74 protein-coding genes and 1 pseudogene are annotated in these 91976 nt (G+C 71.7%); 41 read left to right on the forward strand and 34 right to left on the reverse strand.

Features of this window, described 5'->3' with window-relative positions; all coding sequences use genetic code 11:
* Both HG543_RS02725 and HG543_RS02730 read right to left on the reverse strand, forming a co-directional pair.
* Window positions 1-1745: penicillin-binding transpeptidase domain-containing protein (locus HG543_RS02725; RefSeq protein WP_169343062.1), on the reverse strand; the 1745-nt coding region annotated here is incomplete at its 3' end.
* A 634-nt stretch (window positions 1746-2379) separates the two neighbouring features.
* Window positions 2380-2994, reverse strand: coding sequence for a TetR/AcrR family transcriptional regulator (locus HG543_RS02730; RefSeq protein ID WP_169343063.1), 615 nt, complete (start codon window positions 2992-2994; stop codon window positions 2380-2382).
* Between the two features lie 105 nt (window positions 2995-3099).
* Between HG543_RS02730 and HG543_RS02735 the strand changes: the two genes are divergently transcribed.
* Window positions 3100-3549 (forward strand): nuclear transport factor 2 family protein, encoded by a 450-nt coding sequence (locus tag HG543_RS02735; RefSeq protein ID WP_169343064.1) that lies wholly within the window; start codon window positions 3100-3102, stop codon window positions 3547-3549.
* Window positions 3550-3589: 40 nt separating this feature from the next.
* Here the strand turns inward: HG543_RS02735 and HG543_RS02740 are convergent, their stop codons facing one another.
* Complete coding sequence (locus HG543_RS02740; RefSeq protein WP_169343065.1) at window positions 3590-4972, reverse strand: glycoside hydrolase family 26 protein; 1383 nt, start codon at window positions 4970-4972, stop codon at window positions 3590-3592.
* Window positions 4973-5263: 291 nt separating this feature from the next.
* On the opposite strand from HG543_RS02740, the gene HG543_RS02745 reads away from it, so the two are divergent.
* Complete coding sequence (locus HG543_RS02745; protein WP_169343066.1) at window positions 5264-5863, forward strand: hypothetical protein; 600 nt, start codon at window positions 5264-5266, stop codon at window positions 5861-5863.
* A gap of 18 nt (window positions 5864-5881) precedes the next feature.
* Here HG543_RS02745 and HG543_RS02750 read toward each other — a convergent pair whose 3' ends face one another.
* The 4 genes from HG543_RS02750 to HG543_RS02765 all read right to left on the reverse strand — a co-directional run bounded on the left by HG543_RS02750 (window position 5882) and on the right by HG543_RS02765 (window position 12985).
* Window positions 5882-7324, reverse strand: a complete 1443-nt coding sequence (locus HG543_RS02750; RefSeq protein ID WP_169343067.1) for a glycoside hydrolase family 43 protein — start codon at window positions 7322-7324, stop codon at window positions 5882-5884.
* A gap of 84 nt (window positions 7325-7408) precedes the next feature.
* Complete coding sequence (locus tag HG543_RS02755) at window positions 7409-8722, reverse strand: hypothetical protein (RefSeq protein WP_169343068.1); 1314 nt, start codon at window positions 8720-8722, stop codon at window positions 7409-7411.
* 1 nt (window position 8723) lies between these two features.
* The gene (locus HG543_RS02760; RefSeq protein WP_169343069.1) at window positions 8724-11483 is read right to left on the reverse strand and encodes a TonB-dependent receptor domain-containing protein; all 2760 of its coding nucleotides are present in this window, start codon (window positions 11481-11483) and stop codon (window positions 8724-8726) included.
* Between the two features lie 128 nt (window positions 11484-11611).
* The gene (locus HG543_RS02765) at window positions 11612-12985 is read right to left on the reverse strand and encodes an LVIVD repeat-containing protein (protein ID WP_169343070.1); all 1374 of its coding nucleotides are present in this window, start codon (window positions 12983-12985) and stop codon (window positions 11612-11614) included.
* A 419-nt stretch (window positions 12986-13404) separates the two neighbouring features.
* On the opposite strand from HG543_RS02765, the gene HG543_RS02770 reads away from it, so the two are divergent.
* The 3 genes from HG543_RS02770 to HG543_RS02780 all read left to right on the forward strand — a co-directional run bounded on the left by HG543_RS02770 (window position 13405) and on the right by HG543_RS02780 (window position 15528).
* Window positions 13405-14520 (forward strand): GRAS family protein, encoded by a 1116-nt coding sequence (locus HG543_RS02770; protein ID WP_169343071.1) that lies wholly within the window; start codon window positions 13405-13407, stop codon window positions 14518-14520.
* The gene (locus HG543_RS02775) at window positions 14517-15014 is read left to right on the forward strand and encodes a CinA family protein (protein WP_169343072.1); all 498 of its coding nucleotides are present in this window, start codon (window positions 14517-14519) and stop codon (window positions 15012-15014) included. Before HG543_RS02770 ends, HG543_RS02775 begins: the two co-directional genes overlap by 4 nt.
* Window positions 15015-15129: 115 nt before the next feature.
* Complete coding sequence (locus tag HG543_RS02780; RefSeq protein WP_169343073.1) at window positions 15130-15528, forward strand: STAS/SEC14 domain-containing protein; 399 nt, start codon at window positions 15130-15132, stop codon at window positions 15526-15528.
* A gap of 12 nt (window positions 15529-15540) precedes the next feature.
* Here HG543_RS02780 and HG543_RS02785 read toward each other — a convergent pair whose 3' ends face one another.
* The 7 genes from HG543_RS02785 to HG543_RS02815 form a co-directional block, all read right to left on the reverse strand.
* Window positions 15541-16866, reverse strand: coding sequence for a TIGR02270 family protein (locus HG543_RS02785; protein WP_169343074.1), 1326 nt, complete (start codon window positions 16864-16866; stop codon window positions 15541-15543).
* A gap of 4 nt (window positions 16867-16870) precedes the next feature.
* Complete coding sequence (locus tag HG543_RS02790) at window positions 16871-17395, reverse strand: DUF6484 domain-containing protein (protein WP_169343075.1); 525 nt, start codon at window positions 17393-17395, stop codon at window positions 16871-16873.
* 155 nt (window positions 17396-17550) lie between these two features.
* Window positions 17551-18015, reverse strand: coding sequence for a DUF4150 domain-containing protein (locus HG543_RS02795; RefSeq protein WP_169343076.1), 465 nt, complete (start codon window positions 18013-18015; stop codon window positions 17551-17553).
* A 133-nt stretch (window positions 18016-18148) separates the two neighbouring features.
* Window positions 18149-19183, reverse strand: a complete 1035-nt coding sequence (locus HG543_RS02800) for a DUF2169 family type VI secretion system accessory protein (protein ID WP_169343077.1) — start codon at window positions 19181-19183, stop codon at window positions 18149-18151.
* Window positions 19184-19221: 38 nt separating this feature from the next.
* On the reverse strand, window positions 19222-20871 hold the full coding sequence (locus HG543_RS02805; RefSeq protein WP_169343078.1) for a reverse transcriptase family protein: 1650 nt from the start codon (window positions 20869-20871) through the stop codon (window positions 19222-19224).
* A 267-nt stretch (window positions 20872-21138) separates the two neighbouring features.
* Complete coding sequence (locus tag HG543_RS02810) at window positions 21139-22833, reverse strand: SWIM zinc finger family protein (protein ID WP_169343079.1); 1695 nt, start codon at window positions 22831-22833, stop codon at window positions 21139-21141.
* On the reverse strand, window positions 22830-24578 hold the full coding sequence (locus tag HG543_RS02815) for a hypothetical protein (protein ID WP_169343080.1): 1749 nt from the start codon (window positions 24576-24578) through the stop codon (window positions 22830-22832). Before HG543_RS02815 ends, HG543_RS02810 begins: the two co-directional genes overlap by 4 nt.
* 116 nt (window positions 24579-24694) lie before the next feature.
* Here HG543_RS02815 and HG543_RS02820 point away from each other — a divergent pair, with 116 nt between their 5' ends.
* The 9 genes from HG543_RS02820 to HG543_RS02860 all read left to right on the forward strand — a co-directional run bounded on the left by HG543_RS02820 (window position 24695) and on the right by HG543_RS02860 (window position 33210).
* On the forward strand, window positions 24695-25159 hold the full coding sequence (locus HG543_RS02820; protein WP_169343081.1) for a DUF4150 domain-containing protein: 465 nt from the start codon (window positions 24695-24697) through the stop codon (window positions 25157-25159).
* Window positions 25160-25175: 16 nt separating this feature from the next.
* Window positions 25176-25694 carry a DUF6484 domain-containing protein gene (locus HG543_RS02825; protein WP_169343082.1) on the forward strand — a complete coding sequence of 173 codons (519 nt, stop codon included), beginning with the start codon at window positions 25176-25178 and terminating at the stop codon, window positions 25692-25694.
* Window positions 25695-25712: 18 nt separating this feature from the next.
* Window positions 25713-26552, forward strand: coding sequence for an AHH domain-containing protein (locus HG543_RS02830; protein ID WP_169343083.1), 840 nt, complete (start codon window positions 25713-25715; stop codon window positions 26550-26552).
* A complete protein-coding gene (locus HG543_RS02835; RefSeq protein ID WP_169343084.1) occupies window positions 26545-27189 on the forward strand; it encodes a hypothetical protein in 645 nt (214 codons plus the stop codon). Before HG543_RS02830 ends, HG543_RS02835 begins: the two co-directional genes overlap by 8 nt.
* Complete coding sequence (locus tag HG543_RS02840; RefSeq protein ID WP_169343085.1) at window positions 27186-28505, forward strand: hypothetical protein; 1320 nt, start codon at window positions 27186-27188, stop codon at window positions 28503-28505. The genes HG543_RS02835 and HG543_RS02840 overlap by 4 nt, the downstream gene beginning before the upstream one ends.
* A gap of 30 nt (window positions 28506-28535) precedes the next feature.
* Entirely contained in the window at window positions 28536-29636 is a 1101-nt protein-coding gene (locus HG543_RS02845; protein ID WP_169343086.1) for a hypothetical protein, read from the forward strand.
* Window positions 29633-30397, forward strand: a complete 765-nt coding sequence (locus HG543_RS02850; RefSeq protein ID WP_169343087.1) for an Imm49 family immunity protein — start codon at window positions 29633-29635, stop codon at window positions 30395-30397. The genes HG543_RS02845 and HG543_RS02850 overlap by 4 nt, the downstream gene beginning before the upstream one ends.
* A gap of 89 nt (window positions 30398-30486) precedes the next feature.
* Window positions 30487-30786 carry a hypothetical protein gene (locus HG543_RS02855; protein WP_169343088.1) on the forward strand — a complete coding sequence of 100 codons (300 nt, stop codon included), beginning with the start codon at window positions 30487-30489 and terminating at the stop codon, window positions 30784-30786.
* Window positions 30787-30999: 213 nt separating this feature from the next.
* Entirely contained in the window at window positions 31000-33210 is a 2211-nt protein-coding gene (locus HG543_RS02860) for a M4 family metallopeptidase (RefSeq protein WP_343073254.1), read from the forward strand.
* Window positions 33211-33299: 89 nt separating this feature from the next.
* Here the strand turns inward: HG543_RS02860 and HG543_RS02865 are convergent, their stop codons facing one another.
* Both HG543_RS02865 and HG543_RS56150 read right to left on the reverse strand, forming a co-directional pair.
* Window positions 33300-34580, reverse strand: coding sequence for a hypothetical protein (locus HG543_RS02865; protein ID WP_169343090.1), 1281 nt, complete (start codon window positions 34578-34580; stop codon window positions 33300-33302).
* Between the two features lie 158 nt (window positions 34581-34738).
* On the reverse strand, window positions 34739-40444 hold the full coding sequence (locus HG543_RS56150) for an AAA family ATPase (protein ID WP_169343091.1): 5706 nt from the start codon (window positions 40442-40444) through the stop codon (window positions 34739-34741).
* 122 nt (window positions 40445-40566) lie between these two features.
* Between HG543_RS56150 and HG543_RS02875 the strand changes: the two genes are divergently transcribed.
* Window positions 40567-41199, forward strand: coding sequence for an alpha-ketoglutarate-dependent dioxygenase AlkB (locus HG543_RS02875; RefSeq protein WP_343073255.1), 633 nt, complete (start codon window positions 40567-40569; stop codon window positions 41197-41199).
* A gap of 49 nt (window positions 41200-41248) precedes the next feature.
* Entirely contained in the window at window positions 41249-42505 is a 1257-nt protein-coding gene (locus HG543_RS02880; RefSeq protein WP_169343092.1) for an ATP-binding protein, read from the forward strand.
* Between the two features lie 4 nt (window positions 42506-42509).
* On the opposite strand, the gene HG543_RS02885 is transcribed toward HG543_RS02880, so the two are convergent.
* Window positions 42510-43505 (reverse strand): gamma carbonic anhydrase family protein, encoded by a 996-nt coding sequence (locus tag HG543_RS02885; RefSeq protein WP_246356706.1) that lies wholly within the window; start codon window positions 43503-43505, stop codon window positions 42510-42512.
* A 353-nt stretch (window positions 43506-43858) separates the two neighbouring features.
* Between HG543_RS02885 and HG543_RS02890 the strand changes: the two genes are divergently transcribed.
* From HG543_RS02890 to HG543_RS02905, 4 genes are all read left to right on the forward strand, one after another.
* Window positions 43859-45316 carry an MATE family efflux transporter gene (locus HG543_RS02890; protein ID WP_169343093.1) on the forward strand — a complete coding sequence of 486 codons (1458 nt, stop codon included), beginning with the start codon at window positions 43859-43861 and terminating at the stop codon, window positions 45314-45316.
* Window positions 45317-45330: 14 nt separating this feature from the next.
* On the forward strand, window positions 45331-47205 hold the full coding sequence (locus tag HG543_RS02895; RefSeq protein WP_169343094.1) for a hypothetical protein: 1875 nt from the start codon (window positions 45331-45333) through the stop codon (window positions 47203-47205).
* A gap of 152 nt (window positions 47206-47357) precedes the next feature.
* Window positions 47358-49217 carry a hypothetical protein gene (locus tag HG543_RS02900; protein ID WP_169343095.1) on the forward strand — a complete coding sequence of 620 codons (1860 nt, stop codon included), beginning with the start codon at window positions 47358-47360 and terminating at the stop codon, window positions 49215-49217.
* Between the two features lie 50 nt (window positions 49218-49267).
* On the forward strand, window positions 49268-50590 hold the full coding sequence (locus tag HG543_RS02905) for a metal-dependent hydrolase family protein (protein WP_169343096.1): 1323 nt from the start codon (window positions 49268-49270) through the stop codon (window positions 50588-50590).
* Window positions 50591-50651: 61 nt separating this feature from the next.
* On the opposite strand, the gene HG543_RS02910 is transcribed toward HG543_RS02905, so the two are convergent.
* Together HG543_RS02910 and HG543_RS02915 are read right to left on the reverse strand one after the other, a co-directional pair.
* Entirely contained in the window at window positions 50652-51122 is a 471-nt protein-coding gene (locus tag HG543_RS02910; RefSeq protein ID WP_169343097.1) for a ricin-type beta-trefoil lectin domain protein, read from the reverse strand.
* Between the two features lie 201 nt (window positions 51123-51323).
* Complete coding sequence (locus HG543_RS02915) at window positions 51324-51593, reverse strand: DUF2277 domain-containing protein (RefSeq protein ID WP_169343098.1); 270 nt, start codon at window positions 51591-51593, stop codon at window positions 51324-51326.
* Between the two features lie 26 nt (window positions 51594-51619).
* Between HG543_RS02915 and HG543_RS02920 the strand changes: the two genes are divergently transcribed.
* The gene (locus HG543_RS02920; RefSeq protein ID WP_169343099.1) at window positions 51620-52183 is read left to right on the forward strand and encodes a GNAT family N-acetyltransferase; all 564 of its coding nucleotides are present in this window, start codon (window positions 51620-51622) and stop codon (window positions 52181-52183) included.
* Window positions 52184-52310: 127 nt separating this feature from the next.
* Entirely contained in the window at window positions 52311-52931 is a 621-nt protein-coding gene (locus HG543_RS02925; protein ID WP_211193691.1) for a DUF2911 domain-containing protein, read from the forward strand.
* A 9-nt stretch (window positions 52932-52940) separates the two neighbouring features.
* Here the strand turns inward: HG543_RS02925 and HG543_RS02930 are convergent, their stop codons facing one another.
* The 3 genes from HG543_RS02930 to HG543_RS02940 are packed head-to-tail and all read right to left on the reverse strand — an operon-like array spanning window position 52941 to window position 56735.
* Entirely contained in the window at window positions 52941-53975 is a 1035-nt protein-coding gene (locus HG543_RS02930; RefSeq protein ID WP_169343100.1) for an ABC transporter ATP-binding protein, read from the reverse strand.
* Between the two features lie 49 nt (window positions 53976-54024).
* Window positions 54025-55692, reverse strand: a complete 1668-nt coding sequence (locus tag HG543_RS02935; protein ID WP_169343101.1) for an ABC transporter permease — start codon at window positions 55690-55692, stop codon at window positions 54025-54027.
* Window positions 55689-56735, reverse strand: coding sequence for an ABC transporter substrate-binding protein (locus tag HG543_RS02940; RefSeq protein WP_169343102.1), 1047 nt, complete (start codon window positions 56733-56735; stop codon window positions 55689-55691). The genes HG543_RS02935 and HG543_RS02940 overlap by 4 nt, the downstream gene beginning before the upstream one ends.
* A 231-nt stretch (window positions 56736-56966) precedes the next feature.
* Between HG543_RS02940 and HG543_RS02945 the strand changes: the two genes are divergently transcribed.
* Both HG543_RS02945 and HG543_RS56960 read left to right on the forward strand, forming a co-directional pair.
* Window positions 56967-57287 carry a hypothetical protein gene (locus HG543_RS02945; protein ID WP_169343103.1) on the forward strand — a complete coding sequence of 107 codons (321 nt, stop codon included), beginning with the start codon at window positions 56967-56969 and terminating at the stop codon, window positions 57285-57287.
* A gap of 427 nt (window positions 57288-57714) precedes the next feature.
* Window positions 57715-57837 (forward strand): annotated as a pseudogene (locus HG543_RS56960) (helix-turn-helix domain-containing protein); the annotation flags it as partial.
* A 582-nt stretch (window positions 57838-58419) separates the two neighbouring features.
* Here the strand turns inward: HG543_RS56960 and HG543_RS02955 are convergent.
* Both HG543_RS02955 and HG543_RS02960 read right to left on the reverse strand, forming a co-directional pair.
* Window positions 58420-60855, reverse strand: a complete 2436-nt coding sequence (locus HG543_RS02955; protein ID WP_169343104.1) for an ABC transporter permease — start codon at window positions 60853-60855, stop codon at window positions 58420-58422.
* 141 nt (window positions 60856-60996) lie between these two features.
* Window positions 60997-61395 carry a nuclear transport factor 2 family protein gene (locus tag HG543_RS02960; protein ID WP_169343105.1) on the reverse strand — a complete coding sequence of 133 codons (399 nt, stop codon included), beginning with the start codon at window positions 61393-61395 and terminating at the stop codon, window positions 60997-60999.
* A gap of 69 nt (window positions 61396-61464) precedes the next feature.
* Between HG543_RS02960 and HG543_RS02965 the strand changes: the two genes are divergently transcribed.
* From HG543_RS02965 to HG543_RS02975, 3 genes are read left to right on the forward strand one after another with little or no spacing between them, the layout of a single operon-like run.
* On the forward strand, window positions 61465-61959 hold the full coding sequence (locus tag HG543_RS02965; RefSeq protein ID WP_211193692.1) for a MarR family winged helix-turn-helix transcriptional regulator: 495 nt from the start codon (window positions 61465-61467) through the stop codon (window positions 61957-61959).
* Window positions 61960-62017: 58 nt separating this feature from the next.
* Window positions 62018-63745, forward strand: coding sequence for a glycoside hydrolase family 15 protein (locus HG543_RS02970; RefSeq protein WP_169343106.1), 1728 nt, complete (start codon window positions 62018-62020; stop codon window positions 63743-63745).
* Between the two features lie 34 nt (window positions 63746-63779).
* Window positions 63780-64793, forward strand: a complete 1014-nt coding sequence (locus HG543_RS02975; protein WP_169343107.1) for a D-cysteine desulfhydrase family protein — start codon at window positions 63780-63782, stop codon at window positions 64791-64793.
* A gap of 54 nt (window positions 64794-64847) precedes the next feature.
* Here HG543_RS02975 and HG543_RS02980 read toward each other — a convergent pair whose 3' ends face one another.
* Entirely contained in the window at window positions 64848-66167 is a 1320-nt protein-coding gene (locus HG543_RS02980; RefSeq protein ID WP_169343108.1) for an SO2930 family diheme c-type cytochrome, read from the reverse strand.
* Between the two features lie 20 nt (window positions 66168-66187).
* Window positions 66188-67756 (reverse strand): parallel beta-helix domain-containing protein, encoded by a 1569-nt coding sequence (locus HG543_RS02985; protein ID WP_169343109.1) that lies wholly within the window; start codon window positions 67754-67756, stop codon window positions 66188-66190.
* A 181-nt stretch (window positions 67757-67937) separates the two neighbouring features.
* Here HG543_RS02985 and HG543_RS02990 point away from each other — a divergent pair, with 181 nt between their 5' ends.
* From HG543_RS02990 to HG543_RS03005, 4 genes are all read left to right on the forward strand, one after another.
* Complete coding sequence (locus HG543_RS02990; protein WP_169343110.1) at window positions 67938-68858, forward strand: heme-dependent oxidative N-demethylase subunit alpha family protein; 921 nt, start codon at window positions 67938-67940, stop codon at window positions 68856-68858.
* A 270-nt stretch (window positions 68859-69128) separates the two neighbouring features.
* The gene (locus tag HG543_RS02995) at window positions 69129-69929 is read left to right on the forward strand and encodes an FKBP-type peptidyl-prolyl cis-trans isomerase (protein ID WP_169343111.1); all 801 of its coding nucleotides are present in this window, start codon (window positions 69129-69131) and stop codon (window positions 69927-69929) included.
* 200 nt (window positions 69930-70129) lie between these two features.
* Complete coding sequence (locus HG543_RS03000) at window positions 70130-70963, forward strand: dienelactone hydrolase family protein (RefSeq protein WP_169343112.1); 834 nt, start codon at window positions 70130-70132, stop codon at window positions 70961-70963.
* A 165-nt stretch (window positions 70964-71128) separates the two neighbouring features.
* Window positions 71129-72505 (forward strand): serine aminopeptidase domain-containing protein, encoded by a 1377-nt coding sequence (locus HG543_RS03005; protein WP_169343113.1) that lies wholly within the window; start codon window positions 71129-71131, stop codon window positions 72503-72505.
* Window positions 72506-72600: 95 nt separating this feature from the next.
* Here HG543_RS03005 and HG543_RS03010 read toward each other — a convergent pair whose 3' ends face one another.
* Window positions 72601-73299 (reverse strand): pathogenesis-related family 1 protein, encoded by a 699-nt coding sequence (locus tag HG543_RS03010; RefSeq protein WP_169343114.1) that lies wholly within the window; start codon window positions 73297-73299, stop codon window positions 72601-72603.
* Window positions 73300-73434: 135 nt separating this feature from the next.
* Between HG543_RS03010 and HG543_RS03015 the strand changes: the two genes are divergently transcribed.
* Complete coding sequence (locus HG543_RS03015; RefSeq protein WP_169343115.1) at window positions 73435-73638, forward strand: hypothetical protein; 204 nt, start codon at window positions 73435-73437, stop codon at window positions 73636-73638.
* Between the two features lie 67 nt (window positions 73639-73705).
* On the opposite strand, the gene HG543_RS03020 is transcribed toward HG543_RS03015, so the two are convergent.
* From HG543_RS03020 to HG543_RS03030, 3 genes are all read right to left on the reverse strand, one after another.
* Window positions 73706-74383, reverse strand: coding sequence for a CAP domain-containing protein (locus HG543_RS03020; RefSeq protein WP_169343116.1), 678 nt, complete (start codon window positions 74381-74383; stop codon window positions 73706-73708).
* 104 nt (window positions 74384-74487) lie between these two features.
* Window positions 74488-75843 (reverse strand): DUF1552 domain-containing protein, encoded by a 1356-nt coding sequence (locus tag HG543_RS03025; protein ID WP_169343117.1) that lies wholly within the window; start codon window positions 75841-75843, stop codon window positions 74488-74490.
* A complete protein-coding gene (locus HG543_RS03030; RefSeq protein ID WP_343073256.1) occupies window positions 75840-77540 on the reverse strand; it encodes a DUF1592 domain-containing protein in 1701 nt (566 codons plus the stop codon). Before HG543_RS03030 ends, HG543_RS03025 begins: the two co-directional genes overlap by 4 nt.
* 309 nt (window positions 77541-77849) lie before the next feature.
* Between HG543_RS03030 and HG543_RS03035 the strand changes: the two genes are divergently transcribed.
* Window positions 77850-79484, forward strand: coding sequence for a R3H domain-containing nucleic acid-binding protein (locus HG543_RS03035; protein WP_169343119.1), 1635 nt, complete (start codon window positions 77850-77852; stop codon window positions 79482-79484).
* 25 nt (window positions 79485-79509) lie between these two features.
* Here HG543_RS03035 and HG543_RS03040 read toward each other — a convergent pair whose 3' ends face one another.
* Window positions 79510-81594 carry a M3 family metallopeptidase gene (locus HG543_RS03040; RefSeq protein WP_211193693.1) on the reverse strand — a complete coding sequence of 695 codons (2085 nt, stop codon included), beginning with the start codon at window positions 81592-81594 and terminating at the stop codon, window positions 79510-79512.
* Between the two features lie 986 nt (window positions 81595-82580).
* Between HG543_RS03040 and HG543_RS03045 the strand changes: the two genes are divergently transcribed.
* The 5 genes from HG543_RS03045 (at window position 82581) to HG543_RS03060 (ending at window position 86912) form a co-directional block, all read left to right on the forward strand.
* Window positions 82581-83402, forward strand: coding sequence for a CheR family methyltransferase (locus tag HG543_RS03045; protein WP_169343120.1), 822 nt, complete (start codon window positions 82581-82583; stop codon window positions 83400-83402).
* A gap of 151 nt (window positions 83403-83553) precedes the next feature.
* Entirely contained in the window at window positions 83554-84441 is an 888-nt protein-coding gene (locus HG543_RS54920; protein WP_246356707.1) for a hypothetical protein, read from the forward strand.
* A gap of 39 nt (window positions 84442-84480) precedes the next feature.
* On the forward strand, window positions 84481-84828 hold the full coding sequence (locus HG543_RS54925; RefSeq protein ID WP_246356708.1) for a hypothetical protein: 348 nt from the start codon (window positions 84481-84483) through the stop codon (window positions 84826-84828).
* A gap of 29 nt (window positions 84829-84857) precedes the next feature.
* The gene (locus tag HG543_RS03055) at window positions 84858-85412 is read left to right on the forward strand and encodes a hypothetical protein (RefSeq protein WP_169343121.1); all 555 of its coding nucleotides are present in this window, start codon (window positions 84858-84860) and stop codon (window positions 85410-85412) included.
* A gap of 357 nt (window positions 85413-85769) precedes the next feature.
* Window positions 85770-86912 carry a S1 family peptidase gene (locus HG543_RS03060; protein ID WP_343073257.1) on the forward strand — a complete coding sequence of 381 codons (1143 nt, stop codon included), beginning with the start codon at window positions 85770-85772 and terminating at the stop codon, window positions 86910-86912.
* A gap of 241 nt (window positions 86913-87153) precedes the next feature.
* Here HG543_RS03060 and HG543_RS03065 read toward each other — a convergent pair whose 3' ends face one another.
* Window positions 87154-87552: a hypothetical protein gene (locus tag HG543_RS03065; RefSeq protein WP_169343123.1), complete on the reverse strand. Its 399-nt coding sequence runs from the start codon at window positions 87550-87552 to the stop codon at window positions 87154-87156.
* A gap of 165 nt (window positions 87553-87717) precedes the next feature.
* On the opposite strand from HG543_RS03065, the gene HG543_RS03070 reads away from it, so the two are divergent.
* From HG543_RS03070 to HG543_RS03080, 3 genes are all read left to right on the forward strand, one after another.
* Window positions 87718-88368 (forward strand): hypothetical protein, encoded by a 651-nt coding sequence (locus HG543_RS03070; RefSeq protein WP_246356709.1) that lies wholly within the window; start codon window positions 87718-87720, stop codon window positions 88366-88368.
* Between the two features lie 136 nt (window positions 88369-88504).
* On the forward strand, window positions 88505-89182 hold the full coding sequence (locus HG543_RS03075) for a DUF1361 domain-containing protein (RefSeq protein ID WP_343073258.1): 678 nt from the start codon (window positions 88505-88507) through the stop codon (window positions 89180-89182).
* Window positions 89183-89320: 138 nt separating this feature from the next.
* Window positions 89321-90790: a S28 family serine protease gene (locus HG543_RS03080; RefSeq protein ID WP_169343126.1), complete on the forward strand. Its 1470-nt coding sequence runs from the start codon at window positions 89321-89323 to the stop codon at window positions 90788-90790.
* Between the two features lie 98 nt (window positions 90791-90888).
* Here the strand turns inward: HG543_RS03080 and HG543_RS03085 are convergent, their stop codons facing one another.
* Window positions 90889-91188, reverse strand: a complete 300-nt coding sequence (locus HG543_RS03085) for a hypothetical protein (RefSeq protein WP_211193694.1) — start codon at window positions 91186-91188, stop codon at window positions 90889-90891.
* Between the two features lie 166 nt (window positions 91189-91354).
* Window positions 91355-91834, reverse strand: a complete 480-nt coding sequence (locus HG543_RS03090) for a hypothetical protein (protein ID WP_169343127.1) — start codon at window positions 91832-91834, stop codon at window positions 91355-91357.
* Window positions 91835-91976: the final 142 nt, after the last annotated feature.

Here is a 91976-nt window from a genome sequence, read left to right on the forward strand (position 1 = left end):
GCCCTGCCCGACCCTTCCGTGACGACGGCGCGCATCAGCGCGCGCAGCGGCCCGCGAGTCCCATCCGCGAGCGAGGCGCTCGGGCCGTCATCCAGGTCGGTGACGAGGTAGGGCGCGCGCCACCGGCCCGACTCGGCCGCCGCGGCGACGGAGGCGAGGTGCAGCGGCGTCGCCAGCACACGGCCCTGACCGATGGCCGCGGCGGCCAGCTCCACCGAGTCCTTCGGCGCCGGGAACGAGCCCCCCGGGGAGGGAAGTCCCGGGTGGTACGTCACGTCGAAGCCGAAGCGCCGGGCCGCCTCACCGAGCGCCCCGCCGCCCAGGGTGGCGGAGAGCAACACGTACGCGGTGTTGCAGGAGTGGGCGAACGCGCCGCGCAGCGTGGTGACCCCGAGCTCCTCTCCCTCGAAGTTGCGGAAGGACTTCCCCTTCACCGCCACCGTGGCCGGGCACGACGCCGGCGCGTCCGCCTCCATGCCTCGGGCGAGCAGGGCCTCCGTGGTGACGACCTTGAAGGTGGAGCCGGGCGGGTAGCGGCCGGTGAGGGCCCGGTGCAGCGGCTGCGAGAGCGGCCGGCTGGCGATGGCGAGCACGGCGCCCGTGCCGCTGTCCACCGCGACGAGCGCCGCCGGCTGCAGCACGCTGTCGAGCACGGCCTCGGCGGCGGCCTGCAGGTCCCTGCGCAGCGTGGTGGTCAGCGGCGTGCCCTCCTTGCCCTCGAAGCGGAAGAGGACCTGCGTCTCGCCCGAGGCGCGCGTGAGCACCACCTCGCCCGAGGGAGCGCCCGCGAGCTGTGGCTCGAAGGCGCGCTCCAGGCCGGACAGGCCCACGATGTCGCCGGGCTGGTAGAGCGTGCCCAGCTGCGTGAGCAGCTCGGCCGTCACCTCGCCCACGCGGCCGAGGGTGTGCGAGGCGAAGCCCTCGGCGGGGGACAGCCGCGCGGTCTTCTTGCGGAAGAAGATGCCGGGCACGGGGGCCAGGGCGGGGCGCACCTGCTGGTAGCGCTCGGGCCTCACGTCGATGAGGGGGAGGAAGCGCTCGGCGGTGCCGGCGGCGGCGATCGTCTTCTCCACCCGCGCCGGGTCCATGTCGAGCTGCTGCTGGAGGGCGGTGGCCACGGCGGCGCGGTTGCGCACGCGCGACGGGTCCACGCCGATGGAGATGACCTCGCCGACGTGGGTGAGCGGCTCGCCTCGCGAGTCCAGGAGGGCGGCCCGCTCCGGCCACGTCCGGGTGCGGGAGAAGCGGTCACCCTCGCGGGCCTCGGGGTGGAGCACGGCGGGAGTCCAGCGTACACGCCAGCGGCCCTCGCGGCGCACGAAGGGCAGGGTGCCCTCCATCTCCCAATCACCGAGCCCGCGCAGCACGTGTACGGCGCGGAAGGTGGCCTTCGCGCTCTCGCCGTCGCGCTCGACGTTGCCCAGCTCGAACCGGGAGGAGACGATGCGCAGCCCGTCCCGGAAGCGCTGGTGCTGAGCGTCGAAGTCCGCGGGCGCCCCGGCCACCGCGCTCCGCAGCGCCGAGAGGTCTCCGGCTTCCCAGGCGCGCAGGTACGCCTCCGCCTCCGCCACCGGCCCATCCGTTGGCCGAACCGCTGGCCGCTCCGCCGGTCTGTCGGGCACGGACGCACAGGCCGACAGGAACAGGGCCACCGCCGCGCTGATTGTGACGTTCCACCCTCGCGACGACGTGCCTCGCGCGGCGCTGACTTCGAGTCCAGACTCCCGCCACGACGTCCGGCGCATGTGACCGAGCACCGCCGTGACTCCGACGCTCCACCCACTCCAGAACATGCGGCGCACCCTGCCGCGCGCGAGTCACGACGTCACGCACGAAGTGCCTGCCCGGCCAGCGGCTCTGCGACACACCGTGCGGGTGCGTGCCCTCGGGGGTACACCCTGGGCGGAGGCCTCCGTGGCGGCCACACCTGATAGTGAGCGACAGGTGCACCATGGGCAGAACACCATGGGTGGAGGCTCCTCGCGACGACCGCGACCGATGGCGAGCGACAGGTGCACCATGGGCAGAACACCCTGGGTGGAGGCTCCTCGCGACGACCGCGCCTGATGGCGAGCGACAGGTGCACCATGGGCAGAACACCCAGGGTGGAGGCTCCTCGCGACGACCGCGACCGATGGCGAGCCGCAGGTGCACCATGGGCAGAACACCCCAGGGCGGAGGCTCCTCGCGGCGGCCGCGCCTGATGGCGAGTGCCAGGCGCACACCATCGGCAGGAGGCCCAGGACCGGAGGCCCCTCGCGGCGGCCCCTGATGGCGAGCGTCACGTGCACCATCGGTCGGATGGAACTCGGGTCGCGCACGGCGCGATGCTTCGTTGAGAGGCAAACACGCCAGTGGCGTGCCAGGACGCCGGCCCGCTCACCCCGCTCGCGCGGCGCGGCGCCCCTTCGGCGAGAGGGGAAGGCACGTCAGCGCCATCTGTGCCACCCGGCGGAGCGCGGCGCGGCTCGTCCCGGCGGTGGCCTGCACGGCCATCCCCTGGCACACCGTCATGACGAAGCGCGCGAGCTCTGTCGGCGAGCTGTCCGGCGGCAGCTCCCCTTCCGCGCGCGCCTGTTCGAGCCGCCTCGCCAGCGCCACCTCGCCGGCCCTCCGGAAGCGGAGCGCCTCCTGGCGGACCGGCTCGCTGGCCTCGCCGCAGGCAATCGCCGCGTTGACACCCAGGCAGCCCGCCGGCTGGTCCGGCGCCGTGTGCGCGTCCGCGAAGCCCAGCAACCACTGCTCCACCGCGTCGCGCACCGCCGGAGCCCGGAGCGCCTCCGCCGAGAACGCCAGGTGCTTCTGTCCGTACCGCTCCAATGCCTTCTGGAACAGCCCCTCCTTGCTGCCGAAGGTGGCGTACAGGCTGGGCCGGGTGATGCCCATCGCCTCCGTCAGGTCCGTCAGCGAGGCGCCCTCGTAGCCGTGCCGCCAGAAGACCTCGAGCGCCGCCTCCACCACCTGCTCCTCGTCGAACTCACGCGGACGTCCCATGGCCTCACCCATCCGTTCCATACCGCCCGGTCCAAAATTCCCTTGAATCCCGGCCGGGGGATTCATACTGAACGGTATAATAACCCGCACGAAGGGCGGATTCACATGAGCGCAGAGGTCGCCACCGACGCGAGGGTGCAGGCGGTCATCAGCTACTTCCGGAAGGTGGACGCCCGGGACGCCAGCCTCCTCGACCTCTTCACCGACGACGTCCAGTTCTGCTTTCCGAAGTTCGGCCTCGTGCATGGCAAGGCGGCCCTGGCCCGCTTCGGTCAGGTGATGGCAGGCGCGCTGGAGCGCCTGGAGCACGACATCGACGGGTTCAACTACATCGTCTCCGGAGACTTCGTCGTCGTGGAGGGCACCGAGCGCGGCGTGACGCGCAAGGGCGTGCACTGGCCCGACGGCGTCATCTCCCAGGGCCGCTTCTGCAACGTCTTCCAGTTCGAAGGGCCCCTCATCCGGCGCGTGCACGTCTACGTGGACCCGGACTTCACCAGCGCCGACCAGGAGCGCATCCGCCTCTTCCGGGGCGAGGCGGCCAGCGGCGCCTGACGTCCCGCGCACGGCAGGACGCCCGGCGCCGCGAAGGACGTCAGTTCACCGTGAAGGTGGTGTCGTTCCGGTACAGCAGCGTCTTCGACCAGTCCGCCGAGTACACGAGCGTGTCCACGCGGTAGGTCCCCGCGGGCTTGTCCGTGCCGATGGTGAACGGCGTGTTGAAGGAGCGCGTCTGCCCGGCCGTGAAGGCCTGGTTGCCGTAGATGCGATCGACGATGAGCGTGGAGCCGGTGACGGACCGGATTTCGTACTTCACGTTCACCGTCATGGCGGACGACGCCGTGACGGAGCCGGCCACCTGGAAGGACTGGCCGCGCGTCACCGTCGTGGGGCTCACCGTGGCGCGCGTCGTGGTGACGGTGCCCGGCGGAGGCGGCGGCGTGCCGGCGAAGTGGGCCTTGTAGAGGGCGGCCGCGTTGGGGAACTCGGTCTGGAAGGTGTGGCCGCCGTTCGCATCCACGTCGGACAGCTGGTGGTGCCCGTCGCCGGCCTGCCAGTCGAAGTACGAGTGGTAGCCCACGTTGTTGGCCGGGTTGAAGATGAACGCCAGCATCTGCTGGACGAACCAGGTGTTGTCTCCGCCGCCCGTGGTCGCCGGGTCATTCACTCCCCACTCGGGAACGGAGAGCCGCTTGCCTCGCGCCTGCGCGAAGTCGCGGAACTTCGTCAGCGCCGGAGCGAACTGCACGTCCCAGTTCAGCTTCCACCGGTCCAGCCGGCACTGGCCCGTGCAGGTGGAAGGAATGGGATAGCGCCCCTGCCAGCCCTGGTCGTACAGGTCGAAGCCGATGTAGTCGACGTACGCGTTGCCCGGGTACGTCGCCGTCATCATCGCCGGGGAGATGTCGTAGTTGGGGTTCCAGTCGAACTCGAACCCGGCGCTCGGCTGCGAGGTGCGCATGGCCGTGACGATGCGGCGGAAGCACTCGGCGTAGTTCGCCTCCTGCCCGTTGCCGGCGTACCAGGGCATCCAGAATCCGCTGAACTCCCAGCCCACGCGGATGATGCTGCGCTGCAGCCCGGCGTTCACCATGTGCGTGGCCAGGTTCCGGAAGCGGAAGTCGTACTGGCCCTGCGCGCACTGCGCCAGCGAGCCCTGCCCCTCCGGGAAGATGGACACCGAGTAGTTCAGCCGGCGCCCCGGCTTCGCCTTCACCCAGCGGCTCCAGGCCCCCAGCTGCCACGTGGGGTTCTCGATGTTCTCCCACGTGTCCTTGTCCTGGTGCCCCTGCGCCAGGGTGACCTCGTAGCCAAGCCACTCCGAATACGCGTCGATGGCGCGCGGCTGGGAGAACACCTCCCCGTGGTACACGCCCGTGAGGGGCTGCGCGGAGGCACTCGGTGCGACGGCCAGGACGGCCAGGGCCACCAGGGATGCGAGGACGGAGGCGAGGTGCTTTCTGGAGCCCGAGTTCATGTCTGGAATTTTCCCGTGATGTTGATTGATTTGCTCGACATCCAGCTTTATCGGATTACGAAAGGATAGCGGGTATTGTCAAACACGGGCCGCGTGCATGGCGCGTGTGTCGCGCTCTTCATCACTGACAGACGCATGTGACACCCCTGCCTCGGTGGACGCGCCTGGATGTGCAGCGCGTTGCACGGCGGGACCACGAGGGAGCCCGGTGCTCCTCTGGACGCACGGGGCATGGTGCTTGCTCAACGCCGAGCACGTGGCCGGCCGGGTCCACTTCGTGGGAGCAGTCGTATGAAGAGGCGTGCCGTCGCGGTGTCCTTGCTTTGGCTGTGGTTGCTGTCGCCCGGAGTCGCGAAGGCGGAGGGCCTCGCGTTCGACTTCTCCCGGAACTCGCGATCCGCGCGCCTCGTGGGCGGGCCCGTTCCATCCGTGCGCGGGTGGGCGGCGGCGGGCCAGCGCGTGCGAGCCTTCACTCCCGCCAGCGTCACCGTCACCACGGAGGACCCCGCCATCCCGACGCACCTCTGGCTGGTGCCCGTGATTCTGACGGGGACGGGGTTGCTCCTCGGCGTCGCATGGTGCGCCGCCCTGAACTCGTCCGAGTCGGAGTGCAACCAGGCCATGCTGGGAGGGCTGGCGCTCGGCGGACTGGCGAGCCTGAGCTACTTCGTCGTGCTCGCCTGCGTGGAGGGAGGCTGCGCCTCCGAGTGCACCGAGGAGGACGAGGACTGTGCCGAGGAGACCGAGGGAAGCGCCCGCTCGCGAGCGGCGCGACGCAAGCTCGGGCCGCCGGGCAGGGCCCTCGGTACACGGGCCCTGCCGCTGGGGCTGTCCCCCACGGTGGGGTTCGTCAACGACCGCGCCGTGTTCGGCCTGGGCGGTCACTTCTGAACCCCACCGCGCGTCCCACTACGGCATGGGCCGCGAGCCGTTCGACGGCCCTTCGGGAACGGCGGGCCATCCGTTGGGCCAGGTGATGGCGTCCACGAGCATCACCCGCGCGGTGTGGGCGCTGTTCCACGCGTGATAGACCATGTACGTGTCGCCGCCCGGCCCGGTGACGACGGAGTTGTGGCCCGGGCCCGTCCAGCCGCCACCCGTCTTGAGGATGGGCGCGCTCAGCTTCGTGTAGGGCCCCAGCGGGCTGGTGGCGCGGGCGACGCCCACGGCGTACGTGTTGTTGTAGTACGCGTTACCGCTGTAGAAGAGGTAGTAGTAGCCGCCGCGCGCGACGACCCACGGCGCCTCGACGACGCCGCCCTCCCAGCCCAGGTTGTTGGTGATGAGCGTCCGGCGCGTGCCCACGAGCGACAGTCCGTCCGCCGAGAGCTGCTGTCCGTAGATGGGCGTCTGCTGCCCCACCGCGTTGCCGTCCGCCTTCCACACGAGGTACGGCGTGCCCGCCGTGTCCTTGAAGAAGGTGGCGTCAATCATCCCCATGCCCGTGTCGTGCACCAGCGGCCGGCCGAGGTCCGTGAAGGGCCCGAGCGCGCTCGCCGAGGTGGCCGCGCCGATGGACAGCTTCCCGTTCGTGTGCCGCGCCGTGTAGTACGCGATGTAGCGCGTCCCCACCTTGTGAATCTCCGGCGCCCAGAAGTCGCCCGTGGCCCACGTGGGCTTGCTCGCGGACGGGAAGATGACGCCTGCGGACGTCCAGTTCACGAGGTCCCGCGAGGTGCGCAGGGGGAACGCGTTCGCCGCGCCGCCCGACGTGCAGGCCGCCACGTACTGCGTGCCGTCATGGATGACGCCCGGGTCCGCGCAGTCCGTGGGCACCACCGGGTTGATGTACAGCCCGCCGCAGCCCGTGTAGCGGAACGACATGCCGCACGCGTTGGAGCCGCTGAAGTACGGCGCCCACTCGTTCGACAGCACCGTGTACGAGTTGGGGGACTGGTTCGTGCAGCCCCGGTCCCAGAACACGCGCCCGCCGGTGTCGTCGTGCTGCGCCGGGTGGTTCGCCGGATGCAGCCACGCCGGGCCGTAGGTGATGCGCGTGCCGCACGACTGGGCCACGCAGTCCGTGTCGAGCGCGATGACACACGCGTTGTTGCCGGTGAAGTACGGCCGCCAGCCGTTGGACAGCACCGCGTACGAGTTGGAGCCCTCGTTGACGCAGGTGCCGTCCCACGTCACCAGGTCCGCCGCGATGTCGTACTGGTTCGGGTGGTTCGAGGGGCGAATCCACCGGTCGCCGTAGGTGATGCGCGTGCTGCACGCGAGCGCGTCGGTGGTGGTGCCGAGCGTGGACTCGTCGGCGGCGGGCGGTGTCTCGGGGCTCTCGCCACCGCAGGCCGACGCGAGCAGCGCGCCCGCGAAGGCCAGGGACAGGAAACGGGGGGATTTCCTCATGTGTCGTTCTCCGATGCAGTCACTGGGACTGCATCGGGAACTACCATGAAAATCAGGACAGATTCTCGAAACCTGATTGTGTGACTATTCGAACACCGACACCTCGGCCAGCTTCTCCATCCAGAGCGGGCTGTTTCCATCCTGCATGACGCGCAGCCGCACGAAGCGCACGGGCTTGCTCGCGGTGAGGGGCGCGTCGAGGAAGAGGGTGGTGCGGTAGGGGTCCAGCGGCGGGTCGAAGGGGCTGTCCGCCTCGGTGCCCGCGGTGAGGCCCACGTAGTGGCCCCAGGGGTCGTACGGGTTGGGGAGGACGACCGGGACGTCCGCCAGCGGCTCGTAGGTGTCGCCGTTCTCGCTGCCCTCCAGAATCACGCGGGCCTGCTGCCTCGGAGTGAACAGGGGCTTCAGTCCGCGGACCACGACCCGGCGCGGGAGCACGGCCCTGTCGAGCGTGAAGGTCAGGGACTCCAGACCGACGGGGCTCGCTCCGGGCTGGGTGCTCGGCGGCACGGTGTTCTGGATGGCGAGCTTGCCGTCCGTGTAGGGGCACGGGCCCGGGGTGTGCACCGGGCCGCACGCGGCGCCGCGGCTGACGGGGCGGAGCGCTCCCGGGGGCAGCGGCTTGCGCGGGGTGCGCCACTCGACGCGGAAGTCGAGGTCGCTGCCGTCGGCGCCCAGCGGATAGAAGAACCACAGGCCCGTGCTCACCGCGCGCAGCTGCGCCTCCGGGCCCGTGAAGTCCTCCAGCACATACGGGCTCACCACCCAGGGCGAGGTCGCCCGGAACTGCTCCCACAGCAGGCCGTCCGGGCCATGCAGGTGCAACACCGGCTCGGGCGTGGTGGGGGGAGCGGGCCGAGGCTCGCTGGTGTTGCCGTCCCAGATGGTGGGGACCTCGCCGGACGGGGGCGTCTCCGGGACAGGGGGCGCCGCGGCGAAGGTCAGCGTGGGGCCCTGGGCGCCGTCGCTCACCGTGAAGCCCGAGTCCCACGTCCGCAGCAGCGGCAGCTCCACGTCGTCGCGGAAAGAGAAGGCGGCGAAGACGCCGTGGCCGTCCGCTTCCAGCGGGGGGAACACGCGGAAGCGGTACTGCTCGTAGACGTAGGCGTTCTCCGTGGTGATGTCGCCCGCGAGGGTCTCCAGCGTGAAGTAGCCGGCGGCCTCGCTGGTGCCTTCCGAGTACGGCCGGTAGCCCAGGTCCACCACCTCCCCGCCCACGGGATAGCCGGTGTAGGAGGGGGACTTGCTCGAGCGCTCCACGCGCAGCGGCGTGTTCGCCCGGGGCGAGCCGTCCGCGTTCAGCAGCCGGCCATAGATGAAGACGGGGTCCTCCGGCATCCGCTCACAGCCGGACGCGAGGAGTGCGAGGAGGGGAAAGCAGAGCAGACGGAAGCGCATGTCAGTAGGTCCCCTTGACGCCGAAGAGTGGGAGGATGACGGGCAGGCGGATGGGCCTGCGCACCGGGCCTCCGAAATCCACGCCGTACTCGTAGCCGTACACCTCCTGCTGGACGGAGATGTTGAGGACGTCGAGGTACGCGTCGAGCGTGAAGTCCTCCATGGCCCACGACTTCGCGGCGCGGAAGTCCACGCGGAAGAAGTTGTCCAGCCGGTCCACGCGGTCCTGGTCCTGGCGCACCCATTGATTCCGTCCGTCGGGGCGCTGCACGAAGCGGTGCGTCTGCGTGGAGACCTGGCCGGACTCGGGCCGGCCGGTGTTGAAGTGCACCACCGTGCCGAACGTCCAGGTGTCGAACTTGTAGCTGAGCGCCGCGTTGAAGACGTGCGCCTGCTCGAAGGCGAAGGGCAGGGTGCCCTGGAACGTCTCCACCACGCGGTTGTCGTCGCCGTACCGGTCGATGCTCACGCGGCGCTTGCTCTGCAGGAAGCTGTAGGAGGCCCAGCCGAACCAGTTGCGGCCCAGCGGGTGGCGCGCCATCAGCTCGAAGCCGTACGCGTAGCCGCTGGCGGCCGGGTCCTTGCCCTCCAGCCCGTTGCGGCGCCGGTTCTCCGCCACGTCCTGCACGTCGAACTCCACCGTGCGCGCCAGCGGGTTGTAGAAGACGTCCGTGCTCAGCTCCAGACCCTCGGTGGCCTTCCACTCGGCGCCCACGTCGAACTGGGCGCCCTCCTGCAGGCCGTAGCGCAGGCCGGCGGTGTCCAGGGCGGGCACGTGCAACAGCACGGTGGGCGGCTGGTGGAAGAGGCCCGCGCCTCCCTTGAGGGCCAGCGTGTCCGTCAGCTGGTGGCGCACCGTGAGGCGCGGCTCCACGGTGGTGTGGTTGATGCCGGGCACCAGGTGGTAGTTGTCCACGCGCACTCCGGGCAGCAGCAGCCACTTTTCCGCGGGGCGCCACGTCAGCGAGGCGTACGCGCCGGCGATGGTCGCCAGCGAGGAGGGGTTCTTCAGCGGGCTCGGCGCCTCACCCGGCCGGTCGCCCGGGGCAATGGCCGTGCCGGTGATGATGGTGGCGGCGCGCCGGTGCTCCACGTCGCCGCCCATGGCGAACTCCAGTGTCTCGGACAGCAGCTTCTTCCAGCCCGCGCGCGCCGCGAAGCTCGTCTGCTCCAGTCCGTACTCACCCACCTCTTCCGAGCGCAGCGCGCCGCTCGGCTGGCGCCGCGACTCCTCGCCCGACAGGCCCGCCGCGTCCCAGCCGAAGGTGAGGCCCACCTCCGCCTCGCCGCCCGCCAGGGGGTGCGTGCCACGCAGGTCCACCCGGTGGAAGCGCGACACCACGCCGCCGCCGGTGTCTCCCTCGTACTCCTCGCCCGCCGTCACGCCCACGTCGTCCGAGCTGCCCAGCGCGAACAGCCGCAGCCGGCCCTGGCCCACCTTCTGCTCCACGCGCGCCTGGTAGTCCCAGAAGCTGGCGTGGACCTTGTTCGCCTCCGGCTCGGTGAGGAGGTTGGCTCCCAGCGAAATCAAGAGGCCGGTGTAGCTGACGCGGCCCGCGACGCTGACGGAGGTGCCCGTCTCCTCGAAGGGGTACTCGATGAAGCCGCCGCTGTTGAGCAGGTCCGCGTACGCGGTGAAGTGCAGCCGGTCCTCGCGCGGCCGCGACAGCCGCCCCTCCACCGCGCCGCCCAGCACGCGCCCGAACTGCACCGGCGGCGTGCCCGGGTAGAAGTCCACGGTGTCGATGAAGTCCGGGTGGATGACCGCGGGCCCCAAGAGCAGGTGGTACAGCATGGGGATGCGCACGCCGTCGAGGAAGAAGCCCGTGGCCGCCGGCTGGCTGCCGCGCACCACCGGGTAGCTCACCCCCGAGGCGACGCTGCCCACGCCCGGCATCAGCATGACGACGCGGAACGGGTCTCCCAGCGTGCCGGGCACCTCGCGAATCTCCTGCTCGTGCAGGCTGACGCGCGTGACTTCCGTGCGCGGCCGCTCGTCGCGCACCACCGTCTCGTACGGGTTCACCTGCCCGGGCTGCAGCCGGTAGACGACCTCGACGGACTGGCCCTCCTTCACCGTCTCCTCGAAGGTCGCCGGCTGGTGGCCGGGCGCGCGCACCTCCACCTTGTGGGGGCCGGGGGCGACCTGGAGCGTGAAGTGCCCCTCGGTGTCCACGGTGCCCGCGGGCTCCTGGCTTCCGTCGAGGAAGAGGGTGGCGTCCGCGAGGGGACGGCGCGTGCCGCGCGCGCGCACCTGGCCCTGCAGGCGCGCGGTGGCGGCGGGCACCTGGACGGGCGGCTGGAAGCGGTAGACGAAGGGCAGGCGCACCGCCACCGGCTGGCCGCCCAGCGTGGCCGGGTTGAAGCGCAGGCCCGGCGCGGCCTTCAGCGCGGCCTCGGTGAGGCGCGGCTCGGCGGAGGCCTGCACCACCTTCACCTCGGACACCGCGCCCTGCGCGTCCACGAGCAGCTCCAGCGTCACCTCGCCGGGCGTGCCCTCCAGTCCCTCGGGCCAGGGGGCGGGGGAGTCCGCGACCAGCGTGGGAGGCACCAGCGTCGCGTCGGCGCCCGGCCCGGAGAGGCCCAGACGCTCGGCGTCCTCGGCGGAGATGGCGGTGCCACCGTCGATGGACTGGACGTCCACCTCGACGGCGCGGGGCTCGCTGGAAGGAGAGGGCACCCCCTGGGCACCGGCGAGACCGGGCCATGCCGCCACGAGGAGCAGGGGCAGGAGGAAGGAGCGACGGAGTTGCAGTTGCATCGGGCGCACCAACGCGGAAGCTCGCGAAACAGTCACTCCGGCCCGTGCGGTTCGCGGTCGCCGCGTATATCAGCCAGTGAAATCAGGGCAAAGACCCCTGACCCGGCTGGCGCGGACAGCTCATATTTTCATTCTTCGAGCCTCCCGTGATTCCAGGGCCTTGGTCGCGGGAGCGCGGCGGCGCGTGCCGAACGCGGAGGCGGTGGGGGCGGGGTCAGGAGGTGCGTGTTGCCCGCGAAGAGTCCCCGGCGGGGAAGCTCCCTGGCGCGCGGGCCCCGGTAGCGCAGCACGTGGAGGCCGCTGTCTTCGTCGGTGAGATAGAGGAGTCCGTCGTAGAGGATGGGCAGCGTCGAGCGCTCCGCGTCCGCGCTGTCGCCAGAGCGCTCCACCACGCGCGACGCGGGCTGGGGCACGTAGCCGCCCAGCTCCCTGGGGCGCACGGGGTTGGCGAGGTCCCGGACCCGCAGCCCCGCCGAGGGCCCGGCGACGAAGGCGAGGGTGGTGAAGACGAGCCCGGCGGGCCGGTCCAGCGCCGGTGACACCACGGGCTCCGTCCCGGTGGACGGAGGCGTGAGGCCGGCACGTGCATCCGGGGACAGCCTGCGCAGGCACGGCGGGACACCCATGTCGCTCGTTCCGTCCGGGGGGCCGCCGTCGCGGAGGCAGGGCTCGCGGTTGGCCAGGGGCGAGCTGTCCAGCACGACGGTGCCGCCGTCGCGGGTGGCCACGTACACGCGCGTGCCGTCGGGTGAGACGGACACGGAGCGGGCGTCTTCTCGCGGACCGGCGGCGGGCTGCTCGTCATGCCATTCGAGCGGAGTTCCGGGCCGTGCACGCGCGAAGGCGAAGGTGGCCACCGGCTCGGGGCTGACGGGGCCGTCCGGGGGCGCCATCAGCTCGAAGACGCGCAGGGCCGGCTCGCGCGCATCGTCCGGAGCAAGGGCGGCGTAGAGGAGGAAGCGCGCGGGCTCGTGCGGGTCCCTCCACGGGAAGAGCGCGCGCGGCGGGTCGACGCCGAGGGAAATCGTCTGCCGCAGCACCGGATGGCGGCAGTCGGTGATGTCATGGAGTTGGTAGGTGTTCACCGCGACGGCGTCCGGGCCCGGCTCGCGCTGGTTCATGACGAGGAGCGTCCGCGCGGCGGGGAGCGTGTGCAGCTCGCGTGGCGAGGCGTTGAGCACCGTCGGGAGCGCGCCCACGACGCGCGGCCTGCGCCGGTGGGAGATGTCGACGATGAGCACCTCGGGCGGCAGGAGCGGGGTGCCGAACGCCGGGCCGGTGCCGGCTCTATGGCCGACGTGGCTGCCCACGTAGAGACAGTCACCGGAGATGCCGGTGGGGCCGTTGCGGCCACGGGCGATGGTGTCTCCCGGGTTGGGCAGCGGGTTGTAGCCCACTCGCTCGAAGAGGAGCGTCCGCGCCTCGCGGGATGCGCCCCGCGCCGGACCCACGAGCGCCAGCACCGCCGCGAACATCAGGCACGTTCTCGCTGCTCCCGTCATCAGACCTCCCGCGACGCGGCGCCGGCGGACGACCCGACGCGGCGGATGGGCGCGGAAGTTGGTGCTGGCCCTCCGGCGTCACGATGGTCCCCCGGTGGGGCTCTCTCGCGTGCCCGAGGACAGCACTCCTGGCTCGCGGGGCGAGCCAGGGGCCACGGATTTCCAGGGCTCACGTCGGCGGAGCACGCCGCCCGCTTCGCGTGGGGATGGCATCCGCGAGCGAGGAAACGTGGACTGGCCGACCTCGCCTCGCACGTTCAGGCATGGCGCGTGTGCGTCATCACACGGAGAAGCGGGCGGCCGGCTCGGGCTTCCTGGAGAAACGCGCGTGCGCATCACTACGCTTTCTCCACAGTCAGTAAGAAGCACGGAGGCCCTGTCCTCCGCGCGACTGGCGGTGCTGGGACGGGAGGGAACCCATGCGCACGCTGAAGGACGAGCTGCTGCTCCAGGGACTGGAGCATGCGCTGGCGGGCCGGCAGATGGAGGCGGTGGAGGTGCTCCGCTCGTTGCACGCGCTGCTGGACGTCAGGGCGGTGCCGGAGGACCTGCACTACCTGCTCTTCGCCACGGCCATCTCGCGCCGGCTGGAGGGCGCGGGCGTCGGGCCGAGCAATCCGTACCTGCATGCGGCGCTGGAGCAGGGGCCACGCCAGATTGATTTGTTCCGCCTGCTGGTGACGCACATGCCGCTGGCCTCCACGGCGGACGCGGTGGCCAACGCAGTGCTGACGGGCCTGCTGCGCGGCCATGGCGATGCCACGCTGCTGGACGTGGGAATCGGCCAGGCGAGGCAGGAGTGCGGCCTCTTGCGCGAGCTGGCGCGGGCGGGCGCGCTGCCGCGCCGGCTGACGCTGGTGGGGGTGGAGCCGAGCGGCCCGAGCCTGCGCCAGGCGGAGGCCTCGGTGGCGGAGGTGGCACGCGAGGTGGGCGCCTCGGTGCGCTTCGTGGGCCTGGAGTCGCCGGTGGAGGGACTGGCCGACGCGACGTGGGAGGCGCTGCGGGGCGTGCCGCGCCCGCTGGTGGTCAACGCGGCCTTCGCGATGCACCACGTGGCGGATATGCCCGGCGGGCGCGGTGAGGCGCGCGACGCGGTGCTGCGTCGCCTGTGCGCGCTGGCGCCAAAGGGGCTGGTGCTGTGCGAGCCCCACGTGGACCACCACCGCGCGCCGGTGCGTGAGCGCTTCCGCAACGCGTGGAACCACTTCACGCGCGTGTTCGCGTTGCTGGATACGCTGGACGTGCCCCGCGAGGACCGCGCGGCGATAAAGCGGTTCTTCGGGCGGGAGGTGGACGACATCGTGGGCACGGTGGACGAGGCGGCGCGCTGCGAGCGCCACGAGACGGCGCCGTCCTGGCAGGACCGGCTGCGCCGCGCGGGCTTCGTGTCGCTGGAGGCGATGGAGAAGGTGAAGCCGGAGTCGGTCCACCCGGCGGTGTCGCTGCGGCGCGAGCGCGGCTGCGTGGGCATCTGCTACCAGGAGGACATGCTGGTGGCGGTGCTGGGCGCCCGGCCCGCGGAGGGAGATGGATGACGCGTGATTCGACGGACGTGCTGGCGGAGGAGGTGCTCCGGCGCTGCCGGGAGCAGGGCGTGCGGCTGGCGCTGGTGGAGGCGTGCACCGGTGGGCTCGTCTGCGCGCGGCTGACGGACGTGCCGGGCGCGTCCGCCGTCGTGGAACGAGGGTTCATTCCGTACTCGAACGAGTCCAAGGTGGAGCAGCTCGGCGTGCCGCTGGAGCTGCTCCAGGCGCACGGCTCGGTGAGCGCGGAGGCGGTGGAGGCGCTGGCGCATGCCGCGCTGGAGCGCTCGCGCGCGGACTGGGCGGTGGCGGAGACGGGCATCGCCGGGCCCACGGGCGGCACGCCGCGGAAGCCGGTGGGGCTCGCCTTCCTCGCGGTGCTGCGCAGGGGCGGGCAGGCCACGGTGGAGCGCCACGTCTTCACGGGAGACCGGAGCGCCGTGCGCCGCGCCATCGCGGACCGCGCGCTCACGCTGCTGTTCGAAAGGCTTGGAACCGAATCATGAACTGAACGCTCGGACCGTCCCGCCGGACGCCTATCGGCTCCCGCTTCAATTCTCTACCTTCGCGACACCATGCCAGAGCGGCTCACCCCGTAATTCCTGCTCAAAGGAGAGCCCGGTGTTCCAGATAGAGGTCGACCGGCAGCACGCCATCGTGGACTTCATCCTCGACGGCTACATCCGCGTGGAGGAGATGCAGCGCTTCGTGGCGGAGCTGAAAGGGGCCACGGATTCGCTGGCGGGCCGGGCCATCAAAATCAAGGCGGACGTGCGCACCTTCAAGCCGGCGTCGCCGGAGGCGGCGGACATGATTCGCCGCGTGCAGGAGTACGGGCTCCGCCGGGGCGTGGTGCGGGTGGCGGAGCTGGTGGAGAGTCAAATCGTGGCGCTGCAGCTCAACCGCATCGCGCGGGAGAGCCACACGGACCGGATTCTGCGGCGCTTCTGGCAGGAGTCCTCCGCGCGCCAGTGGCTCATCCACGGCGACGAGGACATGGGGATGCACCCGGGGATGTGACACCGGGCCCCGTCAGCCGCGGAGCCCTTCCGCGAAGGGCCGGCTGTACGAGGACGCCGGCGCCGAGCGGGCCGTCTTCAGCGCGGCCAGCTGGTGCGCCGCGAACGTGCGCGTCGGCACCTGGACCGCGCCCCGGCTGCGCAGCGCCAGCTCCAGGGCCAGCGCATGGCGGCGCCGCATGGGCGCGGTGGTGAGCGCGTCCAGCAGGGCCTGCGGCGTGAAGGGCTGACCGGAGAGGTAGCGCTGCTTCGCGTCCAGCCGCGGGCGCTCCTTCTGCCACCACGCCATCACGCTCTCGGGCTGGGGCTGGGGCAGCGAGTCCTCGGGCTTGGACGAGAGGTCCGCGTCGAGGTTCTCCTGCTCCAGCGGAGGAAGCGCGTCCTCCTCTTCCTCGCGTGGCGCGGCGTACTCCTCCGCGATGCGCAGCCCGGTGATGGCGCTGAAGGCCTCGCCCGCGAGCGCGGCCACGGGCTTGTGCCGCATCAGCTCCACGCAGGCGTCGGCGGCGGCCACGCGGCCACTGAAGCCGAGCGCGAACAGCACGCGCCGCTGGAGCGCCTCGTCGGGGAGCAGCTCCAAGAGCCGCTTCACGTCTCGCTCGTCCGCGCTCAGTCCCAAGAGCAGCAGGGGCAGCTTGACGTCGGACGCGCGGGACTCGACGGCGGACTGGCAGGCGGCCCAGGCCGCGCGATGACCATTCATCAACCCCGCGAGGATGGCGGCGTCGCGCAGCGAGGGCTCCTCCGAGTCCAGCGCGCGCTGGAGCACGGCCGGCTCCACGGGCAGCCGGGCCCTGCTGGCGGCGCGCAGGGCGGCGGCGGCGACCGGGGCTTCCGGGTGCGAGAGGAACGGCGAGCACAGCGGCGCGGTGGCGAGCCCGTGCGCGCCCAGCGTGTCGAGCACCAGGGCGAACAGCTCCGGGACGGCGTCCTCCTTCTTCAGGAGCGCGGTGAGGGCTGGAGGAATGGCGGGCGTGGGGCCCAGCTCGAAGGCGCGGCGGAGGGCACCGAGCGCGGGAGGCTCGGCGGCGGGCAGCGCGGCGAGCACGGCGGCGGGGCCGTAGGGGCCGTCGGCCTGGAGCAGCGCGAGGGCGGCGGCGACGACGCGCTCGGGCTCGTCCGCCAGGGCGGGGACGAGCAGGCGCTCCACCACGGGCTCACCGCCCAGCACCAGTCCGTCCACGTGCGCGGCGACGTGCTCCTCCAGCTCCGTCGCTTCCTCCAGCGTGTAGTCGGGAGCGTCGAGCGCCTTCTCCCACTGGTTCCAGCGGAAGGCGGCCTCGTTGAGGTGCTCCTCGAGGATGTCCCAGCGCAGCGGTCTTCCGGAGAGCTCGGCCATGGCGTCAGTTGATCTCCACCGAGCCGCCCTTGATGCGGTGGGTGCCCGTGGCGCGGGACTCCAGATAGGTGCCCTTCACGACAATCTTGCCGTTGCGGCGCAGGGTGATGCTGGCCTCACCGCACTTGAGGACGATTTCGTCCTGGCCCTCGATGACCACGCGCTTGCCGTCCACGTGGGCCTCGGCGGGAGGCCGGGTCTCCTCGGGCGCGGGGGCCGCCAGCAGGGCGTCCAGCATGGGCGTGGTGCTGGGCTCCTGGATGAGCCCCATGATGAAGGGCAGGCGCGGGTCGCCGTTCTCGAAGAGGAGGACGACCTTCTGCCGGCGCGCCACGGCCTCCTGGAGGGCCTTGGCGTCGAGGACGGTGGCCAGCCGCGCGGGCACCGGGCCGGCGGTGTTCCCCGGGAAGTCGACGAGCGGCACGCCCGAGGCCTCGAGTCCGACGAGGTGACCGGACCGGCTTCCCAGGATGGGCTCCTGGGCGGGAGCCCCCAGGAGGGCCGGCTTGCTATCGGGAGTCGTGCTCATCGGCGGACCTCGGGATTCGGAGCGATTCGGAGAGAGGGTACCGTGCCGGGCCCACGCGGCGGTAACCGGCCATGCTGGCCACCCGTCGTCTGGCCGTCCGGTGGGGGATGGGGGCGTGTCGTGGTTAGGCCCGGGGCGCGGCATCCCGTCCATCCCTAGATGTGCTTCTTGCACACCCCGCACTTGGGCTTCTCTTCGGTGTCGCTCATGGCCATCACCGGCCCCTGCATGACGGGGAAGGGCGGGGTGTTCTTGTCGTTGTGGAGCATCAGGTCGAACGCGCGCGCCACGTTCTTTCCCTCGAACTTCACGTCGAAGGAGAAGTTGACGAACTCGGCCTTGCCCTTGGTCTTGCTGGAGGCCACGCCGCCGCCCGCGGTGCCCGCCTCGTCGCCGGTGCTCGTCTTGAAGTTCGAGTCCTTCACGCACACCGGGTTGCCGGCCACGGACACCTTCTTGGTGCCCTTGTCCGTGTCCGACGACTGGGCGATGTTCGGGTACGGGATGGGCACGGGGCCCGCGGGGCTGGGCGTCTTGCACACGTCCGGGAAGGCCGAGGTGACACCTCCGCTGTCCTTCGTCACCACGGACATCTTGTTCACACCGGTATTGACGGGCATGGCGTGCACCTCCAGGGAAGGCGCAGATTACCGCGCCGGGCCCACACGGCGCGAGCACCCGGCGGCTCGTCCTTCAGGGCCATTGGGACCTCAGGTGTGAATCCCCGCAAGCCTTGGAACCCAGGCCGGAAGTTCAGGCCTTCTTCGGGCGGGAGACCCCTTCCGCGGTCACCTTCAGTCCGCGCACGTCATGGAGGCCCTCGTCGAGCACCACGTGCCCGCGCCACATCAGCAGCACCTGCTCCGCGTCCGTGTCGAGGATGACGGTGTCCAGGTGCATCTCGGGCTTCGCGTCCACGCCGCTGGTCCTCTCCACGGTGACGACCGGAGCCGCCTGCCCGGGAAGCGCGAACGACAGCCGGCCCTTCGGCGAGGCGCCCGCGATGATGACCGGCTCATCTCCCTTCAGGTAGCCAGGGGTGACGAGGCCCGGTGCCGCCGCGTTGAAGAAGCGCCGGTCGAAGTCCTTGGGGAGCAGCGGCTTGCGCGTCTTGTTCCACGCCTCGTCATACGTGCCCGCGAGCTTCGCGCGTGGCTGCCAGTCCGGCGAGGTGAAGCCGAAGCCCACGGGCGTCACCTTCTGGCCGAACTCGCGCAGCGGCTCCGCCGGGTCCTCCAGGTTGGGCAGCTTCAAGCCCTCCTCGAAGTGACGCGGGCTGGCGCGGAAGCCCACGCCCACGGGGTTGCGCGGCTCGAAGGTGGGCTTCGCCGCGTCCGTCCTGTCCCAGCCGCCGAAGGCGCGCTCCCAGGTGAGGGGCAGCGTGTCGAAGGGCAGCGGCTTCGTCGCGGTGACGCGGCCCATGCTCCGGAACCACGTCCGCTCGCCCACCACGCGCACGGCCTTCTTGAGCGGGCCCACCTGGAGCGCCACCAACCCCTCCGTGGCGCCCTTCTGTGGCGGGTACGCATGGCCGATGAGCACCACGTCCGTGGCGAGCTTGATGAACGCGGTGCTCGGCTCGTACTTGTCGCTGGACTCGCCAGGCTTGCCCCAGGGCTCGCCGCTCCACTTCACCGGCGGCTGCTCGTCCGCGAGCTTCAGGCCGGCGTCGCCGAGGGCGTAGGTGGCCTTCACCACGAGCAGCAGCAACGGCCTCACCTCCTCGTCGGCGAGGCCCATCATGTCGAAGGCGAAGGGAGTCTCGTTCTCGAGGGTCGGGTGTCCCATGGCGCGGTGACGCCAGAGTGTAGCACCGTGTGAAACAGCTACGAGCCGGCCGAGGCCTGCTTCCCGCTCCGCAGCGCCTCGAACGCCTCCAGCAGCTTGAGGCCCTTGGGCTTGTCCACCATGCAGACGTAGGCAATCTTCCCGTGGAGCCACGCCTCGAAGTCGGGCCGGTTCTCGCGGTTCTGCGCGGCGAGGCCCGTCGTCTTCGCCTGGTGGAGGATGGCGCGCAGCCGGCGCACCTCCTCGCGCGGCACGGAGAGCTTCTCGTTCACCACGATGCCGGTGACGCTCTGCCGGCCGCCCACGCGCTGCACGCGGCCCTTGTTGGGGTTGAGCGCGAAGCCCTCTTCTTCCGCGACGTGGCGGACGGCGGCCATGAGGAAGGGCACCTGCTCCCGCTTGCCGGCGGGCGCGGAGAACGTCAGGTCATCCGCGTAGCGCGTGTACTCCCAGCCCAGCTTCGCCATGCGCCCGCGCAGCCGCCGGTCCAGCTTGCGCGCCACCTGGTTCGACAGCGCCGGGCTGGTGCACGCGCCCTGCGGCAGGCCGCGCTCCGCCACCGCCACCCAGTAGCGCTTGCCGTCGTAGTCCACCTGCCGCCGGGGTGACTCGGTGCACAGGAGCGCGAGCACCGTGGAGACGCTGGGCGAGTAGCCCAGCCGCCGGAAGACGCCCCGCACCCGACGGAAGGTGATGGTGGGGAAGAAGTCCTTCAGGTCCAGGTTCACCACCACGTCCCGGTCCAGGTGCGCGGCGGCGTTGCTCACCGTCGAGCGGCCCCGGATGAAGCCGTGCGCCGGCGCCTCCGTGGGCAGCGGCTCCAGGATGTTCTCCAGAATCCACGCCTGTGCCTGCTTCAGCGTGGGCTGCGGCGCGCTCAGGAGGCGCTTGCCGCCGGAGCGCTTGGGCACCTCGAAGTAGTGGTAGTGCGTCTTCTCCGCCGCCTCCTGGTGGAAGCACAGCCAGCGCAGCTGGGGAATGGAGAGCCCGAGCGCCTTCGCCACGTCCGCGGGGGAGGACAGCACCGGCAGCTTCGAAGCCTGGAGCGCCTCGATGTTGGAGCGCCGGTCCGCCAGCCCGCTGGAGACGCCGCGCCCGAGAAAGATGATGTCCTCGCGCTTGCGCCGGGCGATGTCCTCCGCGCGCTGCTGCTTCCGCTCCGCGGACTGGCGCTGCTTCTCCTCCTTGCGCTTCTTCCGCTCCGCGCGGCGCGCCTCGACGGCCGCCTCCGCCGTCTTCGCCGCGGCGGCATGGGCCAGCCTGTCCGCATCGTGGTGTTTGAGCCACAAGTCACCGACGCGGTGGATTTCCGCGAGCTGCTCGCGCGTCAGGAAGCCCCGCAGCAGCAGGCCCTTGTCGATGAGCGCGGTGCGCTCGTCGCTCTGCGGCGGAATCGTGTCGACGCGGCCAATCCACGCCGTGCGCCACGGGACGATTTTCAGCGCCCGCTTCCGGAACTCCTCCGGCGACAGGCCGAGGATGGCCTCGTTTGCCTCGTACGGATTGCGGACCGCGGGCGCCTGGGGGGCCTGTGCCTGGGGTGGCGTCGCCGTGGACGCCGGAGCGCCGGTGGACGGCGCCGCCGTGCCGGCCGGTGGCGCCGCTGTCGTGCCCTGCGCGGGCGCGGCGTCTCCCGGGGTGTCCCCACCCGTGAAGAGGCCCTTCAACCGATTCCAGAAGCTGCCCATCGCCGTTCCCCGCTCGGCGTCCCACCCTTCAAGGAGTTCCCTTCCAACCCGACTTCAGACGCTGGACCACGGCCGATCACGAGGGGAATCGGGGGCACCGGCTGGCCGAGACCCGCAGGGTCCGGCTGGTACAGGCCGCCGGTGCCCCTGATTCCCAAAAAGAACATCGGGCGTGGGGACGAATGAGAGAGAGACCACCGCCGCGGCGGAACACCGTGGCATGAAGGGCTCGAGCGGAAGGGAACTCCTTGAGGGGTGGGACGTCATTCACTGAAACACGCGCCCGGCTGGGCCGGGCAAACCCATATCAAATCCCGAGGCCCCGCGCAGCACGTTGAGCCGCAGCGCCAGCAGGTGGCGGCACGGACCGGCGCGCAGGCCGACCCTGCGGAAGTGCGCGCAGCCGCACTTCGCGCGCGACAAGCCCCCGTCCAGGTCGAACAGGGCCTCGCATTCCATCTCGGCGACCTTCGCCACGATGACGCGCCGCGCGCCGGACAGGCTCTCCTCGCGCAGGAGCTTCACCTTCTGCTCCTGGTACAGCCGCCGTCCCTGGACGACCTCCTCGGGCTCGGGGCCGAGGACGGACTCGGACAGGGCCACCGGCATCACCTGCCGCCAGCGGTAGCTCTGGGCCGCGAAGTCGTAGACGACCTGGCCCTGCTTCGCCAGCAGGTGCAGCGAGCCCAGCAGCGCCTCGCGTGGGGCGGAGACGTGCGAGGCCAGCTCCGCCAGCGTGGCCCGCTGCACCTCGCGCAGCCGCTGCGTCAGCAGCTCCACCGCCCGGGCATCCGGCCGCGCGTCGCCCGCGAGCAGCTCCAGGCTGGCGCCGCCCGTCCAGTCGTTGGCCGTCCACCCGGAGAGCGCCAGCACCATCCGCATCTCGCCCATGTGCACGGTCCAGATGCTGGGCAGGCCGGAGCCCAACAGCTGCACCTCCACGCGCTCGGCGAGCGGCAGCAGTCGCGCCAGTACCATCAGCCGGCGGCGGCCCCAGACCTTGATGTCCTCCTGCGCGGGGCCGTCGTACGCCTTGCCGCGGCTCTGCACGGTGACGCCCCAGGGCTCCAGCACCACCGACGCGGGCGCGCCCGGCCGGAGCTGGAAGCGCAGTGAGCGGGGCCCCGTCTTCTCGCGGTGCCGCTTGAGGTACGTCAGCAGCGAGTAGACGGCGTCCACCGACAGCTCCACCCGCCGCGCCGGCAGCCCCATGGCCGCCTGGAGCTGACCGAAGCCGCGCAGCCACGTGGGCGGCAAATCAATCTTCTCCTCGCGGTAGCTGGCGTGGCCCTGCACCTTCACCTCGAAGCCGGTGGGGTCCACCTGCAGGCGGGTGGGGCGGTAGGTGCGCAGCGTCTGGAAGTGCTCGTACAGCGCCAGCGAGTAGTCCACGTTGGTGGTGCCCGTGGCCGCCTCGGCCTTGCCGCTGAAGGCGTCGCGGTCCACGAAGAGGCAGCCGTAGCTGGACTCGTCCTTGGCGAAGCACTCGAAGAAGACGACGTCCGGGGCCACCGTCACCACCGGGTCGCACGGGACGAGCGCGCGGAAGAGCTCCGGGTCGTTGCGCGACAGCTCGTTCGCCCAGCGCACCCGCGCGTCCCAGTAGAGGCGGTGCATCTTCTGGAAGTCCGCCTTCAGGTTGGGCGGGATGGGCTCGCGCGACAGCTTCGCCAGCTCGGCCTTCTTCTCCTGGTCGAGCACGGCGCGGCGCAGCTCGTCCTCCTGTCGCGCTTCCTCCGCCTTCCAGGCCTCGTAGGCGCTCTTGTCCTTCTTCTTGATGCGCAGGTCGCCCACCACCACTTCGTGCAGGGCGCTGATGGCCTCGCGGAAGCGCAGGGGGTGCTTCAGCTCCTGGTCGAAGAAGACCTGGGGACGGGCGAGGTTGGGCTGGAAGGACAGCGCCGAGCCGCCCGGCACGTCCACCACGCCGCTGCGTCCGAGGTACTTGAGGTCCAGGTTCACGAGGTCACCTCGTCACCGACGAGCTTCAGCTCCGGCAGCACGCGCGAGAGGGCGTCGCGCAGCGCGGGCCGCTGGAAGGCGACCCGGGACAGCGAGGCCAGCGCCGAGCGCCGCTCCGGGGCGCGGATGCTGCGCAGCGCGAAGCCGAGGATGGGCAGCAGGGCCTCCGCCTCGTCGGGCTCGCGGATGACGCGCTCGGCGAGCTGGTTCGTGGCGAGCTGCCGCGTCCTTCCACCCCGGTGCACCGCGAGCACCGCCGTGGCCCACAGGTGCTGGAGGCTCTGCGGGGTGAAGGCCTTCTCCTTCTTCGCGAGCGAGCGCAGGAGGGCCTCGCGCACGTCGTCGTAGGGGCTCTCCGACATGGCGGTCCAGAGCACCGGGCTGTCACCGAACCGCGCTTCCTTCTCCATCAGCTCCAGCGCGCGGGCGCGCACGTCGGCGTGGCGGGCGTCGAGCAGCTCGCGGACGAGCTCGGGCTTCGCGGCGTCGAAGCGCGGCAGGAGCTGGCACACCCAGTCGATGCCCTCGGCGCGGACGCTCGGCGCCTCGGCGCGCGTCAGGCGCAGCAGGAAGCCGAGGTCGTCCGCGCTGGCGATGCGCTTGCCCTTCGCCCACCGCAGCCCCAGCTCCGCCACCGGCGCGGCCCGCGCGCACGCGAGCTCCAGGCACTGGAAGAGGGTGAGGCGCTCGGGGGCGACGGTCTTCTCCACCAGCTCACACAGGAGGGGCAGCGCCACCGGGTGGTTGATCTCCAGGAGCGACAGCCACTCCTTCACGGGCACCCGCTCCAGCCCGGACGCCGACTGGAGGAGTTCCACCGCGAAGCCCTGCACCTCCTCGTGGGCGCTGTCGAGCAGCGGCCGGAGCTGGCCGAGGGTGAGGCCGCGAAGCTCCTGGGCGTACTCGCGCTTGAGGACTTCGACGCAGAACGTCCGGACGGTGCGGCTGCGGGCGGTGGTGAGCAGGTCGAGCAGCGCGTCGCGGCAGCCGCGCCACGCCTCGGGGCAGAAGGGCGCGGGCTGGAGGTCGGCCAGCGTGTGCCCGTCGGCCACGGTGATGCCCTTGGGCTCGCGCACGAGCACCGGAGAGCCGTGGTAGAGCGCGTGCATCAGCCCCCAGGCGTCGATGAGGCGCTCGGGTTTGCTCAGGTGCTCGTCCTGGTAGAGGGCGAGCACGGGGCGGATGGCGCTGGCGTACCGGGCCACGTTGCCGCCGTTCTTCTTCTTCCGGAAGTAGCGCCAGGCCCGCCGCTGCAGGTACTGGCGCGTGGCGCGGGAGAAGCGCGGCAGGGGCCGGTAGAGGATGTAGCCCTCCTTGGAGCGCTTGGGCGACTTGTACGTGCCCTGCCGTTTCGCGCGCGGAGGCACCGTGGGGTCCCACCCCAGGGCCCAGTCTTCCGTCGGCTGGCGGGTGCGCCAGTCCCAGCTCGTGAACTTGTGGAGCTCGCGCCGGGCGAGCCGGTCGAAGGCCACGAGGAAGTGCCCCATGACCTCGTCGTCTTCCTTGGCCTCGGCGCGCTTGAAGAGGGCCTTCACCAGGGCGCGGTGCCCGGGCCGGTCGCACCCGTCGTCGATGTAGCGGAGCAGGGCCTGACGCGCGAAGGGACGCGCGTCACCGTACCAGCGCTCCGCGAAGGCCTGGAGCTTCCGCTCCGAGCGGCTCCGGAAGAGTTCCTCGACGAAGCGCGCGTCACCTGTTGCGTAGTACTCCTCGAGGAGCAGCGTCGAGGCGGAGTCGGAGTTCATGACGAGCCCTGCACGTTAGCCGATTTCGACACCGTCCAATACCCGGCTTTGCACCGGCGGGTGATTGAGACGTCTTGATTCGAGGGCTCAGGCTGCCTCGTCACGGAGGTTCGCTCATGCCCACGAATACCGGTGTGAACAAGATGTCCGTGGTGACGAAGGACAGCGGCGGCGTCACCGTGGCCTTTCCGGATGTGTGCAAGACGCCCAGCCCCGCGGGGCCGGTGCCCATTCCGTACCCGAACATCGCCCAGTCGTCGGACACGGACAAGGGCACCAAGAAGGTGTCCGTGGCCGGCAACCCGGTGTGCGTGAAGGACTCCAACTTCAAGATGAGCACCGGCGACGAGGCGGGCACCGCGGGCGGCGGCGTGGCCTCCAGCAAGACGAAGGGCAAGGCCGAGTTCGTCAACTTCTCCTTCGACGTCCAGTTCGAGGGGAAGAACGTGGCGCGCGCCTTCGACCTGATGCTCCACAACGACAAGAACACGCCGCCGTTCCCCGTCATCCAGGGCCCTGTCGTCGCCAGAGGAGAAGGCAAGAAGGAGCCCGCGTGCGTCGTCTGCAAGGAGAAGCTGTAGGAGAGCGAGGTGCGCCATGGGAAGCAGGGAGACGCAACCGGCTCAGGCCACGGACGTGCTCGACGAGGAGGAGCCCATCCTCGCGCCCCTGGTGGGCCAGGTGGTGGGCGTGACGGAGGCCGGGCTGCTGCTGGTGGACTTTCCGGGAAACCGTCGTGGCGCCTTGCCCGCGCGCACCGCGCTCGAGCTCGATGTCGAGGCGCGACAGCGGGCCGTGGCACTGCGCCAGGAGGCCGTGCTGCTCTTCGAGCGGGGAGAGCCGGCGCTGCCTCTGCTCGTCGGGCTGCTCCCGCCACCCAGCGAGACGCCGCTGACGGATGCGCTGCTGGCCACGTCCCTTCCCGTGGCTTCCGCCGAGGCCGACCTGGATGGCAAGCGGCTGGTGCTCGAGGGGCGGGAGGAGGTCGTGCTCCGCTGTGGCAAGGCCTCCCTGACGCTCCGGCATGACGGGCAGGTGTTGCTGCGCGGCGTGAACATCCGCGCCGACGCGGAGGAGGTTCATCGCATCCGGGGCGGCAAGGTGCAGATCAACTGAGCGCCAGGGGGAGGTCGCATGACGTCCACTGCCAAGTCCAAGCACGAGTCGGACGAGCTGAACCTGGAGGACAGGCACCACCGGGCCCGGAAGACCACGGAGGGCGGCCGGTGCCTGGTTCCCTACGGTGCGTATTCGCCGCAGTCCTGCAGTTATCGGTGGCAGGCCTACCAGCAGGCCCTGGATGAGAAGGACGTCTACAACTGGAACAGGTACGAGTCGCTCGTCACCGGAGCGCCGTTGATGCTGGTGCGGCGGAGGAAGTCAGAGAAGGGCGAGAGGCGCTGGGAGCTGGCGGAGGCGACGGCTCCCGAACGGGGGGCCTGGGACATTTCGGATGCCGTGTCCTCGTCGAACTTCAAGAACAGCTGCAACACGCCCTACTGGTTCGAGGCACACCACATCATCCCGCACAGTGAGTTGAAGAATGCGGTCGCGGGAGTGGGCAAGGGCAAGCCCGACCAGAACGAACTCCAGCTCATGGTTCGCCGGGGGTTGATGGAGGAGGGCTACAACCTCAACCACAAGCACAACATGTTCATCCTGCCCATGGACAGGCATGTCGCGAAGGCGCTCGAGCTCCCCATGCACCTGGCGGCGCCTGACCTCTGGAACCACCCGGAATACAGCAGCTATGTGGAGCAGGAACTCCAGACGTTCTTCGACCCGGTAAAGAGGACGATCAGCGGCCACGAGGAAAAGATTGAGTACAACCCGGTCCGCAAGAAGTTGGAGAACTTCTCCCGCCGCCTTCGCGACCGGATCAAGACCCAGGGCAGGCGGCTATGGGCGAAGCAGGAAAGTGTGGCTCTGGACGACATCAAGCCGAAGGTGAACGTCGGAGACGTCCATGTCTGAGACCTATTCCAATCCGGAAGTCATTCCGAGCACCCAGCGCTTCTTCGAGCTGTGGTTGCTCGGCGACCGGGATGAAGACCTGTGCTTCATCGATAGTTTCGTCGAAGGAATCGGGTATGAGTCCTGGCGTACCGGCATGGGTGAGCGGCTCGCTCCTGTCTACCCGACGGATGCGCGCATCCCCATGAGCAAGAAACGTCCGGGCATCCAGCTGACGTCTTTCCTTGGGAATTCAATCAATACGCTCATTGGCTCCAGGGAGTTCAAGGAGGCCATCGAGCTGCAGTGTGGTCAGCAGGAAATCGAATACCTGTCGTTCACGCTGTATGACCACCGCAATCGTCCCTACAGCCAGGATTACTTCATCATCAACCCCATTGGCACCTTCGACTGCCTGGACTTCAAGGCGAGCGATATCGACTGGTCCAAGGAGAGGCCGGACGAAATCCTCTTCATCGAGACGCATGTCCTCGACCGCAACAAGATGAAGGACGCTCCCCAGCTCTTCCGCGTGGGGCGGGATACCCACTCCTATGTCATCGGAGTGGAGCTCATCCGGGAGTTCAAGAAACGGGGGCTGACCAACATCCTGGTGGAGGAGCTGGAGTTCAGCGACAGCGAGCAGGCCCGCCCATGAACGCTCAGCCCCATTACCAGCCGCCCATCCTCTGGAGCGTCGTCCAGGAGCACCTGGATGAAGCCGCGTTCTTCTGGAGACAGCGGGAGCGCGACCTGCGCGCGCCGGACCATGGACTGGCCGACCTCGCGGAAGGCGACGAGCGGCGCCTGCTGGCCCATGTCGAAGGCCTGCGGGTGGCAGGCCCCCGGGTGGCCGAGCGCCTGCTGGCGCCCGCCCTGGCGGAGGATGGAGGCCCCGTGCGTGCCGTGGCGGCCTATACCCTGCTCACCTCCGATGTGGCGCGCTGGGGGGAGTTCGTCCTGTGCGTGCTCCGGGAGGCTTCGCTGGAGGAGCGCACCTGGGTGGGACAGGCCCTGGCCCTCAGCTCATCCGCCCAGGTCGTTCCGCTCCTCCGCGACACCCTGCTGGAGGCCGAGCCCGGACTTGGGGCTTCCGTGCTCGACATCCTGCGCGTGCGTCAGGCGGACCTCACATCCCTCCTGGAGCGCACTCCCCTGGCGAACCCACCCGAGCTGCTCGCGGCATCCATTCGTGCCTCCCGGTATGCCTCCGCGCAGGTACTGACCACGCGGGTCCACCAGGGGCTCGCGAGCCCGGATGCCCGGTGCCGGGACGCGGCCATCGAGGTGGGGCTCGCCCGCGGACACCTCGCCGCCATGGAGGCCTGTCGCCGCTCCATCGCGGGAGGTGCGTGCGGACGCACCGTGCTGACAGCCCTGGCGATGAGCGGAGACCGGCGCGCCGTGGCGCGGCTGCTGGCGGAGCTGGAGAAGCCCGGACGCCGGGCCGAGGCCCTGTGGGCGCTGGGCGTCAGTGGACGCAGTGAGGCCCTGGAGGCCCTGCTCCAACGCGTCATCTCCGAGGCGGACCCGCTGGCGGCCGAGTCCTTCCGGCTCATCACCGGCATTCCCCTGGCGGTCTCCCTGGAGCCGGCCGAGGAGGAAGCCGCGGAGGTGCCCGCCGTTTCCGACGGGGAGCCCTCCTTCCTCCCGGGGCCCGTCGTGCCGCCGGGGCGGGTACGTGTCGAGGCGATTCAGCGCTGGTGGCACGAGGCCCGGTCCCGCTTCCCCGCGGGTGGGCGCTACCTCTGGGGCAGGTGCTGGACGCCCGAGGCCGCGCTCCAGGCCCTGCTGGAGGTGCCCGTGACACGCCGTCCCGCCCTGGCGTGGGAGCTGGCCGTGCGCAGTAGCGGAGCCTGTCGGGTGGAGACGGGCCTGTGGGCCTGGCTCCAGGTGCGTCAGCTGCAGGCAGCCAGGGCCCTCCGAATGGAGCCGGGGGGACGCACCTTCGAGGCCATGCTGGCGTCGGCGTGAGCCGGCGGTGAGCGAGGGACGATGCGGAGCGTGCTGACGGGAACGGGAGCCGTGACGTCCGTGGGGCGGAGCGTGGCCGCCGCCTGCGCCGCCATTCATGCCGGGGTCTCCCGCCCCAGGCCCTTGAACGAGCTGCGCGTGGTGGAGCCGGAGTCCCAGGAGGACCTCGCCCTCTCGGGACATCCCGTCCATGGGTACACCGAAGGGTTCACTCTGCTGGGGCGGTGGATGCGGTTGGCCCGCGGGTGCGTGCGTGACCTGGTGTCCTCGTCGCCGGGGCTCAAGACCGCGGACCGGCGCTTCTGGGACACCACGGGGTTGACGGTCATCGTCATGCCACCCGATGACACGGTGCTCCTCACGGCCCCGGGACAGGGACGTGCCCATCTGGAGGAAGCGTTCCTCCTTCCGCTGCACTCGGCGCTGGAGCTGCCCATCCCCCCGCGCAACGTGGAGCTGCTCTGCGCCGGGCATGCGGGCACCGCGCTGGCAATCGAGCAGGGGGTGCGGCGCTTCTCCTCGCGAGAGCTGGAGCGCCTGCTCATCGTCGCGGTGGACTCCTATATCGACACGCAGCGGCTCGCGGAGTTGCTGGAGCAGGGACGGCTGAAGACGGAGGAACAGCCCGTGGGGCTCATTCCGGGGGAGGCGGGAGTGGCCCTCCTGTTGGAAGCAGAGCCCAGCGCCCGGCGGAGGAATGCGCCCATCGCGGGATACGTCGCCGCCGTGTCGACGAACCGCGAGCCGGAGGAGCGTCCCCGCATCCAGCGGGGCCATGCGCTGGCGGAGTGTCTGGCGCGAGCGCTCGACCATGGCGCGGTCGCATCACCTTTTCGCGGCGACATCTACAGCGACCTCAATGGGGAGGCCTGGCGAGCGCAGGAGTGGGGACGCGCGCGCATCCGCCTGGAGCAGCGGCTGGAGGAGTCGTGCCTGCAGCTGCCATGCACCTCGGTGGGCGACGTGGGGGCCGCGAGCGGGGCGCTGGGCGTGTGTCTGGCCCTGTGCGCGAGAGACCCCTTCCGGGACGCGGAGGCGCCGTCGCTCGTGCTGTCCAGCTCGGACCGGGGAGAAGTGGGGTGCCTGGTCCTCCAGCCCGCGCGGCTCGAACAAGGGAGGGGACGCGGATGAGCGCTCACCACCTGCCTGTCTATGTGGGCAACGCCCTCAACGAGAACCTGGAGTGGCTTCCTTCGCTGAAGGCCGGGAAGGTGGGACGCAAGCGCATCCTCTCCTTCTGCCGGAACCTGCGCATCGCCGGCATCGGAGAGTTGTTGATGACCGGCCTGCCGGAGGAGTTCCAGCTGCGGCTGCATCAGAGCGGGCGCGCCTATGCGGCCTGGCTGCGAACCGCGGAGGAGGGCGAGCGGAGGACCGGGCAATCCGCGCCGTTCTTCGACGCCATCGCCGTGGGAGACCTCGACGGCGCCACGCGGATTGCCCACCTCTCCAATCACACCTGGACGCAAGGCGTGGAGTACGAGGAGGACTTCCTCTTCGTCGAGTTCCTCATGCAGCGCTTCTTCCTGGATGCTCCCGGTGAGACGTGTGAGTCGTTGCTGCGGCGCTACGAGACGGCATTGCGTGGAGCGGAGGATGTCCGCCTGGAGCTGTGCGGCGCCCTCCAGGCCGCCGACGCGGAGGGCTTCGACCGGGCCCTGCGACGTTTCCTCGCGGAGTACCGCGACCACTTCGAGGAGCTCGCCCGGCAAGGGGGCGCCTCACCCGTGTGGCTGGCCACCGAGGGCAAGGTGTGCGTGGAGGGTGTGGCGCTCGTGCGACTCGCCCAAGGGCTGGGGCTGGAGACGGAGGAGGACTACCTCCTGGTCCCCTCCGTGGCGCGCGAGAAGGTGGCGCGGGTCTTCACCGAGGACTCCTGGATGGAACCCTGACGGAGCACGTTGAAGGCCCGCGTCGGAAGTGACAGGTCCTACCCCGGGCGGTGTTGAGAGCGCGAGGCCCTCCGCGGAGGCCTCGCGCCATGCGCAGCCCCGCACGCGCCCAGGACCGGCCCCCGCGCGGGGACGCGCGGTGCTTCGACCCCGAGAACGAGGTGGACTTCTGGCTGCGCGTGGACCGGCTCGCCTCGCCGTCCGAGACGCCCACGTATCGCACCGGCTTCGAGCGCTGCGTGGAGCCCGGAGACGCCGACGAGAGCCGGCTCATCCATCTCATCTCCCAGCGCGAAGGGGCGCTCTGGATGCCGCCGCTCGCCACCGAGGAGGTGGACCGCGACGCCGTCGCGCTCCCGCGCCGCTGGGTGGAAAACATCCCTGAGTGATTTCCCACCCAATCCCTCTCACATCCATCATCGGGGGCTCCCGGATAGACAGGGGCTCCCGTCCTCCGGAGAACGCCAGCATCGGGGATGAGAGAATTTGAAACAGAAAAAACACCCCGGGTTTGAAATTCCTGTTTCGGCCGTGTCAGGGATAGCGGGTCTTTCTTTTCTCGGGGTGGCTTGATGGCTATTCAGGTTTTGAAGAGGTTTGGCGTGGCATGGCTGGGGTTGGCGCTCACCGCGTGCGGGACACTGGAGCCCGCGGCGGATGGGGAGTCCCGGGCCGCCGAGCAGGAGAAGGGGGGAGAGGACATCCAGGCGTCGCTGGGGGCGCTGAAGAGCGCCGGCGTGCTGGACGTGCACCCGGATGGCATCCCCTCCACGGTTCACGGCGACCTGGGGCAGGTGGAGCGCTCGGTGTCGGGCATGGCTCTCGGGCAGGCCGCGAGCGCGGTCTCTCCCGCGCTGGCCGCGGTGTCGCCGGTGTTCCGGCTGAACCCGGAGGACCTGGTGCTGCGCAGCGTGCGCACGGATGAGCGGGGCCATCAGCACCTGCGCTACCGGCAGACGAAGCAGGGCCTCGAGGTGGTGAACGGCGAGCTCGTCGTGCACGTGCGCCCCGACGGCACGGTGTACGCGGCCAACGGCTCCGCGCGTGACGGCGTGTCCCTGTCCGCGCGGCCCACGGTGGCCTCCAGCGCGGCGGCGCTCGCGGCGGTGCGCGGCACGTCCGGTACGGGCATTACCTCCGCTGGCAGCCCGCGCCTCGTCTACGTGCGCGACGCGGCGGAGACGCTGCACCTGGCCTGGGAGGTCCGCGTCACCGGCACCCAACCCGACGGGCTGCCGCTGGTGGACCTGGTGTACGTGAGCGCGCGCGCCGGTGACGTCGTGGCGCGGCACCCGAAAATCCATTCGGCGCTCAACCGCCGCGTGCACTCGGCCAACAACGGCAGCACCACGCCGGGCACCCTGCGCCGCAGCGAGGGCCAGGCCGCCACGGGCGACAGCCACATCGACATGAACTACGACATGCTCGGGTTCACGTACAACTGCTACAAGACACTGTTCAACCGCGACTCGTTCAACAACGCGGGCGCGGCGCTCATCAGCACCGTGCACTACGGCTCCAACTACGTGAACGCCTACTGGGACGGCACGCAGATGGTGTACGGCGACGGCGACGGCACCACGTCCATCGAGCTGGGCAAGGACGCGGACGTCACCGTCCACGAGCTGACCCACGCGGTGACGGAGTTCGAGTCCGACCTCACGTACTCCGGCCAGTCCGGCGGCCTCAACGAGGCCATGTCCGACACCTTCGCCGCCATCTGCGAGAGCTGGGCCTCGGGCACCTGGAGCACCGCGCCGGCCATCTGGATGGTGGGCGAGGACGTGTGGACGCCGGGCACCCCGAACGACGCGCTCCGCTACATGGATGACCCCGTCAAGGACGGCGTGTCCAAGGACTGGGCGCCCAACGTGACGTCCAGCACGGACGTGCACTACAGCTCGGGCGTGCCCAACCTGGCGTTCGCCCTGCTGTCGAAGGGCGGCACGCACCCGCGCGGCCGCTCCACCATCAACGTGCCGGCCATCGGCGTCGAGAAGGCCGCGCGCATCTGGTACAAGGCCAATAGCGACATCTTCACCGCCTCCACGACCTTCGCCCAGGCGAAGACGTGGACCATTCAGGCGGCCGCGGACCTCGGCTATGACCAGGCCACGCAGGACGCCGTGAAGGCCGCGTGGGAGGCCGTGGGCGTGGGCGTCACGCTGCCGCCGCCGCCCACCACCCCGCTGAGCAACAACGTGCCGGTGAGCAGCCTGTCCGACAGCTCGGGCGGCCAGAAGTTCTTCACGCTCGCGGTGCCGGCGGGCGCCACCAGCCTGAAGTTCACCATCGCCGGTGGCACGGGCGACGCGGACATGTACGTGCGCTTCGGCGCCGCGCCGGACTCGGGCACGTACGACTGCCGTCCCTACCTGGGCGGCAACTCCGAGACGTGCACCATCACCAACATCCAGACGGGCACGTACTACGTGATGCTCAACGCGTACTCGGCCTACTCGGGCGTGACGCTGACGGGCGTGTACACCACCAGCTCGCCCCCGACCAACGTGCTGCAGAACGGCGTCCCGGTAACGGGCCTCACCGCCGCGTCGGGCGGGCAGCTCTCGTACATGATGGACGTGCCGGCCAACACCTCCGTGACGTTCAGCATCAGCGGCGGCACGGGCGATGCGGACCTGTACGTGCGCTTCGGTTCCGCGCCGACCACCACCACGTATGACTGCCGCCCGTACCGCGCGGGCAACGCCGAGACGTGCACGATGCCCGCCCGCGCGACGGCCGGCAGGTTCTACGTCATGCTGCGCGGCTACACGGCGTTCTCGGGTGTGACGCTCCGGGGCCAGTACTAGCCGTCAGCGCCTCGCATTCCTGAAGCACCGGCACCCGGGGGCCTCGTGGCCTGCCGGGTGCTGTCTTTTCCGGGAACCCGAAGAGCGTGTCAGCCAGCCGGAGGCGGCACGGGTACCGCGGCCTCGATGGGAGGCGGCACCGGCAGCGTCCGGCGGCCCTGCAGCACCACGCCCACGGTGGCGATGGCGAGCCCGAGCAGGAAGCCGAACGGGCCGCCGCCCTCGCCGACGTAGCCGGGGCTGCCCTCGAACCCCTTCGCGATGTTGTGGTTCTCGATGAGGTGCGTGAGGGCCCACAGTCCCATGGGCGCGATGACGGCCAGCGGCGCCGTGCGCGCCAGCACCGGGTGCCCGGGCCCCTTCCACGCCAGCAGCGCGAGCAGCGCCAGCAGCCCGAGCGCGGGCAGCCCGTCCCCGTACGTCCATGCCGTGGTGTCGCCGCCGAAGCTGCTGCTCGGCACGCGCTCGGTGGTGGTGACGGTGCGCCGCATCAGGTCGCCCTGGGAGTTGTAGTACGTGCTGCTGGACTCGCTGGTCCGGGTGTACCCGGGCGAGTAGTAGTTGTTGTCCCACTGCCCCGACAGGCTCATGGCGGCGATGAACGTCCCCACCACCGCCACGCGCCGGCCCCAGCCGCGCCACAGCAGCCTCGGCTCGAACGGGCCCAGCTCTCCGCGCAGCGCCGCGTCGCGCAGGAAGACGACCGTGGCCGCCGTCCACAGGAAGAAGGCCGGCGTGAAGCTGGAGATGGACACGTTCACCAGCAGGAAGACGATGGCCGCCGCGGCCCCCAGCGTGGGACGCCGCAGCCACACCGGCAGACGCGCGGCCCATTCCGGCTTCAGCGTCTGCGCCAGCAGCAGCCCGGTGACCGCCACCCATACCAGCCCCAGGCGCGGCGCCCCGGGGACCTCGCCGTAGCCCGACAGGAGGAACGAGAGGGCGAACAGGCCCATGGAGATGAGCACGCGCTTCTTGGAACCCTCGGCTCCCACGGGCAGCGCCTCGGGCGTCTCCGAGGCCTCGGCCGCGCGCTTCAGCGCCGCGCGCAGGTGCCGCGGCTCGCCCCGCTTCCACGCGTCGTGCAGGAAGACGCCCGCGCCCGCCAGCCACAGCACCTGCCCGAAGGTCCACTCGCCGAACGCGATGGCGTACAGCACCAGCACCGCGCCGCCGATGATTCCGAGCCACGGCCGCGCGAGCCAGCGCGGTGCCCGCGCGACGTAGACAGCGGGCTTCAGCTCATCCAGCGCGAGCACCGCCAGCGTGAGGACCAGCAGCCACGAGGGCCACTGCCCACCCCGGAACGGCGCGCCGAGGACGAAGAGGAACAGCGAGACGAGGACGGGGCGGCGGAGGAGGGTGTCCATGGAGTCGGGCGTGCCCGTGACTCGCATTGGAACAGGCGGGGCCCGCGAGCGTCGAGACGGGTCGCGGGACACTCCAAGGGCTGCCTGCTCGCCGCCAGGACTTCCCGGAGAGCTCCGTGGAAGCGTCCGTCATGAAGCGGGTCGGGTGGGACCCGTCGTCATCCGGAGGCATGTGGAGGCCCGGCACACGGCAGCTCCATGGTGAACGTGGTGCCGACGCCCAAGGTGCTCTCCGCGCGGATGGTGCCGCCGAGCGCGTCGACGATGGCGCGCACCAGGTGCAGCCCCAGCCCCAATCCGCCATAGGAGCGCACCGACACCGCCCGTCCGAAGCGCTCGAAGATGTGTGGCAGCTTGTCGGGCGCGATGCCGATGCCCTCGTCGCTCACGCGCAGCCACGCGGTGCCGCTCTCCACCCCGGCCGCGATGTGGATGGGCTTGCCCGCCCCGAACTTGAGCGCGTTGGACAGCAGGTGGTGCAGCACCTGTCCCAGTCGCGTGGCGTCCCACCGCCCGAGGATGGGACTTTCGACGCGGACGTCCAGCGCGCAGCCCGCCTTCTCCAGCGGCTCGCGCAGCCGGTCCGTCACCCGGTCGATGACCGCCCGCAGGTCCACCTCCTCCAGCCGGAGGTCCAGCCGGTCCGCGTGCAGGCGCGAGACGTCCAGCAGCTCCTCGATGAGGGTGGCGAGCTTCAGCGACTGGGCATCGATGGTGTGCAGCGCGCGCACGGCGGGCTCCGGCAGGCCGGCGGGACGGTGGCGCAAGAGCGAGTGCACCATCAGCCGCAGCGAGGTGAGCGGCGTGTTCAGCTCGTGCGAGGCGACGCTGAGGAAGTCGTCGCGCAGGCGGATGGCCTCCTGGGCCGCGCGGTACAGCCTCGCGTTGTCGATGCAGATGGCCGCCCGGCGCGCCAGCTCCTGGGCGAGGTCCAGGTCCGCCTCGCCATAACGACGGCCCGGTGCGCCAGAGGCGAGCGTGAGGACGCCCAGCGTCTTGCCCCGGGCGATGAGCGGCACGTGCATGGCCGTCCGCGTGCCCAGCGCCTGCATCTCCTCCACGTACTCCGGCCCGTTGCCCGCTTCCGCCAGCCGGTCCGCGTCGAGGTGGGCGCGCAGCACGGGCTGGCCGGACGTCAGCGCCTCGAGGACGACGGGCGGTGCGCTCCATTCCAACGGGTGCTTCCGCATCAACCCGCCCAGACGCGCTTCCTTCTCCGGGTCCACGTGGGCGGTGGCCATCACGCGCAAGGAGTCCCCATTCTCGGCGACGGCGAACACGCACCAGTCCGCCAGGAAGGGGACCACCATGTGCAGGGCCTTCGCCAGCGTCTGCTCCAAATCCAACGACTCGGCCAGCGCCAGTCCCGACTCGGCGAGGAAGCGCACCGCGGCCTCCGCCCTCCGGCGCTCCTGCACCTCCACCTTGAGCTGCTCGAACAGGCGGCTGTTCTCCAGCGAGATGGCCATCTGCGAGGAGAGCGCCCGCAGCACGCTCACCCGCTCGGGCGTGAAGGCCCGCGTGGCCAGGTCATTCTCCAGGTACAGCACGCCCACCGTGCGCGCCTGCCGCTGGATGGGCACCGCGAGGGCGGACTTCACCGCGCGGCGAGCGATGTACGGGTCGCCGATGAAGCGCCCCTGGTGGGCCGCGTCGCCGAGGACGAGGGTGGCGCCCGTCGTCCACGCGTGCTGTACCACCGTGGCTGGCACGGTGCTGGCCGCGTCCAGGGGAACGGGCTCCAGGCTCACCGGCTCGGAGACGGCGCCCCGCGCGCGCACCACGAGGGCGCCGCCTTCCTCCAGCACCAGCGCGCCGGACGTCGCGCCCGCGACCTCCAGGCACACCGCCATCAGCTTCTCCATCAGCCGGTCCAGCACCACCTCGCCCACCAGCGTCTCGGAGGCCTTGAGCAGGCCGTGCAGGTCCAGCGCCGCCCCGGGCGCCGCGCCCTCCGCCGCCACCGTGCGCGCGGGCTCGCTCCAGGCCCGGCCCCCGGCCAGCTTGAGGTCCGGGAACTCCTCCTCCAGCAGGGACACCTTGGCCCACGCGCCCCACCGCGCGTAGGCCTCCAGCGCGGCACGCAGGTGGAGCGTGGCGAAGCGCCCGTGGCCCAGCGCGTGGTGGAAGCGGCCCGCCAGCTCGTTCGCCATCGCCTCTTCCTGGAGGAAGCCCTCCGCGCGCGCCCCGTCGATGGCCTCGTCGTACAGCTCCATCGCCTCCAGCGGCCGGCCCTCCACGCGGGCCACCTCGGCGGTGACGAGCTGGTGCTTGTGCCGGAAGTTCTCCGGGCAGTCCCGCGCCCAGGCCTCCAGCTTCCGCTGGTGCTCCTCGATGCGGGCCAGGTCTCCGGCGCGCGCCTCGGGGTGGGCGGTGGCGTGGGCCGCCAGCGTCAGCGCGGTGAGGAAGGCGTGCTCCGCCGCGCGGTAGAAGTTCCTCACGGAAGCGGCATGGGGCCGCGCCGCCTCGGACATCCGCAGGGCCTCGTCCAGGTCTCCCAGGAGGTACGCCACCAGCTGCCGCAGCGTGGCGTACAGGTGGCGGTTCATCGACGTGAGGGGCATGTCCATGAAGGACTGCTCGTCGAAGCTGTCGTCGTCGAAGTGGGGCGGGCGGCGGGTGCGGCCCTGCAGGGCGAGCACCGCCTGCGCGTGCGCGGTGGGCAGGTCGTCCATCCCCGGCACGCCGCTGCGCCGCAGGTAGGTCTGGCACGCCTCGACGGAGGACTGCACCCGCGCCAGCTCCGCGCCCATGGAGAACTCGGCCGCCACGGCGAGGGTGATGGCGTAGGCGGCGAACTGCACGTCGCCGGCGGCAATCCCCGTGGCGTAGGAACGGCGCAGCAGCGGCAGGCTCGTGCGCAGGGGCGCCTTCCAGGTATGGAAGTAGACCGCCAGCGACAGCAGCGCCCGGCACTCCTGGCGAAGGTCTCCGTTGCGCTGGGCGAGCGCCACCCCCAGCCGCCCGAAGGCGAGGCCGGACGTGGGGCCGTCGAGGCTCGACAGCACCATGCCATGGCAACTGTAGATGGCTGGCGCCTCGTCCGAGTGGCCGTGCTCCAGCGTGAGGTTGAGGGCGCGCGTGTTGATGACGGCGAAGAGCCCCGAGTTCAGGAGGTAGGCGGGGACGGTGAGGTCCGACAAGAGCCGCACGCAGACGAGCAGCTCCGGGTCCTCCATCCTCGGCGCGTCCAGCAGCTCCTCCACCGAGCGGCCCCGCATGTGGACCTCCACCTGGGCGAGCTCGGCCGCGAGCGCCGCGTCGAAGTCCCGCTCCGGCAGCTCCATGCCCAGCAGCCGGAGCCCCTCGCGCCCGTCCTGGATGGCGCCCTTGAAGTCGCCCATCATGAGGCGCGTCAGCACCTGGACGTCATGCAGCTCCACCTGCTCCAGGCGCGAGCCGGCGGACTCCAGGGCCGTGCGCACCAGCTCCCCCGCGAGGACGGGCTCGCCGGAGAAGTAGGCGCACTCCGCCGCCTCCTTGTGCAGGTGGAAGACCTGCTCCCGGCGCGAGGCCCATTGCGCCCGGGGGATGAGCGCGATGCCGCGCCGCAGGTACACCAGCGCGGCGCCGAAGGCCGAGGCCGCCTTGGCCTTGAGGCCCGCCTGGTAGTGCAGCTCGGCCACGTCCCAGCCCTCCACCTCGCCGCCCGGTCGCGCCAGGCCCAGGTGCAGGTGGTCCACCACCGCGAACAGCCGCGCGTCGAGCGTGTCGCCCGTGGCCCCGCGCAGCAGCTCGCGTCCTATCTCGTGGTGGAGCCGCCGCCGCTCGTCCTCGGTGAGGAGGTCATACGCGGCCTGCCGCACGCGGTCGTGCGCGAAGCGGTACACGGCCTCGGGCTCCAGGGGCGCGTCCTCCGCGTCGCCGTCCTCCGGGGGCGGCGGGCCGCCCTCGCGCTCCGGCACGAGCAGCCCCTCGCGCAAGAGGCTCCAGAGCGCCGGGCCCGCGTCCTCCACCAGCGCGCGCAGGAGCCACAGCTCCACGTGGTCTCCCAGGCACGCGGCGACCTCGAGGACGCGCTGGGCCTGCTCCGGCAGCCGGCGGATGGTGGTCATCATCAGCGCCACCACGTTCTCCGTCACATCCACCTGCTCCACGCGGGCCACGTCCCACTCCCAGGTGCCGTGCTCCAGGTCGAACGTCAGCAGCCCGGACTCGTGGAGCAGCCGCAGGAAGCGGGTGATGAAGAGGGGATTGCCGGCCGTCTTGCGCAGCACCACGGCCGCCAGGGGCCGCGCGTGCGCGGGCTCGCAGCGGAACGTCTCCGCGCAGAAGGCCGTGACGGAGGGCAGGTCGAGCGGCCCCAGCGTCAGCGTGGGAAAGGACATCGCCTCCCGCGCGCGCAGCTGGGCCAGCAGCCGCGTGAGCGGGTGGTCCGGTCCCACCCGCGCCGGCTGGTACGCGCCCACGACGAGCACGTGCCGCGAGCCCGGGTCGGTGGCCAGCGCCTTCAGCAGCTGGAGCGAGCCGGGGTCCGCCCACTGCAGGTCATCCAGGAAGAGCACCAGCACGCTCTCGGGCGTCGCCAGGGTCCGCACGAAGGACTGGAAGGCGAGGTGCAGGCGCGCCGCGGCCTCCATCGGCGCCACCCGGGTCGGCATGGGGCGCGGGCCCAGCAGCGCCCCCAGCTGCGGGAGCAGCTCGGCGATGACGCGCGCGTCGGGCCCCACCGCTTGACGCAGCCGGTCCCGCCACAAGTCTCGGACCTCCGGGGGCTCGTTGCGCAGCTGGCGCAGCAGTCCCTGGAAGGCGTCGGCGAAGGCGGCGTAGGGCACGTTGCCCTGGAGCTGGTTGAACTTCCCGCGCAGCACGTGGTCGCCGGGCCCCGCGCGCCGGGCCAGCTCCCGCACGAGCGCGGACTTGCCGATGCCCGGCTCACCCACCAGCAGCACGCCCTCGCTCGGGCCCCGGCGCACCCGCTCCAGTGCCTCGCGCAGCCGCGCCAGCTCCCGCTCGCGGCCGTGGGGCCGCTTGGGGAAGGGAAGCTGCCGCGCCAGGTCCACGCGCCCCAGCTCGAACGCGCCGATGACGCCCGCCGTCTGCCGCCGCCGCACCTCCAGGAGGTCCGCCAGCAGCGCCTCCGCGCTCTGGTAGCGCTCCTCCGGCATCTTCGCCAGCAGCTTCAGGACGATGTCCGACAGCGGCCGGGGCACGGCGGGGTTGGCGAACGCCGGCGGCACCGGCGGCCTCGCCAGGTGCGCGTGCACCAGCTCCGCCGGGTCCGTGGAGACGAAGGGCGGCAAGCCGGTGAGCAGCTCGTAGAACGTCGCCCCCAGCGAGTAGAGGTCCGCGCGGTGGTCCACGGGGCGGCTCATCCTCCCCGTCTGCTCCGGGGCGACGTAGGGCAGCGTCCACTGCAGCTCGTTGGGCATGGACGCGCCAGGCGAGAGCCCCGCCACCCGGGTGGCCAGGTCGAAGTCGACGAGGGTGACGTGCCGGCTGCCGTCACCCATCACCAGGTTGGTGGGGTTGATGTCGCGGTGGATGACGTGCTGCTGGTGGAGGCTGGCGATGATGCCCGTCAGCTGGAGCGCCAGCTCCAGGAAGGCATCCATGGAGACGGGCCTTCGGCCGAGCCACTCCTGGAGGTTGCGCGGGCCCGCGTCCTCCAGCACGAGGGACGGCAGGCCCGCGGCGTCCTCTTCCAGGGCCAGCGCGCGCGAGACGCCGGGCACCTCGCCCTGGAGGGAGCGCAGGAGCGTGTACTCGTGACGCAGCATGGCCCCGCTTCCGGAAGCGAGCGGGCCCGGGAGCACGCGCTTGACGACCCGGGGCTCGCCGCCCTGCTTCCAGCCGCGTAGCACCACGTAGCGGCGCCCGCGGTGGATTTCCCGAAGTCCCTCGTCACCTTGCGCCTGGAGCATCACGCGCGTCCCTCATGCACGGTGGAGAGGCACCCGGGTCCGGGCCTCTCCCCTCCTGAAACTTTGGATGGGGGTCGCGTGGGGGAGAGCCCCGTCGGGCGGGACGGTGGGCGCTTGGAGGCGTGATTGCCGCCAGCGCCCTGGCGTCCCACCTTCCCGGCATGACGGAGGCACCCGAAGGGCTGCGCTACCTGCCCGACTTCCTCTCCGAGGACGAGGAGCACGCACTCGTGGACGCGCTCGCCCGGCTCGATTTCAAGGAAATCCACATGCACGGCGTGGTGGCGAAGCGCACCGTGGCGCACTACGGCTGGGACTATGGCTATGAGTCCTGGCGCCTGTCGTCCGCGCCGCCCATGCCGCGCTTCCTGCTGCCCATCCGGGACCGCTGCGCCGGCGTGGTGGGGTTGGAGCCGTATGCGCTGGAGGAGGTGCTCGTCTCGCGCTACCCGCCGGGCGCGAGCATCGGCTGGCACCGCGACGCGCCCATGTTCGGCCCCACCGTCATCGGCGTGTCGCTGCTGGGCGCCGCGAGGATGCGCTTCCGACGCAAGGTGGGCGGCGCCTGGGAGACGGCCGCGCTGGAGCTGGCGCCGCGCTCCGCCTACGTGCTGTCCGGCCCGGCGCGCTCCGTCTGGCAGCACACGCTGTCGCCGGTGAAGCAGCTGCGCTACTCACTGAGCTTCCGCACCGTGCCCGGCTCGCCGGCCCGCCTCGGCGGGAGCCTGGCGGGCGGGACGGCCCCGGGCTTCTGAGCCCTTCCTCCGGTGGACCCCGCCGGGCGCGCGTCCCACCTTCCCTGGCGTGACGGATGAACGGACAGAGAGTGGAGGCGAGCGGCGCGACAGGCTGCTGCATGCGCTCCAGAGCCTGCTCGCCCTCCCGGCCGCCGAGCTGCGGCCCACGCTGAACAAGGCTTCCCTGGTCATCTCCGAGCTGCTCCACGCCGACAAGGTGGACGTCTTCCTCCTGGAGCACGCCACCCAGACGCTCGTGGCGGGTGGGACGAGTGACACCCCCATGGGGCGCAAGCAGAAGGCGCTCGGGCTGGACCGGCTGCCGCTGGCCAATGGGGGCCGCGCCGTCCAGGCGTACGAGACGGAGCAGCCCTTCATGACGGGCCGCCTGCACGAGGACCCCGAGGAGCTGCCGGGCATCAAGCACCGGCTCGGCGTGAAGTCCGCGCTCATGGTGCCGCTGCCCATTGGCGGGGAGACGGGCGGGGTGCTGGGCGTGTCCTCGGCCCAGCCCGACTTCTTCTCCGAGGACGACCTGCGCTTCCTGGAGGCGGTGGCCCGCTGGGTGGGCGCGGTGGCCCACCGCGTGGAGCTGGTGCAGGAATTGACGAAGCTGGCCACGCGCAACGCGCGCCGCGCGGCGGCCGAGGAAATCGTCACCGTGCTGGCCCACGACATGGCCAACCACCTCATGCCCCTGCGCGCCCGGCTCGAGCTCATCCAGCGGCGCGCCCGGCGCGACAACGCCGCGGACTACCTGCGGGACGCGGACGGCGCCCTCGCGTCGCTCGCGGCGCTCAACCGCCTCATCTCCGACCTCCTGGACGTGGGACGCCTGGACCAGGGCCTCTTCGCGCTGCGCCCGCAGCCGGTGGACGTGGTGGCCCTGGCGCGGGAGGTGGCCGCCAGCATGCGCGCGCCCGGACACGCGGTGGAGTACCGGGGGCCGGAGGAGCTGGTCGTCATCGCCGACCTGGATCGCCTGCGGCAGGTGCTGGAGAACCTCACCGCCAACGCGATGAAGCACTCGCCGCCCGGGCTGCCCGTGGGGCTGGATGTCCAGGAGCAGGTTCGCGCCGAGGGCAAGTGGGTGCGCATCGCCGTGACGGACCAGGGCCCCGGCATCGCCCCCGACGTGCTCGACACCCTCTTCGAGCGCTTCGCGCGCGGCCCCGGCTCCACGGGGCTGGGGCTGGGCCTGTTCCTCGCGCGGCAGATTGCCCTGGCCCATGGCGGCACCCTGGAGGTGACGTCGAAGCCGGGCGACGGCACGCGCTTCGAGCTCGCCCTGCCCGAGGCCCCCTCGACGCCCCAGGGCCGCTGACGCCTCAGCTCACGCGGCGCAGGCCCGGCAGGTCCTCCGGGCGCAGCGCCCAGCGGGGCGGAGACGGCGGCGCGGAGAGGGTGCCCGTCTGCACCGCGGGGAAGCCCTCCACCCGCGCGCCGTCCGGGAAGCTGGAGCGCTGCTTCACGAGGCTGCCCGCGCCCACCACGCAGCCGCGGCCCAGCGTGCTGCCGTCGCAGAGGATGGCGCCGGGCTCCACCACGGTGCCCGCGCCCACGTGGCAGCCGTGCACCATGCAGCCCGGGCCGATGATGACGCCGTCCTCCAGCACCAATTGGTTGTCCGGCAACAGGTGCAGCACCGAGTTGGCCAGAATCTGCACCCCCGCGCCGATGCGCACCGGCCCGTGCGAGTCGCCGACAATCTTCACGCCGGGCCCGATGATGCTGCCCTGCCCGATGATGACGTCCCCCGTCACCTCCGCCGTGGAGAAGAGGGTGGCCATCGGGTGGACCAGCGGGTGCTTGTCCCGGAAGGTGTAGAGCTGTCCCATGGGAGCGTCCTCGGCCCGGTCTCTCGCGGAGAAGGCGGTGAGCGGTTGTCCCGGCAACGCGAGGCTGCCGTCGCGGAGCGTCCTCAGGCGCTCCAGGTCCTCGGCGTTGGCGCGGCGCAGGATGCGGGCGGGGCGGTCCACCACCACCGACTCGTCCGGCACCACCATGCCGGCGGGGATGAGGGCGCCCTCGCCCACCATGCAGCGGGCCCCCAGGCGCGCGCCGGGCATGATGATGGCGCCGTTGCCCACCTCGCACAGGGGGCCCACCTCCGCGCCGATGACGATGCTCCGGTGCCCGAGCACCACCCGCTCTCCCACCGAGGTGGGCAGCTCGGGTGTGCCGATGACGACGGCGTTCTCCAGCACCGCCGAGCCCGCGCCCAGCCGCACGGCGCCGGCGTGGGAGCGGATGACCGCCCCCTGCGCGATGATGGCTCCCGGGCCCAGGAGGACCTTGCCCAGAACCCTGGCGCTGCTGGCCAAGCGGAAATGCGCGGCCCCCCCGGTGGACGCTGCGGGCGGGCTCACGAGTGGCAGGCTCGTTCCCATGTGTCGCATGACCCTAACATCCGGGGCCTCGCCCGAAGGACGGCCCCGCGGCGCGTGTAGGCTGTCCATCCGCCAACGCTGGGGTGGGGCCGTCCCGCCAGGGGTGCGGGTCGTCCGCCAGGCGTGTACGGATGGGCGCGAAGCCGGGCGGGTGGATGTCTCGTGGTGGATCATCCGCCCGCCTGCCCGCCTGCCGCGGGTCACACACGGCGGGTCCGGCGTCCGTCGGGTTTTCGTCGCTGGACGCAGCCACCCCTCCCTGACAGAAGGGCGGCACGGAGGCAGACATGTCGTCGGAGATACCCCCCGCCGGGGCCAACCCCTCGCTGGAGGAAGCGGGAGGTCCGCCCGAAGAGGGGACTCCCGGGCTGTGGGCGTCGCTGAAGGAGGCCGTCCACGGGACGCGACAGGACCTCACGCGGCTGCCGGTGCGCCGGGCCATCTTCCTGCTCTCCGTGCCCATGGTGCTGGAGATGATGATGGAGTCCGTCTTCGCCGTGGTCGACGTCTTCTTCGTCGGCCGGCTGGGGGCGGACGCGGTGGCGACGGTGGGCCTCACCGAGTCGCTGCTCACCATCATCTACGCCGCGGCCATGGGCCTGAGCATCGGCGCGGGCGCGCTGGTGTCCCGCCGCATCGGCGAGGGAGATTCGGAGCGGGCCGCGCGCACCGCGGTGCAGGCCATCGGCCTGGGCGTGGTGCTGGCGATTCCGGTGTCCGTCGCGGGCGTCGTCTTCGCCCGGCCGCTGATGGCCCTCATGGGCGGCTCGCCGTGGGTGCTGGAGCACGGCATCCGCTACACGCAGGTGATGCTGGGCGGCATGGGCAGCGTGCTGCTCCTGTTCCTCATCAACGCCATCTTCCGGGGCTGTGGGGACGCGGCCATCGCCATGCGCGTGCTGGGGCTGGCCAACGCCATCAACATCGTCCTGGCGCCCCTGCTCATCTTCGGCGTGGGGCCCTTCCCGGAGCTGGGGGTGATGGGCGCCGCGGTGGCCACCACCCTCGGGCGCGGCTGCGGCGTGGTGTACCAGCTCTACCGGCTGGCGCGCGGGGACGGGCGGCTGCGAGTGCGCCGCGAGCACCTGCGGCTGGAGCCGGCGACGATGGTGGCCATGATGCGGCTGTCCGGCGCGGGCACGCTGCAGGCGCTGGTGAGCACCACGAGCTGGGTGGTGCTGGCGCGCATCGTCTCCTCCTTCGGCAGCGCGGCGGTGGCCGGCTACACCATCTCCCTGCGCATCGTCCTCTTCGTGCTGCTTCCCTCGTGGGGGCTGGGCGGCGCGGCGGCCACCCTGGTGGGACAGAGCCTGGGCGCCGGCAGGCCCGAGCGGGGCGAGCAGGCGGTGTGGACGGCCAGCCGCATCAACGCGGCCTTCCTGGGCACGCTGGGGCTGCTGCTCATCGCCGGCGCGGATCCGGTGGTGGGCCTCTTCACGCGCGAGCCGGAGGTGGCGGCCCACGCCGCCCTGGCCCTGCGCATCATGTGCGCCAGCTTCTTCTTCTACGCCTTCGGCATGGTGCAGACGCAGGCCTTCAACGGCGCGGGGGACACCGTCACCCCCACCCTCCTCAACATCTGCTGCTTCTGGCTGCTGGAGCTGCCGCTCGCCTGGGTGCTGTCCGGGCCGCTGGGGCTGGGGCCGTCCGGCGCCTTCATCTCCATCTCCGTGGCCTTCTCGGTGATGGCCATGGCCGGTATCGTCCTCTTCCGGCGGGGCCACTGGAAGCAGCGCAAGGTGTAGCCTCGCGCCCGCCCATGTCCTCCCCGTCCGCCGTCCTCCGCCTCCCCTGGCGCCTGTTGCCGTGCGTCCTCGTGCTGGCCGCCTGCGGCCCCACCATGGACATTCCGGACGACGCCGTGGCCTGCGCGAATGTCCGCTGCACCGCGGGCGAGTGCTTCTCCAACGGCGGCCAGCCCATGTGCCGGTGTGGCGCCTGGGAGCAGGCCGCCGGGCTGTCGTGCGCGGTGGGCTACTTCACGGCGGCGGATGACCATGGCGGCTCGCCCGGGGATGCCACCGTGCTGTCCATGCCGATGGCCGTCGCGGGGCAGGGCCACATCGACCAGGCCGAGCGCGAGGGCCTGGTGGACCGCGACCTCTTCGCCTTCACCGCCGAGTCGCGCCACGTGTACGCCTTCACCTGCCACCGCAGGACGCTGCGCGACTGCCAGCTGCGGCTGTTGGACGGCACCGGCCGCGAGGTGGACACCGTCACCCAGAACGCGCTGGACGGCCCCGGCCGGGTGTTGTTCGCCACGCTGGAGGCGGGCACCTGGTACGTGGAGGTGTCCAGCGAGAGGGGCGTGGGCACGTACACGTACCAGCTCCAGGACCTGGGCCGGGACGACCATGGCGACGACCGGGTGCGCGCCACGGCGCTCACCGCCTCGCGGCGGCGCGAGCCCTTCGTCATCACGCACACCGGCCCGGGTGACGAGGACGTCTTCACCTTCGCCACCGAGCCGGAGCATGGCTACCGCTTCACCTGCGAGGTGCCGGACCCCCGGTCCGTGGACAGCCGGGAGCTGGAGCTGACCCTGCGGTGGTCCACCGACACCGTGGTGCGGACCGTCGCCGGGTTCGAGGGCCCGTCCCTCGGCGTCAGCGGAGTCGCCGGGTGGGAGGGAAGCGCGTCCGTGACGGTGCGGCTGAAGCGCGCCAACCAGCTGCGGCTGGAGTCCACCTGCTGGCTCGAGGACCTGGGCCGCGACGACCACGCGGACTCGTTCCTCCTCGCCACCGAGGTGACGCCCGGCGTCCCCGTGCCCGTCACCCTGCACTCGGACGGGGACACGGACGTCCTCGTCTTCACCGCGCGGGCGGGGCACATCTACTCGCTGGCCCCCGAGCAGCGGGGCTCGCTGAATCTCCTGGTGACGGACGTCCTCGGGTTCCAGGTGGCCAGCCAGGTCACCTCCCAGCTCTTATTCGAGCCGGCGCGCGACGCGACGTACTACCTCCATGTCCGCCAGGGGGTGCCCTGGCTCTACCGCTTCCTGCTGCTGCTGGAGGACCAGGGCACCGACGACCACGGGGACGCGCGGGAGTCGGCCACGTCCTTCGAGCCCGGCACGCCCGTCACCGGCCGGGCCGAGACGCCGGGGGACGTGGACGCCTTCACCTTCCTTCCCGAGGCGAATGGCATCTATCTCGTCACCTGCGAGCCCGATTGCCTCCTGTCCTACTATCACCCGGAGGGGCTGCGCTTCGAGACGCTGGGCCCCGGCCGGCAGGTGCTCGACGTGTCGGGGGCGCAGCCCACCACCGTGTTCGTCCGTCCCGGGGGCGTCTCGGCCTACACGCTGCGGGTGGAGCGCGTCGCCACGGACGACTACGGCGACAGCCGCTTCGATGCCATCCCGCTCACGCTGCCCGCCACCGTGTCCGGTTGGGTGCAGACGCGCGTGGACGTGGATGCCTTCCTCGTGTGGCTGGACGGGGGGCGCACGTACTGGCTGGACCTGGACCTGGGCCCGCTCCAGCTGACGCTGACGGCGCCGGATGGGAGCACCCTCCCGCGCTGGGACAGCGGGTTCGTCGTCCCCGCGTCGGGCACCTATCTCGTGCAGGTCCACGGCGCCACGGGGGACGAGGTGCTCCCGTGGCGCTTCGGCCTCCAGGCGCGGTGAGCGGAGGCGGTCACTCCGGCGGGCTCTGCGGGGTCGTGGACGGGCCGCGTGTGCGCTGGGGAACAGCCGGCGAGGGCTTCCGGCGGCGGTGCGTTGGCGATGGGGGAGGGCGTTCATAGCTCCCAGGCGCGCCGTCAACCCGAGGTCCGCCCGTGCTCCGTCCATGGCTCCACGCGGGGGCAGGTCCCCTGGCCGCCGTTGTCCTCCTCGTCCTCGCGGGCTGCGGCCCGTCCTTCGTCGCGGAGCCGGACGCGTCCGTCGCGTGCGAGGGGGTGCGCTGCACCGCGGGCACCTGCGTCGCCAACGGGGGGCAGCCCATGTGCCGCTGCGGCGCCTGGGAGGCCGCCGCCGGGCTGCTGTGCCAGGTCTCCAGCTTCACGGTGCCGGACGACCACGCGGGCTCTCCCGATGACGCCACCCCCTTGACGGTCATGAGCGAGCCGGCCGAGGGCCGCATCAGCGCCAGCACGCGCGGCCAGTTCGACCGGGACCTCTTCTCCTTCCATCCCGAGCCCGGCCACTCCTACGTCTTCCTCTGCCAGCCCCTGTCGCTGCCCCGCTGCCAGCCGCGCCTGCTGGACGGCTCGGGCCGCCAGCTGACGGGCCTCTTCCTCGACCCCGAGCGCACCGCCTGGTCCTTCAAGCCCCGGGGTGAAGGGCCCTGGTACATCGAGGTGTCCGGCGCCGGAGACTCGGGCACGTACGCGTACCAGCTCGTGGACCTGGGCGCCGACGACCACGAGGACTCCCGGGACCAGGCCGCCGTCATGGAGCCGTCCGACGCGAACTTCACGGTGACGAGCGACTTCCTCGGGGATGACGACGTCATCCGGTTCCAGGCGAAGGCGGGGCACGCGTACCGCATGGGCTGTGAGCTGCCCTCGACGCAGGTGGGCGTCGCGCTGCGGCTGCTGGACGCGTCGGGCCGGGTGGTGGACACCGGCGAGGCGCTGGGCACCCGGCGCATGCCCGAGGTGGAGCTGCAGGCCCCTGCCGCGGGCACCTGGTTCATGCAGGTGAGCCCCACGTTCGGCCCCATGCCCATCTCCGTCACCTGCTGGCTGAAGGACCTGGGCGCGGACGACCACGGCGACGTCCTGGCCACCGCCACGCGGCTGACGCCCGGAGAGCGCGCCCCTGTGCGGCTGCAGACGCGCAAGGACGTGGACGTGCTCCGCTTCACCGCCGAGGCCGGCCACACCTACGTGCTGCGGCAGAGTCCGCACGTCATCGCGTCCATCCAGCTCCACGACGCCCGGGACACGCAGCTGCGCTCGGCCAATCCCCAGTGGTACCTCCTCGAGTCGGCCATCGCGGGCGACTACTTCCTCAAGGTGAGGCCTCCCGCCATTGGCGCGCTGGAGCCGCCCTTCGAGCTCTGGGTGGAGGACCTGGGGCCGGACGACCATGGGGACACGCAGGCCACGGCCACCCGCCTGTCCCCGGGAGTCCCGGTGGAGGCGCGGCCCCATGGGAACTCGGACTCGGACACGTTCGCCATCGACGTGGAGGAGCAGGGGGTCTACACGGTGCGCTGCGAGCCCGCCTGCCAGGCGCGAATCGAAGGGCCGTACCAGGGCCGGTACATGTCCCGGCAGGAGCTGCGCGAAGTCCTGCTGGACGTCTCCGGCTCCGGGACGCTCTACCTCTCCCTGATGCCCTCGCGCGCCCTGGACCCCTTCACCGTGACGGTGACCCGCACGCGCTCCGATGGCCACCCGGACAGCGTCACCGCCGACACCCCGGTGAGAGCACCTCCGCTTCATGTCACGGGGGACTTCGAGGCGGAGGGTGACCGGGACGCCCTGGCCGTCACGCTGGAGGCGGGCGCGTGGTACCTGGTGGCGCCGAGCGACAACGCGCAGGTGTCCATCCTGAATCCGTATGGCTCGGCGAGCTGGTTCCCCTCGCAAGGCATCTACGTCGCGCCCGTGACGGGGCGCTACTCGGTGGTGCTCACACATCGGCTCTCCTGGAGGACCGATTGGAGTCTGATGCTCGAGCGGCGCTGAGGGCCCGGGCCGCTTGACTCGGGCGGGCGGGGCGGTGGGCAATGCGTCCCATGCGACGCACACTCCTCCTCGCCTCCCTGATGCTGTCCGCCTCCGCCTCCGCGGCCGAGGCACCCAGGTCCTACGTCCTCAAGGCCGCGCGCCTCTTCGACGCGAAGGCGGGCCGGCTCGTCACGCCCGGCGTGGTGGTGGTGCGGGACGGCAAGGTCACCGCGGTGGGGCCGGGCGCCAGCACGCCGGCCGGGGCACGCGTGGTGGAGCTGGGGGACGCCACGCTCCTGCCGGGCTTCATGGACGCGCACACGCACCTCACCGGCGAGCCCGGGCACGACTACCGCCAGGACCTCCTCGACGAATTGCAGCGCACCGTCCCCGAGCGCACGCTGGAGGCGCTGCCCATGGTGCGCGCCACGCTGATGGCGGGCTTCACCACCGTGCGCAACCTGGGCGCGGAGGACTTCATCGACGTGGGGCTGCGCAACTCCATCCGCCGCGGCACGGTGGTGGGGCCGCGCATCCTCACCGCCACCGCGGGCCTGGGCAGCACCGGCGGGCACTGCGACGGGGGCAACTCCTTCCGCAAGGGCCTCTTCGTGGAGGAGGCCTCGCGCGGCGTGGCGAACGGGCCGGACGCGCTGCGCGCCAAGGTGCGGGAGAACCTCAAGTACGGCGCGGACCTCATCAAGGTGTGCGCCACCGGCGGCGTGCTGAGCCTCAACTCGGACGTGGACTCGCCGCAGCTCACCCAGGCGGAGCTGGACGCCATCGTCGACGAGGCGCACGCCCGCAGGCGCAAGGTGGCCGCCCACGCGCACGGCGCGGAAGGGGCGAAGCGCGCCGTCCTCGCGGGCGTGGACTCCATCGAGCACGGCTCGCTCTTGAATGACGAGGTGCTGGATTTGATGAAGAAGAAGGGCACCTGGTACGTGCCCACCGCCATGGCCTTCCAGGGCGTGCGGGAGCGGGCGGACAAGGGGCAGATGCCGGAGGAGAACATCCGCAAGGTGCGCGCGGTGGACGAGGCGCGGCGGCAGGCCCTGCGCAAGGCGATTGCCAGGGGCGTGCGCATCGCCTTCGGCACGGACGCGGGCGTCTTCGTGCACGGGCGCAACGCGGGCGAGTTCGCGCTGATGGTGGAGGCGGGCATGGCCCCGGCCGAGGCCCTGCGCACGGCGACGGTGCACGCGGCGGAGCTCCTGGGCGTGTCCTCCACGCTGGGCACGCTGGAGCCGGGGAAGCTGGCGGACGTGGTGGCCGTGCCGGGCAACCCGCTCGAGGACATCCGCAAGACGGAGGCCGTCTTCTTCGTCATGAAGGAAGGCGTCATCCACCGGCACGACGCCGAGCCGGCCCCGTCCAGCGCGGCCCGCTGAGGCATGACTCCGGGCCGGCGCTGGAACAGACCCTCCAGCGCCGGGGCGGGCGCGGCGCGCGCTACTTCGTCTGCCAGCGCTGCGTCGCGCGGCCGTTGCACTTGCGCGCCACCAGCTTCGTCTGGTTGCCCTGCTTCTCGCTGTCCAGGCACATGGGGACGTTGTCCGGCGTGGGCAGGATGCTCTGAATCTGCCCGTCCCGCACCACCCACCGCTGGTTCGGCCCGTTGTGGCACTGCCACAGCAGCACGCGCGCGGTGCCCTGCGTCTTGCCACCCTCGATGTCCAGGCACAGCGCCCCGTTCATCACGCTGAACTGACCGCCGGTGTAGTCGAGCTTCTGGTTCACTCCCGAGTGGCACTTCCACAGGATGGGCTGCACGCCGTTGCTGAAGTCCCCATTGGGGATGTCCAGGCACTGGTCCACGCCCGCCATCCGGATGCCCGTCGGCTTCGCGTCCACCTCCGCGGCGCCCAGCAACGCCATGACACACGCCGCCGCCGCCACGCTGTTGCGAATGAATCCCTTCATCGTGATTCCCCCTCGAGGTGTTGGATTGGGATGCACTCCGTTCGGAGCGAGAGGGAATGTTTGCGTATTCTTTAAAATTACAAAATGGTTCAAAGACAACCCTGGTCGGGTCGCTGAATACACCGTGGCGGGCGCCGCATGGCGTCTGGCGTCAAATACGGTGCGCCGAGGGATGTATCACCGCCGGTGTGGCGGCGGGCCTCAGCGCGGCTTCGCGTCCTTGTAGCGCAGCCGCTTCATGGCCTCGAAGCGCGCCCTGTCGCGGGGCGGCGTGGTGGCCACCAACCCGTCGAGCATGCGCTTCGAGCTCTGGAAGATTTCCTCGACGGCGATGTCGAACGCGTCGGTGTTCTGCTTCGACGGCTTGCGGGTGCCGGCAATCTTGCGGACGAACTGCAGCGCCGCCGCGCGGATGTCCTCATCGGTGGCGGGCGGCGAGAAGTTGAACAGGGGCTTGATGTTCCGGCACATGGCACGAGGTTAGGATGAATGGGCCCATGACTCCATCCACGCTCCGGACCTGTCTCGTCACGCGCCGCGAGGAACTGGAAGCCATCCTCCAGCTCCAGGCCGCCAACCTGAAAGGCCATGTCTCCCCCGAGCAGGCCGCGCGCGAGGGCTTCGTCACCGTGGCCCACACGCTGGACGTGCTGGAGCGCATGCACGCGCTCGCGCCGAGCGTCATCGCGAAGGAGGGCGAGCGGCTCGCGGGGTATGCGCTGGTGATGCCCGTGGAGACGCGCGCCTTCGTCCCCATCCTGGAGCCCATGTTCCAGCTCCTGGAGACGCTGAGCTGGCGCGGGCGCCCGCTGCGCGAGTCCCGCTACTACGTCATGGGACAGATATGCGTGGCCGAGGCGTACCGGGGGCAGGGCGTCTTCGACGCGCTCTACCGCGAGCACCGCGCGAGCTACGGGGACCGCTTCGACTGCACGGTGACGGAGGTGGCCACGCGCAACACGCGCTCGATGCGGGCCCACGCCCGCGCCGGCTTCGAGGTGCTGAAGACATATCGGGACGCCACCGACGAGTGGGCCGTCATCGCGCTGGGCCTGCGGTAGCCTCAGGGGAATGGGCGGCGCTGTCCGGCGTTCCACGGGCCCGGAAGAAGCGGGGGCTCCCTCGCCTGACTGGGTGGTAGGGTCCGGCGCGCTTTCCGTTCTTCCTTCACGACAGAGGGTTCCACCCATGACGCACCGTCGACTCATGTCCCGCCTGAGCATCCCGACCGTGGCCGCGCTCGTCCTGCTGGCCGCCGCGCCCGCGCTGGCGCAGAAGTCCATTCCGCCCGAGAAGACTCCCGCCAGCCCGCTGCAGATGGCGGCGAAGAAGCTGAACGACACCACGTACGTGAAGGTGACGTACAGCTCGCCCCGCATCCAGGACCCGAAGACGGGCGAGAAGCGCGCCATCTTCGGCAAGCTGGTGCCCTATGGCGAGGTGTGGCGCCTGGGCGCCAATGCCGCCACCGAGCTGACCGCCACCGCGGACATCGAGCTCGCGGGCAAGCGGCTCCCGGCGGGCACCTACTCGCTCTTCACCATTCCCCAGGCGGACAAGTGGACCCTCATCGTCAGCAAGGACGTGGGCCAGTGGGGCGCCTACAAGTACAACAAGGACAATGACGTCCTGCGCGTGGACGTGCCGGCGAAGAAGAGCGCGGACACCTACGAGGCCCTCACCATCGCCTTCGACGACAAGGGCACCGCGCTGAACTTCTCGTGGGAGAACACGCAGGTCTCCGTGCCCGTGCGTCCCGCTTCCGGGGCCGCGGCCACGCCCGCGCCCGCGCCCGCGAAGAAGGGCTGACCGGGGGCGTCACCCGGCCGGGAACAGCTTCGCCTTCCAGATGCGCACGGGCAGCACCTCGCCCGCGCGCACCTCCCGGGGCGGGCCCACCACGCGCAGCAGCGTGCCGCCCACAGGGAAGCGGTACTCCGCCGCGTGTCCGAGGAACAGCCGCGCGGAGAGGGGCAGCAGGGTGCCCTCTCCGCCCAGCTCCAGGTCCTCCGGGCGCACCACCAGCGTGCAGGGACCGTCCGGCCCCAGCGTGCCCGGTGGCAGCGGGAAGCTCGCGTCTCCCTGGGCGGTGTGGAACGCGCCGTCGCGCACCCGGCCCGGGAGGACATTCGCTCCTCCGACGAAGCCCGCGACGAAGGGCGTGGCGGGCTCGCGGTAGAGCCGCTCGGGCGCGTCCACCTGCTCGATGACGCCGCGGTTCATCACCGCGATGCGGTCCGACAGCGCCAGCGCCTCGCCCTGGTCGTGGGTGACGAAGACCATGGTGGTGCCCAGCCTCGCGCGCAGGGTGGCGATTTCCGCGCGCAGTTCCTCGCGCAGCGCCGCGTCCAGGTTGGACAGCGGCTCGTCCAGCAGCAGCACCCGGGGGCCGGCCACCAGCGCCCGCGCGAGCGCCACGCGCTGGAGCTGCCCGCCGGACAGCTCGTGCGGCCTCCGCGTCGCGAGCGCCTCCAGCCGCACCCACCGCAGCGCCTCCTTCACGCGCGACGCCACCTCCGCCTTCGGCAGGCGCCGCAGCGTCAGCGGGTAGGCCACGTTCTGCTCCACGGAGCGGTGGGGCCAGACGGCGTAGCTCTGGAACACCATGCCCAGCCCGCGCCGCTCGGGCGGCATGCGCACGCCGGGCCCGGCCACCGTCTCCCCGCCAATGCGGATGACGCCCGAGTCCGGGTGCTCCAACCCCGCGAGCATCCGCAGCGTCGTCGTCTTCCCGCAGCCGGACGGGCCCAGCAGGGAGACCAGCTCCCCCTCGCGCACGTCCAGGCTGAGGCCCCGGACGACGGGCGTGGCACCATACGACTTGAAGACGTCCGTCAACGTGAGGGCCGCCATCACCGCGCCTCCGCCCCGGGCGGGCATCCCCACGTGAGTGCCTGCGCCATCACCGTGCCTCCACGCCGCGCCGGCCCACCAGCGCGAGCACCGCCTGTCCCACCACCACCAGCGCGACGAAGGCGCAGGCCAGCACCGCCGCCGCCGCCGGGTCCGCGTAGCTCTGCAGCTCGAACAGCAGCGTGCCCAGCACCTCCGAGCCCGCCGGCACCAACAGTACGGACATCGTTATCTCCGTCGCGCACGCGAGGAACGCCAGCACGAAGGCCACCGTGAGCGCCGGGCGCAGCAGCGGCAGCGGCGCGTCCACGAACGCGCGCACCGGCCCCGCGCCGCTCACCCGCGCGGCCTCCGCGAGCGACGGGTCGATTTGCGCCAGCGCCTCCGCGCTGTTGCGCGCCCCGAGCGCCAGGTACTTCGCCGCGTACGCGATGAGCAGCAGCCACGGCGTGTGCGCCAGCGCGAGCACGAAGGCCACGCGCTCCAGCAGGATGAAGCGCAGGTCTCGCGAGAAGGCCAGCAGCAGCGCCAGCGCCACCACCGTGCCCGGGACGGCGTAGGGCCATACCGCCAGCGCCTCCACTCCCGCGCCGAGCCGCCGGAAGCCTCGCTGGAGCACCGCCGCCGCGAGCCCCAGCAGGCACACCAGCCCTCCCGCGCCCGCGGCCAGCAGCAGGCTGCGCCCCGTGGCCCGCAGCGTGCGCGGCTCCAGCAGCACGCCGGACCAGTGCGCCAGCGTCAGCTCCCGCCACGCCAGCTCCGCGCCGAAGCTGCGCTGCAGGGACGTGAGGAGGATGGCCCCCAGCGGCAGCAGCACCAGCACCCCGCAGACGACGCCCACCACCGCCAGGGCGGGCCCTCGAGCGCGGCCCAGCGGGAAGGGCCGCGAGGCCATGCCCTTGCCCGCGCTCAGGCGCACGCGCCCGGAGCTCCCCAGCGCCCACGTCGCCACGAGCGCCAACGGCGTGAGCAGCAGGAGCGCGGTGGCCAGCGCCGCCGCCCGCGCCAGCCCCACGTCCCCGCCCAGCAGCACCAACTCATAGATGCGCGTGGTGAGCACCCGCGTGGGCGGCGACGCCGAGATGCCCAGCAGGTACGGCACGCCGAAGGACGAGGCGGCCATGAGGAACACCATCACCGTGCCGGACAGCAGCGACGGCAGCGCGAGCGGCAGCGTCGTCGTCAGCAGCGCGCGCACGGGCGAGGCACCACACACGCGCGCCGCCTCCTCCAGCGCCGGGTCCACCCGCCGGAGCGCGGCGGCCCCCGCCAGCAGCACCAGCGGCAGTCCCGACAGCCCCTCGACGAAGGCGATGCCCGCGGGGCCGTAGATGTCGAAGGCGCCCTCGCCCAGCAGCCGGTTGAGGTAGCCCGCGCGAGGGCTCGCGAGCGACAGCCATCCCATGCCCCAGATGAACGCCGGAATCGCGGAGGGCAGGGTGAAGAGCACCGTGAAGGCGCCGCGCAGCGGCAGGTCCGTGCGGAACAGCAGCAGCGACAGCGGCGTGCCGAGCACCAGCGCGAGCACCGCCGCCCCCGCGGAGATGCCCAGCGTGTTCCCCAGCGCCCCGGTCTCCGAAGCCAGCCAGGACAGCCCCGCTTCGCCGTGCGCGCCCGTGCCCCGCAGCAGCAGCACCGCGACGGGCACGATGGCGAAGAAGAGCAGCGGCGCCAGCCACGCGCCCAGGCCGAGCCACCGCGCCCACGCCGCCCTCATCGCGCGAACGCCCGGGTGAAGGCTTCCTTGATGGCTCCGCCGCGCGTGAGCCCCAATTCCACCATCGCGGGCGTCCAGGGCTGGGAGCGCTCCAGCAACTTCTCCACCCCGGGCTCCCCCCGAGGCCCGCCGAGCCGTGGGTCCACCGCGTGCATGTCTCCCTTCTCGACGATGAGGCGCTGGCCCTCGGGGGACAGGAGCACGTCCAGCACGGCCTTCGCGGCCACCGGGTTGGGCGTCGTCGCGAACAGCGCCACCGGGCCTGGGATGACGACGGCGCCATCCGTGGGCCACACGATGCGCAAGGGGCTGCCGCGCGCCCGGGCGGCCAGGGCGTTCTCCAGCAGCAGCACGCCCGCGTCCGCCTCGCCGCTCTCCACCTTCTGCAGCACCGCCGCGTTGCCCCCCGCGACGATGGCGCCGCGCTCGCGCAGGCCGGTGAAGTACGCGTCGCCATACCGTGCCTGGCAGAACACCGCCCACGTGAAGGCCGTGCCCGAGGTGAGAGGGTCGCCAATGGCCACGCGCCCCTTCCACCGGCCATCCACCAGCTCGGCGAAGGAGGACGGCGGAGGCGTGGTGCCCTCGCGATGCACGAGCACCATGGTGGACAGACGGATGGCCGCGTAGCGCGCGTCCAGGTCCACCAGCGAGCGGGGAACCCGGAGCACGTACGGAGAGGCATAGGGCGCGAAGGCCCGTTCCCGTGCGAGCCGCTCGTAGAGGAACGGGTCCGACGTCGCGAGCAGGTCCGCGCGGACCGCCCCCGCGGCGCGCTCGGCCTCCAGCCGGCTGGCCACCTTCTCGCTGCCGGCCTGATACCAGTGGACCTGCACGCCCGGGAGCTTCTCCTTCAGCAGCGGCTCCAACGCGTCCAGCACGTGCCGGTACATGGACGTGTAGACCCACACGTCCCCGGAGGGCGCGCCCTCGCTGGAGGCCGCGGGCCCGGACGAGGGCGCGGCGGACTCGATGCGGCACGCGACGAGCAGGACGAGCGCGGCGGCGAGGCCGGCCCCCCGGAGCAGGGCTGGGAATGCCATTCCTGGCGGATTATGCGGAACGGGAGCGGAAAGTCACCGTCCGTGCTTGACGCACCTGTATTGCAATTGTTTCGGCGACGGCAAGAAAGCCTCCAGGGCGCAAGCATTCACGGCGGGAAGCCCGCGTCGCCTGGAGGGGCTTCGGTCGCGTCCTAGACTCGGCGGTGGTGGTCCGCGCCGCGCGAGCGGGGACCCCTGTCGGCGGAAGCCGGCATCACCGGGAGGAGTCCCATGCAAGCGAAGCGCTCCGCTGTGAGGAAGTCGTGGCTTCACCTGTGCGTTGCCGCTGGCGCCGTGCTCGCCATCGGCTGTGGCTCGGGTATCGACCTGGAAGAGGGTGAGGCACCGGCGGAGACCCCGACGGTACGCGCGCAGTCGGAGGAGTGCCCGGGAAGCCAGGGCTACTGCGAGGCGGCCTCGGGCAGTGTCTTCTGCGGTCCCGGTCGCCCCAGGGCCAGCGCGTTCCAGACGTCGGACGGAGGCTGGTGCATCCACTGGACGGCCTGCGGCATGGACAGGCCCATCTGCGACCCGAGCAACACCGAGAACTGAGCGCGGCGCGCGGTAACGGCCCTCCAGCGGGAGGTGGAGGGCCACTCTCTTCGGAGCGCAGGGCGCCCCAGTGGTGCACGTACCGTCAGGTCGTGAGCGGCACTCGGGGACCTTCTTCACTATCGGGGGCCACGCAACGGAGCCCTCGAATCGACGAGGCGCGATTCGGGGTGCACTGCGGATGAGGCCGTCCGCCGGAGCTGCGCGGGAAGTCGCACGCGGCGTGGTCGTGTGGGGGAGAGGTCCGCACGCATGAACGTGCGGCGTTGACGCCCGACTCCCCAGGTGCGGCGCCCCGTCCATCCCTGTCAGACCCCGGCGGTATACCGGGCTCTGTGGAAGGAACGCTCCTTCCACGGGGTGGGCTTTCAGGAGGGCGGGGATGGAGAGGGGCATGTGGATTCTGGAGCAGCACCACGCTCACGTCATGCGCGTGGCGGCGGAGCTCCTGTCGCAGCGCGGCTACGACAACGTGCGGGCGGAAGACCTGGCCCGGGCCGCGAGCGTGTCGGTGGGGACGCTGTACCGCCGCTACGGTGACAAGCACCGCTTTGCCCTCGCGGTGCGGGACTTCGCCGAGCAGGACCTCTGCGACGTCGCGCGCTCCACCTTCGAGGGGTGCTACCGGAGGTCGAAGCTGGACTTCCGCGAGGCCTTCCTCGCCTTCTGGGGAGAGCTGGTCTGGTGGGCGGCGGCGCAGCCGGGGCTCTTCGGCTTCGCCTTCCTGCACTGGCACCCGCGGGCCCTGGAGGAGCGCTCACCCGGCGAGGCGGCGCGGGAGATGGTGCGAGAGGTCCTCCGACAGGGGGAGCGGGAGGGCGTGCTGGCGCCGGGAGCTGCCCGGGCGGGCGAGGGGCTCGTGTGGGGCACGCTGACGCAGCTGGTGCGCGAGGCGGTGTGGGCCGAGGTGCCGGTGGACGAGAACGACGCCCACGCCGCGGGCCAGGTCCTCTGGCGTGCCCTGCGGCGGACGGAGGACTCCGGGCCTTCGGGGGCGGGTCATCCGCCTCCCGACGCGACGTCCACCGAGGACTCGGGGCCGGGCCAGCCTCCTCCCGACGCGACGTCCACCGAGGACTCGGGGCTGGGTCAGCCGCCTTCCGACGCTACGCCCGCCGACGGCTCGGGGCCCTCAGTCCCCCCGGAGCACGATGGCGGGCGGGATTCGCGAGGCGCGACGCGCGGGCAGCAGGGCGGCGAGGAAGGCCACCGCGCCGAGCATCGCCACCACCGCTACATAGGTGAGCGGGTCGATGGGCCGCACGCCGCTGAGCAGGTGCGTGAGCGCGCGGCTGGCGCCGGCGGCGAGCACGAGGCCGAGGAGGAGCCCCGCTCCCGTGAGCCGCAGGTACCGGTCCAGCACCATGCCCGTCACCTGGTCCTCGCGCGCGCCCAGCGCCATGCGGATGCCCAGCTCGCGGGTGCGCTGGAGCACCGCGTACGCCACCACCCCGTAGAGCCCCACCGCCGCGAGCACCATGGCGACGCCGGCGAAGGCACCCACCAGCAGCAGGTAGAAGCGCAGCGGGGCCACCGTGCCGTCCACCACCGAGGAGAGAGTGCGCACGCTGCCCAAAGCGAGGCTCGCGTCGAGCGCGCGAATCTCGGCGCGCACCGCCGAGGCCAGCGCGAGCGGCTCGCCCGACGTGCGCAGCAGCAGCACCATGCCCGTGCCGCGCGCCTGCTCGTAGGGCACGTACAGCTCGGGCACCGGCGGCGTGGCGGGCCCGTCGAGGGCCTGGTCCTCCACGATGCCCACCACCCGGCCGCCGAACGCGCCGCTGCCCCAGTCCGTCCCCGTCTCCACCGTGTGGCCGATGGGGTCCTCGCCGGGCCAGAAGCGGCGGGCCGCCTCGGCGTTCACCAGCACCGCGCGCCCTCCCGCGCCCCTGTCCTCGGCCGTGAGCCCCCGGCCGCGCAGCACCTTCACGCGCATGGCCTCCAGCGCGCCCGGCGTGACGATGCGGACCCGGGTCTCCCACGGGCTGGTCCCCGGGGGCACGGGCCGCTGCGAGTCCTTCAGCGGGGTGGTCCACCTGATGCCACCGTCCATGGGCAGGACGCTCACCGCGCCGGCCGCCTCCACGCCGGGCAGCGCGCGCAGCCGCTCCAGGAGCGGGTCATAGAAGGCGGCGGGGGCCGCGGTGCCGAAGCGGTAGCGCAGCGTGGGCAGCTCGAGCTTCACCGTGAGGACGCCCTCGGGCTGGAAGCCGAGCGGGGCGCGCTGCAGGTGCACGAAGCTGCGCAGGAGCAGGCCCGCGCTCACCAGCAGCAGCACCGCGAGCGCCGTCTCGCCGATGATGAGGGCGGAGCGGGTGCGGTGCCGGTGCGCGCCCCCACCACCGCCCCCGCCAAGGGAGCGCAGGCTCCGCCCCAGGTCCACGCGCGAGGCGTGCAGCGCCGGCACGAGGCCGAAGAGGAATGTGGTGAGCACCGACAGCCCGGCGGTGAAGGCCAGCACGGCACGGTCCAGCGACACCTCCTCGATGCGGGGGATGTCGCGAGGGCCCAGCACGGCCAGCGCGTCCAGCGCCCACATTGCGGCGAGCAGGCCCGCCGCGCCGCCGAGGAGGGAGAGCAGGGCGCTCTCCAACAGCAGCTCGCGCGCGAGCCGGCCCCGGCTGGCACCCAGGGCGAGCCGGACGGACAGCTCCCCCTCGCGCGAGGCGGCGCGGGCCAGCAACAGGTGGGTGAGGTTCGCGCAGGCGATGAGCAGCACCAGCCCCACCGCGCCCATCAGCAAGAGGAGCGAGGGGCGCGTGCGGCCCAGCAGCACATCGCGAAGCAGCTCCACGCTCGCGCCCTTCTCCGCGTTGGTCTTCGGATACTGCTCGGCCAGCCGGCCGGCGATGGCGGCGACGTCGGCGCGGGCTCCCTCCAGGCTCACGCCCGGGGCGAGCCGGCCGTACACCTCCAGCCAGTGCGAGCCGCGCGCCTCCGGCTTCACCATGGGGGCTTCCCACATCAAGGGCGTCCACATTCGCGCGCGCGACGGGAAGTCGAAGCCGGGCGCCGCCACGCCCACCACCGTCCAGGGCTCGGAGCCGCCGAAGTGCATCGAGCGGCCGAGCACCGAGGGGCTGCCGCCGTAGCGGCGCTGCCACAGCTCGTGGGAAATCACCGCCACCTTCGGTGCGCCCGGCGCGTCGTCACTGTCCTGGAGCCCTCGGCCGAGCTGGATGCGCACGCCGAGTCCCTGGAAGAAGCCGGCCGTCACGAGGCCGCCCTGCACCCGCTCGGGAGAGGTCTCCGGGCCGTCGGCGGCGAGCGTCATCTCCGCGCTCGCCACGCCGAAGAGGCTGTCGAAGGCGCGGGCCTGCTCGCGCATGTCCCTCAAGTCCAGCGGCGAGGTGGGGCCGGGGCCCTGCCGGCCCACCGTGTACACGCGCACCAGCCGGGCGTCGTCGTGCATGGGCAGCGGGCGCAGCAGCACCGCGTGCACCACGCTGAAGATGGCCGCGTTGGCGCCGATGCCGAGCGCCAGGGTCAGCACGGCCACCAGCGTGAAGGTGGGGCTCCGGCGCAGCCGGCGCAGCGCGAGCCGGAGGTCCTGGAGGAGGGTGTCCATTCCAGGAGCCGCGAGCATGGACCATGCCAGCCCCCGCGGCCAGCCCCCTCCGGGCGGTGGGCCGGCCCGGACGGAGGGCGGGGTGCCCGGCGCTGGGAAACCGAATCCCGCTTCCGGACAGGCCCCCGCGGCGGTGGAGCCTCAGAAGGGCTCGAAGCAGTCGTAGTTGCGCTGGGAGATGATGCGACCGTCCTGGAAGGTGAGGAACATGCCGCACGTGGCGCGCAGGGTGTCTCCGGCGGCCAGCGTGCGCAGGGGCACGGCGAGCGTGCCGCTCCAGTCCACCTCCAGCGCCACGGTGTCGCCCTGGGCCAGGGTATTGCGGACGGCGTAGCGCTGCGAGGACAGGAGCTTGCGTCCCTTCTCGGCGCCTGCGAGCAGCGCCGTCAGGCCCCGCGTCTGCCCCGTGCGGGTGAGCGCGTTGGGGTACTCGCGCTGCTCCACCTGGGGGTGGAAGAAGGCGGCCAGCGCCTCCCCCGTCGCTCCTGACTCCAGGGCCTGGAGGTAGCGCAGCGCCGTGTCGAGGTTCGTCGTGGACATGAGGTCCTCCCAGGGAAGATGCACAACCCATGTTGCACAACCCGGGTTGTGGATGCAAGACGGGAGGCCATGTCACGTCGGAAGGAAGACGCGTCCGTGCGGCTCGAGTCGCTGGATTTGGGCTACCTCGCCCTCTTCGTGGGGCAGCGGGTGAACGAGCAGGTGCTGGAGGACATCCACGCCGCGGGCTTCACGGGCCTGCGCCACGCGCACGGCTATGTCTTCCAGCACCTGTTGGGAGGCCCGCGTTCCATCAGCGAGCTGGCGGAGCTGCTGGAGGTGACGCAGCAGGCTGCGTCCAAGACGGTGGCCGAGCTGGAGGCGCTGGGCTACGTGGAGCGGACGGCGTCCGAGGACGCGCGCGTGCGGCGGGTGGCGCTGTCCGCGCGGGGACAGGCGGCGGTGGAGCGCACGCGCGCCCTCCGGGCCGGGCTGCAGAAGCGCTTCGAGCGGCAGCACGGGGCGGCGGCGGTGGACGCGGCGCGCAAGCTGCTGGCGGCGGTGCTCACCTCGCTGGGCGGCGCCGAGGCGGTACGGGCCCGGCGGGTGCGGGCGCCCCGCTAGGAGGGGCGGGGCGCCGGGTCAGGGCAGCCCCGCGCGCGGTTGTGCCATGCTCCCGCGCATGGCCCTTCCCCTGGAAGACTACGCCCTCATCGGTGACACGCAGAGCGCCGCCCTCGTGGGGCGGGATGGCTCCATCGACTGGCTGTGCTGGCCGCGCTTCGACTCGGACGCGTGCTTCGCGGCGCTGCTGGGAGATGCGTCCCACGGCCGGTGGCTCGTCGCCCCGGCCGGCGGCATCCTCAAGGTGACGCGCCGCTACCGGCCCGGCACGCTGGTGCTGGAGACGGACTACGAGACGGAGGACGGCGCGGTGCGCGTGGTGGACTGCATGCCCCCGCGCAGCGGCGCGCCGGACCTCGTGCGCGTGGTGCAGGGCCTCAAGGGCTCCGTTCCCATGCGCATGGAGCTGCTCGCGCACTTCGGCTACGGCGACCGCTCGCCCTGGTTGCGCCTCCACGAGGACCATGCCTCCGCGCGGGCGGGGCCGGACGCGGTGGCGCTGCGCACGCCCGTCACCGTGCGCCGGCGGGGCAACACGCTCACCGCGGACTTCCCCGTGGAGCCCGGCGCGCGCGTGCCCTTCGTCCTCGCGTGGCACCCCTCGCACGAGGTGCCACCCAGGCCCCTGGACGCGCTGGCCGCCGTGGAGGAGACGGAGGCGTGGTGGAAGGCGTGGTCCTCGCGCCTCGTCACCACCGGGCCATGGCACGAGCCGCTCCAGCGCTCGCTCATCACCCTGAAGGCGCTCACCTACTCGCCCACGGGCGGCATCGTCGCCGCGCCCACCACGTCCCTGCCGACGCCCTCCGGGGTGCCTCCCGGCGACGCGCGCTTCTGCTGGCTGCACGACGCGACGAGCGCGCTCCAGGCGCTGCTGGACGGGGGCTACATGGAGGAGGCCCGCGCGTGGCGCGACTGGCTGGTGCGCGCGGTGGCCGGCGAGCCGGAGGAGCTGCAATCCTCCTACGGCGTGGCCGGCGAGCGCCGCTTCCCCGGGGAGGAGCTGCCGTGGCTGCCCGGCTACGAGGGCACGCGGCCGGTGCGCATCGGCCATGAGTCCCGGCGGGGGCTGCGCACGGAAGAGGTGGGCGAGGTCATGGGCAGCTTCCTGGAGGCCGCGCGCCGGGGGCTGCCTCCCAGCAGCGACGCGTGGACGCTCCAGCGCGCCATGCTGGAGCACCTGGAGGGCCGCTGGCTGAAGCCCGCGGCCGAGGCGCCGACCCTCACGTACTCCAAGGTGATGGCATGGGTGGCGGTGGACCGGGCGCTGGAGAGCGCCGCGCACTTCGGCCTGGACGCGCCCGGCGAGCGCTGGAAGCGGCTGCGCGCGGACCTGCACGCGGAGGTGTGCCGCGAGGGCTTCGACTCGCGCCGGGGTACCTTCACCCGCGAGTACGGCGGGCGGGGCCTGGACGCGCGGCTGTTGCGGCTGGCGCGGCTGGGCTTCCTGCCGGCGGACGACGCGCGCGTGCGCGGCACGGTGGAGGCGGTGGAGCGCGGACTGGGGGAGGGGGACTTCGTGCGTGAGCACGACGCGAGCGGGGCGGGCGTGTCGCTGGTGTGCAGCTTCTGGCTGGCGGACAGCCTGCACCTGCTCGGCCGGCGCGAGGAGGCGAAGGCGCTCTTCGAGCGGCTGTTGCGCGTGCGCAACGACGTGGGCCTGCTGCCGGAGGAGTATGACCCGCGCCAGCGCCGCATGGCGGGCCACTTCCCGCACTCATCCAGCCACGTGGCCCTGGTGCAGACGGCCATGGGCCTGTCACGCGGCGAGGCGCTCGGCGGCTGACAGGCGACGCCGCCTCGCGGTACGAGGCGGAGTCATGAAGACCCTCCCCCTGCCTCAACGCCTCTCCCTGCTGGACGGCGCCACGCCGCTCCAGCCGCTGGAGCGCCTGTCGCGTCACCTCGGAGGTCCGCGCCTGCTCCTCAAGCGCGATGACCTGGGAGGCCTCGGCGGGGGTGGCAACAAGCTGCGCAAGCTGGAGTTCCACCTGGCGCGCGCGCTCGCCCAGGGCTGCGACACCGTGCTCATCGACGGAGGGCTCCAGTCCAACGCGTCGCGCCTGCTGGCCGCGGCGGCGGCCCGGCTCGGCCTGCGGTGCGAGCTGGTGCTGCGCAAGCGCGTGCCCCGCACCGATGCGGCCTACGAGCACAACGGCAACGTCCTCCTCGACCGGCTCCTCGGCGCGACGGTGCACGTCGTCGCGGGCGAGGTGGACAGCCGCGCGCTGCTGGAGGAGCTGGCGGCCCGGGCGCGTGGCGAGGGGCGGGTACCCTACGTGCTGCCCTTCGGTGCGTCGGACGCGCTCGGGGCCATGGGATACGCGGAGTGCGCGCGCGAGGTGCTGGAGCAGGCGCTCGCGGCGGGGGAGCGCGTTGACCGGGTGGTGGTGGCCTGCGGCAGCGGCGGCACGCAGGCGGGGCTCGTCGCCGGGCTGGCGGCGCTGGGCTGCGCCGCGCGGGTAACGGGCATGAGCGTCCTCGCACCGGCGCGGGACATCCGCCTCCGCGTCCACGCCATCGCCGAGGAGGCGCTCGCGCTCCTCGCGCCGGACATGGCCCTGGGCGCGGACGCTGTGGAGGTGGACGAGGCGTTCCTCGGCTCCGGCTATGGCCTGCCCACGCGGGAGATGAAGGAGGCCGTCTCGCTGGTGGCGCGCATGGAGGGGCTCTTCCTGGACCCGGTGTACACGGGGAAGGCCTTCGCCGGGCTCCTCGGGCGCATCGCCGACGGCACCATTCGCCGTGGGGAGACGGTGGTCTTCCTCCACACCGGCGGCCTGCCCGGCCTCTTCGCCTACGTCTCCGCGTTCGACGAGGCCCCGCCCGTCTGAAGGGGCGGGTGCCCCTTCCGTGCGCGAGAGGACACGGAAGGGGCCCGGACCGGCTCACTCCTCGCAGGAGCGGTCCGGCATGGCGTCAATCCAGTCGAAGATGAGCTGGGAGCCCTGGTCGTGCCGGATGGCGCGGCCCAGCTCCGGCATCATCTTCCCGGACTCCTCGGTGTTCAGCCGGTACCAGAGGATGGACACCGAGGGGCTGCCAGGGACGATGTCGAACTCGCCGCCCACGCCGCTGCCGGCGGAGCCCGGCCGCTTGCAGATGCCCAGCGAGAACTTGTCCATGGTGGCGATGTCGAGGAACAGGCGGCTGGTCTCGCCCGCCTGGCTCTTCGGGTTGTGGCAGTGCGCGCAGTTGATGTCCAGGTAGGTGCGCGCCCGGGTGTCCAGGTCCGCGGCCTCCGAGTCAAATGCGTCCGGCGCGTGGGGCACCTCGGGAAGGGGCGGCAGGCCCGTCAGCATTCCCAGGCCGGCCAGGTGCTGGAGCTGGTTGCGCGTCTGCCCATCGCCGTAGGTGTGCTCCCGGTTGAGGTACCGGGCCTTCACGCCAATGGGCACCATCACCTGGTTCTGCGCGCCGTCCAGGACATGGTGGCACTTCAGGCACTGGTTCTTGCTGGGCACCAGGTAGTCGAACTTGCGCGTCACGCCCTGCTCGTCGATGAGCTGGACGTCCCGGACGACGCGGCCGCCGTTGGCCAGGGTGGCCTCCGTCTGGGCTTCGTTCCAGAAGTAGGGGTACGCCTCCCAGCCGCCGGGCTGCCGCACCAGCACGCGCGTCTCGATGACGCGCACGTCCTTGTCCGGCTCGCGCAGGTCCGCGGGGAAGGCGAACGTCTTGGTGATGAGGGTGCCCACGGGCAAGTCCAGCACGTCCCGGGCGTGGTACCCGGCGGCCTTGCCGGGCGGCACGTGGAGCGTGCGGGACTTCACGGCGTAGTCGGAGAACAGCGGCGTGGTCAGCTCGTAGGGCACGTTGCCCGCCACCGGCTTCAGCCCGCCGTCCGCCGGGCTGCCGGTGAACAGGCCGAAGCCCGACAGGCTGTTGGGGATGACGACCGAGCCGTCCGGCACGCCCGGGCCGGCATCGCCGCCGCCGTCCGGGGTGCCCGCGTCACCATCCTCGCCGGCATCGGGAATGCCGCTGTCCCCGCCCGCGTCCACGCCGGCATCCATCCCGGCGTCCCCGCCCGCGTCCCCACCCGCATCCGGTGTGCCACCGTCCACCGGAGGCGTGCCCGCGTCCGGCGGGGTGTTCCCCGCGTCGGCTCCGGACGGCGGCGGGTCCTCGCCACCGGAGCAGGAGGCCAGCGCCGCGGTCAGCAGCACCGCGGCCAGTCCGAGTCCCGGGATGAGCGGCTTGCGCATGCGTCGCGTCCTCGGACCGTTCAGGGCAGCGCCAGGGCCGGGGAGAAGCCCGGGCAGTTGAACGCCTTCGCGCCCTGCGGGTAGCGGCGCGTCGCGTTCCAGGCGCCGGCCGGGTCGGGCGTGGGGCTCAGGAGCTTCCTGGAGACCTCCTCCAGGTGGAGGTCCACGACGGCGGCCTGCGTCGTCGGCGGCAGCGCGTTGCCGGTGAAGCAGATGTTGGCGGGGTTGAGCTGCGCCCGGTCGTGCATGAACGGGTCGATGCCGTCCCACAGCAGGTGCTCCACCTGCGTCACGCCCTGCGTCGCGGCCCCGTAGCCGTACACGCCGGCCAGCAGCGCGCCCAGGGGGCGGCGCCGCGGGTCCACCTGGCCGTTGTCCACGCGGTCCCCGCTGCCGCCCATGAAGGTGTTGCCGTGGATGAACACATCCGAGCTGGGGAAGTTGAAGAAGCCGGCCTGCCACAGCTGGATGTTCTTCTCGATGGCCAGGCCGCTGAGCACGGCGATGTCCACGGAGTTGTTGTCACCCCACGTGTTGCCGGTGAGCTCCACCCGGCGCGACGCGAGGATGAACGTGCCGGTGCCGGCGGGCACCTGGGATACGGTGCTGCTGCTGGCCTCCACGGAGGCGAAGTTGGGGCGGTTGTTGCCCGTAATCGTGTTGCCGACGATGAGGACGTCCGTGCCGCGGATGGGGTTGCCCGGCAGGTCGAACACCACGAGGCCGGTGGTATTGTCGATGGCGGTGTTGCCCTGCACGAAGGCATACTTCGTGTTCTCGATTTCGATGCCCGCCACGTTCTTCCGCGCCACGTTGCGCCGGACGATGGCGTACCGCGTCTGCCCCACGTAGATGCCGGCGTCCGCGGCGTTGTAGGCCTCGGAGTCCTCGACGATGACGTAGGACGACTTCACCGGGTAGATGCCGTACTTGCCGTTGCTCTCCTCGTTCTCCCGCGCCCACTCCGTGCGGATTCGCTGGATGAACACATTGGTGGAGTTCTCGATGCGCAGGCCATCCTTCTTGGCGTTCCAGATGGCAAGGTCCTTCACCGTGAAGAGCTTGCCCACCACGTCGATGCCGTTGCTGTTGCTGACGGCGCCGGAGAAGTCGAGCACCGTGCTGGCGCTCGCGCCGGTGGCCTCGCCCTGGGCGCCCTTGCCCGCGCCGACGATGGTGATGCCGTTCTGGCGGATGGTGATGGCGCTGTCGAACTGGAAGGTGCCCGCGCCGAGCTGGAGGGTGGTGCACTCGGCGAGGTCATTCACCGCGTCCTGGAGCTCCTGCTCCTGGCCGGGATTGAAGGTGAGCGTGCGCGGAGTCTTGCCCTCGCAGGAGAACTCCTGCGGCCAGGCCACCGTGGAGCCGCCGTCGGTGCCCGCGTCCGTCCCCGTCCCCGCGTCGGTGCCCGCGTCGTTCCGCGTGCCCGCGTCCGTCGGCTGCTGGCCGGCGTCCGTCGGCTGCTGGCCGGCGTCCGGCGTCTCCGCGCCGTCCTTGTCATCGTCATCCGAGCACGCGGGAAGGGCGAGCAGGCCCACCAGGGCCAGCAGCACGGCGCGAGGCGCACACGAGGGCGGAAGACAGCGCATCAGGTTCCTCCAGCGGAAGGCGCCGCGCCGCTTCACCTCCGAGCATGGAGGCCAGCGCGCAACGCGGTTGCGCGAATCCTGGTCGCTAAAGCCAGCCGACCTCAAGGGTCAGGTGACGAATTCATGGCACCGCACTGCTGTGACGCGGTGCGTTCTGCAACCGCGTTGAGAAAAGGTTCCCGTGTTGCCCTACTTTCCCTTCGAGCAGGACACCTTCGCGCTGTCACTGGGCGTTCACGCGCTGCGCCAAGACGAGCACCTCATCGAGGTCGACGCGCCGCATTACGCGGAGGAGGTGGCGCTGAAGGCGCGGCTCCTGGCGGCCGGGCACGGGGCGCGCTCCCAGGCGATGCCGGGCACGGAGCCGCTGCAGTGGGAGACCGTGACGGTGCTGCTGCCCGTCATGGCGCGGCAGGCGCCGGAGCACTTCGCGCTGGAGGTGGAGGACGGGCGCTGGCGGTGGCGCAACCTCCTCTTGGGCACCGAGACGCGCTTCACGCCGGAGGATGCGGCGAGCCTGCCCCAGGCCCCGCTGGAGTGGCTGGGCCGGCAGGTGCAGGAGGACCTGCTGCTGTTGGACGGCACGCGCGAGGGCTTCCCGCTGGTGGCGGGGCTGTTGTGCTTTCCCTCCGGCTGGCACCTGGGCGAGAAGCTGGGGAAGTCACTGCTCGACGTGCACGTGCCGGTGCCAGGGTTCAACGCGAAGCTGGGCCCGTCCACGCTCAAGCTGATGGAAGGCCTGAAGGCCGGGCGCTCCGTGACGCGCTGCAACTGGGCCATCACCGTGACGGAGCGTCTGGATTTGGAGCCGTGGACGTTCCCCGAGTGGACGCATCTCTATGAAGGCATCACCCCGGAGAATGCCGGGGAGCGGTGCTTCCTGCGGCTGGAGCGGCAGACACTCACCCGCATGCCGCGCACGGGCGCCATCCTCTTCACCATCCACACCTACCGCGCCCCGGTGGCCGACGAGGTGAAGGACTCCGCGCGTCGCCAGCGGTTCGCCCGGGTGCTGCGCTCCGTGCCGGCGGACTCGGCGGCGTACAAGCGCATCACCCCCGTGCGCGAGCCGCTCCTGGCCTTCCTGGAGGCGGGAGGCTGAAGGCCGGCCCCTGCCAAGGACTTCCCGCCCGGAGGCACCCCGGCCGGACGGGCAGTCTCACGTGGATGCCGAAAAATACTGCATTCCTGGAATTCCTGTGGAAGACGGGGGGCGGGTCGGGGGTTCCAGGCGTGGATTGAACGGGGGCCCTGGAGCGTCATGGCGCCGTCCAGCGGATGACAGACCATTTCTGTAGTAAGTCGCCCCCAGAACTCTCTGACTGACGGCGGGGACTTCGCTGCCGCCGCAAGCCAAGGAAGGGCAAAAGACATGCGGAAGATGTGGCTGGTCGCGGGAATGCTGGCAGTTGCGGGATGCCAGCCCCAGCAGGGGAAGCAGGGTGAGGGCACGCAGCAGGCCGCCGGTGGCGCGGGCAGCGCCACCAACCCGCAGACGGAGGAGCAGAAGACGCTGTTCGCGCTCGGCCTGTCCATCGGCCGGAGCATCAGCGTGTTCGACATGACTCCGGAGGAGCTGGAGTACGTCAAGGCGGGCATCACCTCGCAGGTGAAGGGTGAGAAGTCGCCGGTGGACCTGGAGACGTACGGTCCGAAGCTGCAGGAGCTGGCGCGCTCGCGCAGCAACCGCAAGGCCGAGGCGGAGAAGGCGAAGTCGAAGGAGTTCCTGGAGCAGGCCGCGAAGGAGTCCGGCGCGCAGAAGACGGAGTCCGGCCTGGTCTACAAGGAGCTGACCGCCGGCACGGGCGCGTCGCCCCAGGCCACGGACATCGTGAAGGTGCACTACAAGGGCACGCTGACCAACGGCACCGAGTTCGACAGCTCGTACAAGCGCGGCGAGCCCACGCAGTTCCCGCTCCAGGGCGTCATCAAGTGCTGGACCGAGGGCGTGCAGAAGATGAAGGTGGGCGGCAAGGCGAAGCTGACCTGCCCGTCGGACATCGCCTACGGTGACCGCGGCGCCCCGCCGAACATCCCGGGCGGCGCGGCCCTGGTGTTCGAGGTGGAGCTGCTCGAGATCGTGAAGGCGCCGGAGATGCCGGCCATGGGCGGCACGCCCCCGGGCGGCGCGCCGCAGGGCAAGCCGGCCACGCCCCCGGCGCCGAAGAAGTAGTCACACCGTCTTCCGCTCGGGTTTCGTGAGCGGGACTCAGGAGGGCTGGCGAGGGGCATTCCCCTCCCAGCCCTCTTCGTTTTTCCGGCGGGGACGCCAGCCGGTGGCGCGCGGTGCCGGGCCGGGGTAGTTGCGTGGGGCCGTCGGCGTCCCTCCGCGCGAGGGAGGCCGGGCGGGACGACACACGCGAGGAGAGCACCATGCGCCGGAGCCTGCTGCTGTTGTCGATGGGAGCGCTGCTACTGGGAGGCTGCGTCCGGGGAGGGCCCCGGGAGGTGGCTCGCGAGCCGTCGCCCACGGGGGCGGTTTCCGAGGCGGAGTTCAAGGCGATGCACACGCTGCGCCCGGACGCGGCGCCGCCGCGCCGGGGGCAGGAGGTGGAGGTGGCGGGCACGAAGATGTACCTGAGCCTGCCGGAGAACGCGCAGGGGCCGCTGCCGGCGCTGCTCGTCATCCACGAGTGGTGGGGCCTCAACGAGCACATCCAGGCCTGGGCGGACCGGCTGGCGGCCAACGGGTACGCGGCGCTCGCGGTGGACCTGTATGGCGGCAAGGTGGCCACCTCTCGCGACGAGGCGATGGGGCTGGTGAAGTCGGTGGACGCGGCGCGCGCGCAGGAGGTGCTGAAGGCCGCGCATGCGTTCCTCCAGAGTGACTCGCGCATCCGGGCGGAGCGCACGGGGAGCATCGGCTGGTGCTTCGGAGGCAGCTGGTCCTTGCGCACGGCGATGGCGATTCCGGAGCTGGACGCGGCGGTCATCTACTACGGCAACCCGGTGACGGATGTTGACCAGTTGTCGACCATCAAGGCGTTCGTGCTGGGCATCTTCGGGACGAAGGACGCGTCCATTCCGCCGGAGACGGTGGCGGAGCTGCGGCAGGCGCTGGACGCGGCGGGGGTGCGGCACCGCATCCTGGAGTTCGAGGCGGAGCACGCCTTCGCCAACCCGTCCGGTGGCCGCTATGACGAGCGCGCCGCGTCCACGGCGTGGCAGGAGACGGCCGCGTTCCTGGAGCAGCACCTGAAGCGCTGAGGAAGGGACGGCCGGTGCGCCCGGAACGCTCCCGAGGCGCGGGCCGGCCCCGCCCCCGGGGGCGAGGTGTTGTCCACTGGTCCACTCGCGGCTCGGGTGCCCGGCACCCTGTTGCTCGGAGGACCGGGGTCGGCTTGAAGGACGGCACTTCTCCGGGAGGCTGAGGTGTCGAGGACAGGAGCGTGCGTCGCGGTGGGGCTGTGCCTGCTGCTGACGGGTGGGGCCGCGGGCGGCGTGGCGGCGCCGCACGTGGGACGGCGGAGCGCGGGGCGGGCGGGGACGGCGGAGCAGCCCAGGACGGCGGAAGGCCTGGTGGAGGCCCCGCCCTTCACGGGAGGCTGGCTGCGTCCCGACGGCGGGCTCGTGCACGTGGGGCATGACGGCGTCGCGCCCTTTCTCATGGACTTCGCCTCCCGGCGGCGCTGGCGCCTGGAGCCGCGCGAGGACGGTGCGTGGGCGCTCGCGGGGAGTCAACCCGCTGCCCGCATCACGTGGAATGGCAGCCGGCCCTCACTGACAGGCCTGGGCCCCGCGCCGCTCGTGCTGGAGCGGCTGCCGGCGCGCACCGAGGACGTCACCGTCCGCAACGGCGGCGTCACCCTCGCCGGGACGCTGTGGCTGCCGGCCGGTACGCCTCCCCGGGCCGGCGTGGTGCTGCTGCCGGACGCGGACATGGAGACGCGGCGGGCGCTGGAGCCCTACCCGAGCTTCCTCGTGCACCAGGGGCTGGCGGTGCTCACCTACGACAGGCGGGGCTCGGGGGGCTCGACGGGCAATGGCCGGCCGTGGGTGTCCGGCATGGACGTGCTGGCGGAGGACGGGCTCGCGGCGGCGCGGCTGTTGAGGGAGCGCGCCGGCCTGCGTGAGGGCGCGGTGGGGTTGATGGGGTTCGGCCAGGGGGCCTGGGCGGCGGTCCACGCGGCGTCGCGCGCGCCGGAGCTGACGGGCTTCCTCGTGCTGGTATCCGGGGGCGGCGGTCCCTTGTGGAAGCAGGAGCAGCACCGGCTGCGCAACGAGGCGCGGCGCAAGGGCCTCACCGGGCCGGAGCTGGTGGAGCTGACGGAGTTCCTCGGCGTGCTCCACGACGCGCGCCTGTACGCGCCCGAGCGCGAGGAGAAGTCGCTGCGCACGCTCGACTTCCACCTCAAGCGCGCGAAGCGCCGGCGCTGGTACGCGGTGACGCCGCAGTCCCGCCACGAGGAGCTGCCGCTGCCCGGGATGCTGGAGCTTCAGCGGCTGCTGTGGAGCAACGTGCTGTCCTATGACCCGGCGGAAGACCTGGGACGGGTGCGCGGCCCGGTGCTCGCGCTGCTGGGCGAGAAGGACGAGGTGACGCCCGCGAGGCCCACGGCCAGCGCACTGTCCGCGGCACTCTCGCAGGCGGACAGCGACGTCCGGGCCGGCACCGTGACGGTGAAGGTGCTGGCCGGCGCCGACCACCGGCTCGTCCTGCCGGCGGACGCGAAGCAGCCCGGCGTGGAGACGATGGCGGAGGAGCTGTTCCCCTCGCTGGAGGCGTGGCTGCGCGGACTGGGGCGCTGAGGCACCGTCGAAGGTGCCTCGAGGTGGGGCATGGACGCGGCGGTCCTGCCGATGCATCGAGCGTGATCGCGCGGACCGAAGCGCCGCCCGCGCAATCAGTACGGCCGCTGGCCGACGTAGTTGCCCGGCGGCGCGTAGTTGCACACCCAGAGCTGCCACCTGGGGAACTGCGCGCCGAAGGGCGAGTTCTTGTCGCACACCTGCGTGGCGCAGCCGACGCGCTTCGTGGTGCGCCACACCACCTGCGTGTAGTGGCCACACATCTTGCCCGACGCGCAGCTGTTGCTGGCGTAGTTGTAGTCCGCGACTTCCTCGGCCCAGTACCGCACCACGCCCGCCGTGGTGAAGTGGCCCGGCGTGGCGGCGGCCAGGTTCTCGCCGTAGTTGCCGCGGTTGGGGTTGTGCACGAACTCGCACTTCGCCGCGTACGCCCTCGCAGTCTCCTCCGCCTTCGTATCCCAGGTGAGCGGCTCCAGCGGCGGGTTGGCGGCGGGCGTCACCGAGGCCCGCACCGCGTTGTGCGTGTCGACCATGTCGCGCGCGAAGGCGGGCAGGGGGGTGCCCCCATCCGTGGGGGTCGTGCCCGCATCCGATGTGCCCGCATCCGTGGGCGTCGTGCCCGCATCCGTCGAGCCCCCATCCAGGGGCGTCTCGCCGGTCGTTCCCCCGTCACGGGGCGTCTCGCCAGGGCGAGGCTCGTTGTCCGGGGGCGTCTCGTCGGAGCCGCAGCCGGTGGTGAGCCAGGGTACGAGAAGTCCCAGTGCCAGGAGGTGTCGGAAGGAGGAGCGGACCATGCCCGCGATTATCCGGACCCGGGGGCCGGGAGCAATCCCGCCCCATGTGAAATGCCGGATGGAAAGTTCCAGTGGCCCAGGGGGGGAGGAGCGCCCGGGCCCGGAGCCTGTTAGGCTTCCTGTCCGGAGGCCTCCATGAGCAACGACCCCCAGAGCCGCGCGAGCAAGGTCTTCACGGCGCTCGAGGGCATGGACGAGTTCAGCGTCATGTCCGTCGAGCCGGACATGCGCAAGCTCAAGGTCGAGCTGGAGGGCAAGCGCGTGGCGGCCGAGGGACGGCCGGAGAGCGTGCCCTCCAGTGTCTTCTCCCGGTTGCTCCGCCGCATCTTCCGCGGCTGAGCCACGCCTCATCGCGCGGGGCCTCTACGCCTCCGTCCGGACGCCGGGCGCGCGGGGCAGGGCGCCGTCAGTACGGACTCTGGCCGATGTAGTTGCCCGGCGGCGCGTAGTTGCACACCCAGTTCTGCCACGTGGGGTGCTGCGAGCCGAAGGGCGAGTTCTTGTTGCACATCACCGTGGCGCAGCCCACCTGCGTCGTCTTGCGCCACACCACCTGCGTGTAGTGGCCGCACACCTTGCCCTTCTTGCAGGTCCTCTTCATGAAGTCGTAGTCCACGGCCTCGTCCGCCCAGCTCTTCACCACGTCGGGCGTCGTCCACGCGCCGGGCGTGGCGGCGGCGAGGTTCTCCCCGAAGTCGCCCCGGTTGGGGTTGTGCTCGAACTTGCACTCCTTCGCCCAGGACGCGGCCTTCTTCGCCGCCGCGTCGGACCAGGTGAGGGGCGGCAGCGCGGGCTTCGGCGTGGGCTTCGCCTGGGCGCGCGCGCGGTTGTGCGCGGCCACCATGTCCCGCTCGAAGTCCTTCGCCGACGGCAGACCCGAGCGGGGCTGCTCCGTGCGCGCCGGAGCCGGAGCCGGAGCCGGAGTCCGGGACGGGGCCGGAGCCCGCTGCCGGGACGCCGTCACCGGCTGTTTCTGGGGCGTCGTGGACGGGCGCTGTGCCGCCTTGCCTCCCGAACCACAGCCGAGCAGTGGGGTGAGGAGGAGCAGTGCGGACCAGCGGATGAGGGACGAGGACGAACGCATGGGGCGCAATGATGCGCCAGAGCGTCCGTCCCCGCATGAGAACCGTGCGCGCCGGGCGGGACATGCGGGGGACACCCGCCTGCCCGCCCTGCCGCCGGAGGGACTCAGGCCTTCAGGTCGGGCAGCGGCCCGGTGCCGTTGTCGCCGAAGGTGGTGATGCCCGGCACGCCCATGGCCTGCATCATGGAGATGTACAGGTTGGCGAGCGGCGCCCCGTTGTAGCGGATGTGGCGGCCCGGGGTGATGACGCCGCCGCCGCTGCCGGCGACGAGGATGGGCAGGTTGTTGTGCTGGTGCGAGTTGCCGTCCGCGATTTCGCTGGAGAAGTACACCATCGAGTTGTCGAGCAGCGTCTTCCCGTTCGCCTCCTGGATGCCCTTCATGCGCTCCAGCAGGTACGCGTACTGCTCCACCTCCCACCGGTCGATGGTGGCGAGCGCCTCGTAGTTGGCATCCACCTTCTGGTGGTGCGAGTACGTGTGGTGCCCGCCGCTCAGGCCCAGGAAGCCGTACACCTTGTTGCTGCGCGCGTTGGCCAGCATGAAGGTGGCCACGCGGGTGAGGTCGCACTGGAAGGCCAGGACGATGAGGTCCATCATCACCTTCGTCTTCACGCGCGGGTCCTCGTTGTCGTCCGGCGAGATGCCCGGGTTGCACGACGGCCCGTCCGCCTCGATGGCCTCCACCTGCTTCTCCAAATCGCGCACGCCGGTGAAGTACTCGTCCAGCTTGCGCCGGTCCGTCGTGCCCAGCTGCGAGCGCAGCGAGGTGGCGTCGTCGCGCACGAAGTCGATGATGCTCTTGCCGTACGCGCGGCGCTTCTCCAGCTGGGCCTGGGTGGCGTTCGGGTCGAAGCCGGCGAAGAGCCGGTCGAAGACGGCCTTGGGGCGCGTCTCCTTGGCCACCGGCGTGGTGGGACCGGCCCAGGCGATGTTGTTGGCGTACGGGCAGGCGTAGCCGGAGTCGCAGTTGCCGATGCCCTTGCCCGCGTCGTTGCCCAGCTCCAGCGAGGGGAAGCGGGTGGCCTTCCTCGCCGCCAGGTGGTTGGCGATGACCTGGTCCATGGAGATGCCGGCGCGGAAGTCGGTACCCTCCGTCTTGAAGGCCTTGGCGCAGCTCAGGAAGGCGGCGGTGGCGGCGGCGTGGTGGCCGTCGCCGTCCGGCCGGCCCGGGTCGTTGGCCAGTCCGCTGATGACGAGCACGTCGTTCTTCACCGGCGCCAGGGGCTGGAGCGTGGGCGTCAGCTCCCAGTTCGTGCCGGTGCCGTTGGGCGTCCACTTCGGCATGTGGATGCCGTTGGGCGTGTAGAAGACGGCCAGCCTCCGGGGCGCGGAGCCGATGGCCGACTGGGCCTGGGCCCGCGCGGTGGCGGGCAGCATTCCCTCCAGGACGGGGAGCGCCATCAGCGCCCCCGCGCCGCGCAGGAACGTCCTCCGGGAGAGTTGGAACTTCTTGCTCATGGCTGGCGCACCTCCGTCTCGCCGCGCCGGTGGGTGAAGTGGTCGCTGAGGACGATGCTGAGGATGTAGTCGGTGAGGCGGCCGCCGCTGGCCTCGGCCGTGGCGGCGATTTCCTTCACCGCGCACTGGTCCGCCTCGGACAGGCCGCGGCCGAGCGCGTAGGTGAGCAGGTGCTCGGTGAGGCACGAGGGCAGCTTCGGGTCGTTCTTCACGAAGCTCCGCATGTCCTCGGCCCCGTGGAGGATGGTGCCGTCCGGCATGTCACCCGTGGCATCCACCGGCGCGCCGCTCACCTCCTGCAGCCGCCAGCGGCCGATGGGGTCGTAGTTCTCCAGCGCCAGCCCCAGCGGGTCCATCAGCATGTGGCAGCCCTGGCACGCCGGGTCGCTGCGGTGCAGCGCCATGCGCTCCTTCATCGTCATGTTCGGCTGGATGGGCGGCGGCAGGTTCTCCACGTCCGGAGGCGGAGGCGGAGGCGCCATGCACAGCAGTTGTTCCAGCACCCACACTCCACGCTGCACCGGCGAGGTGCGGTCCGAGTTGGAGGTGACGGTGAGCAGCGAGCCGTGGCCGAAGATGCCCTGGCGGTCCGGGTAGGAGGACAGGTCCACGCGCACCGGCGTGCTGCTGCCCGGCGCGGGCAGGCCGTAGTGCCGGGCGAGCGTGTCATTCACATAGGTGAAGGGCGCGTCCACCAAGTCGCGCAGCTTGTGGTTGCCGTTGATGAACTCGCGGAAGACGAGCTGCGTCTCCTGGCGCATGGCCGAGCGCAGGCCCTCGTTGAAGGCGCCGTAGAGCGTCTTGTCCGGCTCCGCGGAGTCCAGCGCGCGGGTGTAGAGCCACTGGCCGGCGAAGTTGTCCACCAGGGCCTGGGCCTTGGGGTCCGCGAGCATGCGGCGCACCTGGGCCTCCAGCTCCTTCGGGTCGCCCAGCTTGCCCGCCTCGGCGGCGGACAGGAGCGCCTCGTCCGGCATGCTGCTCCACAGGAAGTAGGAGAGCCGGCTGGCCAGCTCGAAGTCACTGAGCCGGTGGGGCGTGGCGGCGTTGGGGTCCGGGTCCTTCTCCACGCGGAAGAGGAAGTGGGGCGACACCAGCACCGAGCGCAGCGCCAGCTTCACGCCCGCCTCGGGCGTGTCCCCGTGGCGCTTCGCCAGCGCGAGGAACTCCAGGAGCCGGTCCACCTCCTCCTTGGAGACGGTGCGGCGCCAGGCGCGGCGGGCGAAGCGCGAGAGGATGTCCCGGGCGCACGGCTCCGGGTTGGCGGCGTCCAGCGTGCACGTGCGCAGGGTGCCCTTCTTCCAGGCCTCCTCCACGAGCTTCTCCGCCGCCGCGGAGTACTTCTCCATCAGGAGCGGCGACATGCTGAGCACGTCCGCGTTGTTGTCGAAGCCGTAGCCGTGGTCGTCCGTCGGGAAGTCGCGAGCGGGCCGGGTGGTGTCACCCAGCAGGTCCCTCACGGTGGCGTCGTACTCGGCGCGGTTGAGGCGGTGCAGGGTGACGCGGCCCGGGTCCTTCGCCGCGTCCTTGCAGGCGTTGTTCTGTCCATCCGTCGGTGGCGGGATGTCCAGGCCGGGCACCTCGCCGGGGAGCACCCGGGCCTGGGGTAGCTTGTCGCCATCACAGCCCGCGAGCAGCAGCAGGCAGCTCGCGCCGGCCAGCAGCCGCCAGCCGGGCCTTCTTCGAAACCTGGGTGTCACGTCTCCGTCCCCCTCCACACTCGCCCCATGCCCCCAACGGCTTCGGGGCCGCCTGGGAGTAAGCAAGACGCTCACCAACGCCATGTGCGGAGTGGTGGACGGAAGGGAGTCGCTGAAGCAGGCTGGCGTGCGCTCTCCATCGCCTCCGGTGCGCCCGCGAGGGACAGGGAGGGAAGTGGATTTCCTTTCCTGGGAAGCCTCCGTGGACGGGAGAGGCGCCGCACGGCTGGTGCCCTCCCGGCCGGGTTGGGTCTGCGGGGCGAGCGGGGAAGGCACACCGTTACCCGAGGGGGCCTCGAGGACCTGGATATGACATCACCGCGTGCCGATGCCGTCGCCGACGACTTCCTGCTGTTGGTGAGTGTGCTGCCGGGGCCGTTGCAGGCGGCGGTCCGGGCGCTGCCGCCCCAGCAGGTGCTGGAGGTGGTGATGGACCTGGGCCGGCCGCCGGAGGCCCGGCTGGTGGACCGGGTGGAGCGGCTGCGCGAGGAGCCGGTGCTCCGGGAGGACCTGGAGCACGTGCTGGCCCAGGTGGGGCCGCCGGGGGACGACAACCGCGCCGGCATCGAGCGGACGCTGCACCGCGTCTCCGCCATCCGCAACCGCAAGGGCAAGGTGGTGGGCCTGACGCTGCGGGTGGGGCGCGCCATCTTCGGCACCATCGACATGCTGAAGGACCTCATCGGCTCCGGGCGCAACCTGCTCCTGTTGGGGCGGCCGGGCGTGGGGAAGACGACGAAGCTGCGCGAGGTGGCGCGCGTGCTGGCGGATGATTTGCGCAAGCGCGTCATGGTGGTGGACACCTCCAACGAGATTGGCGGCGACGGCGACGTGCCGCACCCGGGCATTGGCGCCGCGCGGCGGATGCAGGTGTCCCGCCCGGACCGGCAGCACGACGTGATGATTGAAGCCGTCGAGAACCACATGCCGGAGGCCATCATCGTCGACGAGATTGGCACCTCGGCGGAGGCCTCGGCGGCGCGGACCATCGCCGAGCGCGGCGTGCAGTTGGTGGCCACGGCGCACGGCAACACGCTGGAGAACCTGGTGCTCAACCCCACCCTGTCGGACCTCGTGGGCGGGGTGCACACGGTGACGCTGAGCGACGAGGAGGCGCGGCGGCGCAACACGCAGAAGACCATCAGCGAGCGCAAGGCGCCGCCCACCTTCGACATCGTGGTGGAGATGGTCAGCCGCGACGAGGTGCTGGTGCACGCGGACACGGCGGACTCGGTGGACCGGCTGCTGGCGGGCATGGACGTGGGGGGCGAGCGCCGCAAGCAGGACGCCGTCTCCGGGCAGGTGGAGGTGGTGGAGACGAAGGCGGCGCCGTCACCGCTGCCCGCGCTGCGGCCGGGGCGGACGGCGGGGCCGCCGGGGACCTTGGGAGTCAGGGGCGCGGAGAACGTCCACGCGCGGACGCCCGGCATGGGCGGCACGACGAAGGTCTACGCGCACGCCGTCAGCAGGGATTTGCTGACGAAGGTGCTGCGGGAGCTGGCGGTGGACGTGCGGCTGGTGAGCCGGCTGGACGCGGCGGACATGGTGGTGACGCTGCGCTCGCGGGCCAATGACCCGCGGCTGCGGCGCACAGCGGAGAAGACGGGGGCGCGCGTGGAGGTGGTGAAGCGCAACAGCTCCGCGGAGCTGCGCCGCGTGCTGAAGACGGCCTTCCACGTGGTGGAGGGCGTGGACGAGGACCAGGTGCGCGAGGCGGTGGCCGAGGTGGAGCACGCGATTGAGCGCGTGCTCAGCGAGGGCGTCTCGGTACCGCTGGCGCCGCGCCCGCCGAGGCTGCGCAAGCTGCAGCACCGGCTGGTGAGCCGCTACCACCTGGAGGCGGTGAGCCACGGCAGCGAGCCGGTGCGCCACCTCACCATCTACCCGCTGGGCGCGGAGGTGGACGCCGCGCTCGCGCAGGAGGAGGCCGAGGGGACGGCATAGGCGCCCCCCGGCCGTGGCCGGAAGGTCAGTTCCGGTCGAGGTACGCCTTGTAGGCGTCGAAGCCGTGCTCGCGGCCGAGGAAGTCCTTCACCAGCTCGGAGGCGGGCTTGGAGCCGCCGGGCTCCAGCACGGTGCGGCGGTACTTCATCGCCGTCTCACGGTCCAGGTACCCGTGCTGCTGGAAGGCCGTCTCCAGGTCCTTCGCGATGACCAGCGACCAGAGATACGTGTAGTACGCCGCCGAGTACCCATCCAGGTGCCCGAAGGCGACCTCGAAGTGGGTGCCGTCGCGGTGCTCGTGCTTGAAGGGGCTGAGCTTCTGCTGGAGCGCCACCAGCGCCTTCGTCGTGTCGAAGCCCGGCTCGCGCGAGTAGTAGTCCAGGCTCACCGCGGACAGGAAGAGCTGCCGGCGCGACCACAGCCCCTTGCCGAACTCCTTCGACGCGCGGAGCTTCTCCACCAGCTCGGCGGGAATCGGCTCGTTCGTCTGGTGGTGCTTCGCGAACTCCGTCAGCACCTGCGGGTTGCCCGCCCACTGCTGGAGCAGCATGGACGGCGTCTCCACGAAGTCCCACTCCAGGCGGGTACCGGCGATGCCGGCCCACTTCAAGTGGCCCGCGAAGACGGTGTGCAGCAGGTGGCCGAACTCGTGGAAGAAGGTCTCCACCTCGTCGTGCGTCATCAGCTCGCCGGGGCGGGCGAAGTTGCAGACGAGGACGCCCTCCGGGTAGCGCTTGCCGGCCTGACCCGCGACGAGGTCGAACTGGGCGGCGTGCTTGTACTTGTCGTCACGCGGGTGCATGTCCAGGTAGATGCGGCCCAGGAGCGTGCTCCCGTCGAACACGTCGTACGCCTCCACCTCGGAGTGCCACACCTTCGTGTCGTCCACCTTGCGCCAGGTGAGGCCCCACATGCGCGCGGTGATGTCCATGACGCCGGCCTTCACGCGGCCGTACTCGAAGTAGGGACGCACGGCCTGCGAGTCGAAGCCGAAGCGCTCGGCGCGCAGCCGGTCCTCGTAGTAGTCCTGGTCCCACGGCTCCAGCGCCTTCGCGCCGGGCACGTCCTTGCGCTTGCGCGCGAGCAGCTCCGCGAACTCCTGCTTCGCGCGGGCTTCCGTGGCGGTGGCCATCCGGTCGATGAAGTCCGTGGCCGCCTTGCGCGTGCGCGTCATCTTCGTCTCGGTGGTGTACGCGGCCCAGTTCTCGTAGCCCAGCAGCGTGGCCAGCTCGTGCCGCTTCGCGATGAGCTGTTCGAGCACCTGCTGGTTGCCGGGGAAGGCGCGCTGGCGGTAGGTGCGCCACAGCTTCTCGCGCGCCTTGCCGTCCTTCGCGTACGTCATGAAGGGGATGTAGTCCGGGTAGTTGGTGGTGATGGCCACCTTGCCGTCCTTGCCCGGCGCGTGCGCCTTGCGGAAGTCCTCCGGCAGGCCGTCCAGCTCCTTCGGGGTGAGGGACACGGTGCGCACGTCCCCGGCGATGTTCTTCCCGAACTGCTGGCCGAGCTTGATGAGCTCCTCGTTGAGCGCCTTCACCTTCGCGCGCGTGGCGTCGTCACGGTCCACGCCGGCGCGGCGGAAGTCGAGCAGCGCGCGCTCCATCCAGTAGCGGGTGGCGCCGTCGGTGCCGGACAGGTCCACGGCCACGAGGGTGTCGTAGACGCCGCGGTCCTGGGACAGCTCCACGTTGGCGGCGTCCACGCGCTGCTCACAGGCACGGGCGGCGTCGCGGAAGCCGGCGTCCGGGTGCACCTCGCGGGCGAGGCTGGAGCGGTTGGCGGCGGCGATGAGCGCGCCGAGGGCCGCGTCGTACGCGGCGAGCACGGCCGGGCCGTCCTTGCGCGCGTCGAGCTTCTTCAGCGCGGCCACCTGGGTGCGGGCCGTCTCGAGGTCCGCGTCGCAGGCGGCGGTGAAGGCCTCCGCGGTGCCAGCGAGGAGGTCGGAGCCGCGAGGAGGCGGAGGCGTCTGGCGGGGCTCGGCCGCCGCGGGGGGCGTGGCGGGAGCCTGGGCCTGCTGGGTCTGCTGGGGGGCAGGCTCGGTGGCCGCGGTGCCGTGCGTGCAGCCGGCGGCGGTCAGCGCGGCGGAGAGGGTGAGGGCAGTGAGTCTCTTCAAGGGCGTGGGTCCTCCGAATCCAACGGAAACGCCAGAGCGTCATGCCACATCCCGGCGCCTTCCGCTCGCCGGTGGGGCAGGCGGGCCATGGCGGGGGGGCACCCGAGGATGGGATGGGCGGCTGCTTCCCGAGCTTGAAGGAGTACGCCCGCGCCGGATGCGCCCGGTGGAGACGCCGCCCTCCGAGGCGGGTCGCGCTCTCGGGGGCGTGAAGCCCGGACGCTCGGGCCGGTGCGAGGCCGCGCGGAATGGAAGTTCCATTCCCCATCGGCGGATCGCGCTCTCGGGGGCGTGAAGCCCGGACGTTCGGGCTGGTGCGAGGCCGCGCGGAATGGAAGTTCCATTCCCCATCGGCGGATCGCGCTCTCGGGGGCGTGAAGCCCGGACGTTCGGGCTGGTGCGAGGCCGCGCGGAATGGAAGTTCCATTCCCCATCGGCGGATCGCGCTCTCGGGGGCGTGAAGCCCGGACGTTCGGGCTGGTGCGAGGCCGCGCGGAATGGAAGTTCCATTCCCCATCGGCGGGCCGCCCCCGGAGCGTGGAGTCCCAGTCGCTCGGGCCGGTGCGGAGCCTCGCGGAATGGAACTTCCATTCCGCATCGGCGGGTCTCCCCTGGAGGGTGGAGTCCCAGACGCTCGGGCTGGTGCGGAGCCGCGGAATGGAACTTCCATTCCGCATCGGCGGGTCTCCCCTGGAGGGTGGAGTCCCAGTCGCTCGGGCCGGTGCAAGGCCGCGCGGAATGGAAGTTCCATTCCCCATCGGCGGGCCGCCCCCGGAGCGTGGAGTCCCAGTCGCTCGGGCCGGTGCGGAGCCGCGGAATCGAGCCTCCATTCCGCATCGGGGCGCGTCCTCCGGTGCGAGGGGCCCCGGAAGCACGGGCTGGTGCGGGGCCGTGCGGAATGGAGCCTCCATTCCGCATGGGCGGGGCGCATGTTCTCCTCAGGGACCGAAGCCACGGCCAGACAAGCAAGAGGGGAGGTGCACGCGATGACGGACCGCGAATGCGTGGAGCTGTTGCAGTGGGCCGCGCCCCGGCTGCGCCTGCGCTGGGACGGCTTCCGCCGCGTCCGGGGGCAGGTGTGCAAGCGCATCGGCCGCAGGCTCAAGGATCTGGGACTGTCGGGCGCCGCGGAGTACCGCGCGCGGCTGGAGGCGGACTCCAGCGAGTGGGACGTGCTCGACTCGCTCTGCCGCGTCACCATCTCCCGCTTCTATCGAGACCAGCGCGTCTTCGACGTGCTGCGGGACGACCTGCTCCCCGCGCTGCTGGAGCAGTCACTCGCCCGAGGCGAGCCCGCCTTCCGCGTCTGGAGCGCCGGCTGTGCCTCCGGCGAGGAGCCCTACACGGTGAGCGTCCTCTTCCAGCTCGGGCTCCAGCCACGCTTTCCCGAGGCGCGGCTGGACCTGGTCGCCACCGATGCGGACGAAGCGCTGCTCGCCCGCGCGCGAAGGGGCTGCTACCCGCGAGGCTCCCTGCGCGAGCTGCCCGCGGAGTGGGCCCACGCCGCCTTTCCGGAGCCCGGCTCCGAGCCCTGTCTCGCCCCTCGCTTCCGCGAAGGCGTCACCTTCCTCCGCCAGGACCTGCGCGCGGAGATGCCGGACGGGCCCTTCCATCTGGTGCTGTGCCGCAACGTGGCCTTCACCTACTTCGCGCCGCCGCTGCAGCGCGAGGTGCTGAACAAGCTGGTGGCGCGGTTGGGTCCGGGAGGACTGCTCGTCATCGGCGGGCATGAGTCACTTCCCGAACATGACTCAGACCTGGAGCGCGCCGCGGATCCACTGCCTGTGTTTCGACGCGCCGCGCGCTGAGGCCCTTTGGAACCGGGTCCGCGCGCACCCGTGAAACATGAACCATGTATCAACCGCGTGTGACGCGCCCCGCCTTGAGCGTGTCTCGGGTGCCCGGTACCACCGATGTCTCTCTTGGGGCCAATCCCCTGGCCGGAGGGAAGGCAACGATATGCGCAAGGCGCTGTGTACCGCGGTCGCGACGTGGATGCTGTGGGGCTGTGGTGGTGCGAATGGGGGCGAGGCGCCCCAGGCGAAGCAGGACGGGCTGACGCTGTCGTCGGAGGCGAGCGGCACCTTCGCCCAGGGCGGCAGCGAGGTCTCGTTCGCCTCGCGCGAGGTGGAGCCGGGTGTGTACCGGCTGGAGGTGCGGCTGCGCGGGATGACGCTCACCGGCCTGATGGACCCGGCCAGCGGCGTGTCCACGATGGATGGCTTCGCGGACGAGGGCGCCACGGACACGCAGCTGGGTGACGCGGACCGCGAGCTGCTCTCCGCGCTGTACGGCGCGCTGAACGCGGAGCTGCCCGCTGGTGACGCGGCGGCCCCGGAGGCCATGTACCTTCGGCGCGCGGTGGGCCTGTGGGCGCAGAACCCCTCCACCGTGGAGCTGAAGCGCACGGTGATGGGCGAGCAGGGCCGCGGCTACACCATGCTGTGCAGCTACGCGCGCTGCAATGGCACCTACACGGGCAGCTGCGGCGGGTACTACAACTGGTACTCGTACGCGAAGCACGACTGCAACAAGGGCGGCTTCGAGTACGGCAACAACCAGCAGATTGCCCAGCTCGGCGACCACTTCTCGTGCAGCGGCGACGAGTACTACATGAGCGGCGGCTCGTGGGTGTGCGGCGAGCCGGACCACTGGTACCGCCCGAAGGTCATCGGCAACTGCTTCGGCCGCTGCGGCGGCGGCTGCGGCGGTGACACCCAGTACACGCTGGACGCCACCAACCACGACGGCTGCGTGCGCAACGGCCACGCCCTGGCGAGCGCGTACTGCGATGACCAGTTCGCGTCCGCGAGCGACGACGAGCTGTTCGCGCCGAACTGCTACTGAGCGATGACGGTCGGCTGCTCGAAGTGGAGACGGGCGGGCATGGGTGTGGCGCTGATGGCCGCGCTCGCGTGCTCGTCCGCGTCCTCGAAGACGCGCGCGGCGGAGGAATCCGTCCGGCGCTTCTTCGCGGCGCTGCCCTCGGAGGACTGCGCGGCGCTGCAGCCGCTGCTGGCCACCGGGGGCAGCGCGCGGCCCTGCGAGGAGACGGTGCGCGAGCTGCGTGAGCACGGCGTCTCGCTGGTGGGCATCCTCGGGTCGACCGTGGATGGGAGGGACCCGGAGGCGGTCATCGTCCGGGCGCGCATCGCCAATGGGGGCGAGGAGCGCAAGGAGCCGTGGCTCCTGCGCGTGGAGCGGCAGGCAGGCGCCTGGCGCGTGCGGTTCTGAGAACTGGAGTACGCTCCGGCGGGCAAGACATGAAGAATCGTTATCGTCTGATGCTGGCCGCCGGCGCGGCGCTCACCGCGGCCCTGGTGGCGGTGGCGCTGTGGCCGACTTCGGGTGTTCAGCGGGAATCACCCGTGGCGGCTCCGCCCGCGGTGGCCGAGGCCGCGCCGCCCGCGCCGGAGCCGGTGCCCGAGCCGTCCGCCGCGCGTGAGCGGGCGGAGCCGGTGCTCGCGAGCGCGGAGTCGCCGGTGCCGGCGGCCACGGTGGTGCCATCGCAGCCCGGGGACGTGGCGCCCGAGCCGGAGGTGGAGGGCGCGCCCGCGCAGGAGAACGACGCGATTCCCGAGGAGCTGCCGCAGACGGCGCAGTGGCGGCTGGAGAAGACGACGCACATCACCACGCTGCTCGGGCGTGACGTGGAGCGCCTGGAGCGCGAGCGCGAGGAGGCCGAGGCGCGCGGTGACGAGCGGCGGAGCCAGCAACTCCAGGCGCTCATCCAGCGCAACCGGGCCCGGCTCCACGAGCTGCGGGAGCAGATCCAGGAGCTGAGCGAGGCGGCGAAGGAAGAGTCGACCGCGCAATGAGGCTCGCGTCGCGTCGCGGCGGGCTTCGCTCGCGCCGCGCTGGCACGCGGAGGCCGGGAGTGAGCCACCCGGGTTCGAACTCGCGTCGCCGCGCTTCGTTGCGTCGGTTCGCGATGCCGGTGGCGGGAGAGCCCGAACTCATTGCTCGCAAGCGCCGCGATGATGAGGAGCGCTCTCGTGATGCCTGATTCAACGAGCCTCGGCAGGGACCGTTCCCCGCGACTTTCTCGTGTGGCTGCCGAGGGAGGTTCGTGGAGCCTCGTGCCGATGGCGCTCCTGCTCCTGGCCCGTCGTTCGTACCCGCGACGTGTGGCTGCTCGGGGCAGACCGTGGTGCCTCGTCCTGACGTGGGTTGCCGTGCTGCTTGCCTCCGCCTGCCAGCCCACGGTGGAGGAGTTGCTCCCGTCCTCCTCGCGCGAGACGACGCGGCCCATCGTGCAGGGGACGGACGCGCCCGGGGACGATGCCGTGGTGGCGCTCATCGCCCGCCGCACCCGGTGCACGGGTGAGTCCCCGGTGCTGCTCTGCACCGGAGCGCTCATCGCGCCGGACGTGGTGCTGACGGCGGCGCACTGCCTCGCCATCTTCGGACCCGAGGGGCCATACGAGGTCTACGTCGGACAGGTCCTGCTACCCCAGCCGGAGACCCGGGGTCGCTTCGCGCGTGTCACCCGCGCCATTCCCCACCCGGACTACGACGCCCGGACGCATGCGTATGACGCCGCGCTGCTGCGGCTCGCGGCGCCGCTGGACGTGACGCCCCTGCCGCTTTCGGAGTCCGCGGACACGGCCCTCGTCCCCGGTGCCTCCGCGCGCGTGGTCGGCTACGGGGACACGAGGGACGCCGAGGCTCTCGCGGGCCGCCGCCGGCAGGGAACCCTGACGGTGGCCCAGGTGGAGCCCGCGGCGTTTCGCGCCAGCCCCGCGCCGAGCATGAGCTGCGTGGGGGACAGCGGGGGCCCGGTGCTCCTGCGCGACGGTGCGCGCGAGGTGCTGGCGGGGCTCACCGTGAGCGGCGACGTCGCCTGCCGGAGCGAGGCCCTCAACGTGCGCGTGGACGCGCTGCTCGACGGCTTCATCCGCCCGTTCCTCGCGGAGGCGCCGGCACCCGGTGTGCCCACGCTTCCATCCGGGAATCTCTGCGGCGCCACGTGCGCCCGTGACGAGGAGTGCCCGTCCGGACTCGCCTGTGTCTCCGTGGAGGGGGGACCGGGCCGCTGCATGCTTCCCGCGCTCCAGGCCGGGGACTACGGCGCGTCGTGCGCGGACGATGCCGCGTGCGGCACGGGCGTGTGCGCGCGGCTGGAGCCGGACGGAGCGGAGGCGTGTCGCTGCTTCACTCCATGCGCCGCGCCGCCACCCGACCCGGAGCCGGAGGCACCCGCCGGACCCGAGGCAGGCTCGGGCGGCTGTGCGAGCGTGCCCGGCCCCGGGGGCCCCGGCCTGCTCGCGCTCGTGCTGGGGCTCGTCAGGCGCGCCCGCGTGTCCGCGCGGCGGTAGGCGTTCTCCCATCCGGGGCGTGGAGGACTCCCGCCTTCGCGGTTGAGTGCCACGCACGGCACCGCGCCGTGCCCGCCCATCGCGGGGCCCAGGCCTGCTCCCGGCGCCTGCCTGGAACGGAACCACCATTCCACGTGGGCCCGCTGGCTCCGGGCTCCCTCGCGGAATGGACGCTCCGTTCCGATCGAGCCCGCCGGCCTCGGGTTCGGGCACCGCGTGCGAGTGCCTGCCGCGCCAGGGCTCAGGCGCGGATGCTCGTCTTGCGCGCGCCCTTCCTCTTGTAGGCCTTGCCGGCCTTGAGCGGCGTCGTGTCCCCGCGCCCCGTGGTGCGCTTGGCGGTGCCCTCCTTGCGGTAGGCCGCGGCGGCCTCGGCCGGCAGCGTCTTGCGGCGCGACGTGCTGCTGCCCAGCTCCGGCACCGGCAGCTTCTTGCTCCGCGCCGTCAGGCCACGCCCCGGCGGCCGACGCGGGCTGACCGTGCGGTCCTCGAACTCCGCCGTGCCCGTCGCCCGACGGCCGCTCTTCTTCGCCTTGTGGGTGCTCTCCCCGTAGGCCTCGCCCACGTCGGTGGGCTTCAGCGCCAGCGTCGTGCCCTTCTTCTTCGCGTTCTTCACGCGCACTGCTCGAGTCTTCTCAGGCATGGAACCTCCCAGGCACTCAGGTAGGGATGAACCTCCCTGGATGCCAGGGAGCGGCGGGGCGAGCGTGCCCCAGCGCAAGCGTCCGCTGCGCGCCACTCCACATCCCCGCCGTACCCGGGTACGAGGTTGCGCACGTACGCGCCCCGGTGCTCCCATGCTGTCACCTTGAGCCGCCCCCCACCGCTGACACTCGACGCGCCGGACCCCGTGGAGCCGCGCCTCGTGTGTCCGGCCTGCGCGCACGCCGTCCCCATCGGCGCGGATGCGCGCTGCGAGGCCTGTGGCGCCTCGTTGGCGGAGGCGCTGGAGGCCTCGCGGGGACCCCGGCCCCCACTGCCTCCGCGCCGGCTCACCCGCGCACAGCGGCGCGCCGTGCTCCGGCCGAAGCTGCGCGCGCACCATGACCTGGGCACGCTCTTCCTCGCGCTGGGCGCGCTGATGCTGCCGGTGGCGCTCGGCTTCCTCCGCCCCCTGCTGTTGATGACCGCCATCTTCCTCGGCGTGGGTTTCCTGCTCCGACGCTCCGGTTGGCCGGCGGCCCTGCGCCGCGAGCAGAAGCGCCGTCTCCAGGCGCTGCGCTGGGGCCTGCCCGCCCCGGCGGTGCTGACCAGCGTCGAACGCCACGCCGTGCCGTCCCTGCAGGCCGGGCGCGTGGTGCAACTCGGGTACGTCTTCACCGTCCACGGCGAGACGATCCAGGGGAGCGTGCCGTCACCTCACGTCACTGACGCGCAGCGGCGCCCCGGTGAGCGCGTCTGGGCCGTCTACCTGGCCGAGGACCCGAGCGTCAGCGCGCTCTGGCCCCCCGAGCCCTGAGGCCCCCTGGTCGCTGGCCTGGACGTTGCTTGAGCCCGTGGACACGCTTCCCTTCGGGTCTCCACCGTGGTCTCCCGGCCACGGTGCGCGGCCCGCTCACCGCACTGTCACCATGACAAAGAGCCCACCCGCCACCGTGTCCTTCTGGTCCGTGCTGCGCCGCCATGGCGTCTTTCCGGTGCTGTTGAGCACCGCCGCCGCGGTGGGGCTGCTGGCCCTCCGGCTCGACTGGAGCGAGCGCGCCAGCTACGCCTTCCTCACCTGGAACCTGTTCCTGGCGGGGGTGCCCTATGCGCTGTCGCTGTGCGCGCGCCTGCTGATGGCGCGGGGCCTGGGCCACGGGTGGCTCCTGACTCCACTGGCGCTCGGGTGGCTCGCGCTGTTCCCCAATGCGCCCTACCTCCTCACGGACTTCATCCACCTGCGCCAGCGGCCGGTGGTGCCGCTCTGGTTCGACGCGGCGCTGCTGGCGCTGTTCGCCGCCACGGGGTGGCTGATGGGGCTGCTGTCGCTGGAGGTCTGGAAGGAGTGGTTGGAGCGGCGCTGGGGCCGCGCCCGGGCCTGGGCCTTCGTGGCCGTCACGTCCGTGCTGTGTGGCTACGGCATCTACCTGGGCCGCGTGGAGCGGTGGAACAGCTGGGACGTGCTCTCCGAGCCCGGGCGCCTGCTGTCCGCCATGGCCGCGCACCTGCGCGAGCCCGACGCCTTCCCGCACCTGACGCGCCTCACCGTCGTCTTCGCCGCGCTGGTGCTGCTGTCCTACGCCGTCTTCGAGGCGGTGGCCACGCGCCTGCGCTGCCGCCGCGCCGCGTAGGGCGACAAGGCCCTGCGCGGGCCGTAGCGACGGAACTTCCTTCACGCCCCGGTGTCTGGAGCGCGCGCGGCGCGGCGGTATCGCGTCACGTCTCGTGCATTCAGTACCCAACCGACGTCCCCCCTCCCTGGAGCGTGAATGAAGCCGTTGTCGGAAGGAGCCCGTGTATTCGGTGCGGCCTGGCTGCTTGCCGCCGCGCTGCTGTCGCAGGCCTGTGGTGACACCGCCGTCGTGGAGCCCGCCGCCCCGGAGCCGTCAGCGCAAGCGGTGGCCACGCTGGAAGCGGTGGCGGACGCGGAGGACATCCTCGCGCGGCTGCAGGCCATTCCCGGCCTCACCATCCTCGACGAGCAGCCCTCGCCCCTCCCGGGCACGCGCTTCTTCCGGATGCAGTTCGAGCTGCCGGCCAACCACACGCGTCCCCTGGGAGAGCGCTTCCAGCTGCGGGTGAACCTCCTGCACCGCTCCGTGGAGGCGCCCGTGGTGCTCGCCTCCAGCGGCTACGGCATCATCGACGCTCCCGTCGAGACCGAGCCCACCGCGCTGCTCGGCGCCAACCAGCTCATGCTGGAGCACCGCTTCTTCGGCACCTCGCGGCCGGACTCCAACGACTGGAGGCTGCTCGACATCCGGCAGGCCGCGAGCGACTACCACCGCGTCATCCAGGCCTTCAAGCCGCTGTACGGCGCGCGCTGGCTGACCACCGGCGGCAGCAAGGGCGGCATGGCCGCCGTGTACCACCGCTACTTCTACCCGGACGACGTGGACGCCACCGTGCCGTACGTCACGCCCAACAGCCACGGGCTGGATGACGCGCGCTACGCCTTCTTCCTCGACCACGTGGTGGGGACCGCGGACTGCCGCGCGAAGCTCCAGGCCTTCCAGCAAGACGTGCTCCAGCGCCGCGACGAGCTGCGGCCCTTCGTGGAAGCGCTGGCCACCACCTGGGAGACGGGCTTCGAGACGATTGGCGGCGCGGACCGCGCCCTGGAGTTCGCCGCCGTCGAGACGTCCTTCTACTTCTGGCAGTACGCCGGCGAACTCTATTGCTCGTACATCCCCGCGCCCGGCGCGCTCGCGGAGGAGACCTTCTTCTTCCTGGATGGCATCACCGGCATCGCCTTCACCTACGGCGACGTGGAGCTCGACTTCTACGCGGCCTACTACTACCAGTCCGCCACGGAGCTGGGCTGGACGCGCTTCCCCACCCGGCACCTGCGCGGCCTCTTGCGTTACCCCGGTGAGGACGAGCCCCGCGCGTACCTGTCCTTCCCCGTGCGCGAGCGGTTCGACCACGGGCTGATGCTCCGTGTGGAGCACTGGGTGCGCAGCCGCGGCGAGCGGATGCTCTTCGTTTACGGAGAGAACGACCCCTGGTCCGCGAGCGCCTTCTCGGTGCGCGAGCGCAATGACGCGTTCCGCTTCTACGTGCCGGGCGGCAACCACAGGGCGAACATCGGCCAGCTCCCGGAGCCCGAGCGGACCTTTGCCGTGGAGCGCCTCCGCGCGTGGATGGGCGTGAGCTCGCCGGAGGCCCCGGCCCTGGCGGTCGAGCGCGCCGCGAAGGCGGCGGCCCCCGAGCTCATGTGGCCGCGCTTCCGGCTGTAGCGGGAAGGTGACATGCGGACACCGCCCCGACGCCCGGGCTCTCTTCCGGGCGGGAGCGGTGTCCTCCTGCTTTCGCGTGCTTCGCTTCTCCCCGGCCGTCAGCCGCCGTGGAGGGGCAGGCGCTTCTTGGGGCCGCCCGTGTGCTTCACGTTCATCTCGCTGGGAGCCTTCTTGCGGCCCTTGAGCGTCGTCGACCGGCGACGGTTGCTCTTGGGCTCGTGCAGCTCGGCGGCCGGGCCCAGCGTCACGCGTTCCAGCGTCTTCTGACGGCGCAGCGCCGCGGCGTCGTCCCGGGGCAGCGTCTTGCGCCCCTTGCTGGCCTGCACGCTGGGCTGGGCCGCGTGCGCATCCACCCGCCGCTTGTTCTTGATACCTGCCACTTTCGTCCGCACGGCCATGATGCCCTCCTTCCGTGGAGAGGTAAGGACGGCGCCCCGGCTTTTCCATCCCCCTCCAGGGAACGGGACGGGGGCCACGCCGCGTGCCTGGGTGCTCTCCGGCCGCGCCATCCTCATCGAGGAAGAGGGCCCTTCACGCGGGGCCCGGCAGGAGCGGGGCCGTGCCCTACGTCGACGAGCGCTTGCCCTTGCGCGGCGGGCGGGTGCTGGTGGTGCTCTCGGGCGGGAAGAGCCAGCCCTCGGCGGGCGCGGACACCGTGGTGTTCGCCTCGGACGGCTCCAGGTGCAGGCCCCGGCAACCGCGGCACCAGGACTGGGGCCGGCGCCCGCTCTTCATGATGCGGTAGCCGAAGTCCTGCTCCGTGGGGCCCACGTGGCCGCAGCGCGGGCAACGGCTCAGGGACGTGACGCCGATTTCCTTGGCCTTCTGCCGGCCATGCTCCACCACCAGCGCCAGCGCCGCGGCGAAGCCGATGCGGCCCGTGGACGCGATGTGGAAGCTGCGGCCCCGCTTCCGGCCCCCGCGGCCGAGAACGGGCATGAGGTCCATCCCCCCGAGCAGGTTGCGCTGCTCGAGGACACGCGACGGCGAACTGGGCGAGGTCGAGTGGCTCACGGGACCACTCATACTGGGGCGGTCTGACATGCCCTGCCGCCAGGCCCCGGCCCCCTGCCCGCCCGGCGGGGGAGGACTGAACAAAAGTCCAGCAATGTCGCGGATCTACACGCGTCCCACCCTGGAAGTGGGGTGGAAGGGGGCGGCCCCCGCCCGGCCGGCTGGGGTGGTT

Source organism: Pyxidicoccus fallax, assembly GCF_012933655.1.
GTDB lineage: Bacteria > Myxococcota > Myxococcia > Myxococcales > Myxococcaceae > Myxococcus > Myxococcus fallax.

Coding starts and splice junctions, on each gene's coding strand:
- HG543_RS02730 (WP_169343063.1), bottom strand. CDS start 2,994: ATGGGACGTCCGCGTGAGTTCGACGAGGAGCAGGTGGTGGAGGCGGCG.
- HG543_RS02735 (WP_169343064.1), top strand. CDS start 3,100: ATGAGCGCAGAGGTCGCCACCGACGCGAGGGTGCAGGCGGTCATCAGC.
- HG543_RS02740 (WP_169343065.1), bottom strand. CDS start 4,972: ATGAACTCGGGCTCCAGAAAGCACCTCGCCTCCGTCCTCGCATCCCTG.
- HG543_RS02745 (WP_169343066.1), top strand. CDS start 5,264: ATGAAGAGGCGTGCCGTCGCGGTGTCCTTGCTTTGGCTGTGGTTGCTG.
- HG543_RS02750 (WP_169343067.1), bottom strand. CDS start 7,324: ATGAGGAAATCCCCCCGTTTCCTGTCCCTGGCCTTCGCGGGCGCGCTG.
- HG543_RS02755 (WP_169343068.1), bottom strand. CDS start 8,722: ATGCGCTTCCGTCTGCTCTGCTTTCCCCTCCTCGCACTCCTCGCGTCC.
- HG543_RS02760 (WP_169343069.1), bottom strand. CDS start 11,483: ATGCAACTGCAACTCCGTCGCTCCTTCCTCCTGCCCCTGCTCCTCGTG.
- HG543_RS02765 (WP_169343070.1), bottom strand. CDS start 12,985: ATGACGGGAGCAGCGAGAACGTGCCTGATGTTCGCGGCGGTGCTGGCG.
- HG543_RS02770 (WP_169343071.1), top strand. CDS start 13,405: ATGCGCACGCTGAAGGACGAGCTGCTGCTCCAGGGACTGGAGCATGCG.
- HG543_RS02775 (WP_169343072.1), top strand. CDS start 14,517: ATGACGCGTGATTCGACGGACGTGCTGGCGGAGGAGGTGCTCCGGCGC.
- HG543_RS02785 (WP_169343074.1), bottom strand. CDS start 16,866: ATGGCCGAGCTCTCCGGAAGACCGCTGCGCTGGGACATCCTCGAGGAG.
- HG543_RS02790 (WP_169343075.1), bottom strand. CDS start 17,395: ATGAGCACGACTCCCGATAGCAAGCCGGCCCTCCTGGGGGCTCCCGCC.
- HG543_RS02795 (WP_169343076.1), bottom strand. CDS start 18,015: ATGCCCGTCAATACCGGTGTGAACAAGATGTCCGTGGTGACGAAGGAC.
- HG543_RS02800 (WP_169343077.1), bottom strand. CDS start 19,183: ATGGGACACCCGACCCTCGAGAACGAGACTCCCTTCGCCTTCGACATG.
- HG543_RS02805 (WP_169343078.1), bottom strand. CDS start 20,871: ATGGGCAGCTTCTGGAATCGGTTGAAGGGCCTCTTCACGGGTGGGGAC.
- HG543_RS02815 (WP_169343080.1), bottom strand. CDS start 24,578: ATGAACTCCGACTCCGCCTCGACGCTGCTCCTCGAGGAGTACTACGCA.
- HG543_RS02820 (WP_169343081.1), top strand. CDS start 24,695: ATGCCCACGAATACCGGTGTGAACAAGATGTCCGTGGTGACGAAGGAC.
- HG543_RS02825 (WP_169343082.1), top strand. CDS start 25,176: ATGGGAAGCAGGGAGACGCAACCGGCTCAGGCCACGGACGTGCTCGAC.
- HG543_RS02830 (WP_169343083.1), top strand. CDS start 25,713: ATGACGTCCACTGCCAAGTCCAAGCACGAGTCGGACGAGCTGAACCTG.
- HG543_RS02835 (WP_169343084.1), top strand. CDS start 26,545: ATGTCTGAGACCTATTCCAATCCGGAAGTCATTCCGAGCACCCAGCGC.
- HG543_RS02840 (WP_169343085.1), top strand. CDS start 27,186: ATGAACGCTCAGCCCCATTACCAGCCGCCCATCCTCTGGAGCGTCGTC.
- HG543_RS02850 (WP_169343087.1), top strand. CDS start 29,633: ATGAGCGCTCACCACCTGCCTGTCTATGTGGGCAACGCCCTCAACGAG.
- HG543_RS02855 (WP_169343088.1), top strand. CDS start 30,487: ATGCGCAGCCCCGCACGCGCCCAGGACCGGCCCCCGCGCGGGGACGCG.
- HG543_RS02865 (WP_169343090.1), bottom strand. CDS start 34,580: ATGGACACCCTCCTCCGCCGCCCCGTCCTCGTCTCGCTGTTCCTCTTC.
- HG543_RS56150 (WP_169343091.1), bottom strand. CDS start 40,444: ATGCTCCAGGCGCAAGGTGACGAGGGACTTCGGGAAATCCACCGCGGG.
- HG543_RS02890 (WP_169343093.1), top strand. CDS start 43,859: ATGTCGTCGGAGATACCCCCCGCCGGGGCCAACCCCTCGCTGGAGGAA.
- HG543_RS02895 (WP_169343094.1), top strand. CDS start 45,331: ATGTCCTCCCCGTCCGCCGTCCTCCGCCTCCCCTGGCGCCTGTTGCCG.
- HG543_RS02905 (WP_169343096.1), top strand. CDS start 49,268: ATGCGACGCACACTCCTCCTCGCCTCCCTGATGCTGTCCGCCTCCGCC.
- HG543_RS02910 (WP_169343097.1), bottom strand. CDS start 51,122: ATGAAGGGATTCATTCGCAACAGCGTGGCGGCGGCGGCGTGTGTCATG.
- HG543_RS02915 (WP_169343098.1), bottom strand. CDS start 51,593: ATGTGCCGGAACATCAAGCCCCTGTTCAACTTCTCGCCGCCCGCCACC.
- HG543_RS02920 (WP_169343099.1), top strand. CDS start 51,620: ATGACTCCATCCACGCTCCGGACCTGTCTCGTCACGCGCCGCGAGGAA.
- HG543_RS02925 (WP_211193691.1), top strand. CDS start 52,311: ATGACGCACCGTCGACTCATGTCCCGCCTGAGCATCCCGACCGTGGCC.
- HG543_RS02930 (WP_169343100.1), bottom strand. CDS start 53,975: ATGGCGGCCCTCACGTTGACGGACGTCTTCAAGTCGTATGGTGCCACG.
- HG543_RS02935 (WP_169343101.1), bottom strand. CDS start 55,692: ATGAGGGCGGCGTGGGCGCGGTGGCTCGGCCTGGGCGCGTGGCTGGCG.
- HG543_RS02940 (WP_169343102.1), bottom strand. CDS start 56,735: ATGGCATTCCCAGCCCTGCTCCGGGGGGCCGGCCTCGCCGCCGCGCTC.
- HG543_RS02945 (WP_169343103.1), top strand. CDS start 56,967: ATGCAAGCGAAGCGCTCCGCTGTGAGGAAGTCGTGGCTTCACCTGTGC.
- HG543_RS02955 (WP_169343104.1), bottom strand. CDS start 60,855: ATGGACACCCTCCTCCAGGACCTCCGGCTCGCGCTGCGCCGGCTGCGC.
- HG543_RS02960 (WP_169343105.1), bottom strand. CDS start 61,395: ATGTCCACGACGAACCTCGACACGGCGCTGCGCTACCTCCAGGCCCTG.
- HG543_RS02965 (WP_211193692.1), top strand. CDS start 61,465: ATGTCACGTCGGAAGGAAGACGCGTCCGTGCGGCTCGAGTCGCTGGAT.
- HG543_RS02970 (WP_169343106.1), top strand. CDS start 62,018: ATGGCCCTTCCCCTGGAAGACTACGCCCTCATCGGTGACACGCAGAGC.
- HG543_RS02975 (WP_169343107.1), top strand. CDS start 63,780: ATGAAGACCCTCCCCCTGCCTCAACGCCTCTCCCTGCTGGACGGCGCC.
- HG543_RS02980 (WP_169343108.1), bottom strand. CDS start 66,167: ATGCGCAAGCCGCTCATCCCGGGACTCGGACTGGCCGCGGTGCTGCTG.
- HG543_RS02985 (WP_169343109.1), bottom strand. CDS start 67,756: ATGCGCTGTCTTCCGCCCTCGTGTGCGCCTCGCGCCGTGCTGCTGGCC.
- HG543_RS02995 (WP_169343111.1), top strand. CDS start 69,129: ATGCGGAAGATGTGGCTGGTCGCGGGAATGCTGGCAGTTGCGGGATGC.
- HG543_RS03000 (WP_169343112.1), top strand. CDS start 70,130: ATGCGCCGGAGCCTGCTGCTGTTGTCGATGGGAGCGCTGCTACTGGGA.
- HG543_RS03010 (WP_169343114.1), bottom strand. CDS start 73,299: ATGGTCCGCTCCTCCTTCCGACACCTCCTGGCACTGGGACTTCTCGTA.
- HG543_RS03015 (WP_169343115.1), top strand. CDS start 73,435: ATGAGCAACGACCCCCAGAGCCGCGCGAGCAAGGTCTTCACGGCGCTC.
- HG543_RS03020 (WP_169343116.1), bottom strand. CDS start 74,383: ATGCGTTCGTCCTCGTCCCTCATCCGCTGGTCCGCACTGCTCCTCCTC.
- HG543_RS03025 (WP_169343117.1), bottom strand. CDS start 75,843: ATGAGCAAGAAGTTCCAACTCTCCCGGAGGACGTTCCTGCGCGGCGCG.
- HG543_RS03035 (WP_169343119.1), top strand. CDS start 77,850: ATGACATCACCGCGTGCCGATGCCGTCGCCGACGACTTCCTGCTGTTG.
- HG543_RS03045 (WP_169343120.1), top strand. CDS start 82,581: ATGACGGACCGCGAATGCGTGGAGCTGTTGCAGTGGGCCGCGCCCCGG.
- HG543_RS54920 (WP_246356707.1), top strand. CDS start 83,554: ATGCGCAAGGCGCTGTGTACCGCGGTCGCGACGTGGATGCTGTGGGGC.
- HG543_RS54925 (WP_246356708.1), top strand. CDS start 84,481: ATGGGTGTGGCGCTGATGGCCGCGCTCGCGTGCTCGTCCGCGTCCTCG.
- HG543_RS03055 (WP_169343121.1), top strand. CDS start 84,858: ATGAAGAATCGTTATCGTCTGATGCTGGCCGCCGGCGCGGCGCTCACC.
- HG543_RS03065 (WP_169343123.1), bottom strand. CDS start 87,552: ATGCCTGAGAAGACTCGAGCAGTGCGCGTGAAGAACGCGAAGAAGAAG.
- HG543_RS03080 (WP_169343126.1), top strand. CDS start 89,321: ATGAAGCCGTTGTCGGAAGGAGCCCGTGTATTCGGTGCGGCCTGGCTG.
- HG543_RS03085 (WP_211193694.1), bottom strand. CDS start 91,188: ATGGCCGTGCGGACGAAAGTGGCAGGTATCAAGAACAAGCGGCGGGTG.
- HG543_RS03090 (WP_169343127.1), bottom strand. CDS start 91,834: ATGTCAGACCGCCCCAGTATGAGTGGTCCCGTGAGCCACTCGACCTCG.